98 protein-coding genes, 6 tRNA genes, 2 rRNA genes and 1 pseudogene are annotated in these 95,679 nt (G+C 37.1%); 73 read left to right on the top strand and 34 right to left on the bottom strand.

All coding sequences use genetic code 11. From position 1 onward, the window contains the following. From H624_RS0107190 to rocF, 9 genes are all read left to right on the top strand, one after another. A 23S ribosomal RNA gene (locus H624_RS0107190) occupies positions 1 to 123 on the top strand; the annotation flags it as partial. Between the two features lie 73 nt (positions 124 to 196). Further along, positions 197 to 311: ribosomal RNA gene (gene rrf, locus H624_RS0107185) — 5S ribosomal RNA — on the top strand. A gap of 15 nt (positions 312 to 326) precedes the next feature. After that, positions 327 to 401 (top strand) — tRNA-Asn (locus tag H624_RS0107180). Between the two features lie 13 nt (positions 402 to 414). Next, a tRNA-Glu gene (locus H624_RS0107175) sits at positions 415 to 489 on the top strand. Between the two features lie 19 nt (positions 490 to 508). Beyond that, positions 509 to 581, top strand: a tRNA-Val gene (locus H624_RS0107170). Positions 582 to 591: 10 nt separating this feature from the next. Then, positions 592 to 675, top strand: a tRNA-Tyr gene (locus H624_RS0107165). Between the two features lie 7 nt (positions 676 to 682). Then, positions 683 to 754 (top strand) — tRNA-Gln (locus H624_RS0107160). 15 nt (positions 755 to 769) lie between these two features. Next, a tRNA-Lys gene (locus H624_RS0107155) sits at positions 770 to 842 on the top strand. A gap of 137 nt (positions 843 to 979) precedes the next feature. Next, on the top strand, positions 980 to 1,885 hold the full coding sequence (gene rocF, locus H624_RS0107150; protein ID WP_026866986.1) for an arginase: 906 nt from the start codon (positions 980 to 982) through the stop codon (positions 1,883 to 1,885). Between the two features lie 52 nt (positions 1,886 to 1,937). Here rocF and H624_RS0107145 read toward each other — a convergent pair whose 3' ends face one another. Continuing rightward, positions 1,938 to 2,387, bottom strand: a complete 450-nt coding sequence (locus H624_RS0107145) for a winged helix-turn-helix domain-containing protein (RefSeq protein ID WP_026866985.1) — start codon at positions 2,385 to 2,387, stop codon at positions 1,938 to 1,940. A 137-nt stretch (positions 2,388 to 2,524) separates the two neighbouring features. Here H624_RS0107145 and H624_RS11785 point away from each other — a divergent pair, with 137 nt between their 5' ends. The 4 genes from H624_RS11785 to glmM are packed head-to-tail and all read left to right on the top strand — an operon-like array spanning position 2,525 to position 6,626. Continuing rightward, on the top strand, positions 2,525 to 3,472 hold the full coding sequence (locus H624_RS11785; RefSeq protein WP_051220520.1) for a helix-turn-helix domain-containing protein: 948 nt from the start codon (positions 2,525 to 2,527) through the stop codon (positions 3,470 to 3,472). 22 nt (positions 3,473 to 3,494) lie between these two features. Beyond that, the gene (cdaA, locus tag H624_RS0107135) at positions 3,495 to 4,316 is read left to right on the top strand and encodes a diadenylate cyclase CdaA (protein WP_026866984.1); all 822 of its coding nucleotides are present in this window, start codon (positions 3,495 to 3,497) and stop codon (positions 4,314 to 4,316) included. After that, the gene (locus H624_RS0107130; RefSeq protein WP_026866983.1) at positions 4,303 to 5,247 is read left to right on the top strand and encodes a CdaR family protein; all 945 of its coding nucleotides are present in this window, start codon (positions 4,303 to 4,305) and stop codon (positions 5,245 to 5,247) included. The genes cdaA and H624_RS0107130 overlap by 14 nt, the downstream gene beginning before the upstream one ends. A 26-nt stretch (positions 5,248 to 5,273) precedes the next feature. Then, the gene (glmM, locus tag H624_RS0107125; RefSeq protein ID WP_026866982.1) at positions 5,274 to 6,626 is read left to right on the top strand and encodes a phosphoglucosamine mutase; all 1,353 of its coding nucleotides are present in this window, start codon (positions 5,274 to 5,276) and stop codon (positions 6,624 to 6,626) included. Positions 6,627 to 6,679: 53 nt separating this feature from the next. Here glmM and H624_RS0107120 read toward each other — a convergent pair whose 3' ends face one another. After that, positions 6,680 to 7,186 (bottom strand): metal-dependent hydrolase, encoded by a 507-nt coding sequence (locus tag H624_RS0107120; RefSeq protein ID WP_026866981.1) that lies wholly within the window; start codon positions 7,184 to 7,186, stop codon positions 6,680 to 6,682. Between the two features lie 111 nt (positions 7,187 to 7,297). Here H624_RS0107120 and H624_RS0107115 point away from each other — a divergent pair, with 111 nt between their 5' ends. The 3 genes from H624_RS0107115 (at position 7,298) to H624_RS11780 (ending at position 10,475) form a co-directional block, all read left to right on the top strand. Continuing rightward, positions 7,298 to 7,495 (top strand): YwbE family protein, encoded by a 198-nt coding sequence (locus H624_RS0107115; protein ID WP_026866980.1) that lies wholly within the window; start codon positions 7,298 to 7,300, stop codon positions 7,493 to 7,495. A gap of 272 nt (positions 7,496 to 7,767) precedes the next feature. Next, positions 7,768 to 9,570: a glutamine--fructose-6-phosphate transaminase (isomerizing) gene (gene glmS / locus H624_RS0107110; protein WP_026866979.1), complete on the top strand. Its 1,803-nt coding sequence runs from the start codon at positions 7,768 to 7,770 to the stop codon at positions 9,568 to 9,570. A 110-nt stretch (positions 9,571 to 9,680) separates the two neighbouring features. Continuing rightward, positions 9,681 to 10,475: a DUF1835 domain-containing protein gene (locus tag H624_RS11780; protein ID WP_026866978.1), complete on the top strand. Its 795-nt coding sequence runs from the start codon at positions 9,681 to 9,683 to the stop codon at positions 10,473 to 10,475. 2 nt (positions 10,476 to 10,477) lie between these two features. On the opposite strand, the gene H624_RS0107100 is transcribed toward H624_RS11780, so the two are convergent. Beyond that, on the bottom strand, positions 10,478 to 10,771 hold the full coding sequence (locus tag H624_RS0107100; RefSeq protein ID WP_026866977.1) for a hypothetical protein: 294 nt from the start codon (positions 10,769 to 10,771) through the stop codon (positions 10,478 to 10,480). 477 nt (positions 10,772 to 11,248) lie between these two features. On the opposite strand from H624_RS0107100, the gene H624_RS11775 reads away from it, so the two are divergent. After that, on the top strand, positions 11,249 to 11,611 hold the full coding sequence (locus H624_RS11775; RefSeq protein WP_035856355.1) for a YolD-like family protein: 363 nt from the start codon (positions 11,249 to 11,251) through the stop codon (positions 11,609 to 11,611). A gap of 6 nt (positions 11,612 to 11,617) precedes the next feature. Here H624_RS11775 and H624_RS12700 read toward each other — a convergent pair. Together H624_RS12700 and H624_RS0107080 are read right to left on the bottom strand one after the other, a co-directional pair. Further along, positions 11,618 to 11,881: pseudogene (locus H624_RS12700) on the bottom strand (hypothetical protein); the annotation flags it as partial. 87 nt (positions 11,882 to 11,968) lie between these two features. Next, on the bottom strand, positions 11,969 to 12,586 hold the full coding sequence (locus tag H624_RS0107080) for a LysE/ArgO family amino acid transporter (RefSeq protein ID WP_026866976.1): 618 nt from the start codon (positions 12,584 to 12,586) through the stop codon (positions 11,969 to 11,971). A gap of 316 nt (positions 12,587 to 12,902) precedes the next feature. On the opposite strand from H624_RS0107080, the gene gcvPA reads away from it, so the two are divergent. The 3 genes from gcvPA (at position 12,903) to H624_RS0107065 (ending at position 16,723) form a co-directional block, all read left to right on the top strand. Beyond that, positions 12,903 to 14,255: an aminomethyl-transferring glycine dehydrogenase subunit GcvPA gene (gene gcvPA, locus H624_RS0107075; RefSeq protein WP_026866975.1), complete on the top strand. Its 1,353-nt coding sequence runs from the start codon at positions 12,903 to 12,905 to the stop codon at positions 14,253 to 14,255. Continuing rightward, positions 14,248 to 15,711: an aminomethyl-transferring glycine dehydrogenase subunit GcvPB gene (gene gcvPB / locus H624_RS0107070; protein WP_026866974.1), complete on the top strand. Its 1,464-nt coding sequence runs from the start codon at positions 14,248 to 14,250 to the stop codon at positions 15,709 to 15,711. Before gcvPA ends, gcvPB begins: the two co-directional genes overlap by 8 nt. A gap of 187 nt (positions 15,712 to 15,898) precedes the next feature. Further along, a complete protein-coding gene (locus tag H624_RS0107065; protein WP_026866973.1) occupies positions 15,899 to 16,723 on the top strand; it encodes a SurA N-terminal domain-containing protein in 825 nt (274 codons plus the stop codon). 72 nt (positions 16,724 to 16,795) lie between these two features. On the opposite strand, the gene H624_RS12695 is transcribed toward H624_RS0107065, so the two are convergent. Then, the gene (locus tag H624_RS12695; RefSeq protein ID WP_169515938.1) at positions 16,796 to 16,951 is read right to left on the bottom strand and encodes a hypothetical protein; all 156 of its coding nucleotides are present in this window, start codon (positions 16,949 to 16,951) and stop codon (positions 16,796 to 16,798) included. After that, positions 16,951 to 17,778 (bottom strand): MerR family DNA-binding transcriptional regulator, encoded by an 828-nt coding sequence (locus H624_RS0107055; RefSeq protein ID WP_026866972.1) that lies wholly within the window; start codon positions 17,776 to 17,778, stop codon positions 16,951 to 16,953. Before H624_RS0107055 ends, H624_RS12695 begins: the two co-directional genes overlap by 1 nt. A 110-nt stretch (positions 17,779 to 17,888) precedes the next feature. Here H624_RS0107055 and H624_RS11770 point away from each other — a divergent pair, with 110 nt between their 5' ends. From H624_RS11770 to H624_RS0107030, 5 genes are all read left to right on the top strand, one after another. Continuing rightward, positions 17,889 to 19,382, top strand: a complete 1,494-nt coding sequence (locus H624_RS11770; protein WP_051220518.1) for an MDR family MFS transporter — start codon at positions 17,889 to 17,891, stop codon at positions 19,380 to 19,382. A 296-nt stretch (positions 19,383 to 19,678) separates the two neighbouring features. Next, positions 19,679 to 20,641, top strand: a complete 963-nt coding sequence (locus H624_RS0107045) for a tRNA dihydrouridine synthase (protein WP_026866971.1) — start codon at positions 19,679 to 19,681, stop codon at positions 20,639 to 20,641. 82 nt (positions 20,642 to 20,723) lie between these two features. Next, positions 20,724 to 21,659 carry a DMT family transporter gene (locus tag H624_RS0107040; RefSeq protein WP_026866970.1) on the top strand — a complete coding sequence of 312 codons (936 nt, stop codon included), beginning with the start codon at positions 20,724 to 20,726 and terminating at the stop codon, positions 21,657 to 21,659. A gap of 10 nt (positions 21,660 to 21,669) precedes the next feature. After that, a complete protein-coding gene (locus H624_RS0107035; RefSeq protein WP_026866969.1) occupies positions 21,670 to 22,617 on the top strand; it encodes a VOC family protein in 948 nt (315 codons plus the stop codon). A gap of 17 nt (positions 22,618 to 22,634) precedes the next feature. After that, entirely contained in the window at positions 22,635 to 23,057 is a 423-nt protein-coding gene (locus tag H624_RS0107030; protein ID WP_026866968.1) for a hypothetical protein, read from the top strand. 48 nt (positions 23,058 to 23,105) lie between these two features. Here the strand turns inward: H624_RS0107030 and H624_RS0107025 are convergent, their stop codons facing one another. From H624_RS0107025 to H624_RS0107015, 3 genes are read right to left on the bottom strand one after another with little or no spacing between them, the layout of a single operon-like run. Continuing rightward, positions 23,106 to 23,807, bottom strand: coding sequence for a hypothetical protein (locus tag H624_RS0107025; protein WP_026866967.1), 702 nt, complete (start codon positions 23,805 to 23,807; stop codon positions 23,106 to 23,108). Then, positions 23,794 to 24,675: an ABC transporter ATP-binding protein gene (locus tag H624_RS0107020; protein ID WP_035856351.1), complete on the bottom strand. Its 882-nt coding sequence runs from the start codon at positions 24,673 to 24,675 to the stop codon at positions 23,794 to 23,796. The genes H624_RS0107025 and H624_RS0107020 overlap by 14 nt, the downstream gene beginning before the upstream one ends. After that, positions 24,668 to 25,036, bottom strand: a complete 369-nt coding sequence (locus tag H624_RS0107015) for a GntR family transcriptional regulator (RefSeq protein ID WP_026866965.1) — start codon at positions 25,034 to 25,036, stop codon at positions 24,668 to 24,670. Before H624_RS0107015 ends, H624_RS0107020 begins: the two co-directional genes overlap by 8 nt. 285 nt (positions 25,037 to 25,321) lie before the next feature. On the opposite strand from H624_RS0107015, the gene H624_RS0107010 reads away from it, so the two are divergent. Further along, positions 25,322 to 27,445 (top strand): ATP-dependent Clp protease ATP-binding subunit, encoded by a 2,124-nt coding sequence (locus H624_RS0107010; protein ID WP_026866964.1) that lies wholly within the window; start codon positions 25,322 to 25,324, stop codon positions 27,443 to 27,445. Between the two features lie 244 nt (positions 27,446 to 27,689). Here H624_RS0107010 and ybaK read toward each other — a convergent pair whose 3' ends face one another. Beyond that, on the bottom strand, positions 27,690 to 28,145 hold the full coding sequence (ybaK, locus tag H624_RS0107005; protein ID WP_342664967.1) for a Cys-tRNA(Pro) deacylase: 456 nt from the start codon (positions 28,143 to 28,145) through the stop codon (positions 27,690 to 27,692). Positions 28,146 to 28,268: 123 nt separating this feature from the next. On the opposite strand from ybaK, the gene H624_RS0107000 reads away from it, so the two are divergent. The 6 genes from H624_RS0107000 to H624_RS12375 all read left to right on the top strand — a co-directional run bounded on the left by H624_RS0107000 (position 28,269) and on the right by H624_RS12375 (position 34,538). Further along, positions 28,269 to 28,679, top strand: coding sequence for a hypothetical protein (locus tag H624_RS0107000; RefSeq protein WP_026866962.1), 411 nt, complete (start codon positions 28,269 to 28,271; stop codon positions 28,677 to 28,679). 129 nt (positions 28,680 to 28,808) lie between these two features. Continuing rightward, positions 28,809 to 29,558 (top strand): DeoR/GlpR family DNA-binding transcription regulator, encoded by a 750-nt coding sequence (locus H624_RS0106995; protein ID WP_051220517.1) that lies wholly within the window; start codon positions 28,809 to 28,811, stop codon positions 29,556 to 29,558. A 12-nt stretch (positions 29,559 to 29,570) separates the two neighbouring features. Continuing rightward, positions 29,571 to 30,854: a four-carbon acid sugar kinase family protein gene (locus H624_RS0106990; RefSeq protein WP_026866960.1), complete on the top strand. Its 1,284-nt coding sequence runs from the start codon at positions 29,571 to 29,573 to the stop codon at positions 30,852 to 30,854. A gap of 12 nt (positions 30,855 to 30,866) precedes the next feature. Then, the gene (pdxA, locus tag H624_RS0106985) at positions 30,867 to 31,865 is read left to right on the top strand and encodes a 4-hydroxythreonine-4-phosphate dehydrogenase PdxA (protein WP_026866959.1); all 999 of its coding nucleotides are present in this window, start codon (positions 30,867 to 30,869) and stop codon (positions 31,863 to 31,865) included. A 77-nt stretch (positions 31,866 to 31,942) separates the two neighbouring features. After that, positions 31,943 to 33,340: a GntP family permease gene (locus H624_RS0106980; RefSeq protein WP_026866958.1), complete on the top strand. Its 1,398-nt coding sequence runs from the start codon at positions 31,943 to 31,945 to the stop codon at positions 33,338 to 33,340. 277 nt (positions 33,341 to 33,617) lie between these two features. Then, positions 33,618 to 34,538 (top strand): LysM peptidoglycan-binding domain-containing protein, encoded by a 921-nt coding sequence (locus H624_RS12375; RefSeq protein WP_026866957.1) that lies wholly within the window; start codon positions 33,618 to 33,620, stop codon positions 34,536 to 34,538. Positions 34,539 to 34,890: 352 nt separating this feature from the next. Here the strand turns inward: H624_RS12375 and H624_RS0106970 are convergent, their stop codons facing one another. The 6 genes from H624_RS0106970 to trhO all read right to left on the bottom strand — a co-directional run bounded on the left by H624_RS0106970 (position 34,891) and on the right by trhO (position 40,329). Next, positions 34,891 to 35,889: a sensor histidine kinase gene (locus tag H624_RS0106970; RefSeq protein ID WP_026866956.1), complete on the bottom strand. Its 999-nt coding sequence runs from the start codon at positions 35,887 to 35,889 to the stop codon at positions 34,891 to 34,893. Next, positions 35,879 to 36,544 carry a response regulator transcription factor gene (locus tag H624_RS0106965; RefSeq protein WP_026866955.1) on the bottom strand — a complete coding sequence of 222 codons (666 nt, stop codon included), beginning with the start codon at positions 36,542 to 36,544 and terminating at the stop codon, positions 35,879 to 35,881. Before H624_RS0106965 ends, H624_RS0106970 begins: the two co-directional genes overlap by 11 nt. Positions 36,545 to 36,565: 21 nt before the next feature. Continuing rightward, a complete protein-coding gene (locus tag H624_RS0106960; protein WP_026866954.1) occupies positions 36,566 to 36,754 on the bottom strand; it encodes a hypothetical protein in 189 nt (62 codons plus the stop codon). Between the two features lie 118 nt (positions 36,755 to 36,872). Beyond that, positions 36,873 to 38,183: an LLM class flavin-dependent oxidoreductase gene (locus H624_RS0106955; protein ID WP_026866953.1), complete on the bottom strand. Its 1,311-nt coding sequence runs from the start codon at positions 38,181 to 38,183 to the stop codon at positions 36,873 to 36,875. Continuing rightward, positions 38,180 to 39,181, bottom strand: a complete 1,002-nt coding sequence (locus H624_RS0106950; RefSeq protein WP_035856338.1) for an MsnO8 family LLM class oxidoreductase — start codon at positions 39,179 to 39,181, stop codon at positions 38,180 to 38,182. Before H624_RS0106950 ends, H624_RS0106955 begins: the two co-directional genes overlap by 4 nt. Positions 39,182 to 39,345: 164 nt before the next feature. After that, the gene (gene trhO, locus H624_RS11765) at positions 39,346 to 40,329 is read right to left on the bottom strand and encodes an oxygen-dependent tRNA uridine(34) hydroxylase TrhO (protein ID WP_035856336.1); all 984 of its coding nucleotides are present in this window, start codon (positions 40,327 to 40,329) and stop codon (positions 39,346 to 39,348) included. Between the two features lie 170 nt (positions 40,330 to 40,499). On the opposite strand from trhO, the gene H624_RS0106940 reads away from it, so the two are divergent. Further along, entirely contained in the window at positions 40,500 to 41,135 is a 636-nt protein-coding gene (locus H624_RS0106940) for a DsbA family oxidoreductase (protein WP_026866951.1), read from the top strand. A 156-nt stretch (positions 41,136 to 41,291) separates the two neighbouring features. On the opposite strand, the gene H624_RS0106935 is transcribed toward H624_RS0106940, so the two are convergent. Beyond that, positions 41,292 to 41,573 (bottom strand): hypothetical protein, encoded by a 282-nt coding sequence (locus H624_RS0106935; protein WP_026866950.1) that lies wholly within the window; start codon positions 41,571 to 41,573, stop codon positions 41,292 to 41,294. A 111-nt stretch (positions 41,574 to 41,684) separates the two neighbouring features. On the opposite strand from H624_RS0106935, the gene H624_RS0106930 reads away from it, so the two are divergent. The 6 genes from H624_RS0106930 to H624_RS0106905 all read left to right on the top strand — a co-directional run bounded on the left by H624_RS0106930 (position 41,685) and on the right by H624_RS0106905 (position 47,196). Next, positions 41,685 to 42,188, top strand: coding sequence for a GNAT family N-acetyltransferase (locus H624_RS0106930; protein ID WP_026866949.1), 504 nt, complete (start codon positions 41,685 to 41,687; stop codon positions 42,186 to 42,188). Between the two features lie 66 nt (positions 42,189 to 42,254). Continuing rightward, positions 42,255 to 43,445 (top strand): dicarboxylate/amino acid:cation symporter, encoded by a 1,191-nt coding sequence (locus tag H624_RS0106925; RefSeq protein ID WP_026866948.1) that lies wholly within the window; start codon positions 42,255 to 42,257, stop codon positions 43,443 to 43,445. A 93-nt stretch (positions 43,446 to 43,538) separates the two neighbouring features. Further along, entirely contained in the window at positions 43,539 to 44,699 is a 1,161-nt protein-coding gene (locus tag H624_RS0106920; RefSeq protein ID WP_026866947.1) for an MFS transporter, read from the top strand. A 10-nt stretch (positions 44,700 to 44,709) separates the two neighbouring features. Next, positions 44,710 to 45,621: a Rossmann-fold NAD(P)-binding domain-containing protein gene (locus H624_RS11760; RefSeq protein ID WP_051220516.1), complete on the top strand. Its 912-nt coding sequence runs from the start codon at positions 44,710 to 44,712 to the stop codon at positions 45,619 to 45,621. Positions 45,622 to 45,646: 25 nt separating this feature from the next. Next, the gene (locus tag H624_RS0106910) at positions 45,647 to 46,366 is read left to right on the top strand and encodes a YebC/PmpR family DNA-binding transcriptional regulator (protein ID WP_026866946.1); all 720 of its coding nucleotides are present in this window, start codon (positions 45,647 to 45,649) and stop codon (positions 46,364 to 46,366) included. A gap of 56 nt (positions 46,367 to 46,422) precedes the next feature. Continuing rightward, on the top strand, positions 46,423 to 47,196 hold the full coding sequence (locus H624_RS0106905; RefSeq protein ID WP_026866945.1) for an SDR family NAD(P)-dependent oxidoreductase: 774 nt from the start codon (positions 46,423 to 46,425) through the stop codon (positions 47,194 to 47,196). Positions 47,197 to 47,241: 45 nt separating this feature from the next. Here H624_RS0106905 and argF read toward each other — a convergent pair whose 3' ends face one another. After that, entirely contained in the window at positions 47,242 to 48,264 is a 1,023-nt protein-coding gene (gene argF / locus H624_RS0106900) for an ornithine carbamoyltransferase (protein ID WP_026866944.1), read from the bottom strand. Between the two features lie 196 nt (positions 48,265 to 48,460). On the opposite strand from argF, the gene H624_RS0106895 reads away from it, so the two are divergent. The 7 genes from H624_RS0106895 (at position 48,461) to H624_RS0106865 (ending at position 54,892) form a co-directional block, all read left to right on the top strand. Then, positions 48,461 to 48,853, top strand: a complete 393-nt coding sequence (locus tag H624_RS0106895; protein WP_026866943.1) for a GntR family transcriptional regulator — start codon at positions 48,461 to 48,463, stop codon at positions 48,851 to 48,853. Further along, positions 48,837 to 49,742, top strand: coding sequence for an ABC transporter ATP-binding protein (locus tag H624_RS0106890; protein WP_026866942.1), 906 nt, complete (start codon positions 48,837 to 48,839; stop codon positions 49,740 to 49,742). Before H624_RS0106895 ends, H624_RS0106890 begins: the two co-directional genes overlap by 17 nt. Further along, the gene (locus tag H624_RS0106885) at positions 49,714 to 51,651 is read left to right on the top strand and encodes an ABC transporter permease (RefSeq protein WP_026866941.1); all 1,938 of its coding nucleotides are present in this window, start codon (positions 49,714 to 49,716) and stop codon (positions 51,649 to 51,651) included. The genes H624_RS0106890 and H624_RS0106885 overlap by 29 nt, the downstream gene beginning before the upstream one ends. Positions 51,652 to 51,748: 97 nt before the next feature. After that, positions 51,749 to 52,285 carry a ribonuclease FAU-1 family protein gene (locus H624_RS11755; RefSeq protein WP_035856334.1) on the top strand — a complete coding sequence of 179 codons (537 nt, stop codon included), beginning with the start codon at positions 51,749 to 51,751 and terminating at the stop codon, positions 52,283 to 52,285. A gap of 44 nt (positions 52,286 to 52,329) precedes the next feature. Beyond that, complete coding sequence (locus H624_RS0106875; protein WP_026866940.1) at positions 52,330 to 53,187, top strand: LysR family transcriptional regulator; 858 nt, start codon at positions 52,330 to 52,332, stop codon at positions 53,185 to 53,187. Between the two features lie 17 nt (positions 53,188 to 53,204). Then, positions 53,205 to 54,410, top strand: a complete 1,206-nt coding sequence (locus H624_RS0106870) for an MFS transporter (protein WP_026866939.1) — start codon at positions 53,205 to 53,207, stop codon at positions 54,408 to 54,410. Then, complete coding sequence (locus H624_RS0106865) at positions 54,410 to 54,892, top strand: DUF456 domain-containing protein (protein ID WP_026866938.1); 483 nt, start codon at positions 54,410 to 54,412, stop codon at positions 54,890 to 54,892. The genes H624_RS0106870 and H624_RS0106865 overlap by 1 nt, the downstream gene beginning before the upstream one ends. A gap of 174 nt (positions 54,893 to 55,066) precedes the next feature. Here H624_RS0106865 and H624_RS11750 read toward each other — a convergent pair whose 3' ends face one another. From H624_RS11750 to H624_RS0106845, 4 genes are read right to left on the bottom strand one after another with little or no spacing between them, the layout of a single operon-like run. Next, complete coding sequence (locus tag H624_RS11750) at positions 55,067 to 56,164, bottom strand: ABC transporter ATP-binding protein (protein WP_051220515.1); 1,098 nt, start codon at positions 56,162 to 56,164, stop codon at positions 55,067 to 55,069. Next, on the bottom strand, positions 56,154 to 57,161 hold the full coding sequence (locus tag H624_RS0106855) for an ABC transporter ATP-binding protein (RefSeq protein WP_026866937.1): 1,008 nt from the start codon (positions 57,159 to 57,161) through the stop codon (positions 56,154 to 56,156). The genes H624_RS11750 and H624_RS0106855 overlap by 11 nt, the downstream gene beginning before the upstream one ends. Before the next feature lie 15 nt (positions 57,162 to 57,176). Further along, positions 57,177 to 58,097 carry an ABC transporter permease gene (locus H624_RS0106850; protein WP_026866936.1) on the bottom strand — a complete coding sequence of 307 codons (921 nt, stop codon included), beginning with the start codon at positions 58,095 to 58,097 and terminating at the stop codon, positions 57,177 to 57,179. 12 nt (positions 58,098 to 58,109) lie between these two features. Then, complete coding sequence (locus tag H624_RS0106845) at positions 58,110 to 59,018, bottom strand: ABC transporter permease (RefSeq protein WP_026866935.1); 909 nt, start codon at positions 59,016 to 59,018, stop codon at positions 58,110 to 58,112. A gap of 384 nt (positions 59,019 to 59,402) precedes the next feature. Here H624_RS0106845 and H624_RS0106840 point away from each other — a divergent pair, with 384 nt between their 5' ends. The 9 genes from H624_RS0106840 (at position 59,403) to H624_RS0106800 (ending at position 69,393) form a co-directional block, all read left to right on the top strand. Continuing rightward, complete coding sequence (locus tag H624_RS0106840; RefSeq protein WP_026866934.1) at positions 59,403 to 61,070, top strand: glutathione ABC transporter substrate-binding protein; 1,668 nt, start codon at positions 59,403 to 59,405, stop codon at positions 61,068 to 61,070. A 103-nt stretch (positions 61,071 to 61,173) separates the two neighbouring features. Next, on the top strand, positions 61,174 to 62,439 hold the full coding sequence (locus H624_RS0106835) for an alcohol acetyltransferase (protein ID WP_026866933.1): 1,266 nt from the start codon (positions 61,174 to 61,176) through the stop codon (positions 62,437 to 62,439). Between the two features lies 1 nt (position 62,440). Next, positions 62,441 to 63,106 (top strand): DUF6320 domain-containing protein, encoded by a 666-nt coding sequence (locus tag H624_RS0106830; RefSeq protein ID WP_026866932.1) that lies wholly within the window; start codon positions 62,441 to 62,443, stop codon positions 63,104 to 63,106. A gap of 21 nt (positions 63,107 to 63,127) precedes the next feature. Beyond that, entirely contained in the window at positions 63,128 to 64,096 is a 969-nt protein-coding gene (locus H624_RS11745) for an alpha/beta hydrolase fold domain-containing protein (RefSeq protein WP_051220514.1), read from the top strand. A 199-nt stretch (positions 64,097 to 64,295) separates the two neighbouring features. Next, positions 64,296 to 65,969 (top strand): glutathione ABC transporter substrate-binding protein, encoded by a 1,674-nt coding sequence (locus H624_RS0106820; protein ID WP_026866931.1) that lies wholly within the window; start codon positions 64,296 to 64,298, stop codon positions 65,967 to 65,969. A 405-nt stretch (positions 65,970 to 66,374) separates the two neighbouring features. After that, positions 66,375 to 68,057 carry a glutathione ABC transporter substrate-binding protein gene (locus H624_RS0106815; protein ID WP_026866930.1) on the top strand — a complete coding sequence of 561 codons (1,683 nt, stop codon included), beginning with the start codon at positions 66,375 to 66,377 and terminating at the stop codon, positions 68,055 to 68,057. Positions 68,058 to 68,181: 124 nt separating this feature from the next. Continuing rightward, on the top strand, positions 68,182 to 68,463 hold the full coding sequence (locus tag H624_RS11740; RefSeq protein WP_051220513.1) for a hypothetical protein: 282 nt from the start codon (positions 68,182 to 68,184) through the stop codon (positions 68,461 to 68,463). Between the two features lie 2 nt (positions 68,464 to 68,465). Further along, the gene (locus H624_RS0106805) at positions 68,466 to 68,810 is read left to right on the top strand and encodes a hypothetical protein (RefSeq protein ID WP_156889160.1); all 345 of its coding nucleotides are present in this window, start codon (positions 68,466 to 68,468) and stop codon (positions 68,808 to 68,810) included. 19 nt (positions 68,811 to 68,829) lie between these two features. Continuing rightward, positions 68,830 to 69,393: a GNAT family N-acetyltransferase gene (locus H624_RS0106800; protein ID WP_026866928.1), complete on the top strand. Its 564-nt coding sequence runs from the start codon at positions 68,830 to 68,832 to the stop codon at positions 69,391 to 69,393. A gap of 22 nt (positions 69,394 to 69,415) precedes the next feature. Here the strand turns inward: H624_RS0106800 and H624_RS0106795 are convergent, their stop codons facing one another. Together H624_RS0106795 and H624_RS0106790 are read right to left on the bottom strand one after the other, a co-directional pair. Then, positions 69,416 to 69,997 carry an LOG family protein gene (locus tag H624_RS0106795; RefSeq protein ID WP_051220512.1) on the bottom strand — a complete coding sequence of 194 codons (582 nt, stop codon included), beginning with the start codon at positions 69,995 to 69,997 and terminating at the stop codon, positions 69,416 to 69,418. 24 nt (positions 69,998 to 70,021) lie between these two features. Further along, complete coding sequence (locus H624_RS0106790) at positions 70,022 to 70,972, bottom strand: hypothetical protein (protein ID WP_026866926.1); 951 nt, start codon at positions 70,970 to 70,972, stop codon at positions 70,022 to 70,024. Between the two features lie 138 nt (positions 70,973 to 71,110). Between H624_RS0106790 and H624_RS0106785 the strand changes: the two genes are divergently transcribed. Further along, on the top strand, positions 71,111 to 71,794 hold the full coding sequence (locus tag H624_RS0106785) for a DUF542 domain-containing protein (RefSeq protein ID WP_026866925.1): 684 nt from the start codon (positions 71,111 to 71,113) through the stop codon (positions 71,792 to 71,794). A 269-nt stretch (positions 71,795 to 72,063) separates the two neighbouring features. On the opposite strand, the gene pnpS is transcribed toward H624_RS0106785, so the two are convergent. Both pnpS and H624_RS0106775 read right to left on the bottom strand, forming a co-directional pair. Further along, on the bottom strand, positions 72,064 to 73,854 hold the full coding sequence (gene pnpS, locus H624_RS0106780; RefSeq protein ID WP_026866924.1) for a two-component system histidine kinase PnpS: 1,791 nt from the start codon (positions 73,852 to 73,854) through the stop codon (positions 72,064 to 72,066). Next, positions 73,855 to 74,547, bottom strand: coding sequence for a response regulator transcription factor (locus H624_RS0106775; RefSeq protein ID WP_026866923.1), 693 nt, complete (start codon positions 74,545 to 74,547; stop codon positions 73,855 to 73,857). Between the two features lie 205 nt (positions 74,548 to 74,752). Between H624_RS0106775 and H624_RS0106770 the strand changes: the two genes are divergently transcribed. Next, positions 74,753 to 75,754, top strand: coding sequence for a ThiF family adenylyltransferase (locus tag H624_RS0106770; RefSeq protein WP_026866922.1), 1,002 nt, complete (start codon positions 74,753 to 74,755; stop codon positions 75,752 to 75,754). Between the two features lie 12 nt (positions 75,755 to 75,766). Continuing rightward, entirely contained in the window at positions 75,767 to 76,273 is a 507-nt protein-coding gene (locus H624_RS0106765) for a MogA/MoaB family molybdenum cofactor biosynthesis protein (RefSeq protein WP_026866921.1), read from the top strand. Positions 76,274 to 76,311: 38 nt separating this feature from the next. Here the strand turns inward: H624_RS0106765 and moaC are convergent, their stop codons facing one another. Then, on the bottom strand, positions 76,312 to 76,788 hold the full coding sequence (gene moaC, locus H624_RS0106760; RefSeq protein ID WP_026866920.1) for a cyclic pyranopterin monophosphate synthase MoaC: 477 nt from the start codon (positions 76,786 to 76,788) through the stop codon (positions 76,312 to 76,314). Between the two features lie 173 nt (positions 76,789 to 76,961). On the opposite strand from moaC, the gene H624_RS0106755 reads away from it, so the two are divergent. The 12 genes from H624_RS0106755 (at position 76,962) to hydA (ending at position 87,735) form a co-directional block, all read left to right on the top strand. Continuing rightward, positions 76,962 to 78,221, top strand: coding sequence for a molybdopterin molybdotransferase MoeA (locus H624_RS0106755; RefSeq protein ID WP_035856328.1), 1,260 nt, complete (start codon positions 76,962 to 76,964; stop codon positions 78,219 to 78,221). 1 nt (position 78,222) lies between these two features. Next, complete coding sequence (gene mobB, locus H624_RS0106750) at positions 78,223 to 78,678, top strand: molybdopterin-guanine dinucleotide biosynthesis protein B (protein WP_026866918.1); 456 nt, start codon at positions 78,223 to 78,225, stop codon at positions 78,676 to 78,678. Beyond that, entirely contained in the window at positions 78,679 to 79,122 is a 444-nt protein-coding gene (locus tag H624_RS0106745) for a molybdenum cofactor biosynthesis protein MoaE (RefSeq protein ID WP_026866917.1), read from the top strand. Next, positions 79,123 to 79,356 (top strand): MoaD/ThiS family protein, encoded by a 234-nt coding sequence (locus tag H624_RS0106740; protein WP_026866916.1) that lies wholly within the window; start codon positions 79,123 to 79,125, stop codon positions 79,354 to 79,356. It abuts the gene before it with no gap. 4 nt (positions 79,357 to 79,360) lie between these two features. Then, positions 79,361 to 79,927, top strand: coding sequence for a molybdenum cofactor guanylyltransferase MobA (mobA, locus tag H624_RS0106735; protein WP_035856326.1), 567 nt, complete (start codon positions 79,361 to 79,363; stop codon positions 79,925 to 79,927). A gap of 11 nt (positions 79,928 to 79,938) precedes the next feature. Beyond that, complete coding sequence (moaA, locus tag H624_RS0106730) at positions 79,939 to 80,964, top strand: GTP 3',8-cyclase MoaA (protein ID WP_026866914.1); 1,026 nt, start codon at positions 79,939 to 79,941, stop codon at positions 80,962 to 80,964. A gap of 53 nt (positions 80,965 to 81,017) precedes the next feature. Next, positions 81,018 to 82,580, top strand: coding sequence for an ATP-binding cassette domain-containing protein (locus H624_RS0106725; RefSeq protein WP_026866913.1), 1,563 nt, complete (start codon positions 81,018 to 81,020; stop codon positions 82,578 to 82,580). Continuing rightward, positions 82,580 to 84,121: an ATP-binding cassette domain-containing protein gene (locus H624_RS0106720; protein WP_026866912.1), complete on the top strand. Its 1,542-nt coding sequence runs from the start codon at positions 82,580 to 82,582 to the stop codon at positions 84,119 to 84,121. The genes H624_RS0106725 and H624_RS0106720 overlap by 1 nt, the downstream gene beginning before the upstream one ends. A gap of 210 nt (positions 84,122 to 84,331) precedes the next feature. Continuing rightward, entirely contained in the window at positions 84,332 to 85,678 is a 1,347-nt protein-coding gene (locus tag H624_RS0106715) for a hemolysin family protein (protein ID WP_026866911.1), read from the top strand. Positions 85,679 to 85,720: 42 nt separating this feature from the next. After that, entirely contained in the window at positions 85,721 to 86,035 is a 315-nt protein-coding gene (locus H624_RS11735; protein ID WP_245570579.1) for a hypothetical protein, read from the top strand. Positions 86,036 to 86,048: 13 nt separating this feature from the next. Beyond that, on the top strand, positions 86,049 to 86,366 hold the full coding sequence (locus tag H624_RS0106705; protein ID WP_026866910.1) for a hypothetical protein: 318 nt from the start codon (positions 86,049 to 86,051) through the stop codon (positions 86,364 to 86,366). Further along, positions 86,350 to 87,735 (top strand): dihydropyrimidinase, encoded by a 1,386-nt coding sequence (hydA, locus tag H624_RS0106700; protein WP_026866909.1) that lies wholly within the window; start codon positions 86,350 to 86,352, stop codon positions 87,733 to 87,735. Before H624_RS0106705 ends, hydA begins: the two co-directional genes overlap by 17 nt. A gap of 72 nt (positions 87,736 to 87,807) precedes the next feature. Here the strand turns inward: hydA and H624_RS0106695 are convergent, their stop codons facing one another. After that, positions 87,808 to 88,104: a nucleotide pyrophosphohydrolase gene (locus H624_RS0106695; protein ID WP_026866908.1), complete on the bottom strand. Its 297-nt coding sequence runs from the start codon at positions 88,102 to 88,104 to the stop codon at positions 87,808 to 87,810. Further along, the gene (locus tag H624_RS0106690; RefSeq protein WP_051220511.1) at positions 88,104 to 89,756 is read right to left on the bottom strand and encodes a DUF2075 domain-containing protein; all 1,653 of its coding nucleotides are present in this window, start codon (positions 89,754 to 89,756) and stop codon (positions 88,104 to 88,106) included. The genes H624_RS0106695 and H624_RS0106690 overlap by 1 nt, the downstream gene beginning before the upstream one ends. 150 nt (positions 89,757 to 89,906) lie before the next feature. Here H624_RS0106690 and H624_RS0106685 point away from each other — a divergent pair, with 150 nt between their 5' ends. Together H624_RS0106685 and H624_RS0106680 are read left to right on the top strand one after the other, a co-directional pair. Next, the gene (locus H624_RS0106685; protein ID WP_026866906.1) at positions 89,907 to 90,347 is read left to right on the top strand and encodes an ASCH domain-containing protein; all 441 of its coding nucleotides are present in this window, start codon (positions 89,907 to 89,909) and stop codon (positions 90,345 to 90,347) included. Positions 90,348 to 90,372: 25 nt separating this feature from the next. Beyond that, positions 90,373 to 91,314 (top strand): nucleoside hydrolase, encoded by a 942-nt coding sequence (locus tag H624_RS0106680; protein ID WP_026866905.1) that lies wholly within the window; start codon positions 90,373 to 90,375, stop codon positions 91,312 to 91,314. Between the two features lie 41 nt (positions 91,315 to 91,355). Here the strand turns inward: H624_RS0106680 and H624_RS0106675 are convergent, their stop codons facing one another. After that, positions 91,356 to 91,874, bottom strand: coding sequence for a GNAT family N-acetyltransferase (locus tag H624_RS0106675; RefSeq protein ID WP_035856321.1), 519 nt, complete (start codon positions 91,872 to 91,874; stop codon positions 91,356 to 91,358). A 297-nt stretch (positions 91,875 to 92,171) separates the two neighbouring features. Between H624_RS0106675 and ggt the strand changes: the two genes are divergently transcribed. Then, the gene (ggt, locus tag H624_RS0106670) at positions 92,172 to 93,785 is read left to right on the top strand and encodes a gamma-glutamyltransferase (RefSeq protein WP_026866903.1); all 1,614 of its coding nucleotides are present in this window, start codon (positions 92,172 to 92,174) and stop codon (positions 93,783 to 93,785) included. Between the two features lie 104 nt (positions 93,786 to 93,889). Here ggt and H624_RS0106665 read toward each other — a convergent pair whose 3' ends face one another. The 3 genes from H624_RS0106665 to H624_RS0106655 form a co-directional block, all read right to left on the bottom strand. Continuing rightward, positions 93,890 to 94,408: a GrpB family protein gene (locus H624_RS0106665; RefSeq protein ID WP_026866902.1), complete on the bottom strand. Its 519-nt coding sequence runs from the start codon at positions 94,406 to 94,408 to the stop codon at positions 93,890 to 93,892. A gap of 12 nt (positions 94,409 to 94,420) precedes the next feature. Continuing rightward, a complete protein-coding gene (locus tag H624_RS0106660; RefSeq protein ID WP_156889159.1) occupies positions 94,421 to 95,047 on the bottom strand; it encodes a hypothetical protein in 627 nt (208 codons plus the stop codon). A gap of 68 nt (positions 95,048 to 95,115) precedes the next feature. After that, a partial coding sequence (locus H624_RS0106655) for an IS6-like element IS257 family transposase (RefSeq protein ID WP_026866900.1) occupies positions 95,116 to 95,679 on the bottom strand: 564 nt, incomplete at its 5' end.

Raw genomic sequence — 95,679 nt, 5'->3', positions numbered from 1 at the left:
AGCCCCCCTCAAGATGAGATTTCCCCAATAGATGCCTCAGAGACTATGAGGTTGATAGGTTCGGCGTGTAAGTGTGGTGACACATTGAGCGGACGAATACTAATCCATCGAAGACTTATTCAAAGTAAGAAATAAATGAGTGCGTTCACTCTTTACTGACACTTCTATTTGGTTTTGAATGTATATACATTCAAAGTCTGGCGGCGATGGCGGAGAGGCCACACCTGTTCCCATGTCGAACACAGTAGTTAAGCTCTCCAGCGCCGATGGTAGTTGGACTGACGTCCCGTGAGAGTAGGACGCTGCCAGGCTTACATATTTTTTATTCCACAGTAGCTCAGTGGTAGAGCTATCGGCTGTTAACCGATCGGTCGTAGGTTCGAGTCCTACCTGTGGAGCCATTTTTTTGTCTTAGGCCCGTTGGTCAAGCGGTTAAGACACCGCCCTTTCACGGCGGTAACACGGGTTCGAGTCCCGTACGGGTCACCATTTTAATATAGTCTAATATGGAGAATTAGCTCAGCTGGGAGAGCATCTGCCTTACAAGCAGAGGGTCGGCGGTTCGAGCCCGTCATTCTCCATTTTTCATTTGGAAGGGTAGCGAAGTGGCTAAACGCGGCGGACTGTAAATCCGCTCCTTCGGGTTCGGCAGTTCGAATCTGCCCCCTTCCACCATGATTTTTGGGCTGTAGCCAAGCGGTAAGGCAACGGGTTTTGGTCTCGTGACGCGAAGGTTCGAATCCTTCCAGCCCAGTTTTATTTATATTTAGAGCCATTAGCTCAGTTGGTAGAGCATCTGACTTTTAATCAGAGGGTCGCAGGTTCGAGCCCTGCATGGCTCATCTTGGACACTTGCAAAAGCAAGTGTCTTTTTTTATACATGAATTTAGTTCAAATTTAATATTTATAAGCACTTGTATAAAAACGCTTTCTTTAGTATATTTGTATAACAAAGGGGTTTAGATATGGAGGAGTTGTAGTGGTAAATATTGATTTGATCGGTGCGCCAACATCATTTGGACAACCAAGACCAGGTGTTGCTTTAGGTCCAGATGCTTTACGTTTTGAACATTTAATAGAGAGATTGACTGAGCTCGGCCATGAAGTAACCGATAAGGGGAATGTTGTTGGACAATATGGGGTATGGAAAGAGAACGGTAATGAAAAAGATAAAAATGGCTTAATCAATCTGAGTGAAGTATTAGATTATAGTCAAGTACTTGCCTCTGTGGTAGATGAGAGTGTAAGTAATAAGCAGTTCCCACTTATAATTGGAGGCGACCATAGCTTATCTATTGGTTCAATTAGTGGCATTAGTCATCATTATGATAACTTAGGGGTAATTTGGATTGATGCGCATGGGGATATCAATAGTAGCGTAACGTCACCAAGTGGTAATATACACGGTATGCCTGTAGGTGTCTTATTAGGTGAGGGGCATGAACAGCTGGTTGATGTACATAAAAGTGGTCCAAAGTTAAAACATGAAAATATTGTCTTTATAGGAGCGAGAGACTTAGACTCTGGCGAGCAGGCTTACATTAAAGAAAAAAATATTAAATGTCACACTATGTCAGATGTGAGAACCGAGCGTTTGACTGTTGTCATAAAAAAAGCTTTAGATTCCTTAGAGCATTGTGATGCCATTCATCTATCATTAGATGTAGATAGTTTAGATCCTTTGGAAATAGAAGGGACAGGTACGAAGGTCAATGGGGGACTTTTTCTAGCTGAATTACTCGAGGCATTAACAATACTAAGTGCATCTGATCGTCTAGTTTCTTGTGACTTAGTGGAAGTTAATCCCCTTCTTGATAAGGGAAATAATACTGCTAAAAAAGCTGTAGAAATCGCATCGTTTATATTCGGGAAAAGGTTATTATAGGTAGTAAAGAAGCTATGGAAGACGGATTTCCATAGCTTCTTGTTATATATTACTAAATCAGTTTATCTTCTGTTTTTACGATATTAATGAGATAAGAAGAAGTATCGGTGTCGTTTTCTTCATTATTTAGGTTTTTAAGATACTCCTTCAGGGCATTAAAGGAGTAATCATTTAATTTTAATTGATAAACGTGCGGGTCCGAATGTTCGGATAATGGTTTATAATTGAGTATATTCATATCTGCAATAATATGTTTTGCACTAGGAATGTAAAACTTTTGTAAAATGCTTTTCTTTTCTGCTGTATGTGAGATGGTTATAATACCGTGTTTTAACAATTGGCTGAGGTGATAGTGGACTTTAGCTCGTGGCAATTCAAGTTCGTCTGCAAGCATCTGACCAGTTTTTGCTTCTTCTGACATCATGGCAAGGAGTTTCATTCTAAACGGATCGCTAATTGACTTGAGCTGCTCTAGGTCTTTTATAACGAGCAAATTCTTCATTGTATCCTCCAATGTTTTCTTTTATTATCATGTAAAAAGTAAACCCCGTCAATTAATCAAGATTTCATTTATATGATTGTTTGTTACATAAAATTGGATTTGGTATTATTAAAATGTTAAGTACTAGGGGGATGAGTATGATAGGTCAAAGAATCAAAGAAATACGAAACAATAATAATCTGACGCAAGAAGAGCTCGCTGAGGGAATCATCTCCCGCACATATTTAAGTTTGATTGAAAAAGGTACTGTTCAACCATCAACAAATGTATTGGTTAAGTTAAGCAAGCGTTTGAATTGTACTGTAAATGATTTCATGACTGAAGTATCTCATTTTAAATATAATAATTTCGAAATACTTAGAGAAATAGGTCACTATGAATTGAAGGTTGAACATGGAGACTTTGAATCTGTGAAATATTTTATCGATAAAGAATATGAACAGATTGAAGATATTCCTATGCCAGATAGTGGTCGAATTCATCTGATATATGCTCAGTATTACCGTCATCTCGGTGATAGTAAACGTACACGTACGAATATAGATAAGGCATTGAAACAACTATCTACTGTGGCTGTGAATCAACATTATATTAACGCAGTCTTATTGAAGGCGGATTTACTGGTGATTGATAAGTTAACAGATCAAGCAATCGATATTTTAGAGGATGCTTTATACATGTTAACGAAGTTTGATGAATTAAATATTTCAGATTTAAAATTACGCTATGCACTTGTAAAATGTTATATTATATTTAAACAGTATTACACTGCACACAGAATCATTACAGATATAGAACTGATTTCTACAAGACTAGGTATCCACTATAAAGACTTGGAAATTGAACAGCTAAAAGTGCTCTGTTTGGTTAAGATTGAGCGTTATAATGATGCACTAGAAATACTGACTACAACAGATGATGAAGTACTATTAGTTTTAAAAGCCTATTGTTATTTCAAAATGGATAAGGTTAAAGAAGCAGATGCCTTATTTAAACAATTAGTTAACAATGAGTTAGATACTTCAGTCATACCTGAAATAACAGTAGTATATCGCGAGTTAACAGAGAGATTAGGTGGCTTATAACATAATAGAAAGGATAATCATTATGGACACAGCCAACTTTTTTGAAAATATCTCTACTTCCTTTGTAATTACAAGTATTATCGATGTGCTTATCGTTTGGTATGTATTTTACTTAATACTTACCGTCATCAAAGGAACAAAAGCCGTTCAGCTAATCAAAGGGATATTTTTCATAATAATTGGGCGGGCAATTAGTAATTTTTTCGATCTAACAACGACAACTCAGTTGTTTGATATGGTTTTACAATGGGGTTTCTTAGCAGTAATCGTTATCTTCCAACCTGAACTAAGAAGAGCCCTAGAACAACTCGGGCGTGGAAGTCTATTTAGATCCAATGGACAAAACGAAGCTGCAGTTAAGGAACGTCTTGTACAAGATATGCTCACCGCTGTAAGGTATATGGCTAAAAGGCGGATTGGAGCTTTAATAGTGATGGAAAAAGAAACGGGGTTAAAGGACTACATCGAAACAGGTGTGCCATTAAACTCAGAGATTTCCTCACAACTTCTTATTAACATTTTTATACCGAATACACCGTTACATGATGGTGCAATGATTATTCAAGGTGATAAAATCGCTACTGCAGGTAGTTATTTACCGCTTTCTGAAAGCAATAAGATCGCAAAAGACTTAGGGACACGACATAGAGCTGCTGTAGGAATATCGGAAGTGACCGATGCTTTTACGATTATCGTATCTGAAGAGACAGGGAATGTGTCTGTTACATACGACAGTAAAATGACCAAAGAACTTGACATGGATACACTTGAAAAACTACTCCATGAACAGTGGTTAGTCGCTGCTTCATCTAAGGAAGGGGGCGGTATATTTGCTAGAAAGTAAGGTTGGAGTAAGAATTGTTGCACTTTTATTAGCAATCTTGATGTTCTTTAATGCAAATAACATCTTGGATGAGGCAAACATATTTGGTGATGACGAAAATACAAATGAAGATGCCGAATTTGTTGAATCCGTACCAGTTGAATTACTTTATGATGAAGAAGAATATTATGTTTCTGGTGTCCCACAAGAGGTTACAGTTGAATTATCAGGTTCGAGTTCAAATGTGAAAAGATTACAGGCGACGAGAAACTTTGAAGTGACCTTAGACCTTAGAAATAGAGAGCCAGGAGAGCACGAAGTGTTCTTCACAGTAAACGGCCTACCTGAGAATGTCAATGCAACTGTACAGCCTGAAACGACAAATGTTACAATACAAAACCTAGTATCACAAACTTTTGAAGTTCAAGCAGAAGTGAGTGACGGCAGGGTGGGTTCTAGTTATCAACTGGATTCAGTCAATGTAGAACCTTCCACAGTGACAGTGAGTGGTGGAGAAAGCACGATGAATCGTATACAATATGTACGTGCCATGATGTCAGACACTTCTAGTATTACTGAGGAGAGAGTAGAAGAGGCAGAGGTGAGTGCTTTTGATGCTCAGTACAATAAGTTAGATGTCGTCATCGAACCAGAAACTGTAAGAGTGGAAATTGAAGTTGAAGAACTCTCTAAAAGTGTACCTGTGTATCAAGAAACGGTTGGTGAACCAGATAGCGGACATACGGTATCTGATGTAGAATTAAACCATGATACAATAGAAATATTCGGTGATAAGGAAACCTTGGACTCTATCAACTCACTAACAGCTGAGGTTGATGTTGAGGGAATGTCATCGTCGGGTACAAAAGATGTTAGAATAGAATTACCAGAAAATGTGACAAAGAGTGAACCGGCAGTGCTGGAAGCAGATGTCACTATTGAAAATGATTAACATGGACTTACAAAAAGGAGACTATTATGGGAAAGTATTTTGGAACTGATGGTGTAAGAGGTATTGCTAATGAAGGATTAACGCCAGAATTTGCTTTTAAATTAGGCCGTTACGGCGGTTACACTTTACTTGGAGAAGGCCAAGAACACCCTCGTGTACTCGTAGGAAGAGATACACGTATTTCTGGTGAGATGCTTGAATCTGCCTTGATTGCTGGCCTATTATCAATCGGTGCTGAAGTGATGCGACTCGGTGTCATTACAACTCCTGGTGTGGCTTACTTAACTAAAGATATGGAAGCGAACGCTGGAGTAATGATCTCTGCATCACATAATCCAGTTGAGGATAACGGTATTAAATTCTTCGGTCCAGATGGATTTAAGTTAACAGATGAACAAGAAAATGAGATTGAAGCATTAATCGATAGTGAAGGTGATAATCTTCCAAGACCAACTGGTGTTAATGTGGGTACAATCTCTGACTATTTTGAAGGCGGTCAAAAATACCTTTCATACCTTAAATCAACAATTAACACAGACTTTGATGGCCTGAAAATCGGTATTGATGGTGCACATGGTTCGACTTATCACCTAGGCCCATACTTATTTGGTGACTTAGAAGCGGAGACAGCAACAGTCGGTTCAAACCCAGATGGTACAAATATCAATGCAAATGTAGGTTCGACACATCCTGAGAGATTACAAGAATTAGTGAAAAATGAAGAATGTGATTTCGGTCTAGCCTTTGATGGTGATGGCGATAGAATAATTGCTGTAGATGAAAATGGAGATATCGTTGATGGGGATAAGATTATGTTCATCTTAGCTCAATCACTAAAAGAAAAAGGTGAACTCAAAGACGATACAGTCGTATCAACGGTAATGAGTAACCTTGGTTTCTATAAAGCATTAGAAGCACATGGCATGAAATCTGATAAGACAAAAGTCGGAGACAGATATGTTGTTGCTGAGATGCGTGAAGGTGGCTATTCTCTTGGTGGAGAGCAGTCAGGACATATCGTGATGATGAACTATAACACAACGGGTGACGGACTATTAACAGGTATTCATCTTGCTCAAATTATTAAAGACTCTGGTAAGAAGTTAAGTGAACTTGCAGCTCAGGTTGAGACATTCCCTCAAGAGCTTGTTAACGTTCGTGTAACAGACAAGCACCATGTAACAGATAATGAAGCGGTTAAAGCTGTCATGTCAGATGTTGAAGATAAGATGAACGGTAACGGCCGTATTCTTGTTCGTGCATCAGGAACAGAGCCATTAGTACGTGTAATGGTGGAAGCAGAAACTGAAGAATTAGCTACAGAGTATAGTGAAACAATTGCAAAAGTTGTAGAAGCTGAAATGGGTTTAGATAAATAAACATAAATGATAAGTGGTCCGGAATGAATGTCCGGACCACTTTTATGTAAAATTTAAGGTGTAAGATTATTAATGAAAGATGAAAAGTTTGTACTTAGCACTTGAAATCCTAAATAGAGAGAGATTAAAGATAGTATAGAGAAGATAATGTTCTCTACAAAACTTCCTGTGCGGGTGGTTAATGGAAATCGAACTTTGAAGTTTAAGGGGAAGAACAATTGGATCCCACTTTTTGTAGCCATATCTAATATGTAATGACTGATGATACCTGAAAGAAGCCCAGTCTTTATAGCTGTGTTGCTAAATAAAAAGTCTGCTAGAAACAGAATGACTAAACAAAATACTATACTATGAGTAAAAGAGCGGTGTCCAAAAACAAAGTTGATTATTCTTGATAAGATTGGCATCCGCTTTCCAATTTTGCTTCCACTATGACAAATATCTGGAATGAGTGATCCAACTAAGCTACTTGCTAGAACAACGACTGGATCCAGATCTGTGAGATGGACCACGGTTAAACCAAGAGTGACACCGCCGATCACATGAGTTTTTCCCTTCATGATATGTGCCTCCTATAAAGGTATTATATCATTAAACTAGATATAAAAATAACTTTTTATAAACAGAAACATAACATTGTTAAATGAATTTAACTTAAAGGAGTCGTAATGATGGATCATAGAAATCGAGCGAATATTAAAGTAGGTAGTCATGTCAAAGTAGTGCAAAAGCATCATCAGCGTACCGGGGAATTGACAGAGGGCATCGTTTTAAAGCATTTAACAAATTCAGCAAACCATCCGCATGGTATAAAAGTGAGATTAGAAGGCGGTATTGTTGGTAGAGTTAAGGAAATTATTGAACAATAATATATATGGTATAAATAGGTAAAAAAATCTTGTAATATTTCGCCATATAATTTACACTTTTATTCTGACAGTAAAAAGGAGGGAAACTTTATTTAAATCGGAATAGCGCCAGAGCAGTATTAACTGCTGACGAGGAGGACAGTTATCGAACATTCGGCGGATGCTGTCCCGGATACTAAAGTATTCGTAAGTTTATCTGTTAAAACTATCGAGTGATCGATCTGACAGAGCAGATATTCCACAAAACATTAATTAAGACTAGGAGTATTTTTATGTGTGGAATTGTTGGATATATAGGAACAAATGATGTTAAGGAAATTCTATTACACGGTCTAGAGAAGCTAGAATACCGTGGTTATGACTCAGCGGGTATCGCAGTTAAAGGTGACTCTGAGACTAAAGTATTTAAAGAAAAAGGCCGTATTGCTGACCTTAGAAAACAAGTTGACGCAGATTTTTCTGGTCAAGTGGGGATTGGACATACACGCTGGGCAACTCATGGGGAGCCAAGTGTCGTCAATTCTCATCCTCACCAGAGTAACGATGGGCGTTTTACACTTGTTCATAACGGTGTTATTGAGAACTATGTACAGTTAAGAGAAGACTACTTATCAGATGTAGAATTAGTGTCTGAGACTGATACAGAGATCATCGTGCAGTTGATTGCTAAATTTGCAGCGGAAGGTTCATCTACTTTAGAAGCATTCAAGAAAACTTTATCATTGTTACATGGTTCATATGCATTAGGGCTATTAGACAATGAGGATGATAATACAATCTATGCAGCAAAAAATAAATCACCATTACTATTAGGTAAGGGTGACGGGTTTAACGTTATCACTTCTGATGCGATGGCGATGCTTAGATTAACAAATGAATTTGTTGAATTAATGGATGGTGAAGTGATTCAAATCATGAAAGATCAAATGATTATTCATGATCTTGAAGGTACAGTAATCGAACGTGAATCTTATATTACCGAGATTGATGCAAGTGATGCTGAACTTGGCACTTACCCACATTACATGATTAAGGAAATTAATGAACAGCCTCAAGTCATGCGTAAAATTATTAAAGAATACCAAGATGAAAATGGGAACTTGAAAATTGATGATGCCATCATCAAACAGCTAAATGATGCAGATCGCTTATATATTATCGCTGCTGGAACGAGTTACCATGCTGGTTTAATTGGTAAAGAATATATCGAGAAATGGGCAGGTGTACCAACCGAAGTACATGTTGCATCTGAGTTTGTGTATAACACACCATTACTTTCAGAAAATCCACTATTCATCTTTATATCACAGTCAGGTGAAACTGCCGACAGTCGTGCAGTATTAGTGGATATTAAAGAAAAAGGTTATCAGGCTCTTACTATTACGAATGTACCTGGATCAACACTTTCACGTGAAGCGGACCAGACTTTAATCTTACATGCAGGTCCAGAGATTGCTGTAGCATCTACTAAAGCTTATGTTGCACAAATTGCAGTACTTTCCATTGTTGCAGCTGTAACGGCAAGAGAACTTGGTAGAAAGAGCGACTTAAACTTGATGTCAGAGCTTGGTAAAGTGACGACAGCGATTACTTCAGTAATCGATGATGCATCAACAATTGAAGGCATTGTTAAAGACTTCTTAGAAACGACTAGAAATGCATTCTTTATCGGAAGAACAATGGATTATTATGTCGGCTTAGAAGGCGCCTTAAAACTTAAAGAAATCTCCTATATTCAAGCAGAAGGCTTTGCTGGTGGAGAATTGAAACATGGTACAATCGCATTGATTGAAGACGGTACACCAGTATTTTCACTCGCAACACAAGAGAATGTAAACCTAAACATCCGTGGTAATGCACAAGAAGTTGCAGCACGTGGTGCCAATGTTTGTATGATTGCCATGGAAGGACTAGAACAAGAAGGCGATACTTATGTTATCCCTCACGTTCATGAAATGCTGACACCATTAGTATCTGTAGTAGTTTATCAGTTAATTTCGTACTATGCAGCACTTCACAGAGGTAATGATGTCGATAAACCACGTAACCTCGCTAAATCAGTTACTGTAGAATAGATTTAATGATAAAAACTTAGCACTCTTAGTATTGAATTTTATGGTTCAATACTAGGGTGCTTTTTGTTTGGTCAGACATAGAAAAGGTTAAAACCATGTGGGGTGATTTTATGAATAATGAAATGACTTGGCATATTGTAATCGGAGAATCAGCATGGTTATCTGTAAAGCTCGCAACAAATAGTAGTCGGGTGATTGGATTAAAGGATAACCTGTCGTATGGGCCGATTTTAGATTTAGATACAAAAGAGGGGATAGAGAATCGGTTAGACTGGTTGACAGAGAAATTGTCAGATGTTGATCATTATTCTTACGACACTTTGAAGAAACTTAGAGACATTGCGCCGTATGAGCCTATTATTATTTGGACTGCAGATAATGGGAGTGAACAGACAGGTTTACGATATGTGATGTATTTGCTGAAGGATTGGTCTAATGATATCTACATTTTAAATACCACTAGTGCTTATAATGAATTGATTGGTAATTCGAATATAGTAAAGACCACAGAACTTAGTATCAATCAGTTAAAAGAAATATATGAGAAGTTTAATAAGAAGAAACTTTTGGATGATAGAAAACGTTTAGTAGAAGAATGGAAAGCTTTAAGGCAGACAGAAATGAATTTAAGAGCATATAGTAATTATAAAATTGTAAGTAAAAACGAAGCGGCATATGATGCATTTATCATAGAGACAGCAAAGAAAATACATGTAGAAATGCAGAATGAGCCCTATATAAAAGCAGCGAGAATAGTAGGAGAAGTGTACGGTGAATTACAAAACTTTGATGACTTCTTTATAGAATATAGATTACGAGAAATGATAGAAGAAGGCTATTTTGACTATAAAGGTGACTTGTCTGCGATGCGTTTTTACGAAGTGAGATTAAAAGATTCAGAGTAATTTTACTCTGAATCATTATTTTTTATAAGGCTATAGATGTAGACAATTGGTGCGAAAATGTAGGCGAAAATTAGTGTGTATTTAGAATTAGGTATCTTAGTATGTGAAAACTTGTCTTCAGTTTCTAGACCAATAAATGGATGTGTAAAGGTTGCGACGATGAAATATATTGTTAAGATGATGTATGGGAAAGCCATGTAGTCAACCTCTACAAATTCAGCCATGATTGTGATGTAAAAAAGAAAAAAGAATACATCAATAAATAATATAAGTAGACGAAAAATTCTATCCCCCATTCACGAAACCTCCAATGAATCAATTCAGGTATTATTTTAAGAGTGACAAATATTTTAGTAAACACATATTTACTAAATAATCGATAGACCTTAACATTCCCTTGGTAAAATGATTCTTATGATTAAAATTATTGTGGAGGTTACTAATGAATAACAAAGCACAATTGAACGGGGTGCGTTTACCTTTAACAAACTTGGAAAATTGCCGTGAGCTAGGTGGTTATGAAACAGGGAAAGATAGCCGTTTGAACTGTAACCCATAATTTAGACAGTTAAAAAAGCTATTATATCCAATAAATTCACATAATTTATATGTACATTATGTATATTTATTCATTTACACAAACTATTTTATACTCTCGTTTAACTATAAGGTAAGTATATTATTTAATAAAAAATTTCTTCTTAAATTATTAAATTGCTAATTATCTTGCAATAACAGAACGTATGCTCTGTTATTATCTTGAGGTAATTTTTATGATTCCAAATTCTAATGACCCAGATAAGTATAATTATGAAACTGATTACAGAAATATACATAGAGAATATTTAAACCCTAGAATTCCTAAGGGCCGTGGGAAAATCAAATGGCAAGCTTTTGCAACGCTCCCTGAACAGTTTAAAATTTTAAACAAAATTATTCAAAATCAAGATAAAATTGAGAAACCTTTATTAACAGAAGTTGCTCTGAATGACATCAATTCTATCTTTCATTTGAAAGTAAAATACAATCAACTATGTTCCATAATGTATTGGGAAAATGGCCATATTTCTACTTATACTGGTACTGGGGAAATTTTAAAAATTTATGAAATTAGCAATAGATCTCTTAAAATTTAAGATTCATTTCCTAAAATATAGAGTTTATTTTTTCCTTTTAAATTATAGTTCTGATATCCATGCAATTGTAATTCATTTAACGTAGTCTCTAAGAAAAAGAACTTAGCAGCACTATGAAAATAAAGTGCTATTTTTGAACAATGTTGTAAAGTGTCTTCTGCTTTCTCATCCATCAAAACTACAAAAATAGATGCATATTCAACTATTTTATATAATTTTCGCTATAACCACCTTGCCTAAATGTTCACTTTTCCCTTCAACTGAAGTAATGGTGTAGGTCGGCCTCGAAATAAAAACGAAGCGGATGTAATAACGGGTCTCCGCTTCGAAAATAAAACGAGTTCGTTAAACCTACCATTACAAAAAGATCAACTCAATAATGTTCTTCAGAATAACCAAGCTGACGATCAAGACAATAATACTTGAGAATTTATTGAGTATCAATATGTACTTCCCTGTTTTGTCTATATAACCAACAACCCGTCCGACTATAGCTAGCATAATAAACCATAGCCATGACACAATAATGGTTGAAGCGGTGAAGAGAACTTTATCCCCACCGTCATAGACCGTAGCACTTGTACCGATAACGCCTATAGTATCTATGAGGGCATGCGGGTTAAATAAGGACACAGATAGTGCAAAACCGACTTGTTTCTTACCACTCATCGATTGCTGTTCTTCTAAATGAGTTGGCTTTTCATGCCAAAGTGACCAGGCCATATATATGAGAAAGACAAAACCGATTATATAGATAACTAATTGTAGGGCAGGTAAGGATATCAAGATTAATGAAACACCGAGTACTGCCATTAATATAAGGAAGGTATCCGCTAGACCTGCTGTTATAATGACAGGTAAGGCGCCAGTGAGTTTCTTATGATTTGTGCCTTGATTAAAGACGAAAACGTTTTGTGCGCCGAGCGGTAAAATTAATCCTAGTGCAAGTAAAAATCCATGTAGTATAGGTTGCATAAAGTGATGCTCTCTTTCTATAAGAAGTTAATTCATATTATTATAATGGACTATATATGTTCTGACTACAAAGGGTTCACAATGTAACATAATTATTTGTGCAAAATGTACAAAAGTATAATAACAAATACTTTTAATATCTGTGACTTATCGTTATAATAATGAATGTATGGATAAATATTCAGAAACTAATCATTTTCTGAAAGCGCTCTAAAAAGAAGCGTCTCCATGAGTAAATTCTATTTCTGGAACGAACTCCAGACTAGATACAATAATAATAATATTATTATACAGGAAGAATAGGGAGGAAAATGTAATGGATTTTCGTTTTTTACCAGCTACAGAAGCTGATAAAGCACAGATGTTAGAAAAAATCGGTGTAAAATCCACAGATGAACTTTTTTCTGATATTCCAGAAAAAGTTAGACTGGACAGAGAGCTAGACCTGAAAGAACCTAAGAATGAGTACGAGCTTAAGAAAGAATTGAACGCCATGGCATCTAAAAATGCTAACCTTCAAGAGTACACTTCATTCCTTGGTGCTGGTGTTTATGACCATTTTATTCCATCAGTCGTAGACCATGTTATTTCTAGACAGGAGTTCTATACTTCTTACACACCATACCAACCGGAAATGACCCAAGGTGAACTTCAGGCAATGTTCGAGTTCCAAACAATGGTTTCTGAAATTACAGGAATGCCTATTGTAAACTCTTCATTATATGATGGTGGTACAGCTGTAGTTGAAGCTATGTATTTGGCTAACGTTCAAACTAAGAAGAGCCGTCTACTTGTTTCAAAAGCATTACATCCTGAGTACCGTGAATTAGTTAAGACAGCATCTAAAGGTAAAAACATTGAAATTGTTGAAATTGACCTTGTAGATGGACGTACGGACCTTGACCAACTTGAAAAAGAAGTGAATGAAGACACAGCAGGTGTTATCGTACAATATCCTAACTTCTTAGGACAAATTGAACCTCTCGATAAAATAAATGAAATTGTTAAATCATCACCAAAAGCGATGATGATCGTTTCAAGTAACCCATTAGCTTTAGGTTACCTTACACCACCTGCAGAGTTCGGTGCAGACATCGTTGTCGGTGATACTCAAGTATTTGGTATTCCTGCTCAACTTGGTGGGCCACACTGTGGTTACTTCGCAACAACTGAAAAGTTAATGCGTAAAGTACCTGGCCGTTTTGTTGGTGAAACAGTTGACGAAGATGGTCAACGTGGATTCGTGCTTGCTTTACAAACACGTGAGCAGCACATCAGACGTGAGAAAGCGACATCAAACATCACTTCTAACCAAGCATTAAACGCAGTAGCAAGTTCTGCAGCTATGAGTGCTTTAGGTAAAAATGGTGTGAAAGAAATGTCAGAGTTAAACTTACAAAAATCACGTTACACTAAACAACAACTTGCAGACGCAGGTATTAAAGCAGCATTTGACGGTGCATTCTTTAACGAATTTGTTGTTGAGTTAAACAAACCTGTTCAGGAAGTTAATGAACAATTATTCGAAAAAGGAATCGTTGGTGGTTTTGATCTTGGACGTATCTACCCAGAATTTGAGAACCACATGCTAATCGCAACGACTGAGATCCGTTCTAAAGATGAAATCGATGCATTCGCTAAAGAATTGGGGGTAATCAACAATGGCTAATGAAAACTTTCCATTAATTTTTGAACGCAGTAAAGAAGGACGAGTAGGATATCACCTACCAAGCCTTGACGTTCCTGAAACTGATTTAAAAGCTGAAATTGGTGAAACTTATATTCGTAAAGAGCCAGCTAACCTTCCAGAGGTAGACGAATTAGAATTAATGCGTCACTACACTGGACTTTCTAACCGAAACTTCGGTATCCACACTGGATTTTATCCTTTAGGATCATGTACGATGAAGTACAACCCAGTAATCAACGAAGATGTTGTTAGACACCCTGGTTTCAGTCATATTCACCCATACCAAGACACTAAAACAATCCAAGGTGCTTTAGAGTTAATGTACGATCTACAAGTTCACCTTGAGGAAATCACTGGTATGCATGAAATCACTTTACAACCTGCAGCAGGTTCACAAGGTGAATGGACTTCACTAATGGTGTTTAAAGCATTCCATGAAGCAAATGGTGAAGGTCATAGAAACGAAATTATTGTTCCTGACTCAGCACACGGTACAAACCCTGCATCTGCAGCAGTTGCTGGATTTAAAGTAGTAGAGGTTAAGTCTAACAGTAAAGGTCTAGTAGACGTAGAAGACCTTAAAAAAGTTGTTAACGAAAACACAGCAGCTCTAATGTTAACGAACCCGAATACTTTAGGGTTATTTGAAACTGAGATCGTTGAAATGGCTGAAATCGTCCACGAAGCTGGCGGTAAAATGTACTATGATGGTGCGAACCTAAACGCGATCATGGGTTACACTCGTCCAGGCGACATGGGCTTTGACGCGGTTCACTTAAACTTACACAAAACATTCACTGGCCCACACGGCGGTGGTGGACCAGGTTCAGGTCCAATTGGTGTAACAGAAGAGCTCGCAAAATTCTTACCAAAACCACAAGTTGTTGAAAACGACGGCGTCTATGAATTAGATTATAACCGTCCAGATTCAATCGGTATGGTTAAGAACTTCTACGGTAACTTTGGAATCAACGTACGTGCTTACACTTATATCCGTACACTTGGTGCTGAAGGACTTAAGAAAGCAAGTGAGTATGCAGTTCTTAATGCGAACTACATCATGCGCAGCCTACAAGATAAATACGAACTTCCATTTACACAACACTGTAAACACGAATTCGTACTATCTGGAAATAAACAAAAAGCACAAGGTGTTAGAACATTAGATATCGCTAAACGTCTAATGGACTTTGATATTCACCCGCCAACAGTTTACTTCCCATTAATCGTAGCTGAAGCATTAATGATTGAGCCGACTGAAACTGAATCTAAAGAAACATTAGATCACTTCATCGACACAATGTTACAAATTGCGGATGAAACTGAGAATAACCCAGAGATCATTCATGAAGCACCACACAAAACTTCAGTTAAACGTCTAGATGAAACTAGAGCTTCTCGTAAGCCTGTACTCCGTTGGCAAAAAGAAGCGTAAGTGAATAATAGAAGCAGCAAACACCTTGTCGTGTTTGCTGCTTTTTTATTTCTACATAGAAATTTATGGTCACGAAACAGTCAAAATCGATGAAATTATTTTTATATACACCCCTTTTTACATGATTTTTTTATTTGTGTACGTTAGAATGACCTCTAACACTTTATTAAAAGGAGTTATCTTAAATATGAAAAAATGGATATCGGGATTAACAATAATAGGATCATTATTAGTTGTCTCTGCATGCAGTAATGATGAAGGTGCAGAAGATACAAGTGCAGAAGAAGAAAATGCTACTGAAGAAACAGCTTCGTCAGAAGAATCTGGTGGAGCAGCTGCTGAAGGAGAACAGTCATCAGAAGGCGAATCAGCAGAAGGTGAAGGCGAACAAGCAGAAATGCCTGAACCAGATTTAGAAGATGTACCTGATGTCGTAGCAGAAGTGAACGGTACACAAATCGAAAAACCTGAGTTCGAAGAAGCGTATAACGCTCAGTTCCAGCAGATGGCAATGATGTCTCAAATGTCTGGTGAAGAGGTCAATCAGGATGATCTTAAAACCCAAGTGGCTGATGGCTTAGTTTCACAAGAGCTACTCGTTCAAGAAGCTGATAATAGAGAACTTGAAGCATCAGAAGAAGAAACGACAGAACTTCTAGATCAGCTCACAGAACAAGCTGGTGTTGAATCACAAGAAGAACTTTACACAATGTTTGAAGAGCAAGGTATGAATCAAGAAGAAGTCGATGAACAAATTCAACTTCAAGTCAGAGTAGATAAACTCATTGCTGAAGAAGCTGGAGAAATCGAACCTTCAGAAGATGAACTAAAAGAATTGTATGATCAGCAAGTCGAACAATTAGAGCAGATGGAAACTGAAGAAGAGCCGCCTTCATTTGATGAGCTGAAACCTCAACTAGAAGAACAATTGGTCAGTCAAAAAGAAGGTGAAGCTGCTCAAAAATTAGTTGAGACGCTTAAAGAAGATGCAGAAATTGAAATGCATGTTTAATTATTAACATATAAACAAAAGCTATGCAGAACCATTAGGTAATCTGCATAGCTTTTTTATTGTATAAGAATCTTACCTCACAATTATATAGTAAATAACATAGAACCATGATAGGATACCGTGGATAATCGCCCATAGTATAGATTGGTGTAGACTCCAAGAAATGGTAACAGCTAAAACAGTTCCGAATCCAACACCAGTTTTTACAACACTTGTCGATTTACTCATTACTTACTCCTTTCTGCCTCTTTAACCGGGACAGTTATTTTTGTCACGTATTGTGATGCATCTCTGACTGCAATACGATCATATACAGGCTCGCAGTATATCTTGTCTTTAATCTCTAGTTGATGATTATTTATAAACGCTTTTATTTTATCGAAAGTTTGATACATTTTACGGTACTCACCTATATGATAAGCGACCACATCTTGACACTTATCTTTTTTAACCAAGGGCAGTTCTTTTGTATACTCTGTTCTAACGAACAAATGCTTGAAATTATTTTCAGTCGATAGATTAAAATCATCTTTTCTTAAGATAACACCAATTGCGTATTTCTCATTCAAAGTATCCATACTTGTATGGTAAAAGTCTGCAATTACCTTTATGTTGTAGTCTTCATCATCGTATACTAGTTGATGACTCACATATAGGTATTCAACATCTGAGTTTTGTACGACAATCTCAGAGAAATCTTGTTGTTGTGCTTCTTTGGTTAGAGTAATTTTCTTTTCTATTGAATTTTGGATGGACTGTAAGTTTTCAATTTTTTTAGATATCTGTTCAGACTTTTTCTTAAATAAATCAATCATGGACTCAGGGTTTGTATTATTTATAAAGATCTTAATTTCCTTTAGTGGTGTTTCCATTTCTTTTAACGATTCAATTAAGAACATGGTGTCACACTGTGTAATTGAATAATAGCGGAAACCATTTTGATCTTTATAAATCGGTTCTAGCAGATTGATTTTGTCATAATAAAATAAGGTTTGCTTAGAAACATTACAAAGTTTTGCGAAATCACCAGTTGAAAAATATATTTCTGAATTCATTAAATCACCTCTTGCCTATATAGTTACTATATACTTTATATTTAATTAGGTCACTAATTATGTCGTTAGTGGACAAAACGTTTATAGAACAAACAGATAAGAGGTGTATTATGACGACCGAAAACGTAAAGTATGAGTTTCTTTCAGAAAATCCGAATGTTAAAACTAAACCTATTATGATTGCTTTAATCATCGGGGCATTTTTTGCGATCCTCAATGAAACATTACTAAATATTGCATTAACGACTTTAATGCAAGAATTTGATATTACGCTACCCACAGTTCAGTGGATTGCGACAGGATTTATGTTGGTGATGGCTATAGTTATGCCAATATCGCCACTTTTAATTGGTTGGTTTACCACACGACAATTATTTATTGGTACCATGGTGACATTCTTAATCGGGACCATTGTGGCAGGTTCAGCACCAACATTTGGTGTTCTATTATTTGGTAGAATGATTCAAGCCGTTGGTACAGGTTTGATTATGCCGATTATGTTTAACGTATTTTTACTATTATACCCACCTCACAAAAGAGGTAAAATTATGGGGATTGTAGGGCTTGTCATTATGTTTGCACCTGCAATTGGACCAACGCTTTCAGGTGTAATCGTTGAGTATTTAGGTTGGAGATTCCTCTTCTTCCTTGTGGTACCATTTACAATATTCTCGATTCTTTTTGCAATGAAGTTCCTAGTGAACGTTACTGAAATTACTAAACCTAAGATTGATTGGTTATCTATTGTTTTCTCTACGATTGGTCTTGGAGGTACAATATATGGATTCAGTCATGCTGGTGAAAGTGCAAATGGATTTATGACAGCATCTGTATTTATTCCTATAATTATTGGTGTGATTAGTCTTGTGCTTTTTGCGATGCGTCAATTTAAACTTGATGAACCGCTTATGGATTTAAGAGTGTTTAAGTTTCCAATGTTTGCCCATGCTGTAATCATGTTCATTATTATTATTATGGTTATGTTTGCTTCAGAGCTAATTCTACCTGTATTTATGCAGGGACCAATGGGCTTGACTGCAGCAGCAGCAGGACTTTTACTATTACCTGGTAGTATTCTTAATGGTTTAATGAGTCCATTTATGGGTGCCTTATTTGATAAGGTAGGACCGAAAGTCATGATGGTTCCAGCAACCATTGTCTTGGCAGCAGTTATGTTTATGTACAGTAATCTGACTGCAGATACACCAGAATGGGTCATCATTGTCGGCTTTATGTTGATTATGTTAAGTGTTTCAGCAATGATGATGCCTGCAGAAACGAACGGTTTAAATCAGTTGCCTAAACACATGTATTCACATGGTACTGCACTAATGTCTACTTTACAGCCATTATCCGGTGCAATTGGTGTGTCAGTATTTCTTGGTTTATTGAACTCTAAACAAGCGAGTTACTTAAATGGTGTGGAAGATCCAACCTCACCACAAGCCATTACTGATGCGATGGTTGCAGGAACAGAATTTGTATATTTCGTCATCTTTATTATTACGATTGTCGCATTTATCTTAGCTTTATTTGTTTATAGAGCAAGACCACTTGAAGATGTTGTACCTGCACCAAAGAAGACAGAAGAAAATAATGACTAATTAGCGAAATCACTCCATATTTACTCTGGAGTGATTTCTTATCATGTATAATTGATATACGGCTAGTTAAAGGAGACTAAGTATGAATAAGTGGTATTTATTATTCTTAACCATAGTGCTCGTAGCACTTCTACTATTTACAGTGTTCTTATCACTGGGTGGAGTGTAGACTCGGAACTCACACCTGCAGACATCGATTTGCAGGTGTTTTCATTGCTTTGTCTAATTAGGTATTATGTGGTAATATTCATCATGGATTATACGAGATATTTTAAAGATAAGAAGGTTAGACATATATGAAAGAAAATTTTTGGCAGACGCTACCGCGTCCATTTTTTGTGCTTGCACCAATGGAAGACGTCACTGATGTTGTCTTTAGACATGTTGTTGCAAAAGCGAGTGCACCTGATGTTTATTTTACAGAGTTTACGAATACGGAAAGTTTTTGCCATCCTGAAGGCATACACAGCGTAAGAGGCAGATTGACGTTTACGGAAGATGAGCAACCGATTGTTGCACATATTTGGGGCGATAAGCCTGAACATTTTAGAGAAATGAGTATCGGCATGGCAGAAATGGGCTTTAAAGGTGTCGATATCAATATGGGGTGTCCAGTACCGAATGTCGCAACAAAAGGTCGTGGTTCTGGATTGATTTTAAGACCAGAAGTCGCAGCAGAAATCATTCAAGAAGCTAAAGCTGGTGGACTTCCAGTCAGTGTAAAAACACGATTAGGCTATACAGATATTGATGAATGGAGAGACTGGTTAAGGCATGTTCTAGAACAAGATATCGCAAACTTATCGATTCATTTAAGAACGAGACGTGAAATGAGTAAAGTCGATGCACATTGGGAATTAATTGGTGAAATTAAAGCACTTCGTGATGAAGTTGCGCCGAATACGCTACTTACAATTAACGGCGATATACCGGATAGAAAGACAGGTCTTGAACTCGTTCGTAAGTATGGCGTGGATGGTGTGATGATTGGTCGCGGAATATTCACGAACCCATTCGCTTTTGAAGTTGAACCAAAGGAACATAGCCCTGAAGAACTGCTCGATCTTTTAAGATTACACTTAGATCTTTTTGATAAGTATTCAAAAGATGAGCCGAGACTATTTAAGCCGCTCCGTCGTTTCTTTAAAATCTACGTTAAAGGTATACGTGGTGCAGGGGAACTTAGAAATCAACTGATGAGTACAGAAACTACAGATGAGGTACGTGTTCTACTAGATGAATTTCAAAATAATAAGTAAGACGATTTGTCCCTTTTGGTTTCCAAAAGGGATTTCTTTTTGAAATCGTGATACCATAAAGGAAAATACAGGGGATGAGAACATGATAGGAATACTAGGCATTGTAATAGGTAGTGGAATGTCCTTTCAGTCCGCTGTCAATTCACAACTGAGAAATTACGTTTTCTCTCCTTACATAGCTTCTATGTTGTCATTTTTAGTCGGGACCATACTCTTGGCTCTGGTGGTAATCTCACAGGGCCTACCATTATTTCCTACCTTTGAGATTATAACAAATCATCCTTGGTGGATATGGCTTGGTGGACTTTGTGGTGTGATTGCATTAACAGGAAATATCATCATCTTCCCTAAGATCGGCAGTATAGAAACTGCAGTGATGCCGATTATTGGAATGATTATTACAAGCATGTTGATTGACCATTTTGGTTGGTTTCGGTCTACGATGTTACCATTCGGTTTAAACCGATTTGTTGGCGTCATTCTTATACTTATCGGCGTAGTATTTGCTGTCGTCCTGAGAGATGCCTTAATAAATCGTAAATTAACGAAAGATACCGATAGTAATATTAATAAGAATCCATGGCGTGCGGTTGGCTTATTTGGCGGAGCTATGCTCGCTGTTCAAGCGGCAGTCAACGGCCAGCTTGGTGTCGCAGTAAACTCACCACTAACAGGTGCATTCCTATCATTTTTAGTAGGAACAATTATTCTGTTTCTGCTAGTAATTTTTATCGATAAAAACCTGAAGCCCGTGAGTCGACCATTTACCGAGAAAGCACCTCTTTGGGTTTGGTTAGGTGGTGCATTTGGTGCCTGCTACGTATCGATTAATATTTTACTAGTCGGTATCATCGGTACCGGCCCAACCGTTGTACTCGTTCTATTTGGACAAATTACAGGCAGTATACTCGTGCAACAATTTGGATTGTTCCGTTCAGTTAAAACACCAACAGCTCCAATCCAAGTGCTTGGTTTAATCGTTATGCTGGTCGGTGTAGTTTTAATTAACTTATTCTAGGAGGATTTATATGAATTCAGTACTCGGACATCACCATATTTCAATGATGACAAAAGATGCAGAAGAGAATAATCGATTTTACAATGAAGTGCTCGGTTTAAGACGTTTAAAAGTAACAGTCAATCAAGATGATCCGTCTATGTATCATATATTTTTTGGCGATAAGAAGGGGACACCAGGTACTGAACTTACCTTTTTTGAAATGCCTAATATCGGACAGACACATAAAGGCACCAATGCGATAACTAAAATTGGCTTATTGGTTAAAGACGAAGCGGCTTTAAGTTATTGGCAACAACGCTTTGACGAATATGGGGTAGAATACGGTAGTATCAAACAGTTCGCAGGTAGAAGAGGCTTACCGTTTGCAGATCCAGATGGCTTACATTTAGTCCTTCAAGTGGCAGACCAAGTCGACGGGAACTATCTTCCTTGGGAAGACTCAGCAGTCCCTCTAGAACACCAAATTATTAGTATGGGGACAGTTGAGTTGACGGCAAAACGATTGGATAAGCTTGAAAAAACACTGATTGAACTGTTCGATTATAAAAAGGTAGCAGGTGGTGACAACCAACGTCTTTATAGACCGAAAAATGGTAGTCATGAAGGTGAAATTTTAACTGTTTACAAAGATGGACCAAGAGAAAAACAAGGGCGTGGCAGTGTACATCATCTAGCGATTAATGTTCGAAATGATGATGAGCTCGAGTTTTGGCATGAGAGGGTAACGAAGAGGGGCTTTCGCTCAACTGGTGTCATTGACAGTCACTTTTTTAAGAGTATGTATTTCAGAGAATCAAACGGCATAATGTTTGAAATTGCAACTTTAGATGGCCCCGGAATGACAGAGGATGAAGCGAATAAATCACTAGGAAATCACTTAGACTTACCGCCATTCCTAGAAGAGAAAAGAACACAAATAGAAGAAGATTTAATCAAACTATCATTTATTGAATAAAATGTGAGGAATTTCAAATGACTCAACTATTAGATAATTCAAAATTAGAAGATGTAACCATTCATACAATTACGTATATTGATGACATTGTCGGTCTGGGAGAAAAAAGACTGTCGATTGATCGTAAACATTTTGATGACTTAGAAATTTCAGAATCATTATTAAAAATGCATATTAATAGAGCCTCATTAGAAGAATTTACTAAGGAAAGAAATAAAGAGCTACTAGAATATGAGAATTACTCAGAATTTGATCATCTTAATAGTATGGTCGCTATGCTAGAGCACGATTTCTTTAGTATAGACAAAGTGAAGTTTTTTTATAGAGATGAAAACCATCTATCCGGTGAAGCGGTCATAGACACTTCAGATGAAGAACAAGTAAAAATGACTAGTGAGGTCAGTGGTAAATCGCTTATATTAACAATAGAATTACGATAAAAGAAATCCGTACATGTGATCGTGACTACATGTACGGATTTTATCTTACTATTTAATTGAAGGTTTAACGATTTTACGATCTCCACGTTCTAATGGCGCATTTCTCATCATGAAGTATGACAGGACGAGTAGGATTAGTGATCCGCCTGCAAGTATATGAATGAATAATGTGTAGTCTGTCATGATGAATTCAAACAGTGGTCCAAAATCAATATAGAAGTAGATTGAAATTGAAGCGAGTATAACTAGGCCAAGCAGTATCAATGTTCGCATTGTTCCCATATTAAAATTGATAACTTGTGCAAACATTCCGATACCAAATAGAATGAATAGCCATAGGAAATCTATCCAAAAGTACATAAATATATTTGCGTCAGTTAAAATGTCTGCCATGTGAAACACAGAATAAGAATCCTCGAATAAATTTGTCCCTATAAAGTGTAATAAAGTCAGTACGACTGATGCAGCTATTATAAATAAAATGCTTGATAGGTAAGCTGATAACACAAACTGAGTTCTAGTTCCGCCTAAGCCGAGTATGAATCGATACGCTTTAAAGAATATAAATGGCAGTGTCAGAAACACTATATAAAAGGGACCGAAAAGTGCGCCAACACTATTAGCGCCAGATGATAACGAGCTTAAAAAAATAAAGAGAGCAAAAATGGCGACTGTAACAAAAATACTAATATAAAATGTTATGCCAGTTTCTTTTGCGACGATTTTAAAAGGACCATTAAGCGTGTGCATGTAATTTTGCCTCCTTTTTAGTTAAATTGACTAGATAATCTTGGAAGGGAGCTTTTTCTATAGAAACACCGTGAGAAAAAGCTTCTTGCTTTAATGCTTCTGTATACGGTGCATCAATCATAACGTTGAGCTGTTTGCCGAGCTTTCGTTCTTCTAAAATTGTGTACTGTTCTGCAATAGCATTCACAGCATCACTTGTACCGCTTAAGTGAACACCACGTGTCTTAAGTGATTCCGTATCCTGATAGGTTAGAAGCGTATTGTTATCTATAATTGCAATTTTTTCACACAGTGGTTCAACTTCTTCAATATGGTGTGTTGATAAGAGAATCACCCTTGGATCTTCTTCAAATGAATCGAGTAGGATATCGTAGAATTGCTTTCTCATATGCGCATCTAAACCGTTTGATGGCTCATCGAAAATTGTTACGGGTGCTTTACTCGCGAGTCCGATTGCGATAGTTAACATCGTCTTCATACCTTTAGAAAATTTACGAATTTTTTTCTTTCTTGGAAGTTGAAAAATTTCTATTAATTGATCAGCTAAAGCTTGATCCCACTTATCATTAAAATTTGATGCGTAGTTTAAGGCGTCATTAACATTCCACAAGTCACTATAAGGGTGGTCTTCTTGCATAAATGCAACATGGTTCATCGCTTCAATATTATTGTAAGGTATTTCACCATCGACATGGACCGTGCCAGAAGTCGGGTGTTCTAAACCTGACAATAGTTTCATAAGGGTTGTTTTACCAGAACCATTCCTTCCCCATAAACCAATAATGACCGGATTATTTTCTATAAGATTGATATCTTTTAAAATATATTTGTTGTCATAAGCAAATGCGACATTGTCTAAATTAATCATTATTATCCTCCTTTAAAAACTTAATCACTTCATCAAGCCCCATATCTAAGCGTTTAGATTCTTCTAACATAGGTTTAATATATTGCTTTCTAAATTCATTTTTTCTCTTCTCTAATAATTTAGACCGGGCATCTTTAGAGACGAATATACCGAGACCACGTTGTTTATAAGCATATCCTTCTTCAACAAGGACAGTGAGACCTTTCTGTGCAGTTGCACGGTTAACTTGATAGAATTTCGAAATCTCCGTCGTTGAGGGGATTTGGTCACCTTCTTGGAGTTCACCTTCAATTATGTCGTCCTCTATCATTTCGTGTATTTGTTGGAATATAGGTTTTGAGTCATCTAGTACTGCTTTCACACATGAAGACCCCCTTTTGATGAGTGGTTGATTAGTTGTGTAATCAACTATACATACGAAGATAGATTTTGTAAAGAAAAAGTATAAAAAACTTGAAAGTCAAACAAGGTCAATGTATAATAAAATCATAAGTCAAAGATAGTCAAACTTCTCGGTATGATTATAAATTTGATAAGCACATAATTTGAAGTCACTGATATCAGGCTTTATACTATAAACATAGTCAAATATAGTCAAAGTCAAAACGAACTATGATTGAAACACTTTTAAAAGGAGGAAACACACATGAAATGTCAAAATTGTAGTATTAACGAAGCAAATGTTAACCTTGCAATGAATTTTAATAACCAAAAAATGCAGGTTCATTTATGTGACAGCTGTTTCCAAGAAATCCAAGGACAAATGATGAACTCTAACGATTTCTTTAAAGGTCAAAATAATGCAATGAATAACAATAAATACTTTAACGGACAAGGAAACAGTGCAACGAGCACTAGAACAAGAGAAGAAAGCAATAGAGACGGACTTTTAGATCAATTAGGTAATAATATTTCCGACGAGGCGAGAGCTGGGAAAATTGATCCTGTAATTGGTCGTGACAAAGAAGTTAAACGTGTCATTGAAACACTTAATAGAAGAAATAAAAACAACCCTGTACTCATCGGTGAACCTGGTGTTGGTAAAACTGCCATTGCTGAAGGCTTAGCACTTAAAATTGTTGAGGGCAACGTTCCTACGAAGTTGATGGACAAAGAAATTTATGTTTTAGATGTCGCATCACTAGTCGCGAACACTTCTATGCGTGGACAGTTTGAAGAACGTATGAAGCAGTTAATCTCTGAATTGAAAGAACGAAAAGAGGTTATCTTATTTATAGATGAAATTCACCAAATCGTTGGAGCGGGTTCTGCTGAAAGTTCACAAATGGATGCTGGTAACATTCTGAAACCAGCACTTGCACGAGGTGAACTACAGATCATCGGTGCAACAACGCTAAAAGAATATCGTCAAATTGAAAAAGATGCAGCGCTTGAGCGTCGTTTACAGCCAATCATTGTTAAAGAACCAAGTTTAGAAGAATCTGTATTAATCCTTAAAGGTATTAAAGATCGCTATGAAAAATTCCATGAGGTCAATTACTCTGATGATGCAATTGAAGCATTTGTTAACTTATCTAATAGATATATTCAAGATCGTTTCTTACCAGATAAGGCAATTGACTTAATGGATGAAGTCGGTGCACGACTCAACCTGTCTAATGCTGAAAATGATACGGAGTCTATTAAACAAAAATTAGACAAAATTGCTAAAGAAAAAGATGAAGCTGCTGAACAAGAAGACTATGAAACTGCAGCACACTTAAAATATCAAGAATTACAACTACAAAAACAACTAGATGCAGCAGAGGATGAACAAAAGACTTTAGATGTTGATGTCACAGATATTCAATTAATTGTAGAAGAGAAAACAGGTATTCCTGTAACAAAAATACAAGCAGAAGAACAAAATCAGATGAGACATCTGAGTGAAAATCTTAGTTCTAAAGTAATTGGGCAAGAACAAGCGGTAGATAAGGTAGCGAAAGCGGTCAGAAGAAGCCGTGCTGGACTAAAATCTAAATATCGTCCAATAGGTTCCTTCCTATTCGTTGGCCCAACTGGTGTTGGTAAAACGGAATTAACCAAAGCATTAGCTGAGGAAATTTTCGGTACAAGAGACTCTATGATTAGATTAGATATGTCTGAGTACATGGAAAAACATGCTGTCTCTAAAATTATCGGTTCACCTCCAGGTTACGTTGGTCACGAAGAAGCAGGACAACTAACAGAAAAAGTACGTCACAATCCTTATACAATTATTCTTTTAGATGAAATTGAAAAGGCACACCCTGATGTACAAAATATGTTCCTTCAAATTATGGAGGATGGTCAGCTTACTGATTCTCATGGTCGTACTGTTAGCTTTAAAGAAACAGTAATCATCATGACAAGTAACGCTGGTACAGGAGATAACAACGCTAGTGTTGGATTTAATGCGAATCAACATGAGTCAGTAACGACACTTGAGAACTTAAGTGATTACTTCAAACCTGAATTCTTAAACAGATTTGATGCAATTATTAACTTCAATGAATTGTCCGAAGAAAATCTGATGGAAATTACTGATTTAATGCTTAATGAGCTATCAGAGACACTTAAGGAAAATGATATTAACATCACTGTAACTGAAGACGCTAAGAAAAAATTAGTGAGCCTCGGTTACGATAAACGCTTTGGTGCTAGACCATTGAGAAGGGTGATTCAAGATAGAATTGAAGACCAACTTACTGATTTAATATTAGAATCGGATGGTTTAGAACAAGTCAGAGCGCACATTAAAAATGGTGAGATTGTCGTATCTAAAGCATAAGGAAGCGCAGAAAACTGAAATTTTAAATATTGAAAAAGGGTTGGGACAAAACAATTCCCTTCATATAATAAGCCGGACGTTAGCAATTCTTAAGGCATCGCGTGAGCCTGTAGTCTCACGCAGATGATATTCCCCTAGAAGTATAACGTTCGGCTTTTCTATTATAATTTATTATTTCCCTATATATTCAGAGTTTTTGTCCCAGCCCCTTTTTTTGTTGTTCTATTTTTATTTAGTAACCAAATCATTTATCAGTTATATCTACGAGTGATCCATTAGTAATGCTCAGTAAATCATCAGGTGTCACTTCGACCTGCATTCCTCTTTTACCAGCAGATACAACCATCTTATCAAGTGACTTAGCTTCAATAGCAATAAATGTAGGAAAGTTTTTCTTCATACCAATAGGTGAGCAACCGCCTCTAATATAACCGGTCGTTTTCTCCAAGTCCTTCATATGCAACATGTCTACTTTCTTATTACCACTTTCCCTTGCCAGTGCCTTTAAATCCAATTCTTTTTTGGCTGGAATACAAGCAACAATTGGCCCTGTGATATTACCAACTGCTACAAGCGTCTTAAATATTATTTGTTCTGACACTTCAAGTGTGTCGACTGAACGATCTGTATCTTTATGGTCCTCTGACCAAGCATATTCGTGAATTAAATAAGGGATTTTCTCTTTATCTAACTGTCTCATAGCATTCGTCTTTTGAACTTTCTTTTTCTTCAAGATGTCATACCTCCGTATTGTTATCTTAGCGCTTAGCATATCATATCTTTTCTAGTATAATAGATTTGAAGATTCGACGAGGAGATGCCTATGTTTTTAAAATCCCAAGAAGATGAAAGAACGCCTATAAAAAAGAAATATCATTTTGATCCGATCAAGGTAATTATTGGTATGGCTATTGGTTTTGTGACCCCAGAAGTTGCTGGATTTTTATCGAAAAATGTTATAGAGACAACTACCTTAAACAATATTGCCAATGTTTCACCGATTGGTCTTGCTGTAATTTTTGGACTTGTTGCTCTGTTTTTAACCTTCAAAGTCGAGCGCATATATGAAGAAGATATAGAGAAGGACAGGAATAGACAAGTTTCAAAAGGTGTGCAAAATGAGGTAACGGATAAGTTGGCAGAATATCAAGCAGCAAAAAAAGCGGGTGACACAGATAGAATGAAAGAGATTGAAGTTTGGCTAAAAGCACACAAAGTGACATTGAAGAAATAGGACACTTCATAGAGGAGTGTCTTATTTTTGTTGAAAAATAACAATAGGAAATATATTTTGTTAATTATTCACACTTTATTATTTACTTTGTTAGATTTGAACAATATAATTAATTTAAAGGTGATGGTGATGAAATCTAAAAGACAGCAATATATTTTAAGTCGGGTAGCGGAGTTTAGTGAAGTAACGATTGAAATGCTAGCTGAGGAATTGTCAGTGTCTGAAATGACAGTACGTCGAGATTTAAAGGAACTTGAAGAAAATGAACAAGTCATCCGTACTTCTAATGCGATCTTGCTTAAGGACTCTTTCTTGAACGAAGTCCCATTTGTAAAAAAACAGTTGGTTAATATCGAAGAGAAAAGGTTGATTGCAAAGAAAGCATTAGAATTCATTCATCCAGATGAAACAATCTTACTCGATGCTGGTACTACGACACTAGAAATTTGTAAACGACTTAAAAGCGTAGATTTCAAAGTTAGAATTGTAACAAATGATATAAAAGCGGCCGCGGAATTAATTGATAGTCAACACGAAGTCATTATTTTAGGCGGTCAAGTTCAAACGAATGTTGGGTCCATGTATGGTGCCCAGACAGTAGATATGCTGAACTCAATAAAGGTGAGTGTATCTTTTGTAGGTACACAAGCAATTGATGTTTATGAAGGCATATATGCACCAACAATAGAAAAAGCGAAAGTTAAACGATTGATGGTGGAATGTGGGCAGACATCTTATCTTGTTGTCGATTCCAGTAAATTCAATCACACAGCATTCGCTAAAATATGCGATTTAAATGACTTTACAGGTATTATTACTGACGATTCTCTAGATGAAGAAATAAGAAAAAGCCTGCAGTCGGCAACGACAGTCATTTAAGGAGGTAAGGCAGTGAAGGTAGGAATTATTGCGGATGATTTAACTGGCGCGAATGCGACGGGTGTCCGATTGAGCGAAAACGGCTTTCATCCTGCAACGTATTTTCATTACAATGACTTATTGAATGATGAAAATACTGATGTCATTGTCATTGACACTGATAGTAGATATGCGAGTGAAAGAGTTTTAGATCATAGAGTCGGTGGATCCTTAACTAAATTGAAGCACTGGGGTGCGGATATTTTAGCAAAACGAGTGGACTCTACTTTAAGAGGAAATGTCGGTAAGGAAATTGATATGATCTTAGAAACGGTCGGTGAAGAAACCATCGGAGTTGTTGTACCGTCATTTCCTGATTCAGGACGGATTACAGTTGGTGGGTACTTAATTGTTGATAGTCTGCCTTTACATAGAACAGATGCGGCCAATGATCCAATTACACCGATTACTTCATCATATGTACCTGAGATCATTAGTGCACAAACAGAGCATCAAGTGGGTGTAATGACCATAAATGATATGTCTGAAGACTGTGAAACTTTCTTAGAATCTTTTAAAAGCGTTATAGAAAAAGGAAACAAGATTGTTGTGTTAGATGCGGTCACGAATAATGATATTGAATTTATTGCTGAGGCACTCAGCCAATATAAGGGTCATAAGCTTGTTCCGATTGATCCAGGACCCTTTACTTCGCTCTATGCGAAGTATAGGGCCAATCAAATCGGTGATGATAGAAAGATAATTGTGACCGTAGGATCAGCGACTAAAGTATCAGAAAAACAACTAGTTTACTTAATCGATAGACTTAAGATTAAACCGGTAATACCGGATATAACAAAACTTGCAACCTTTGATCACAATTGGCACGACGAGGTTCAGAAATGTGTTAAAAAAGCTAAGAAACGTATGGAAGATAATGAAGTGACAGTGATTACAACCAACAAAGAGAATTTAGTGATTATTGATATTAAAAAAATAGCTGCTGTCAATGGTGTCACACCAGATAGAGTAGCTAAACGCATCACTGATGGACTCGCCACAATTACCAAACGTCTTATTGATGAATCCAGCCATGAAATTAAAGGGTGTTACGTCAGCGGTGGCGATGTGACCGCATCATTAGCAAGTATTACTTTAGCGAGTGGTATTAAACTTATCGATGAAGTAGGACCACTGATTGCTTACGGTCATTTACTTGGCGGTGAATATGAAGGTCTGCCACTGATTACTAAGGGTGGCATGATTGGAAACAGAGAAACATTATATGAAGCCATCCAATATTTAAAATCAAAATAGGAGGAATTATGTATGTCTAAAGCAATTATTGCAGTACCAATGGGAGATCCAGCAGGGATCGGACCTGAAATTACAGTTAAATCATTTACTAACAAAGAGGTATTAGAAGCGGCAAATTCCGTAGTAATTGGAGATAAGAAAGTAATTGAAAAAGCGATTGAAATTACGAATACAGATATCTCAATTAATGTAATTGATGAAGTTTCGCAAGCGGATTTTTCAAATAATGTGATTAACTTAATCGACCTAGATAATGTAGATATGTCTACTTTTGAATACGGTCAAGTACAAGCTCAGTGCGGTAAAGCTGCATTTGAATATATTGAATATGCAATCAAATTAGCGATGGATAAAAAAGTCGATGCACTTGCAACGACACCAATAAATAAAGAATCTCTTAAAGCAGCTGAAGTACCATATATCGGTCACACAGAAATGCTTGAAGAATTAACAAACTCACATGATCCTTTAACAATGTTCCAAGTGAGAAGCCTACGTATCTTCTTCTTAACTAGACATTTATCTATCAAACAGGCCATTGATCAAATGACTAAAGAACGTGTTCAGGACTACGTTAAACGTTCTTATGACGCACTAATTAAACTTGGTGTTGAAGAACCAAAATTAGCAGTTGCTGGTCTTAACCCACACAGTGGTGAGGGCGGATTATTTGGTAATGAAGAAATCGATGAAATTACACCGGGAATTAAACTGGCTCAAGAAGACGGCTTTGATGTTGTAGGTCCAGTACCAGCTGATTCTGTCTTTTTCCAAGCTTTAAATGGGCGTTATGATGCAGTAATTTCTCTTTACCATGACCAAGGACACATTGCTGCTAAGATGACAGATTTCCACAAAACAATTTCTATTACAAATGGCTTACCGTTCTTAAGAAGTTCAGTAGACCATGGAACAGCATTTGATATTGCTGGTCAAAATATCGCTTCAAGTGAAAGTATGGAAGAATGTATTAAACTTGCGGGAGAATATGCGCTTACGTTTAAAAGATAAGTAATGGGCGGGATAACCGCCCATTTATAAATACATAAAAGTGAAAACGTTTTATGTTTTAGATGGAGGAAATTTAAATGACGGATGTTTCTACAACTCAGATGATAGTCGGTTTAGTTATCGGAATTGTACTGTTAATATTTTTAGTGCTTAAAACCCGTATTCACGTCTTTGCGTCACTGTTAATTGCTGCAATTTTGACAGGTGTTATCGGAGGCATGTCTCCGACAGATACAATTGAAACAATCTCAGCAGGCTTTGGTTCAACGCTCGCTTCGATTGGTATTATTATTGGACTAGGTATCATGATGGGGAAAATCATGGAAATATCAGGTGCAGCTGAAAAGTTAGCTTATACAATGATTAAGTTTATAGGACGTAAAAAAGAGGAGTGGGCAATCGCAATCAGTGGTTATATTGTAGCAATTCCAATATTCGTAGACTCTGCTTTTGTAATTTTACAACCTCTAGTTAAGGCATTATCACGTCAAACAGGTAAGTCTGTTGTGACGCTTGGTGTTGCTTTAGCAATTGGACTTGCTGCCACGCACCATGCAGTACCACCCACACCAGGTCCTCTAGGCGTAGCCGGAATTTTCGGAGCGGATGTCGGGATGATGGTGATTATTGGACTGGTTGTTTCTTTTCCAGTTATTATTGTCGGTGTCCTATATGCAAAATGGTTAGGTAAGAGAATTTATCAATTACCTGAAGAAGATGGAGACGGTTATTATAGACCGACTGCCAAAGAAGCATTTAAAGAGTTTGAACAAGCGGCGACTGTCAGAGAGGAAAACTTACCATCATTCTTTAAATCGTTTTTACCTATTTTAATTCCTTTGGTATTAATTTTTGGTAATACAGGAATGAATGCTTTGCAAGATGGGGGTGTCATCAACCTATCTGACACAGTAATGAATTATATTACTTTCTTAGGTAATCCAATCATCGCGGTTGGTCTAGGTTTAATTTATGCGCTTGTGTTCTTAACGAAAGATTTTACTAAAGACGAGACTCTAAATGAACTTGAAGAAGGTGTAAAATCCGCTGGTATTATTCTACTGGTTACAGGTGCTGGTGGTGCCTTAGGTGAAGTATTACGTATTGGGGGCACAGGTCAAGTCATTGCTGAACAAGTCGCAACATGGAGTGTCCCTGCAATACTCATTCCTTTCCTTATCGCAACATTTGTAAGGCTTGTTCAAGGCAGCGGAACTGTTGCAATGATTACGGCAGCATCTATCGCTGCACCTATCGTTTCTAATATGGGATTAGATCCAGTTTTAGCTGCACAGGCTGCTGCCTTTGGTGCTATGGTCTTCTCATACTTCAACGACAGTTTATTCTGGGTAGTTAATAGAATGCTTGGAATTACTAAGATTAAAGAGCAAATTATGGTATGGTCTGTACCAACAACATTAGGTTGGTTAACAGCTGGTATTACACTGGTAATCATCGATTTAGTTTTCTACTAATTATTACAGTCAAATTACGTTATCTTACATGCTTCAGAAGCAAAAATACACACTTAATAGCTAGAACCTTGATATACAAGGCTTCTAGCTATTTTTATATATTATTTTAGGACGGAAAAACATATTTTTGAGAATGTGAATGTTCTGCGATTTTTCACTTTAATTACAAGTTGGTTACAAAGGACAAATTAGCAATATCATGTGCTATAGTAGGACTCATGGAAATCGCACGTGACGCGAATTTAAAAAATACATCCAAATTACGGAGGCTTTATCAATGAAAAAAACTATTATTTCTGCAGCATCACTTACAGCATTATCAGCAGTGGCTGCAGCTAACATATCTGCATCAGAAGTAACGGTAGATTCAGGAGATACACTTTGGAGTTTATCTAGTGAAGCTGGTAAAACAGTTGAGGAAGTTAAATCATTAAACAACTTAACTTCAGACATCATCTTCCCTGGTGACGTTCTTAAGATCGATGGAGAAGCTCCAGCAGCACCGGCTGAAGAAGTAAGCTCAGACGCGACTACATATACAATTGAAGCAGGCGATACTTTATTCGCAATCGCTAACCAATTTGACGTATCAGTTTCTGACCTACAAGAGTGGAACAACCTTACATCAGACCTAATCTTCGTTGGGAAAACAATCAACGTTGCAGGTGGTTCAGAAGCAGCTGAAGAAGCTCCAGCTGTAGAAGAAACATCAGCACCTGCTGTTGAAGAAGTAGAAGTTGAGGAAGTTGAAGAAACTCCTGAAGTTCAAGATGTAGAAGAAGTTGAAGAATCTGAAGAAGTAGAAGAATCTGAAGAAGTTTCAGAACCAGCTCCAGCACCTGCACCAGAAGTATCAGGTGGAAACGCAGCATCAGTTGCGCACTCAGTAGCAGCAGGTAAGAGCTACGTATGGGGTGGAAACTCTGCAACAGCAGTAGACTGCTCAGCATTCACTCAGCAGTTCATGAAAGCATTCAATGGTAAAGATATTCCTAGAACAACTTATGGTCAGCAAGCAGCAGGTACACAAGTATCTAACCCACAACCAGGTGACCTAGTATTCTTTAACAACTACTCACACGTAGGTGTTTACATTGGTAATGGCCAAATGGTAGATGCACTTAACCCTTCAGAAGGCGTTGGCGAGCGTGCAGTATCATACGTACATGGTCACGTTGACGGTTACTACAGATTCTAATAATATTAATATGAAGAGAAAAGACTTGGATCCTTTAAGATCCAAGTCTTTTTTGTTAGTTTAAGTAGGATTGGGTGAGACGAAATGTTGTTAGATGAGCTTCGAAAACAAAACGAAGCTGACGTAATGGTGTAGCTTCGCTTCGAAAACAAAACGAAGCTGATGTAATGGTATAGCTCCGCTTCGAAAACAAAACGAAGCTGACGTGATGGTGGTGCTCCGCTTCGAAATAAAAACGAAGCTGAAGTAATGGCGTAGCTCCGCTTCGAAAACAAAACGAATCTGATGTAATGGTATACCTGTAACTAGAACACAAAACGATTACCATTTACCCTGTAGTTAACGTCTACATTTATTCCTGTGATAATCGATAAGCTGTGCCCGCATTTGTTGACTCAATATCCAATTGAATATTAAGCTTCTGACAAATATTTTTGATTACTGAAAGACCTGTTGTTTCATGATCTCTATCAATTTCAAAACCAACGCCGTAGTCTTTAATTATTAAAGTATCACCAACAGTTATTACAATCTGATTCGTAGCTGAATGTTTGAAAATATTAGAGATGATGTTTTCAAATAATCGGTCCAGCCACAGTTCATTGGCTTGCCATATCAGATTTTTTTGCACGTCAATTGTATATTCTATATTATTTTTGTTTAGTAAATATGACCACTTGTTAATGGTTTGTTTTAAAGACTTATGGACTGAAATATCTTCTTTAAAAATATAGTAGTTATCGATATCAAATAATGTTTCACTTGATATAGAATTCACCAGTTTACTAATGTAATCAACTTTTTGATAGAGTACATCTACCTCTTCTTTTGATACATTATGATTTTGACTATACAAATATAATTCAAGATTTAGAGCATTTAATGGTGTGTTAATATCATGAGATAACTGTTTTAAATATTCACGTTTCAAATCTTCCATCTGTGATAATTCGATTTCTTTTGCTCTTAGTCTGTCGATCATGGTATTGATTGATGCAGCAAGCTTATTCAACTCATCTTCACTTTCTTCAATGACTGCGAGTTTTTCAGGAAATGCATCATCTTCTGCAATTTTTCTGACCGTCTGTTCCATTGTATTGATACGATGGATAATTTTCTTAAAGTATTTAGCAGCAATAAACATTAATCCAAATAGAATACCAAAAAAGACTATATAAAAATAAGTGGTCAGTACACTACCGGAAAAATGATTATCGATATTAAATAATGAGGTAATGCCAAGGTGAGTGAAGAACATCGCATAAGACAACACGATAAAAACCACTGGAATGGCAGCTATAGATAAGGACATGACGACATAAAATTTGTAGCTTAAATTCTTATTTTTCATGAGCATTCATCCTATAACCTATTCCATGAATTGTGGAAATAATCATGTTGTCGTGATCATTGATTTTTTGTCTAATCTTTTTAATATAAACATTCAAGGAATTATCGTAGGTATCCCCATCTGGCCAAACATATTGTAGAATCTGTTCTTTTGTTAGTGTTGAACCGATGTTAGAAAATAAGTAAAAGAACAGCCGTTTTTCAATTTTTGTAAATTGAATTTCGTTATCTTCCTTGTCAAATACTTCAAATTTGTATGGATCTATAGTCAAGTTGAATAGTGTTGTCTGTGTTTTATCGTAAAAGCGACCTAAAATGTTGTTAATTCTAGAAATTAACTCGGTCGGATGAAAGGGTTTAGTAATGTAGTCATCACCTGCACGTAAGCCTGTAATCTTACTATCCATATCGTTCCTTGCTGTTAGAAAAATAATTGGAATATCGACATGCTGATGAATATAATCAGCAATCGATAAACCGTCGTCATATGGCAACATGATATCTAATAAAATAAGGTGAACATCTGTGAGTTGTTCTAAGACATGTTCACCAGTATGATTTAATGATACCCTAGCCCCTTGTTGGACTAATATCTTCTCTAAATTTTCAGCAGAACTGATATCATCTTCTACGATTAAAATATTGAAATCTTTCATTTGTAAACCTCATTTCTGTTGCTATAGATATAAGTTTACTAGAATGAGGAAGGCGATTAAACTAATGAAAGTCACCACTCCAAATACATTTACATAAGTAAACTTTCTCTCTTTAGGTCCCTTCATTAATATTTCTAGAACTAATAACCCCACAGTTATAAAAAATGAAATAATCATGAGGTAAACAATGATCATTAGTAAAATTTCCATCATATTTTCTCCTTTCAAAATTTCTATACTGTGAGTATATAAATCAGTTCTGAAAAATTTATGAATAAGGAGAAAAAAAGCTATGTAATCCTAATCAACGATTACATAGCTTGAATTATTACTGCTGATATCTATTCTCTTTAAATTTTAAACCAAGTTCATCGCGGAGTGTTTGACCACTGTATTCATTATCATAGTAGCCGCGTTTTACAAGGATTGGAATCACCTTATTAATAAAGTCTTCAAATATTTCACCAAAGACATGAGGGATTAAAACGAAACCGTCTGCTGCACCGTGATCGATCCACTCAATAATTTGATCGGCAATCTCTTCATAGGTACCCATAAAGGCACTTTCTCTCGTCGTTTCTTCCATTGCAACTTGTCGAAGTGTTAAATTATTTTCTTTAGCGCGCTTTTTAATTTCATCTGTCGTGGATCTAAAGCTGTTTTTGCCGACATCACCAAGCTCTGGGAACGGAGCATCAACATCGTATTGACTGAAGTCGTGGTGGTCGAAGTAGCGTCCTAAATAGGCGAGGGCTTCTTCAATTGTTACTAGGTTTTTAATGTATTCATAACGTGAACGAACCTCTTCATCGTCCTTACCGACTATAGGTTGTAGGGTGGGGAAAATTTTAATTTCTTCCGTATTTCTACCACTATCGACAGCTTTTTGTTTCAGTTGTTTATAAGTCTCTTTGGCATGTTCTAGTGTACTCGCATTTGTAAATACCGCATCTGCGTGGCGGGCAGCAAAGGCGGAACCTTTTGGTGACGCGCCAGCTTGGAATATAATGGGTTGCCCCTGAGGGGAACGTTCGATATTTAAAGGACCTGCAATATTGAAGAAATCCCCTTCAAAATTTAACTTATGCATCTTGTTATTATCGAAATACTGTCCACTTTCTTTGTCTCTCGTAAAGGCATCATCTTCATATGAATCCCAGAGCCCTTGAACTGATCTTAGATGTTCGTCTGCTATATCATAGCGTAAACTGTGCTCGGGATGCTTGTCTTTACTGAAATTGTTGGCACTGCCTTCTAGAGGGGAAGTGACAACATTCCACCCAGCATGCCCACCTGATACATGGTCAATCGACATCAGTTGTCTGGCGATAGTATAAGGTTCACTATATGAAGTTGAGACTGTACCGACTAGGCCGATTTTTGAAGTAATTGGAGCCAAAGCTGCTAGTAATGTTAGGGGTTCAAAACGGCTTAAGAAATGAGGAATGGATTTTTCATTTATATATAAACCATCTGCTACAAATATAAAAGAAAATGCAGCATTTTCAGCCTTTTGGGTTACAGTTTTTAAATAATCGAAGTTGATGCTTGCATCTGCTGGAACATCTTCACTGCGCCAAGCATTCATATGTCCACCTGGACCATTTAACATTACGCCAAATTTTACTTTCTTACTCATATTATCCCTGCCTTTTCTGTTTGTCTTAATTGGTTTGGAGCAAGCGTTTCTATAGTATAGTCTCTAATTTCACTACGACTAGTTGGGAGATGGAACATGAACTCATTAATTTCTATATCCTGGCTCAATTTATTTAAAGCTGCTAGTATTTCTTCTTTGTTCCCAATAATCATATCTGCTTCTTTTTTATTAACTTCTACTTTTTCATCAGTATTTTTAATAAAGTCATTAACTTGCTTTTGATTGATAACAGTTAGAGTTTTGCCACTTTGAAAAGTAATGGTATAAAGTTCGTTTTCTTTTCTTAACAGTGCTTTATCTTCTTCGTTATCTACCGCTAAGACTGACAAGGCGACGATGATTTCACCCTCTGGATAATGTTTTCTATAGACATTCACCACTTCTTTTAAAAGCTCTGCGTCATTTTTAATAAAATGTGCAAAGATAAAGTTCGCCTTATTTTTAGCAGCAAACTGAGCAGAATCAGGACTACCACCAAGGAGGAAGATGCTTGGGCGACTTGATTTTGTGTCTAAGGAAATTTGTAGACTATGAGCATTGTCATGAGTCCCGTCGATATAAGACTTCAACTTTAAGAAACGATCGTTGAAAGTTCCAATATCATCTTTTAATTCTTCTTGTAGGGCCTCTGTAGCTAATGGAGTGCCTCCTGGAGCTTTACCAACACCAAGATCAACACGCTCTGGTGCGAGATGACTAATGAGTTGAAATTGTTCTGCAACATGAAACGGGTTGTGATGAGATAACATGACTCCGCCTGCACCGACCTTAATGCGCCTTGTCTGACTCAGTAGGTGGGTAACAAGGACTTCAGGAGACGTTCCAATAATATGATCCATATTATGATGTTCTGAAACGAAATAACGACGATAACCTAAGTCATCTGCTTTTTTCGCAAGTTCGGTTGTGTGAGCAAGTGACTCCTGTATATTATGATTTTCTAAAAGTGGACTTTGGTTCAAGATACTAAATTGCATATTTTTTCCCTCCGATAATATGTAAATTATCCTAGTGGTAAACTATGAATTAACAGTAATCATAACATGAATTTAGAATTATCCAACAATTAATTCCTAGTAATGCACCTGGTATTATGCATAAAAAAGCCCGGAAATCTTAAATAGATTTCCGGGCGAAATACTTAGCCCTTATGGCTTAGCATCGGTTCTGTTTTACTAAAGTCTGTTTGTTTTAATTCTTCTATTCGTGATTGTACAAACTCTGATGACAGATTATGTTCAACAATATAACGGTTACGAGGGTGCTCAGCACATTCCATAGAGCAACCACCTAAGTGATATGCTTGGTTTTCCTCTGAGGCTAAAATTTGTGCATTACATTCTGGATTCGCACAATTGATATAGCGTTCACATGGTGTCCCGTCGTAGTGATCTTTACCAACAACAACATGTTCAACTTGGTTAATTGGGACAGTAAGTCTTTCATCGAAGACATACATTTGACCATCCCATAGCTGGCCTTTAGCTACTGGATCCTTAGAATAAGTTGCTACACCACCATGAAGTTGTGCAACATTGTCAAAACCTTCTTCCTTTAACCAACCAGAGAATTTCTCACAGCGAATTCCACCTGTGCAGTAGGTTAAAATTTTCTTACCTTCAAATAGATGTTTATTATTTCGAACCCATTCCGGAGTATCTCTAAAGGTTTCTACATCTGGCTTGATCGCACCACGGAAGTGGCCGACATCATATTCATATATATTTCTTACATCTAATACGACAGTATCTTCTTTTTGCATCTCCTCATAAAATTCAGCAGGGCTTAAATATTCACCCGTTTGTTCACAAGGATCGATGTCCTTGTCTAAACTTAAATTAACAAGCTCAGGTCTCGGACGTACAAACATTTTCTTAAAGGCATGGCCATCTGCTTCATCAATTTTAAAGACGATATCTTTAAACAGTGGATGAGCTTTCATGTATTCCATGTATCGTTCAGTCTGTTCAATATCACCTGAAACAGTCCCGTTAATTCCTTCATGCGCAACTAAAATACGGCCTTTTAAGCCTAAATCTTTACAAAAACGTAAGTGCTCAGCAGCAAACGTTTCCGGATCTTCCACATCAACATAGTGGTAGTACAGTAAAACACGATATTCCATTTTCATTTTCCACCTATCAATAATATATTTGCAGGATACACCTGATAGTTTTACAGACAATATTGTACCAGATTTTAGGCAATTTTTGTGAAAAATTTACTACAGGAAAGTGAAACTTTAAAGTCTTGAATAAATGTATGGTAAAATTGATGTTAACTAGGAGTGAGATTATGGAAGTTAAAATTTATACAGATATTGCATGTCCTTTTTGCTACATAGGAAAGAAAAATATTGAACAGGCAAAAGCGGAATTTGAAAACTCAGAAGAGATAGGTTTGAATTATCTAAGCTATGAGTTGGATAATCAAGCATCCAAAGCACCAAAAGTTGATATTTATCAATCCCTTGCCGATAAACACCAAAAACCATTAGATGAGATTTATGACATGGTGGACCGTATCGTTGAAGCAGGTGAAAAAGTTGGTATTGAGTTTAATATGGATAAAGTAGTACCTGCAAATACAAGAAATGCACACAGATTGTTGAAATTAGCCAAGGAAAATGGCAAAGGTAGTGTAGTTTTAGATGCACTCTATGAGAGCTATTTTTCTAAAGGGGAGAATGTTAGCGATCAAGAAGTGCTATTGAATATTGGTGTCAAAACAGGACTTGAACAAGATAAAGTCGAAGAATTACTGAATGATCCAAGTATCTATTTAGAAGAAGTCATTGGAGATTTTAATCTAGCTAAAGTGAATCAGGTGAAGACGTTACCTTATTATATATTTGATGACAAATTTGCCATTGCTGGTGCTAGAGAAGTTGAGCACTATCTAATCGCCTTTAAAAAGACCTTACAAAAATAGTTGGAAGTGTAGTTGTCGGTGTGTGGTGGTGCTCCGCTTCGAAAGCAAAACGAAGCTGATGTACTATTGGTTCTCCATTTCGAAAAACAAACAACACAAAAAAACCTGAGCTTACATAAGCTCAGGTTTTCTCCCATCCCCATGGTATATATAATCTTAAAAGTCTGTTGATACTTTTGGTGCAGGTTTAATCAGTCTATATAAGTGATAGCCTGCAGCAGCTACTAGTACAAATGGTACGATGACTAGAATTAAGAAGAAGACTGATCCGCCAACTTGACGCATACCGAAGTTTTGGAAGAATTCTCCTGTTGTAACTTCTAATAATGGTGGTAAGAATGCAAAGTAGTAGATTAAGCCAACAACAACTAAAGTCAGAACATAAAATATCATATTTGTCACATGATATGGGACGGTGTTCTTATCAAATTTGAACATTATAAAACCCCTTACATTTTAGTCTTTAAATTAGTATACAACAATGTATAATTAAATGCATAGCATTTGAGAGATTTTTTACAAAATGATAGATAAAACGAGGGAGATAATATGGCTTTAAGACTAGCCGTTATGAGCGATGTACAACATATAATGGATATCGTTTCAAGAGTAATACCAGAAATGCACGCTGTAGGTAATTATCAATGGGATAAAAACTATCCTAATGCATCAGTGTTTCAAGATGATGTGAAGGCTGAAAGTTTATATGTGTTTGAAGAAGATGGTGTCATCAAAGGTTGCATTACAGCCGATGATAATCACGCCTTTAGTTATGATGATATCCCTTGGCAACTGGCACGAATTGATTGCCTTGCGACTCATAGACTCGCAATAGACCCGAATTTCCAGGGTCAAGGTCTCGCCCAGAAAATTATTCGTGAAATCATTGAGGTAGGTAAACAAAAAGGTTACCTTGGCATACATACTGATACTTCATTAGAGAATAAAGCAATGCAGTACTTGTTTACAAAACTGGGTTTTGAATTTAAGGGTAACTTAAATTTAGATGACAACTTAGATGACTGGTACGTTGCTTACGAAATCGTTTTTTAATTACTTTTTAAAGAACACTTAAGCGCTATAAATTCGAAGTTCAATATTTCAAGGGGGATTTACAAAGTGAAGTTATTAGCAAAACTGATTGCTGGTATCGTTGCGGGTATTATTGTAGGTGGGGGTTACTACTTACTCGGTCCAGATGGTACAGCAGGACAGATTATGGAATTCATCGTTAGGTTATTTGTGACATTAGAGTCAATCTTAGGCGCCTTTATATTCTTTACGATTCCATTTATTATTTTATTCTTTATTGCATCAGGGATTTCACAAATCGGTACCGGTTCAGGTAAGGTTGTTGGTGCGACTTTAGGTGTCGCTTACTTATCTACTTTAGGTGCGGGTATTTTAGCTTACATTGTTGCATCTTTCGTGATGCCACGTATAACTGAAGGAAGTTCTGTTCCTGAAGAAGGGACAGGCCTTGAGAGTTTTATCGAGTTTGAATTGACGCCAATTATTGACATCTTACCAGCTCTAGTATTAGCTTTTGCAGTCGGAATCGTCATGAACGTCTTAAAGCTCGACTTAATGATAAAATTCTTCGACCAAGGTAAAGACATCACAGAATTCATTATCGAAAAAGTTATCATTAGAATTCTACCGTTTTACATTGCCGGTGTTTTCGCTGGAATGGCAGCAACTGGCACAGTATTCGATACGCTAAAAGTGTTTGGTGTCGTCTTATTAGTTGCGATTATTTTACACTGGGTTTGGTTAACGATTCAATATACAGTTGCAGGTTCAATATTGAAGAGAAATCCATTTGCTATGTTGAAAACGATGCTACCAGCATACTTTACAGCCCTAGGTACAATGTCATCTGCTGCAACGATTCCTGTCACATTAGAACGTGCGAAGAAAAACGGAATTAGAGAAAGTATTGCTGATTTTGTAATACCATTATGTGCAACGATTCATTTATCAGGTTCAACGATCACAATCGTCAGTTGTTCATTAGCAGTTATGACGATATTACCTGAGTATAGTATGCCAGGATTCTTTGAAATGGTTGGGGTCATCTTACTACTTGGGGTTGTAATGATTGCAGCACCTGGAGTGCCGGGTGGGGCAATTATGGCAGCGAGTGGTGTCTTAATGACTAACTTAGGCTTCAACGAGGCGGCAGTTGCTTTCATGATTGCACTTTACGTCGCCCAAGATAGCTTTGGTACGGCAACGAACGTTACAGGTGATGGTGCGGTAGCAGCAGTCATCGATGGTTATGAACAAAAATTGAACAAAGACGTATAAATCAAAGGTCAAAGACAGTCTAAAAGGTGATAGACTGTCTTTTTTTGTTATAATAATATAGGTAGAATTATCACTATGTTAGAAGGTATTTAAGTGAAAAAGAGAATTATTTTATATTTAGTTATCGTCATTTGTTTTTTAGACTTATTTATTCAGTTGCCGATAATTACCCCCTTTGTTCTAGAACTTGGTGCATCTGAGTTTATGGCAGGGATTGTTGTTGCTACATATTCACTGTTTAATATGGTCGGAAACATGGCGGGCGGTTACATGTCCGATAAGTACGGTCGGAGAAATACACTCCTGTTCGGAATGATTATGCAGGTGTTTTTCGTTTTAATCTACACGATGACACCATCAATAGGTATTCTTCTACTTGTACGTGCGATTCACGGTTTCTCAAGCGGACTTCTAACCCCAGCTGCATTTAGCTTAGTTGCTGATATATCAAAACGTTCGGCAATCGGTAAATCTATGGCCCTAACAGGTGTGGCCATTGGGACTGCTGCTATATTAGGCCCTGCATCGGGCGGAATCATTGCGAGTCTGGTGAACTACGAAACAGTCTATTATGTGTTAGCTATTGTTTATGTCATTGGTACAATCATTGTCTATTCTGCCATCAAAGAAAGTTCGACAGAAGGCAGCCGTGCACATCATAGTCAAACATCACTTAAGGAATTATTGTTAAGACCATCATTAAATGTGGCCTATATTTCATCGTTTACTTTGATGATTTCACAAGGTGCCTTGGCTTTTGGTTTGCCAATAAAAACTGATCTGCTTGATTTAGAAGCATCCAGTACAGGTATGATGCTCAGTGTCTTTGGTGTGACAGCGATTATTATCTTCATATCACCTATAAATAAAATATACACAGCTTACAAGAGTGAAAGCTTAGTTGCACTTGGATTATTAATCTTAAGTGTAAGTATGATGCTCTTACATTTCGTTCCGTCTGCAGCTATGATTTTCGCTGTCATGGTCATTTATGGAATTGGTTTCGCAATGACGTTCCCATCCATGAATAAAATTATTGCTGAATCGTCAGAAATGCACGAACGGGGTAAAGCAAATGGTATCTTTTATTCTTACTTTTCTTTAGGTTCTGTTGCTGGATCCACAATTGGAGGCTACTTCGCAACAGTCTTTAACCTACCCTTCTTAGGTATTGGTTGTGTCACCATTATAATGATTATTATTATTATTTTAATGCTTGCCGTAAGGATGAAATGGGTAGATTCAGTACATTAGGAGTGGTTGTATGGAAAAAAAGAAAGTTTTACTAATGGGTGTGAACGGTAGAATTGGTGAGCATTTATATGAAGAACTAAAAGATACCTCTGAACTCTATGCATTTTCAGCAGCACATGAAGAAGATTACTTTGAAGATGTGAACTTTATTAAGAAAGATCTCTTTATCTTACCTGATGTTGAGGATGCATTAGCCGGAATTGATATTGTTATCTTCTATGAAGACCCTATTATGAGACTGAATCGATTAACTCAAGGGAAATTCAGTGACTTATATATGTTAATCGCAGATAATATTGCTCGGGCAAGTATGGTAAATGAAATAGAACAAATTATATATATAGCAGATGAACTATCCGATGGTAGTATACTTTCTGTTCTAGGTAGTTACGGCACCCCAGTTAATGAAACGCAGACACCAATAAGACGTTATGGTAAGAATTTAAATTATCGTATTAAAGACTACAATAGTGTTAGAAGTGTACAAAGGGCCCCCATGCCTTCAGGTTGGACTATAGAAAATATAGCTTGGTACTACTTTGGCTGGTTGGATGAGATTGTCTATAATTTTGTTAATACTGTAATAGAAAATAAGACCGTCTATATTCATTTACTAGACAACCCTTCTCCTGTATTAATATTGAAATTAAACGAAGAATCATCAACTGAAGATATCATTATCTTTGAAATTATCGGTGGTAAATTAAGAAAAAATATGGCTAAGAAAACCCAGCGTTTTGAGTTTAGAAAGCTTGCTGTGTCTGATGAATTTATAATGGCCTTACATGACTATGAACCATCTCTACCTTGGCCAATATATAAATTAACACAAGCACCGATTCACCTTTTAGTGAGTCGCATTTACCAAGTAGAGATGATTATCAATAAGACTGTCCCTGAAAAGAGATCCAAAAACAATTAAATCTACGAAATAAGGAAGATGAACAATGGGAAGAAAATGGAATAATATTAAAGAAAAGAAAGCTCAAAAAGACCAGAACACTAGCCGTGTCTATGCAAAATTCGGCAGAGAAATTTATGTCGCGGCAAAGAAAGGTGAACCTGATCCTGAAGCGAACCAAGCCTTAAAGGTTGTCTTAGAAAGAGCGAAGACTTATTCAGTTCCCAAACACATCATTGATAAAGCAATTGAAAAAGCAAAAAAAGGTGGCGAAGAAGAAAACTTCGATGAATTGAGATACGAAGGTTTTGGACCAAGTGGTTCAATGATCATCGTTGATGCATTGACCGATAACGTGAATCGTACAGTTTCAGAAGTGCGTGCAGCCTTCGGGAAGAACGGCGGAAATATGGGCGTCAGTGGTGCGGTATCTTATATGTTTGATAGCGTATCAGTATTTGTCTTTGAAGGCTTTGACGAAGAAGCAGTATTGATGCATTTAATGGAAAAAGAAGTCGATGTTAAAGATGTGACTTTAGAAAATGAGATGACAGTGGTCTACGGTGAACCGCATGCCTTTAACGATATCAAAAATGCACTGGATGAACTGGGTGTTGAAGACTATAAGGTTGCAGAACTTGCGATGATTGCTCAAAATGAAGTTAACCTTGAAGATGAAGACCAAGAAAAGTTTGAGCATCTCATCGATGTCTTAGAAGACTTAGAAGATGTTTCCAATGTATTTCATAATGTAAACTTAGGATAGTTTTTAGTTCCAATGGTTGATCTTTAAGTGATAAAAATATGAAGGGATGAATCAAGATGAATTTTAATTATCAAGGAAAAGTGGCAGTGATTACAGGCTCAAGTAAAGGAATCGGTAGAGAAACAGCAGAACAGATGGTTAAACTTGGTGCGAAAGTTCTACTCGTCGCTAGAGGAGAAGAAGGACTTAAAAAAGCACAAGCGGAAATATCAGAGTTTGGTGAGGTCTCATACATTGCTATTGATATTACCTCTGAGGATGCTGGTGAAAAAATTGTCAATAAAGCACTTGAAGAATATGGGCGTCTAGACGTACTTGTTAATAATGCGGGTAGTTCATTTGCTAAAAGCTTTGAAGATATTGAACTTAGTGACTGGGAACAAGATATCGATTTAAAAGTACTTGCAGCTGTTAAAATTTCTAAAGCAGCCATCCCTCACTTAAAAAAACAAGGCGGTGCGATTTTAAACCTAACCGCAGTTATGGGTAAAACACCTCAGGCAAATTCACTACCAACAACGGTATCTAGAAGTGCTGGTTTAGCACTGACTAAGGCAATGTCTAAAGATCTTGGTCAATACAATATCCGCGTTAATGCTGTATGTATCGGTTTAATACGTAGTGATCAAATTGAAAAGCGTTGGCAAAACAATGCACCTGATTTAAGCTGGGATGAATACTCTAAGAAAATTGGAGAGAATATCCCACTAGGTAGAATCGGGGATACGAGTGAAGCGGCTAATGTTATTACCTTCTTATGCTCAGATCTAGCATCATATGTTTCGGGGACTGCTGTCAATATTGACGGTGGTAGTGGACACGCTTGGTAAATAAAAAATATTATATACGAGTCTTAGTTATCCTAAATGGGATATCTAAGACTCGTTTTTTGTATATTGCCGAGGGATGAATATATGTCCATTCGTTGCTGCCATAATCGCTTTAATGGAATGTAGACGGTTTTCACCTTGAATAAATTGCTTTCCATATGGTGCATTAAAGACCTCGTCTGTTACTTCCATTTCATCTAAACCATAGTCTTTTTTTATCTGTTGACTAAAGCTAGTTTTCGTATCATGAAAAGCAGGCAGGCAATGCATGAATATGAACTGCTCATGTACATCTTTAAGCAAGGCTTCATTTACTTGATATTCTTTTAGTAAATCAAGACGTGCTTCAATCTGATCTTCTTCACCCATGGAGACCCAGACATCGGTATAGATCACGTTGGCGTCTTTAACTGCACTATGCACGTCACTAGTTAAATGGATCGTTGCACCGGATTCTTTTGCATATAACGATGCTTGTTTGCTATAAAATTCATCAGGTAAGAGACATTCAGGCGAAGCGATTGTCATGTCGACACCTAAAATCGCTGCTGTAACCAACAGAGAATTTGCGACGTTGTTACGGCCGTCTCCAACATAGACCACTTTAATACCTTGAAGCGACCCGAAACTTTCTTTAATTGTCATGAAATCCCCAATCATTTGTGTCGGATGACACATGTCCGTTAAGCCGTTCCAAATGGGAACGCCTGCATGAGCAGCTAGTGTTTCAATAGTGTCCTGACTTGCTCCACGGAATTGAATTCCATCAAACATGCTACCAAGAATCTTTGCAGTATCTTGTACAGATTCCTTATTACCGAGTTGTATATCATTAGTGCCTAGAAATTCAGGATGCGCACCTAGGTCATTAGCAGCTACTGTAAAGGCCGCACGAGTACGTGTAGAAGTTTTCTCGAAAAGTAACGCAATACTTTGTCCTTGTAAGTACTGGTGAGGAATATTGTTTTGTTTTAAAGCTTTTAAATGAATCGCAAAGTCAATGAGGTAGGTCAATTCTTCTTTAGAAAAATCTGTAGTTGTTAAAAAACTTTTGCCCTGAAAATGCATAAAGACCTCCTAAAAATATTATATTAAATAATTAATATACTTTGAATTGTATAAATATTATTAAATGTTGTTTTACATCATAACCAGTAAATACTTAAAAAGCAAGTTTAAATGAATAATATTTTATAATTTATAGACAAAATATTGTATTAACTGTATTATAATATGTAATACAGTTAGTTGGAGGAGGTAAATTATGTTTGAAATTGATCTTAAAAGCCGACAACCCTTGTATGAGCAAATTGTTGATAATATAAAACAACAGATCATTAAAGGCGTACTTCAAGCTAACGAGCAGTTACCTTCCGTTAGAACATTGGCAGCAGAACTGACAATAAATCCTAATACCATTCAAAAAGCGTATAGGGAATTGGAAAGGCTAGGCTATGTGAGCTCACTTCCGGGACGTGGAAGTTTTGTTAATGAAATAACGAATCAAGTGAATCAAGAGAGAATAAGGGTGATTTTAGAATCGCTTAAAGCGCCGATTGGTGAGCTTGTCTTTCTTGAGGTATCGAGCGATGAGGTAAAGGCATTTGTCGATGGAATTTATAAGGAGAAGGAGGATGGTTATGAAGCTGAACATTAATCAAGCGACAAAGTATTTTGGAAAAAAAGTGGCTGTGGATCATATAGAAATGGATATCGCACCAGGAACCATACATGGTTTACTTGGCTCAAATGGAGCGGGTAAGACGACCTTGATGAAAATTATGGCGGGTGTTTACAAGGCGGACAAAGGAAGTGTCACTTATGATGGTGCTGATATTTTTGAGAGTCCCAAAGTAAAAAATGATGTGATTCTCCTTCATGATATTCCATTCTTTTTTAAGGGTGCAACTTTGAAAAAGATGGCTAATTTTTATCAGGCAATGTATACGAACTGGTCATCTGAGCGCTTTGTACAGTTGTCTCAACACTTTGGTCTCGCTCCAAATACTCAACTAAATCAGCTATCAAAGGGAATGAAACGCCAGGCATCTTTTATATTAGCGTTCTCAAGTCGACCGAAAGTACTTCTTTTAGATGAGCCTTTTGATGGATTAGATCCAATTATGAGAAGACAAGTTAAAAATATTATGATGCAAGATATCGCTAATCATAAGATGACGGTCATTGCTTCAAGTCACAACTTAAGAGAAATGGAGGACTTATGTGACTCAGTTTCTATCATGCATCATGGTAAGATCCTATTTAATCAAGACTTGTCTGAAATTAGAGGGAGTCATTGTAAATTACAGATTGCCTTTAAAACGCTACCTGACAATAAATTTTATGAAGATTTAAACGTTGTACATTCGAGTCAAAAGGGACGAATTATCACATGTATTATTAAAGGGAATCTCTCTAAAGTAGAAGAAAAAGTGAGTAAGTATAACCCATTAATGTACGATATATTGCCATTAACACTAGAAGAAATATTCACTTATGAAATGGGGGAAATGGGTTATGAAATCTCAAATGTCATTGTTGAATAGAAATCTACTGGGTCATTTCACGGGTCTTATATTTTGGATGACAGTGGTCTACATGGTCATGAATATTATCGCCTTACCACTCATCATTTGGATAGACGCCATGAATAATAACATGATTGTTGGTGGTACAGTTAGAAGCAGTCTATTGGAATTGTCTGCTGGACAACAAATAATCGGTTTAGCATTTTCGACGCTTGTCGGTATGTTTCTAATAAACTACTTGTATAAGGTAGATTCATCAGATTTTATACATTCCTTACCCATAAAGCGCTCAAACCTACTTATTCATGTTCTGATAGTAGGATTTTTAGCCATTGTCATCCCTCTCTTGGTAAATGGTTTAATACTTGTGGCAGAAAGTATGACAATTGCTACGAATATTACACTTTTAGAAATAGGGAAATGGTTAGTATATTCAATTTTTACACATCTAGTGATGTTTTCTATCGCCCTTTTCACAGGCTATTTAGTCAACGGATCATTCTTACATTTACAAATAATAATTTTGATTTTATTTTTACCGATTGTCTTATGGACACTCATTCATGGTACTGCAAGCTTACTCTTTGACGGTATATCAACTGATATAACAGCTTATATCCAACCGGTCTTAGATGCGACTTTTCCTATATTGGCAGTGAATCAACTATACATGGGGTTAAATGTTGGGCTGAGTTTGATTTTCGGCATACTAGCAATTATCCTTATTATCTTATCATTTGTCCTATATAAGTACAGAAGAAATGAGAGTGTGCATTTGAGTTTTAACTTTACCTGGTTAAGAAACCTACTCATTGCTCTAACAACAATCACGGGCATGTTAGCACTGGGTGTTGTTGTATCCTTTTTACTACAGCAATCCGTTATTATCTCCATTATTAGTTTTAGCGTCGGTGCATTGGTGTCATACCTTGTCATTGAAATGCTCTTTCAAAACAGTGTTAAAATACAATTTCAGTGGCGTTCACTGATTCTAACTATAGTATTGATTATCATTTTTTGGATTATTTTTGTTTTCGCCTTCACACGATATGTGGAAGATATACCTGAGACAAATGAGATTGAGAGTGTCAGTTTAAATAATGATGCCATGATGATGGACCAAGCATCTAGGAAATATCTTGAAGCTGGTTATGGTTTTGACGATTCTAAAGGTGCGATTCAAACGGCGAGAACAATACACGAAATTGCTAGTGAAGAACGAAGTCGTCCAGATTTTTCAAAAGAGATGGAAGCAACAATCAATGTGCAGTATAAAATGAAGGATGGCAGTATAAAGACCTATCAATTTAATACTTTAAATTCTGATTCAGAGGCAGTTCAGTTAATGGATCGTCAGCGTTTTAGTGAGTATCAAAAGCATGAAGATGTACTTGCTTATGCTCAACAAACGCCTAAACTTATCGGTATCAGCAGTAATGAATATAATGTCTATTTAGATAAAGATATAGTCGACAGTTACAAAGCATCTCTCGCTGAACTTTCACTTTACCATTCGGTCATTGTTAACGAGACAGGGCAAATTGGCCTGAATCTAAACTATGTAGATGATTCTATTTATGGAACAAGCTCGATTTATAATCCTGCAATAACAGAAAATGTTGAGAATAAAGATGAGGTTTTAAGTCTACTAGGCATTGATAAGACAAGTGTATTGTACACAGTTAATCTTGAAGAGAATGAATACGAAGCGTTTGTAACCGACTATGAGACTTTAACAGTTGATGAATTAGATAAGAAATATGAACTAAAAGAAGTAGATGGAAATGACTTTGTTACTGATTTTTCAAAACAAGATATCGATCCTACCAGTGGCAAATTACTCTTATACAGTTATCCTGGATTTATTGAGGACCCACAGGCAGAGTATGAAACATATATGAATTACAGTCTCCTATCGATTCGATAAAATATAAGCAAAAGTTATAGAGATAGCAAATATAAATGCCTATCTCTATACTTTTGTTTAATTTTTTTTGTATAATTACCATTAGGAGATGAATGCCATGAAGTTGAAGTATCTGGATAAGAAAAAATGGCGACGCTTAGTGCGTTCAAAATACGATGAAACCGTACTGACTTACAAAGGTGAAAAAATCCTGGTCGGTATGATTCACATGCACAAGGTACGTGAACCCCTTGTGGTACCAGTCGTTGGTAAAGATACACTCGTGGCAGCCAACAATTATAAATGGATGCAACTCCTACCTGAAAATAGAAATTACAGTCTAACAGTCATGTACGATGAACGTTGGACAGAGATACAGTATTATTTCGACATTAATTATTCACACACATTAGAACCTGGTAAAGCGAGACGGGAAGATATGTATCTTGATGTTTTGGCCTTACCAGATGGTCGATATGAACTTGTCGATGAAGAAGATATCAAACGTGCTTTAAAAAAGGGAAAGATTACTAAAAAAGAAAGAGATTTTGCCTATCAGGTCGCAAATGATTTAATGCATGAAATCGACAGTAATTTTTCACAGTTTAAGGCGCTAGCAGATTTTGCACTAACTGAACTTAAAAAATTAATGTAGCCATTCCGGAAACCGTGAATGGCTTCTTAAATGGAGGTAGTACCGTGAAAGTAGATGATTACCGTTTACTTGCAACACTGAGTGAAGCCAAAACTCTACGTAAAGCTGCAGAAAAATTATATATATCACAACCGGCAGTCAGCCAAAGATTGAAATCCATCGAAGATGAGTGGGGCGTGCAGATTTTTATTAGAACAAAAAAAGCACTATACACTACAGGTGTTGGAGAAAAAATTATAGAGCATGCTAAAAAGGTTGTCGACGAAGAAAGCCGTGTAAAAGATTATATTCTAGCGAATGAAGGTGAAGTAGAAGGGAATATTTCAATTGGTGTGTCATCACTAATTGGGTACTCGATATTACCTGATATTCTCTATAAGTATTTAAATGATTTCCCGAGTGTAAATGTAAAAATAAATGTAGGTTCCACTCAAGAAATTATCGCTAACCAAGGTGAATATCACTTGTCAATTGTACGTGGCTCTCGGGTGTTGAATAAGGAAAATGAGCTTTTATATAGAGACCGTCATTATCTAGTGACCCCGAAAGATACGAACTTTGAAGACTTAACAATCATTGAGTTCCAGGCGGATCCTGCCTATATCACTCATATTAAAAATTTCTTTGAAGCACGCTTTAACACGAAGTACGAACCACAAATCTTTGTGGATCAGATTACAACGTGTCGTGAACTATTACGTAAAAAAGTTGGCATTACTGTACTACCTGAACTTGTACTTGAAGGTTTGGACCTTGAAAATTATCATATTGAAGAAGTCATGGTTGAAGATAGTCCGCTGATAAGGGAAACATTTTTATCGTACGATAAAAGTGTATTGATGTTACCGCAAGTCGCATCTTTCGTAGAATTGATTAAAAATGAAAGCAAGCTAAGAGACTAAAATAAGGTGGACAAGCAATGATTAAAGACTTATTCCAAATTCAAAACTATAAATTATTTTTAATGAATATGACGATGCTCGGTATGGCTGTTGCAATCACAGCCCCGTTCCTTGTTATTTTCATGACTGAACACCATGGCATGTCATCATCAGCTTACGGTATATTTATGGCCTCAGCTGCTGTTGGGAGTTTTATCGTTAATACGATTATTGGTCGCTTTAGTGACCGGTTAACATTCGACCGTAAATATTTAATTATCGCAGCTTTACTGATGCAAATTTGTGCATTTTTAAGTTTCTTAATCATCCCAAACACTTGGATTTTAATTATTGCTTATATTCTATTCTTCTCACTAGGTGCACCGGCCATGCCGCAGCTCTATGCCTCAGCAAGAGAATCTATTAACCAGTATCGTTCTAGCATCGCTGTAATGGCAAATACGATTTTGCGTTCAATGTTTAGCTTTGGATTCTTATTTGGACCTTTAGTCGGTTCCATTTTACTTGCACGTTATGATTTTACAGGATTGTTCTTTGGCACAGTAATCATGTTTTTAGTTGTATTTATGTCGAGTTTCTTGATTAAGAATTCTGCAGCCCCTGCAGAATCTACTGCAATCGAAATTACGAGTTATGAAGAGGTCGAAAGTCCGAACATAATGAAGAGCCTTACTTTATTCGTGCCTTTTATAGCCTTTATTTTTCTTCATGTCGGACAGTGGATGTACCTCTTAAATATGCCACTCTTTGTAACGGGGTATTTAGGCGAACGAGATAGTGCTGTTGGTATCCTTGCGAGTCTTTGTGCAGGCTTAGAAGTTCCCTTGATGATTTTAATGGGCTATGTCGCATCGAGAGTATCATCTAAAACACTGTTAATCATTGCTGGTTTTATCGGCAGTATGTATTTCTTATCAATCGGTATTTTTGAAAGCTATACGATGATGTTAATTGGACAACTTCCCTTAGCTTTATTTTTAGCAATTTTACTAGGGCTCGGGATTTCATACTTCCAAGACCTATTACCACAATTTCCTGGTTATGCATCGACGCTATTTGCCAATGCAATGATTGTCGGGCAGTTACTTGGTAACCTACTGGGTGGATTTGCAAATGACCTTCTAGGCGTTGAAAATTCATTCTACATCAGTGCAGCATTCTTGTTTACAGCATTTATTCTATTCTTCTTTACTAAAAAAGAAGTTAGAAAAGGAGATATTTGATGGATATTATTTTATGGATAATCGTCATAGTCAGCTTCATCTTAGGCTTTCTAGGCGTCATTTACCCGGTCATCCCGTCTGTTATTATGTTTTGGGTCGGCTTTTTAGTCTATACTTTCTTCATCGGAGACGAGTTATCGTGGATGTTCTGGCTGATCGCTAGTGCCCTAACCATTGTGACTTTCATCAGTGACATTGCAGCCAACTCTTACTTTGTTAAAAAGTTTGGGGGAAGTAAGCGAGGCGAACTTGCAGCCATTATTGGTGCCATCGTCGGAATGTTTATTTACCCACCATTTGGTGTATTATTCGTACCATTTGTCTTTGTATTTATCGTCGAATTCGTGCAGATAAAGGATATGTCAAAAGCCTTTAAGGCAGCAATAGGGTCATTCTTAGCCTTCATATCCAGTGCAGTGTTTGATGTGATTATCTACATCTTCCTAGTACTATTCTTCGTACTCGATGTGTTTGTATATTAAGTTTTCGGTTAAGGCGTGTACCTTTATGGTGCACGTCTTTTTTATGGTGGTGTGGAGTTGGGCAGTGATAAGTGGTGATGAAACCAAGGACTTATCACCAGCCCCTTAAGTAAATATCTTTAAAATACAAAAAAACCGCAAAGCCTTTAGGGCTTTGCGGGATAATCATATATCTTATGACTTAGTATATTCGTCTTGTTCAGAATGAACTGCTTCTTCACTTTCATCATCCAGTATTTCACGTACATTGTACATTTCGTACTGAGCCTCGTGTTTACCACTTTCGATATCTAAGGCGTAGTGACAAGCGACTTCATGATGACCTTCGTAGCCTTCACCTTTTTGCTCTAGAGCAGGATCAGCTGTACGACAGTGATCCGTCGCGAAAGGACAACGTGTGTGGAAGCGGCAACCTGTTGGTGGATCGATTGGAGAAGGCACATCACCACGTAAGAAGATACGCTGTGATTTATTTCTCGGATCGGGTACAGGAATCGCTGATAATAAGGCTTTTGTGTATGGGTGCTGTGGATTTTCAAAAATCGCATCCGTATCCCCAATTTCAACGATTTTACCTAAATACATAACAACGATACGGTCTGCAATGTGTCTGACAACACCTAAGTCATGTGAGATAAATAGGTAAGTTAGACCGAATTCTTTTTGCAGGCGTTTTAATAAGTTTAAAACCTGCGCCTGAATTGATACGTCAAGTGCGGATACTGCCTCATCACAGATGATGAGCTTAGGATTAACAGATAAAGCTCTTGCAATACCGATACGTTGACGCTGACCACCTGAGAATTCGTGTGGATAACGGTCGATTTGGTGTCTCTGTAAACCAACTGTTTCCATCAGTTCAATAATTTTTTGTGTGCGTTCTTTACGAGGCACAACTTTTTGAATGTCCATTGCTTCCCATAGTGTTTGTCTAACCGTTTTACGTGGGTTAAGTGACGCGTATGGGTCCTGGAAGATAATTTGCATATCTTTTCTCATCTTACGCATTTCATCTTTAGACATTGATAAAACATCTTGACCTAAGAATTCAACCTTACCATTTGTTGGCTCATCAAGGCGTAGGATTGCACGGCCAGTTGTGGATTTACCACAACCTGATTCACCAACAACTGCAACTGTTTCACCTTCTTTGATTTGGAAGGTAATACCATCTACTGCTTTAACATGGTTGATTGTTCTACCGAGAAAGCCCCCTTTAATAGGGAAATGCTGTTCTAAATTCTCGACATTTAATAAAGTTTTACTTGGCATTCAGTTGCACCTCCTTATCTCCGTCCCATTGATCTGTATGAATCCAGCATCTAACTTCGTTACCCTCTCCAACACTTTCTAATTCAGGGAGTGTGTTACAAATGTCTGATGCGAATGGACAACGTGGTGCGAAACGACAACCTGTTGGCATTTCGTCTGGAGCAGGGACGTTACCCTTGATTGGAATGAGTTCATCTTGTGTTTTGTCATGTCGTGGTAGTGAGTTTAAGAGACCGACTGTATAAGGATGTTTAGGATTCTCAAACAAGGTATAGATATCTGCGTATTCTACAACCTTACCTGCATACATTACGGCAACGTAGTCACAAGTTTCTGCTACGACACCAAGGTCATGAGTAATCATTACAACACTCATACCGATTTCTTCTTGCAGTTCTTTGATGAGCTCTAAAATTTGAGCTTGAATTGTTACGTCTAGAGCGGTTGTTGGCTCATCGGCAATAAGTAATTCAGGTTTACAAGCAAGTGCCATGGCAATCATGACACGTTGTCTCATCCCGCCTGATAGTTCGAAAGGATACTGATTCACACGTTTTTCAGGTGAAGGAATACCGACAAGTTCGAGCATTTCAATCGCACGTTTTGTACCTTCTTTTTTACCTAAGCCTTGGTGTATCTTAAATGATTCTCTCAGCTGTTGACCGATTGTAAATGTCGGGTTTAGTGATGTCATTGGTTCCTGGAAAATCATAGATATTTCATTACCACGTACTTGACGCATACGTGCATTTTTTGCTTCTGTTAGTTCTTCGTCTTTATATTTGATACTCCCACTCTTGATCTTACCTGGTTCTTCAATCAGTCTTAAAATCGATAGGGCAGTAATACTTTTACCAGAACCACTCTCACCAACGATACCTAAAGTTTTACCCTTAGGTACTTGGAATGTTACTCCATCTACTGCCTTTACTTCATTGTCACCAACAAAGAAGGAAGTGCGGAGATCGTTTATATCGAGAATTATATCTTCTGACATGAATTCCTCTCCTCCTTAGTTTAAGTCTACGCGCTTGTTGAGCAATCTGTATGAAATATCGACAATGAGGTTAACGATAACGAAAACAACTGCGATAACAAGTATTGCACCCTGAACGACAGGGAAGTCACGTTGTAAGATTGAATCGATAATCAGTCGACCGAGTCCGTTGATTGCAAATACACTCTCTGTTAGTACTGAACCGGCTAAGAAGCTACCGAACTGAATACCAACAACAGTTATAACAGGAATCAAAGCATTTTTCAGTGCGTGGCGGAGAATTACAGTACCCTCTTTAACGCCCTTGGCACGAGCGGTACGGATGTAATCTTGGTCGATAACGTCGAGCATAGAACTACGTGTCATACGCGCGATAATCGCAGCACCTGCAGTACCGAGTGTAATAACTGGTAAGACGTTTTGTTCCAAGCTCCCCCAACCAGTAGGTTTAAAGATTGGGAATTCGATTGCAAACCACTGGATGAGCATGAGACCTAACCAGAAATTTGGCATTGATAAACCAAATAAAGCGATAACCATCATTGCAACATCTTCGAATGAATATTTTCTAACTGCTGAAATAATCCCAACAAGGAGACCCCAGAAGATAGAGAAGATCATAGAAATCACTGATAATTCTAGTGTGATTGCAAAACGTGCTTTAATGTGATCGAATACTGGAATGTTGTCTCGAATAGAAGAACCGAAGTCCAACTGAACAACATTACCTAAGAAACGAAAGTATTGTTCATATAGTGGATCATTTAATCCTAATCTTGCTTCAATCGCTTTTACCGTTGCTTCAGGTGCACTTTCTCCGGCCATGATAACCGCTGGGTTACCAGGAGTGAGATGCATCAGACTGAAGACGAGAACTGTAACACCGAGTAGCACCGGGATAAGCTGAAGTAATCTTCGTATAATAAACTGTGTCATGAAATCCCCCTCCTATTTTTTAGACTTCGGATCAAGCGCATCTCTTAAGCCGTCCCCAAATAAGTTAAACGCAAGAACGACAATTACAATCATGATACCTGGGAAGAATGTAATGTGAGCTGCTTGATACATATAGTTACGACCATCATTTAGCATGGCACCCCATTCAGGCGTAGGTGGCTGAACACCAAGACCTAGGAATGATAGACCCGCTGCAGAAAGAATCGCTGTCGCAACAAAGATTGTCGTATTAACGATAATTGGTGACATTATGTTAGGTAGAATATGCTGGAAAATAATCTTACCATCACGCGCACCTAAAGCCCTTACAGCATCGACGTACTCAAGTTTCTTAGTCGTCAATGTGGACCCACGGACAATACGTGCAAATTGCGGTAGGGCACCGATTGCGATGGCGATTGTAACGTTGATTGTACTACCACCTAGTACACTGACAATTGCAAGTGCAAGTAGGATACCAGGGAAAGCAAGTAAAACGTCCATGAGACGCATAATTACAGTGTCGACCCATCCACCGTAATAGCCGGCAATAATACCGATTGGTACACCGACCAATGCAGCCATAAATGTTGCTGCGAAACCGACGCCTAAGGTTATGTACATACCATGTAGGATACGATAAAAGATATCGCGCCCAAGGTGATCTGTACCGAACCAATACTGTCCAGAAGGACCAAGTAATTTATCGGTAAGGTTAGTGGCGTTAGAATTCACCCCTAAAAAATTATAGTTAGAATCCAGTGCCCCAAAGATTGAGACAAGTAAGAAAAACACCAATACGTAGAAACCAGTGAGTGCTGCTTTATTTTTCTTTAATTTTGTAAAGAAATCTTTAAAGTTCTCAACACGGCGATTAGCGGGTTTCTTTGCTGGAACCTGACTAGGTTGAATGTTAGACATTTAGTATAAACCCCCTCTAAGACAAAATATTAAGATAAGTCACTGTATTTTGATAAATACCTTTTAATAATACATCGACGTCTCGACTATAACAAGAAGATAGTGAATAAGTCTATACTTTTTACTGCCAAGATTCCTAAAATTGTACACAATTGAAAACGGTAACACCCATATGACAGGCTTTATTTGCTATTATTCAGAAATTTGTTAATGATAACTTCCAATTCGTAGTTTATGACTAGGGTTTAAATTTAATGATCAATTAAATATTAGGTCATTTGATTTTTGTATGAGCAAGCATCTTGATTAATCAATCCCGAGTGGTATAATATGATTTACGCTAAAACATAGTGTAGTAATATGAATTGTAAATGGAGGATAGTAATGAAAAAATTTAAATACATAATATTTGCCATGACCCTACTAATGCTCGCAGCATGTACAGATGATTCTGAAGTAATGGAGAGTGAAAATGCAGCTTCAGATTCATCGGGTGGAGACCTAGTCGCATCTTATGCAAGTGATGCTTCATCACTTGACCCCGCAGGTCAAAATGATTTACCGTCTGACCAGCGAAGAAATGTCATCTACGAAGGCCTCTTTTATTTAGATGAGGACCTAAACCCACAGCCTAGACTTGCGACTGATTATGAACAAACAGATGATACGACTTGGGTTTTTAACTTAAGAGAAGGTGTAAAATTCCATGATGGGACAGACTTCAATGCTAACGCTGTAAAAGCAAGCTTTGAAAGAATTATGGATCCGGCAGTCGCATCGGCTCGTGCCAACATTTTTGAAATGATTTCAGAAATCAATGTAATCGATGACTACACGATTGAAATTGTAACTGAATATCCTTTCTCACCATTTTTAAATTATTTAGCACATGATGGTGCAGGTATTGTATCAAAAGAAGTAATAGATGAGGATTATCAAAATGCAATCGATCAAAGTGACCAAGATATCAGCTTAGAAGAATTTTATGAACTAAGAGAATCTGGTGGTGAGGAGTACGAAGCGGTTGCTCAAGCAGTAGGTAATAATACCGGTGCGATTATTGAGCAAAAGCCAATTGGTACAGGCTATATGCAATTCCAATCGAGAACACCAGGTGAAGAGATTGTTGTCGAACGCTTTGATGATTATTGGGATGAGCCTGCAAAACTAGATACTGTGACCTTTAAAGTTGTCGTTGAGGATGCATCAAGAATTGCAGAACTTGAAAGTGGCCAATCTCACTTTATCCAAGGATTTGATAATGGTCAGTGGGAACGTATAGAAAATCATCCAGAGATGGAAACATATCCGGTTTATAATCTGTCGAATGAATACATCGGTATGAACACTCAAGAAGGTCCACTTGAAGATAAGCGTGTACGTCAGGCGATTGCACACATGGTAGATAAGGAAGAAATTATGGAAGGTATCTACTTCGGTGTCGGTCGTGAGATGAAAGGTGCGATTCAACAAGAATTACTTGGCTATAACGAAAACTTAGAAGATCTAGATTATGATCCAGAGCGTGCCAAAGAACTTCTTAATGAAGCGGGCTATGAGAACGGCTTTGATTTAACTGTTATGACGAATGATTCACCAGAACGTGTAGACCTTGCTGTATTGATGCAAGAAAAACTAAAAGAGATAGGTATTAATTTAGAGATTGAGCAATTAGAGTGGGGTGCGTATCTAGAAGCTGTGTCTAACGGAGAACATGACCTCTTCATTCTAGGTTGGCCGAACCCAGTTGGAGATCCAGACCAATCATTCTGGCCATTAGTGCATTCTTCAATGCAAGGTGCGAGTGGTAACCGCTCATTCTATGAAAATGAAGAAGTGGATAGTCTACTTGAACAAGGCCGACAAGAGCTAGATGAAGGTAAACGTGAAGAAATTTACCAAAGAGTGGATGAGATCTTAATCGAAGATCAACCATTTGTTTCAATTCGACAAGCACAAAGTGCCAATGCAGCTCGAACTGAAGTACAGGGATTAGAAATTAATAACTTTAACAAACCAGACTTCAGAAACGTCACTTTAGAGAGTGAATAAATTTACCTATATTATAGTAAGAAGTAGAACCTTTGACGGTTTTACTTCTTTTTTATTGCTCTAAGATATACAATTTGTATAAGAGAAAATGGAGGGTTAAAAGATGAGTCAGTGGTATAAGATTGATAATACAGGTAAGATTTTTCATGCTGTTTCAAGTTCGTCTAATTCTGCTGTCTACAGAGTTTCAGCCACTCTATATGAAATGATTGATCCAGAAGTGCTGCAAGAAGCGCTTGACATCGTCGCAATACGCTTTCCAACTTTAATGGTCAGGGTAAGAAAAGGTTTATTTTGGGATTTTCTAGAGGCAAACGATGACAGCCTGTTAGTCAAAGAAGAAACAGATTATCCATGTGCACCGATTGATCGAAAGGAAAATAATGCCTTTTTAATTCGTGTCCTATATTTCAACAAGAGAATATCTGTAGAAGTATTTCATTCTGTAACAGATGGCGGAGGTGCCCAGGAATTTTTAAAAACACTCGTCTATCAGTACTTATATTTGATGGGTAAAAACATAATGACGGACGGCACAATTCTGTTACCTGAAGATGAGGTAGACCAAGAAGAGTCAGAAGACAGCTTTGTTCGCTATGTCAATCATAGTGAACCAGCTAAAAGCCAAGACAAAGATCAAAAAGCCTACCAATTATCCGGTACTGAGTTAAGCCCAAGAGGTATTAATCTTGTGCAGGGTATTATGGATGCTGGTGCACTCAATACCTTTGCCAAAAGTCAGGGAACCTCATTAACCGGGCTTCTAACCAGTGTATTGATTCTGACGATCTATGAAGAAAGAAAGAAAAATAGTGACGCTTATATTAGTGTGGCAATACCGGTGAACCTTAGGAAAGTGTTCCCTTCTAAGACCATGAGAAATTTCTTTTCTGTCTCAAACATCGGAGTTCAAGTAAAAAAAGATATGACAATGGATGAAATTATAGAAGCTGTCACAAGAGAACTTATTAAGAAAACGGAAAAATCTTTTCTACAGAGGGGGATTAATCACTTTGTCTCCTTCCAGAAAAATTTACTACTAAGAATTGTTCCAGTCTTTATAAAGTATCCTATTATGCGTTTTGCCTTTAATAGTGTGGGCGAAAATCGAAAGACATTGACTCTGACGAACTTAGGAAATGTAAAAGTACCAGATGAAATGCGTCCCTTTATCGATTGGATGGATATCGTTTTATACCCAACTAAAAAGAGTCCAATCAATTGTGGGGCGGCAACAATTAATAATAAGTTAACAATGACTTTTGCAAGGTCTATTGACGAAAATGAATTTATAAAAGCATTTTTTAAAAACCTTACGCGAATGACGGGACTAGAAGTAACCGTGCATTCCAATGGATGGGGAGAGTAAGATGAATCGCTGTTCAGAATGTGAGATTAATACGAAACAACGAGCATGTCCGCTCTGTCATCAGTTGCTTTCAACGACAGACTTACCAAAAGAAGAACGCGCCTATCCTGCTTATGATCAGAAAAGATTTAAAGTTAAAGACCGACTCGCAAAATTTGCAGTTTTCGGTGGCATCCTAGCGACGATTATTTGTCTCTTAGTCAATATTATCGTTATGCCTCGGTTCTTATGGGTATTCTATGTAGCAGTGGCGGTGTTCTACTTACTTGTGTCTTTAAATCACACCATCTTATCACCTTCGCATTTGGGTGGTAAGATTATTGCCCAAGTCGTCAGCTTGACGTTTTTACTTTTGGTCATTGATGCCATGACAGGTTCCTTACAGTGGTCTGTTGACTATGTTATGCCACTGATAATACTGGCAGGTATCGTGTTAATTTGTATGCTGATTATAAAGGTAAGAATGAAGTGGACAGGCTATATTAGTTTCCTGTTGATGATGATTGGATTGGGTTATCTGCCATTGATTCTCTATTTTACAGGCGTGTCACACGTTCTTTGGCCAGCTGTATCAGCTGCATCACTGGGCACAGTGTCTTTTATACTGATGCTCTTAATTGCCAACGAAAGCTTTATGACTCAACTAATGAGACGGTTTCATTTATAAAATATTGAAAGGCGTGAATGCATGAAGGTCTTACTGAGGACGATTACAACAATAACAGCGATATTTGGTGTACTCACTTATATTTACCGTGCCATATTCGTCAATCACCGTAGTGTGGGGAGTGAGCTCGCAGAGGATGTCATCAGAGTGGCAACCTTTGATAATACGACAGCGGATGAAGAATTACTCGAAAGAAAAGAAAAAGAAAATAGTGATGAATATGAGATACCAACGAGTTTATTCAGATCAAATATTGACCATTATTTTGTTTCAGATATGAAAGTTTACACAGTATCTCCGGACGAAGTAGAGTCTCATACGCGTGTACTATATTTACATGGTGGAGGTTACATCAATCAACCCTCACCATTTCACTGGCGCTTCATCAATAAACTAGTTAAGGAAACCGGCTTAGAATTTATTGTCCCAATATATCCGAAAGTACCAGTGCATACATATGAAAAAGCTTATGAACAAGTGCAAGTACTCTATGAACAATTGATTAGTGAGAACGATGACCTAATTATCATGGGCGATTCAGCAGGTGGCGGTTTAACCTTGGGTCTAGTACAGTATTTATATCAACAAAGTAAAACACTACCAAAAGCACAGATCGTCATTTGTCCGTGGATGGACGTATCTTTGAATAATCCTGAGATTGAGAACTTTATCGAAGTGGAACCGATGCTTAAAAGAGAAAAACTACAAGTTATTGGTAAACTTTGGAGAGGAGACACGGACTATAATAATTATAAAGTGTCTCCAGTGTATGGAAACGTCATAGACCTACCGAAGGTATATATTTTTGCAGGTACACGAGAAATTTTAGTACCTGATATTAGAAAATATGTCGATCGACTCGAGGATGAAGGTGCGGATTTTGAATACTTTGAGTTCGAAGAGCAAAATCACGTTTTCCCCTTGTATCCCGTTAAAGAGGGTATAGAAGCCAGGCGGATGATTGAAAATATTTTAATAGATCTATCATAAGTAACCGGTGATAATACCGGTTAAATTTTTAATAATAGTTATTTGAAAATTTAAAAAAGCAGACGGTGGCTACTTCATAAAAGTAAACGCATTCAATTTTTCTAATATTCAAAATAAATGTTGTAGTAAAATCATTTATAGTGTAAAATTCTGAATATTAAAAGAAGTATTTAACTTCTCGAGAAATAGGGGGTTTCAAATGAAAAAATTTAGTTTTTTGACCATATTGGGAGCTTTAATACTTATTCTAGCTGCTTGTAGCGATGACAGTAATGTTGATGAAGCAACAGGTGGCGGTGAAGAAGGAGGAGCAGAAGGCGGTACAATGACCTTGGCCATTCCTTCTGATGCGGTGTCGATGGATCCACATGGTAGTAATGATGTACCATCAGAACAAATTCGTGACACGATTTATGAACCATTAGTGACACAAAATGAAGATTTAGAAATTGTTCCTGTACTCGCCGAAGAATTTGAACAAGTTGATGATACGACTTGGGAATTTAAATTACGTGAAGGTGTGACATTCCATGATGGCTCTGAATTCAATGCAGAGGTCGTCAAAGCAAATATCGAACGTCTAAAAGACCCGGCTAAAGCGTCAGCAAGAGCCTTCTTACTCGATATGGTGACTGAAGTTAATGTCATTGACGATTACACTGTTCAATTAGTTACTGAATATCCATTTGCTCCATTAGCAAATAACTTAACTCACGGTGCAGGTAAAATGATTTCAAAAGATTTAATTGATGCAGATTACCAGAATGCATTAGATGAAGCGGGTAGTGATGTAACACTTGAGGAATATTATGAACTACGTGATGCTGGTGGAGAAGAACACGAAGCGATTGCAAATGAAATTAGTTCATATGTTGGTCAGCTTGTTGAAAGTGAGCCAGTCGGTACAAACTACTTCCAATTTGAAAGTCGTAGTCCTGGTGAAGTGACTTCTGTTGTAAGATATGATGACTACTGGGACGGCGAACCTGCACTTCTTGACGGTGTAGATTTCAAAGTTGTTTCAGAGCCAGGCTCAAGACTTGCTGAATTGGAATCAGGAACATCAGATGCAATTCTCTCAACACTATCTAGTAATATTGAACGAGTTGAAGGAAACGCTGACGTTACACTGCTAAGAAATGAATCAGTATCAATTGACTACATTGGTTTCAATACTGAAAAAGAACCTTTCAATGATCCGAAAGTCCGCCAAGCGATTACACATGCCTTTGATAGCCAAGCAGTATTAGATGGTGTTTATAATGGATCAGGTACTCCAGCATCTGCACCACTCGCACCAGGTGTACTTGGCTATTCTGAAGACCTTGAGGGCTTAGAATACGATATGGACAAAGCACAAGAATTATTAGACGAAGCTGGCGTTGAAGATCTAACAATTAACTTGATGGTGAATGATGATAACCCAGAACGTGTCGATGTCGCACTATGGTTACAAGAATCACTAAGTGAGCTAGGCATTACAGTCAACGTCGAGCAAGTTGAATGGGGTGCATACCTTGAAGCAACAGGTGCTGGGGAACATGATATGTTCATCCTAGGATGGAGCAACTCAACAGGTGACCCAGATAATGGTATTTCACCACTATTCCATAGTGATAACATCGGTCCAGATGGTAACCGTTCGTTCTACAGTAATCCCGAACTTGATGCTCTATTAGATGAAGCGCGTCAGGAAACAGATGAGGATACACGTGCTGGCATGTATGAAGAAGCACAACAAATTCTAGTCGACGAAGCACCAGCCATCTTTATTAGACACGGTGAAAACCTAAATGCACATAATAACAACGTACAAAACTTTGAAGGCGACTCTTACAACATCTTCAACTTCAAAGAAACAACAATTCAATAGAGATATTGAGCTTAAGGACAACCCTCATTAGTGTGAGGGTTGTTTTTTTGTTGGGACTAGATTGGAAATAGGGCTTAGCTAGAATATGTGGGTCAGACGAGTTCCATGAAACAAAATAGCTGGAACTTGAGAAATTCACGAGTAAAAAACAAAATAAAATATCTCTATCATAAATGCACAGTTAACCCTCTTTATGAATAAAAACTAATAAAATATTTGAAAGCGCTTCATATAACAAGAAAATAATGGTATGCTAACTACTGATTGGATTTTTGTTAATAGAAGGGTAAATATTCTCAAAATTCCATCTTGTATGAAATATTCTTATCATGTAATATGTTAAGAGTGTAATTTTAAGATTGAAAATTATCTTAAAATTTAAAATTTTTGAGGGGGAATTACATAATGAAGCATTTAAAACAACTGCTGACAATTGGGATTGCAGCAATGTTTGCTTTAGTTTTAGTTGCTTGTACAAGCGATAGCGACGTGGATCCTGAGGGTGAAGAGGGCGCTAGCGAAGGTACACCTGCAGGTGGACAAGATCTTGTCATCTCTGAAATGAGTGACATTGTATCAATGGATCCACATGGTAATAACGATGTTCCATCATCGAACGTTCGTTACAATCTTTACGATGGTTTAACTCAGTTAAACGAAGATATGGAAGTTGAACCGAACTTAGCAACAGAATGGGAACAAGTTGATGACACTACATGGAGTTTTACACTTCGTGATGATGTGACTTTCCACGACGGCACAGACTTTAATGCTGATGTTGTTGTTGCAAACTTAGACCGTGTTCTAGACCCAGCAATGGCGTCACCACGTATGTTCCTTTACGAAATGATTACTGATGTTGAAGCGGTAGATGAGTATACAGTTGAAATTACGACTGAATATCCATTTGCGCCATTACTCGCACACCTTGCTCACGATGGTGGGGGCATGATCAGTAAAGATGTAATCGATGCTGACTACCAAGCTGCTCTTGATGAAGCTGGTGAAGATATGACAGCTGAAGAGTACTATGAGTTAAGAGACAGTGGTGAGGCAGAAGAAGTACAAGATTCGATTTCTGAACACCTTGGTCAATACGTGACGGATAACCCAGTTGGTACAGGTGCATTTAAATTACAATCTCGTGCACCAGGTGAAAATGTTGTGCTTGAAAGAAATGATGATTACTTTGGTGAACCTGCTCAATTAGATACTGTAACTTTCAAAGTTGTACCAGAAACAGCTTCACGTTTAGCTGAAATTGAATCCGGCTCATCTCATGTTGCTGGAACAATTGAATCAAGTAATGTTGACCGTGTAGAAAATGGTGAAAACACTGCTTTAGAAGAAACTGAATCTATGTCACTTTCATACATCGGTTTCAATACTGAAAAAGAACCACTTAATGATCCAAAAGTACGTCAGGCGATTTCATACGCGATTGACCGTGAATCAATTATCGAAGGGGTTTATGACGGTGTGGGTACACCTGCAAAAGGACCATTAGCACCAGGTGTATTCGGATATGATGAAAACGTTGAAGGTATTTCATATGACCCAGAACGTGCTAAAGAATTATTAGCTGAAGCGGGTTATGAAGATGGAATTGACCTTTCAATTTGGACTAACGATAGCCCAGAACGCGTGAATACAGCAGTGTATCTACAAGAATCACTTCAGGAAATTGGCATTAACTTAACTGTTGAGCAGCTTGAATGGGGTGCGTACTTAGAACAAACTGCTGCTGGTGAACATGATATGTTCATCCTAGGTTGGTCAACAACTACAGGTGATGCGGACTACGGAACTTATCCATTGTTCCACTCATCAATGCATGGTGACCCAGGTAACCGTTCATTCTTCTCAGATGATGAAGTTGATGAACTCCTAGAAGCGGGTCGTCGTGAATCTGATGAGGAAGCACGTCTAGAAATCTATTCAGAATTACAAGATAAACTCGTTGAAACAGCGCCAATGGCTTACATCCACCACCAGAGTTACCTAACAGGTTTAAACTCTAGTGTCCAAGGATTCAACGTCGACGCTCAGGGTATTTATCACTTAAATGAAGTTACAATCGAAAACTAAAGTTTCTCAAAGCATACACAGTAAATTTTACTGTGTATGTTTTTTTATAACTTTTTTACGATAAATTTCAAAAATAGCTCTTGAATGGTATAATATCGGGTAAGAATAAGTATAGGTGACTGATATGAAAAAAATGATTTTGTTATTCAGTGTGTTAATGCTTGCTGCTTGTAGTGGTGAGGCTAGCCAGGCTGAAAAAGATTTAGATAAGGTGAAATCAGAAATTGCAGAACTTGAAGATCAGATTAATGATGTCCAAGGGGATAATGAAGCACTACAACAACAAGTAGATGCCAAAGAATCTGAGTTAGACGAGTTAGAATCAAACAACCAAGAAGAACCGGATGAAAGTAAAGCATCTGAAGAAAACGAAGAAACAGAAGAAAATACTGATTCAGAAGAGTGAGGATGAGCGTAATGTATGAAGAAAAGTTCTATTTAATAGAAGGAAAAGAAATGACAATAAAGGAACTTGCTAAAGAGTTAGAAGCAGCGACTGGTACTGAGCTTGAAGACGTTGAAGGTTCAATCGATCGAGTTGTCGTAAAGAAACCTGCGCCAGAGCGTGGTTTTGAAGCATTTACTGTTACTTTTAAACTCAAGCATACCGTCGATTTAATCGATGCTGTTGTGACTACAAATAATACTAAAAAACGTTTAGCTGAATATGATTTAGAAAATGGTGTATTCACTGTGCGTTTAATTTCTTATGTTAGAAAAGAAGCACCCATACAGAATGATTCAGAACTATAATATGTTAGGCTGAAGCTAAATGAAATACATCAAAACTAAAAGACTGATACTAAGAGATTGGCAGGAAAGTGATTTGAAGCCTTTTATCAAGATGAATTTAGACCCTGATGTGCGGCGTTATTTTCCTAATCTGCAAACGCAAGAGGAATCTGTCAATTATGCCAAAGCGAGCCAAAAGTCAATTTTGGATAGAGGCTTTGGTCTTTTTGCAGTGGAAAGAAAAGATACTGGAGAATTCATTGGTTTTACAGGTATCCGTGTACTAGAGGCTGATGGTAGTTTGGACTTTGAATTTTTACCTTGTATTGAGATTGGTTGGCGCCTAGCAAAAAAACATTGGAATCAAGGTTTTGCAACAGAGGCAGCACGAGGTGTAATGAAGTTTGTAGAGAGGCAGACGGATATTAAAGAAGTCTACGCTTTTACTGCAAAGAAAAATATTCCATCCATTAACATTATGGAGAAACTTGGTATGGAGGTTGTTACGGAGTTTGAACATCCAAGCATTATGGATGGCCATTCCTTAAAACCACATATTTTATATAAAGTAAGCACAAAAAAAGGGCGAAGACTCAAGATGTAAATTCATCTTGGACTTCGCTCTATTATTTTAAATCCTTATAATTTCTAATCGCAACAGGGGTATAATTTTTAAATCCTTCAACTATATCTGTTAAGTTATCACTGACAAATAACATGTCTAAATATCTTTCCTCGAGGAAACCTTGATTTATAGCGTTGTATATGACTTCCTTTAAAGGATCGAAATAACCATCAATATTTAAAATGCCAATCGGCTTTTCATGTAGTCCAAGTTGTCCCCAAGTGAATACCTCGAAGAATTCTTCAAGAGTACCTGCGCCACCAGGCATCATAATAATAGCATCACCTAAAGACTCTAATTCTAGCTTTCTTTCGTGCATGTTTTGTACCACACGCATATCAGAAACACCAGTATGCGCAATTTCACGGTCAATTAAAAACTGAGGCATCACACCGATGACGTCACCACCAACACTTAAAGCACCATTAGCAACAGCGCCCATGAGCCCAGTCGCGCCACCACCGTAGATAATTGTCATATCATTTTTTGCTGCATCTTCACCGAGTTTATAGGCTGCCGCTTCAAATTTTGGATTATCACCAGATCTTGCGCCGCAAAATACAGTAATCTTGTTAATGTCCATATGCATAACTCCTAGTTGTTTACCTTATTTATTGAACATGAGCGATTCGTAATTTTTGATGGATTGGTCTTTAACATAAGGCGTACCATCTGTTATTTTTCTTTGTCTCTTGTTCGAATGCTCAAAATTCATACGACGGTGTTTGTTAAATAGACTATTATCCTGTTTTAATTCTTCTTTTTCTGCTTTCTTTTCACTAATATATTTATCTCTAGCAGCACTACGTGGGTCTAAAATGTTTTTATGTTTTTGACGTAGTGGAATATCATTTTCATTATCTTCATTGTTCTTTCTAGTAAACTCTGTATTTAATACTTTCTCTTCATTTAATTCTTGGATGTTTGTCATGTCGTCACTCGTTTCTATAGTTTGTAATTCATTCATTTTGTAAGGGACAATATCATTTCTTTGGTTTTCATCCTCTATGTCTTCGAACATATAAGACTCACCATAATCCGGTTCTTGATTATCAGGGTGAGTTAACTTTTCTGCATTTACTTCAGGTGACTGTGAGTTATCTACAGTGACATCTTCAGACACAGTCATACCGTCAATCTTTTCGTCGTCGGTTTTATCCTGTTGAGATTGAAAAATCTTAGGTACGAAAGACGACTGATCATTACTCTTTTGAGATAATCTTTTCTCTCTGTGATTAGCTTTTTCTTTCTCGAATTTTTTCTCTAAAGATTCTTCTTTAGCCTGACTCTTCATATAGCCTTTTTGTTCCTTGTTATAGCTTCTTGAATCAAGTCTGTCAGACACCTTTTCTGAAATATTGCTCGCAGTATCCTTAGTCGTATGATAAACATTTGTAGCTGTTTCTTTACTAGAATCTTTCACTCTAGTATAAACTGAGTTTGATACTGCACCTAATTTCTTCATATCAGGATGTTCTTTAATTTTTTTACGTTCATTAATTAGTGGGACTACAACTAAAGGAATGATTGTAGCCAAAGCTTTAATATTTTTATTCACTGGATTGACCTCCATCTTAATAGCTGTTTCAAGATTAATTATACATTACCCATCTAAAGAATGAATTAAACGAACTCATAGGTTTAAATTAAGATTAATAAAGGTATGAATATAAAGAATAGATGAGGAGGATTCAGCATGTCAAATATTAATGAAACAATGAAACTAAAAGATATTTGTTTTAAAGTGCCTGCAGCAGGAACTATATTTAGAGAACTTAATATTGACTTTGTCACCGAAGGAAATCGCACTTTAAAAGAAGCACATGAAGAAGGACAGTTTGACTTAGAAAATATTCTTTATGAATTAAACAACTTAAAAAAACAACCTAAAGAAGGTATAGACGTATCATTTATGGATCAAGTGAGCATCATTAAATATATCGAGCGTAAATATTACGATGACCTACTTGATGAATTACCAGTCTTAAATGACTATGTTGAAAAACTAGGAAAGAAATATAAGAAAAATCATCCTGAGTATGAAAAAGTCAGTGAACTATTCTATAATATTTACCGAGAAATGATTGTGCATATCGAACTTGAGAAATCAGACGTTTATCCACTGCTTAAAACCTACTATGAAGATGACAGTAAAGTAGCATTTGAGGCGCTGAAGCCACATATCACAAGACTAATCGATGCACATAAGAATATCGTCAATTGGTTCGATCAGATTAATAAGCTGACGAATGGTTACACACCAATAGACGCCAATGAACCGCTCAATGTCTTTGTCTTAAGAAAGCTTGAAGAAAACGAAGAAAATATTATGATGTTATTACACTTAGAAAACAATCTTCTATTTACACCATTTAGATAGAATCTTGTTCGCCCGTCGGTTGGATACTTTCCAGCTGGTGGGTTTTTTATCTATTAAAACGAGATTGTTGAATGGATCGAGCTCTGCTTCGAACCAAAAACGAAGCTGAGGAATGGATCTAGATCCGCCTCGAAATAAAAACGAAGCTGACGAATGGATCGAGTTCCGCTTCGAACCAAAAACGAAGCGCACCTACCGACCGAGCTCTGCTTTGAACACACAAAAAGACACGTGACTTAAATACACTAAGTCACGTGCCTACATATATTCTAGTCTTTAAAATCACCGTCATGGGTCTTCGGTAAACGGACAGAGAAGGTTGAACCGACGCCTTCTTCACTATTAACGTAGATTTCACCTTCATGGGACTCGACCAAGTGCTTAACGATAGCAAGTCCTAAACCTGTACCGCCGGAGTTTCTGCTACGTGCCTTATCGACTCGGTAAAATCTTTCGAAGAGTCGGTCAAGGCTTTCTGGAGGAATACCCATACCAGTATCTCTAATATTAATCATTATATCTGTCGTTCGTTCTTCAAGATCGATGTAGATATGACCTTCATCCGAAGTATAGGTTACTGCATTTGCAACGAGATTCAAGATAATTTGACTCAATCTATCTTTGTCAGCTTCAATTTCCACACTTTGTGCTTCATCTGGTAGATGAATGGAAATATGCTTATCCTTAGCAAGTTTTAACACAGTTTTACCTGTTTCTCTGACAATCTTATTGACGTCGACTGTTTCGATCTGCAGTGGCATTGCTTGCTTTTCAATCTTAGAAAGATTCAACAGATCAGTAATCAAGCGATTTAAGCGTTCACTTTCATCATATATAATCTTTAAGAATTGTTGGGCAGTATCGGGATCAGGAACATCACCACTAATCAATGTTTCGGCAAAGCCTTTAACTGAAGTTATCGGTGTTTTTAGCTCATGGGAAACGTTAGCAACGAAGTCACTTCGCATTTTTTCGAGCTTTCGAATTGCTGTAATATCATGGAGAACAACAATGGCCCCACGTTGTAGCCAACCTTGTGTGTAATACGGTGCAATGTGCACATCTAGTATGCTCTCTTCAGGGAAATAGATGTGTGCTTCATCATGCTGTTTAACATTATCATCAATCGTTGTCTCGACTAAGTTATCGACGCCTAAAGGTCCAAGTACAAATTTATAATCTCGTCCCTTGATTTTAGAACTATGTTTCGATAAAAACCGTTCTGTCGCTTGGTTGGTCAATTCAACGATGCCTTTGTCATTAATTAAAATAACACCGGATACTAAGTTCGATAGTATACTATTTAATTGCTTTTCACTCTCTTCGATTTCGTTCACATGAGACTGTAAGCTCTGTGCCAGAATATTGATGGATTCATTAAGATCACCAATCTCACCCTTATATTTTGAGTGAATGCGAGCGCTGTAGTCTTGGTTTTTTAGTCTTTTTGTCACGTTGATGACATCATTGATTGGATTGGTAATATTATAGGAAAGTAAGGCTGCTGAAATTATAGAAATTAATAGTATAACGACTAATACAGCACCAAGCGTTTTCCAAATTGTACCAATCGCATTATCAATTGAAGTCGTGAATATAGAAGTTCTCACAGCCCCAATTAACTCGTCACCAGAATATACAGGGATGGCAACATACATCATTTGAGCTTCTCTAGTATCGCTGAGACGAGTCGATGTACCTAGCTCTTGATTATCAACGAGAACTGCTTTAATTTCTGGTCGGTTCAAGTGATTATCCATATCCTCGATTCGGGACTCTGAATCCGCCAGGACCTCTCCATCAAGATCAATAACGGTATATCTTAGCTCAATTTCTTCATTTAATTGATTCATCCATAAATCCAATTGTTCTGTATCTTTGTCTAAACCACCGAGCTCAATAACTTCAGAGACCATTTGAGCGTTTTCAATCAAATGGTCTTCTGTCATGTCTGTATATGTATTTTTTATAATCGAGCTGATAAAAAACCACAGTACTAATATGAAGGCAATAGATAAGATGAAATAAGAACCTGTGATTTTTAGCCACAGTCGTTGCATTTAGTCTTGTCCGTCCATCTTGTAACCAAAGCCGCGAATCGTTCTAATATACGTTGGTTGTTTAGTATCGGCTTCGATTTTTTCTCTTAAATGGCTGATATGTACATCGACGATACGGGTATCACCGTCATAGTGGAAATCCCAAACACCATTTAATAACTGATCTCGACTCAATACTTTACCTCGGTGGTTTGCCAAGTAGAGTAAGAGTTCAAACTCTTTAGGTGTCAATACAAGTTGTTCACCTTTAAAGAGCACCATATACTTCTCTGGGTGGATTTCAATCTCACCAATCTTAATGACTTCCTCTTTGACTTCTGCTGTGATGACACTTGTGCGTCGTAAAATTGCTTTTACTCGTGCGACAACTTCTCTTGGACTAAATGGTTTAGTCATATAATCATCTGCACCAAGTTCTAAGCCGAGGATCTTATCGAACTCATCATCTTTAGCAGTAAGCATCAATATAGGCGTATTGATTTTTTCTTGTCTGAGGGTCTTACAGACGTCCATTCCATCCATGCCAGGCAGCATTAAGTCCAGGACAATCATGGTTAAATCTTCAGTCGTCGCAATCTCTAATGCATCATTACCATTTTCAGCGGTCAGTACTTCAAAACCACTTTGCTCTAAGTTGAATTTCAATAGGGTGAGAATTGAAGGTTCATCATCGACAACAAGCAACTTCTTCATTTTGTGGCCCTCCGTCTAATAATTAATATTTTAACAACTATATTTTAGCATAATTCATATATTTAATCGGTATTTTTACATGTTCTTAACAATAGGGTGGATTCCTAATGGTTAAAAATCAATAAAATGATTTCACCATATCGATATGATAAAATTAATTGTAAAGTATTTACTTTAAATTAATGAAATTAATGAGTGAAAATAAATGGACAATAGATATTCTAGACAGTTGTTATATCGCAATATTGGGGAGAGTGGCCAAGACCTCATCTCAGCAAAAACTGCTGTGATCGTTGGTTTAGGAGCCCTCGGGTCTTTATCATCTGAAATGCTTGTTCGCGGCGGCATAGGGAAGCTGATTTTAATTGACCGAGACTATGTGGAAATGAGTAATCTACAGCGTCAAACACTCTATACTGAAGCGGATGCTAAAGAGAAAATTCCAAAGGCAATCGCAGCAAAACTAAAGCTCGAACACATTAATAGTGATGTCACCATAGAAACGCATGTAGCCCACTGTGACACAGCTTTACTGGATAGTTTAGCAAGTGAGGCTGACATTATTTTAGACGGAACAGACAACTTTGATACGCGGTTAATGATGAATGACGTCGCTTTTAAAAAAGGTATACCTTGGGTATATGCAGCATGTATAGAAGCTTCGTACTCGAGTGCAGCTTTCATTCCAGGTGAGACGCCGTGCTTTAGATGTTTGACACCAGTTTTACCGTCGACAACTCTAACTTGTGATACGGCTGGAATTATCGCACCAGCTGTTCATATGGCAGTCAGTCTTCAAGTAACAACAGCACTTAAGATTTTAACAGAGCAGTATACTAAGCCCTTTCATCTCCATATCGGTAATGTGTGGGACAGTGATTATATGAAGGCTGATATCAGTAACATGACTGAAACGACGTGTCCGACATGTCAGTTAAAAACCTTTCCTGAATTTAATAAAGAAACACATCACGCCTTGAAGTTTTGTGGTAGAGATATGATCCAAGTGATCGACCAACGTTTAACGGAAGACCTTGTTAAACAGACCTTGAATCAAGCGAATATTAACTACAAAGAAACGCCATATTTTATTGAATTTTCTTATTCAGACTCACGGATTGTCAGTTTTTCAAACGGCAGATTACTCATGCACAATGTTTTGAATTTAAATAAGGCGAGAACTATCGTCAATCAATTATTTGGTTAGGGGAGATTTCTTTTGAGTATAGTAGAAAGAATTGATAGAGACATCAAAGTAGCAGTCCTGACTGTTAGTGATACTAGAGACAAGTCGTCAGATAAGGGTGGAAAACTCATTATCGATTACTTAACTGAGCTGAATGCGATTGTCGATGAAGAAAATTATGAGATAGTAAAAGATGAAGCGAATGATATTCAAGATGCAGTGACAAATCACTTAAATACAGGTGTCGATGTGGTGATTACAACAGGTGGTACTGGCATCGCTACAAGAGACGTTACTATGGAGGCAGTTAGACCATTATTCGATAAGGAAATCGAAGGCTTTGGAGAATTGTTTAGAATGTTATCTTACACCGAAGACATTGGCTCAAGAAGCCTGTTATCTAGAGCTGCTGCAGGCACGCATGGTAATCAATTAATCATTTCTCTACCTGGGTCGAGCGGTGCAGTCAAGCTCGCCATGGAGAAATTGATTATACCGGAACTCAATCACTTAGTTTTTGAAGTGACTAAAGACAATTAAAAAATGCAGAACCCATATGAGTTCTGCATAGATTACAGTTAGGCTTTATAATCACCAGACTTACCGCCAGATTTTTCTAGCAGTTTCGTTTCTTTGATGATCATGCCTTTATCGATTGCTTTACACATATCGTATACAGTGAGTGCAGCGGCACTTGAAGCAGTGAGTGCTTCCATCTCAACACCCGTTTTACCGGTCGTTTTAACAGTAGCTTGAATGATTAGCGTAAAGGGTGTTTTATTGTCCCAGGTAAATGAAATATCGATGCCATTTAGAGAAAGCGGATGGCACATCGGGATGATTTGATGTGTATTTTTCGCAGCCATGATGCCAGCGACCTGGGCAACACCGAGTACATCACCTTTTTTTACAGTGCCCTCTGTGATCGCAGTGTAAATCGATTCAGGCACAGCCATCAGTGTTTGTGCCAGAGCGACACGTTTCGTTTCTGATTTATTTGAGATGTCGACCATTTGGGCACGGCCTTCATCATTAAAATGAGTAAATTCGGACATGAGAGTACCTCCTGTTTATTTGTCGTTTTAGGTTGATTATCACAAAGTCGAAAAAACAACGAGTGCCATCCAAAGGATAAACAGTTGCAACGACCACAACCAACTAACAATCATCATAAATTATAACAAAATATAAGATAAACACTAAATATCATAATTATGGAGTGGATATAATGACTTTAAATCGAACACCAATACATGTGAATGATGCAGTTGAAAAAGTAATGGAAAACGTGGTGCCTTCAAGTAAAGAAACGATTGCATATGATCAGGCGAATGGAAGAGTATTGGCTGAGGATTTAACGGCAACTTCAGATGTGCCCTTGTTTAATAAGTCAGCAATGGACGGTTTTGCAGTGCACAGTAGCCATACTAAAGGTGCATCGGGTGATAATCGAATTGCCTTTAAGGTTGTCGAAGAAGTACCTGCAGGATCGACAAGTGATTATGAATTAAAAGAAAATGAAGCTTTTCGCATTATGACTGGCGCCGAAATTCCGAAATCGGCAGATACGGTTGTCATGTTTGAGCAAACTAAGGAGACTGAGGATGGTTTTACCATCCGTCGTGAATTTAAGCCAGATGAAAACATTGCACTTCAAGGTGAAGAATGTAAGGTTGGCGATGTGATTGTAGAAAAAGGAACCACTATAAATCCAGGTGCTATCGCAACATTTGCAACTTTTGGCTACACTGAAGTTGAAGTTTACAAACAGCCGGTTGTGGGTGTGTTATCGACGGGGACAGAGTTATTAGATGTCGGTGATGAACTTGAACGCGGTAAGATTAGAAACTCTAATACGCCAATGATCTTAGCACAGTTAGATCGAATGGGTATTAAAGGTAAGCATTATAAATTACAGACGGATGAGTTTGATGTCTTGTACGAGCGAATTGAAAATATGTTAAATGAAGTGGATGCAGTCATTACGACAGGCGGTGTGTCTGTTGGGGATTATGACTTACTACCTAAAATTTACGAAAAACTCGGCGCAGAGGTGCTCTTTAATAAGGTTGCGATGAGACCAGGTAGTGTGACCACAGTAAGCGTTCTGGATGGTAAATTCCTCTTCGGTTTAAGCGGGAATCCATCCGCTTGTTATTCTGGTTTTGAACTCTTTGTTCGACCGAGCTTAAATTTAACTCAAGGTGCGTCTAAGCCATTCGCACCCATAGTGGATGCAATCTTAGATGAAGATTTCACTAAGGCAAATCCATTTTCACGCTTCATAAGAGCGGAACTGTTCTTTGAGGAAGGGAAGATTAAAGCGAGACCTTCAGGCTTTAACAAATCAAATGCAGTCACTTCAATTGCGAGAAGTAATGGTGTGATTGTCTTACCAGGTGGTAGTCGTGGATTTACGACAGGTGACGCGGTGAAGGTCATGCTGACAGATGTTACAACAGGTACAGATAGCTTTGGTGTAGAATAACATGAAAATCTTACAGGTTGTCGGCTATAAAAATACTGGTAAAACAACACTGATTACGGATCTAGTACACCTTATTAAAGCCAATGATAAAACTGTTGCTGTCATTAAGAATCATCATTTAGAAGAAAAAGTCGATGATTCTACTGATACAGGTAAATTTTTTGAAGCGGGCTCTGACTATACAGTCTTAACGACTCCGGGTCATGTCATGCTTTTAGAAAACCGACAGGTGACCCTAACAAGGCTCTTAGAAAGATTTCAAAATGAAGCCGTCGACTTTGTTCTAGTCGAGGGGTTTAAACAGGAAAACTATTCAAAAATATTACTGACATTCTCCTTCGATGACGGTGAGACGGATATTAATCAAATCGGTCTTAAGAACGTATTAAACTATTTTGATATGCGTTATGATAATAAAAGAGCGCTAGAATGGTTTAAGGAATGGGGCAATCTATAAATGAAAATGTTTGAAGTCGTCAATGACGAACTGGATATAAATAAGTATCACCAAATGACTGTCAATGAACATCAAGGTGCAGTCTGTACCTTTACGGGTCATGTTAGAGAATGGACTAAAGGTACACGAACCGTGCACTTAGAATATGAAGCATATATACCAATGGCTGAAAAAATGCTCGCACAAATCGGCGATGAAATTGAAGCACGTTGGCCAGGTGTCATTACAGCCATTGGACATCGCATCGGTAAGCTCGAGATATCAGATATTGCCGTCGTTATCGTGACAAGTTCACCGCACCGAACAGATAGTTATCGTGCGAATGAATACGCTGTGGAGAGACTTAAAGAAATCGTCCCAATATGGAAAAAAGAAATATGGGAAGACGGGGAACAGTGGATAGGCGATTCCCGAAAATATCACCCGAGTGTGGAGGAGAAATAAATGGAAGTTAAGGTATTTGCAAGTATTAAAGAAAAAATTGGTAGTGACACAATCGACTTATTTGTCGGTGATAGCATTACTGCAGGTGAGCTAAAAAGTCATATCTTTGTTGACTATCCAGAGCTCGATGGTGAAGTGTTTCAAGTTGCTAAGAACGAAGCTTTCGTGAAGGATGATGAAGTGCTAACTTCAGAAGATACAATAGCATTAATTCCACCAGTAAGTGGAGGGTGATTACATGATTGGTGTCGTCTTAGCTGGGGGTAAATCGACTCGCTTCGGTGAAGATAAATCACTCTATGAGTTAAATGGCAAACCAATGTATGAACATGTCATTGAAAAGATGAAAAATGTTCAAGCAATTGACGAGATTGTTATTAACACAAATGATAAACTAGAGAATAGATTTAAAGATTATAAGGTGATTGTTGATGACCCAGACTACAAGGATATGGGTCCACTCAGTGGACTATATAGAGTGGCGAAAGCCTATCCTAATGAAGCACTTTTGATTATTTCATGTGATACACCGTATGTTGATGTGAGATGGTTGAATATTCTTGTAGAAGAAGCATTAAAGACAGGTCAAACGACAATAACAGCTGACGATGATCGGCAACATCCGCTCATTGGTGTTTACCAAGGTGAAGGTCTGGTAGACATGCTTAAGCGACAGCTGGAAACAGAGAGATTAAGCTTGAGAGCGTTTTTTGAGAACATCGATGTGAATGTTATAAATATCGATGACTATAATCTCGATAATACGACGCTTGTTAATATCAATCGTAAGACTGATATTAAATAAGGAGGAGTTACATGGCGCAAACTGTTACAGATAAATTTGGCCGCCCAATTCGTGACTTACGTATTTCGGTGACGGACAAATGTAACTTCAGATGCCGTTATTGTATGCCGAAAGAAATCTTCGGTGACGATTTTGAATTCATGAAGCGTGAGCAATTGCTATCGTTTGATGAGATTGAGAGGCTCGCTCGCATCTATGCAGGTTTAGGTGTGAAGAAGCTCCGCTTAACAGGAGGAGAACCACTTTTAAGAAAGGATCTCTACCAGTTAATCGAACGTCTTAACGCAATTGATGGCATTGAAGATATTGGTTTAACAACCAACGGCTTATTGCTTAAAAAGCATGGTAAAAACTTATATGATGCTGGTTTACGCCGTATCAACATCAGCTTAGATGCGATGGATGATGAATTGTTCGGTAAAATCAATGACCGTGGTATTGGTACATCAAGAATTTTAGAGCAAATTGAGTATGCAGTTGAGCTCGGTTTCCAAATGAAGATCAATATGGTGGTCCAAAAAGGTCTAAATGAACAAGAAATTTTACCAATGGCACGTTATTTCAAAAACCTACCTGTTACCCTGCGTTTTATCGAGTTTATGGACGTTGGTAACGACAATGGTTGGAATTTTGATAAGGTTGTCAGCAAGAAAGAGATACTCGATACGCTTGAAACAGAATTTGACTTAGAACCGTTGGAACCGTCATATTACGGAGAGGTTGCTAAGGTGTACAAACACACGGATACAGAAGATTCATATCTCGGTTTCATTACGTCTGTTTCTGAGAGTTTCTGTTCAACTTGTACACGTGCGAGACTGTCGTCAGATGGTAAATTCTACGGCTGCTTATTTGCAGTAGATGGTTTTGATATTAAGAATCTGATGCGGGATGGCATCAGCGACGAAGAGTTAACGGATGTGCTTATAGGCGTTTGGAACAAGCGTGATGACCGTTACTCTGAAATCAGAACTGAAATCACAGAAGAAAACCGCCAGAAACGTAAGAAGATTAATATGTCATATATTGGTGGATAATTATAAAAAACGTGAAGGGGATACTTCACGTTTTTTTGTTTACAGGAGAGATTATGAAGATAAATCTAGATAAAAAATATGTCTTATTATACGTTGTAATTGCCACAGTTAGTGTGTGTTTTTATATCGCTTTTGGACATTACCTGTCACTAATCCTTGAAGCAATTGTTATGGGTGAGACAATCAATTTTACTCAGAGTTTGATATATATTGCAGTATTTTTCATTCTCTTTATTATCACCGACAAGTTATATAAGTTGTATACGACTATGAAAGGTAATCAGCGTATTGAATCCATTGCGAATTCGCTCATTTCAAAAATTGATGTCAAATCAAGACGAGACTCAGAGACGATGATCAACTCCATAATGGTGCATTTAGAGAGTTATCGTTCTTATGAAACAGTCTTTGTTCCAACCATATTAAAGACGACTGTTAAAGTTGTTTTAATTATTGGTGCTTTATTTTTCATCGATGCATATGCAGCTTTGATACTCTTATTTACTGCACCGTTTATCCCCCTCTATTATGTCTTAGTTGGACTTCAGACTAGAGATGAATCGATGAGACAGGCGACACGCTTTGATAACATCGGTACACTATTCTTAAATTTAATCAGAGGTAAGGATACTGTTAAAAATACGCAGTCAGAACAAAGTGTTACAAAGCGTCTGGAGTCAGATAATGAGGGATTCGTCAAAGAAACAATGCATATATTAAAGTATGCCTTTCAGTCGACGATGATGCTCGAGTTCATTACCATCCTCGGTATTGGTCTCGTCGCACTTGAAGTTGCACTTCGAATTATTATCTTCCAAAGTATTGATTTTTACACAGCGTTCTTCGTCTTACTTCTTGCCCCAGAATTCTACAATGCCTTAAAGGTGTTAGGTACAGAATTTCATAATGGGAAACTGGCCATGGGCAGTTATGACCGTGTCTTAAGTGTGTTAAATCAAGAAAGCATCAATACTCATTATCGTCAAACGACAGCAGGTTATGCAGTACTGGCAGAACAAGTTCAATTAAACCATGGAGATAAAACAGTCCTAGACCCAACAGATTTCGCTTTTAATAAGACGGGACTCACTGCAATTACTGGTGAATCTGGGACAGGGAAGTCGACCTTACTTCGGTCAATTTTAGGTCTACATGAACCGAGTCAAGGTAAACTATCAGTTTACACAGAAGACATTGGTTATGTGTCCGATCAAGTATATTTTTCTGATACGACAATCTATGACTATATAGCTAAGGGACAAGCAAGTGAAGAAAAAGTGTTAGAAATTCTAGAGAAACTGAGACTAAGTGACAGTATTGATAACTTAGAATCAGGTATTCATACACCGATAGTGAATCATAATATTCCATTGTCCGGAGGGGAAATTGTTCGTTTGAAAATGGCAAGAGTGCTCATCGATCCTCCTGCTATTATCGTTATGGATGAGCCGACGGAATTTTTAGATGCAACGACGGAGCAGCTTGTTATGGATCACTTGAATCAACTCAAAAAACAACATGCCATCATCGCAGTAATACACCGCCGTCAGCTTTTAAAAATTGCAGATGAACATTATGTTATGGGCGAAAGAAGTTTGAAGCGAGGTGAGAGATGATGATGTTTTTAAAAGGTGAAAAGATCCATGTCTTTTACAGTATTGTCTTAGGTGTTATCGGTGGCTTGGTCGGTACAGCGATCTTTGGTCTGAGTGGTTACATGATTGCATTGTCATTCTTTGAGCCACCGTTCTTTTTAATTATCTTAATTATTGCAGTGATTAAAATGTTTGGTCTGACAAAAGGAACGACCAAGTACCTAGAACGCTTACTCAGTCACGATGCGACTTTTAAGATGATTGGTCGTTTAAGAGCGGCATATTTTAAGCGTTCTGTAGAAAGCAATCAGGACACTCACAGTGTGCGCTATATTCAAAAATTAACGACTTACTTCAACGAGATAGAAGATTACTATGTCAGAATCATCTATCCGTACATTGTTGCGGTATTTATTGCTTTGATCCTAACGGTCCTGTCGCTGATTGTGGACCCAATACTTCTTATGATAATCTTAGGTGTTTCTTTCTTGCTCTTAGTCATCATGCCGCTGATTATCAGCAGGATTTCAAGAGTATCAAATGATCGCCGATTAGATAGTGAAGACCGTTTATTTAGTAGACTCTATCATTATATTTTTGATTATGTGAATTTATATACTGTAAATGAAACTGAACAAACCAAAGATAATCTAAGAGCCACATATAAGGAAATCACTGCTAATGAGAACAAGGAGAGTCAAGTTGATGTGGTTATTGAAGTAATGAGTTTACTCATTCAATTAGCTGCAATTATAGGCGTTATTCTGTTATTTAAAGATGAATCGCCATTATTAGTACCGATGATTATTCTCGTACTTATGTCGTTCTTTGAACTGATTATACCTGTCATTAAACCTGCTTCTAAATATGGGGCTGTTAAAGATAGAGTCAATGCGGTGACGACAGAACAAGTAAATATTGAAAGAGAAAGGTCAGATGATCTAAGTCTAAGCCAGCTGACCTTTAGATATCCCGAGACAAAGCGAGATGTCCTAAAGGATATTTCACTTGAAATTAATGAGGGAGAGCAACATGTCATTATTGGTTCAAGTGGTTCGGGGAAAACGACCTTACTCAATCAGCTAATTAAGAAATCTTCGGCGGGCGTGATGCCTCAACACCTCGATTTTTATAACGCCACAGTGGAAGAAAACCTAACAATGTTTGGGGCCTTAGATAAGATTAATGCCATCGAACAACTAAGGGAATATGAACTGAACCATTTTGCACTTAATGAATATATTACTTCAAATGAATATCTATCATTGGGTGAGAAGAAACGGATGCATTTGATTCGGCTGATACTAGAAGACAAAAGTACGTGGATTTTAGATGAACCGACGGCGAGTTTAAACACACGACTTAGAGATAAGGTTTGGAAAACGATATTTAATAAAGACACTTTAATTGTCGCAACGCATGATTTGAGTCATTTGGAATCATTTGATTTTGTTCATTATCTAGAAAATGGAAAGATTATTGAATCAGGTTCGGTGGATACGGTCCTAAGTCATTCTGGTCCAACTAGAGAAGCTTATGATAGATATAAAGATTCTCTATAAATAGCATAGATATATTTCTGTGAAAGCCGATTTTTAATGTGATATAATATGATTAATTTAACTAATTTGGTGGAGGTGACGGTTCTTGGGAAGGTGTATATGAAAAGAATTGCAAAAAATAATATGTTGACAGCTGAATTTGAATTTCATAAACTTACGACCCTAACGGTCACAAATTATCGGAGGTGAACCCCAAACTAGGGGAACTGATTGGATATATCCACAATAGGAAATTTACTTTTATTTATTATATTAATTTTACTTACAATGCTATTTGTAGGTTCAGAATTCGCATTTGTTAAAGCCCGATTATCGAGAATACATGCACTAGTTGAACAAGGAAATAAGAAGGCAATGCGTGTCGAGAAAATGATCAACAATCTTGACTATTACTTATCTGCCTGTCAGTTAGGTATTACAGTGACAGCCCTTGGTCTAGGTTGGATTGGTGAATCGACTTTTGAAGTTATTTTACATCCACTATTCCATTTAATCGGCATTCCTGATTCAATTTCAACAGTGGCTACAGTGGCTGCTGCCTTCATCATCGTGACATTTATTCACGTGGTAGTGGGAGAGTTAGCACCAAAGACTGTTGCAATCCAGTACGCTGAGAAGATGGCCTTATCACTAAGTGGCCCACTATACTTCTTTGGTGTCGTTCTAAAACCATTTATTTGGACGATGAACGGTGCAGCCAGAGGCATAGTACGTATTGTCGGTATTAAAGAAATGCCAACAGAACAAGCACACTCTGAAGAGGAACTTAAAGTTATTATGACGGAAAGTTATCAGAGTGGTGAAATTAACCAGACAGAGCTTGCTTATATGCAAAATATTTTCTCTTTTGATGAGCGAACTGCTAAAGATGTCATGGTACCACGTACTCAAATGATTACTTTAGAAGAACCTGTTACTGTGGATCAAGTCATTGAAACAATTAAAGAACACAACTTTACAAGATATCCCGTTACTGAAAGTAATGGAGATAAAGATAACATCATTGGATTCATTAATGTTAGAGAATACTTAACGAACCATGTGTCAGATGAAAATGTATCTTCTGAGGACTACATTCATGAACTACCTGTCATTACTGAATCATCACGTATTTCTGATGCCTTAGTTAAGATGCAAAGAGAAAGTGTCCATATTGCCTTAGTCATCGACGAGTATGGTGGTACTGCTGGTATGATTACAATGGAAGATATCTTAGAAGAAATCGTCGGAGAAATCAGAGATGAATTCGATGAAGATGAGGAACTTGATATTGTTAAAGTAGACGATAATATCTATCATATTAGTGGACGCGTCTTGCTTGATGATTTAGAAGATGACTTCAATATTGTCTTTGATGAAAGTGAAGATATCGATACCATCGGTGGTTGGCTACAAAGTAAAGACACTGACATCACAGAAGATGATTATATCGATACTGAGTTTGACCGCTGGCAAGTGCTTGAAGTGGAGAACCATTCCATTAAACAAGTGGCTTACTTAAAAGATTACAATAAGACATCTTCAGAAATTGATGAAGAAAATGAAGAGAATAACTAAGCAATAGACCGGAACCATTGGTTCCGGTCTATTTATGTTAAAATGAAGATACTTTATAAAGGTGGTGCAGGTATGGACATTGTCGGTTTAGTAGCAGTCATACTTACGTTAACAATACCGATTTACGCAATCTATAGGGGCTATAATCAGAGTGATGAAAAGTTAGAAATAAAGAAGATGAAAGAACAAAGAAAGCTTGAAGAAATTAAACAAGAAAATTACTTGCTTGAAAATGAATCTATGCGTATTGAATTAGATAGAATTAAAAAAGAAAATGCTAGAAAACAAGAAGCACTTTATAATAAGGACAATAAGCGTTGGTTAATTGAAGAGACGAAGGAAGAGATTGAACGATAGACGGAGGGTTAAGATGGGATTTTTTGAATTTATATTTTTTACTGCGCTAGTGCTTACAGTAGGTGGGGTGAGTATTCCTTTATATGCCATGAAAAGAGGGTATAACCAGAGTGATGCAAAACTAAGAATTAAAGAAATCGAAGCACAGAAAAAGTTAGAAGCAATCAGACAAGAGAATTTTATTTTAGAAAATAAGTCTATGGAAATAGAGCTTGAAAAATTAAAAAAAGAGCGTAAAGAAAAAGAAACCAAAGCGCTTGAAGATAAGAAAAACAAGCGTTGGTTGATTGAAGAAACTAGGGGTGAAGAAAAATATGAAGACGTTAATTAAAGATGGCATGATTGTTACATCAGAGCATGAATTTAAAGGGGATATCTTAATAGAAGGCACAAAAATCGAGGCAATTGGCAGAGATTTAAGAGTAGAAGCGGATGAAGTCATCAATGCTGAAGGGATGTATATTCTTCCAGGTGGGGTCGATCAGCATGCGCATTTTTCATTTGAATTTATGGGAGAAAGAACAAAAGGCTTTGAGACGACGAATTCAGCGATTATAGGTGGAACTACAACGGTTATAGAGTTTGTTAACCAAGAACAAGGTAAAGGGCTTGTTGAAACAGTCGAAGACTATAACAAGGAATGGGTAGAAGGGATATCCATGGTGGATTATAGTTTCCATCCTGTTATTACCAACCCGTCAGAGGAAACCTTTAAAGACATTAAAAATCTCCCTGAAGCGGGCTATCCATCTGTAAAACTATTTATGGCTTATAAAGGACAGTTTTTCCATTCAGATGATGAAGCAGTGACTAATGCCTTACTTGAGGCAAAAGATGCTGGTGTCACTGTAATGGTCCATGCAGAGAATGCAGACTTGATTGAATTGATGCAGAAAAAAGCCATAGCTGAAGGGAACACAGATCCGTATTATCATGCCTTAACAAGACCACCGATTGTCGAAACAGAAGCGACAGAACGTGCCATTAACTTAGCAAGATTTGCAGAAGCTCCGATCTACATTGTCCATGTAACGACAAAAGGAGCAGTCGACGCCATTAAAAAAGCCAAAGAAGAAGGACTACCAGTATTCGGTGAAACCTGTACACAGTATCTACTGCTCGATAAAGAATATCTTCAAAAAGATAACTTCGAAGGTGCCAACTATGTATGTTCACCAGCACTCAGAGATAAGGACGACCAAGAATACCTGTGGAAGTCACTTAAAGATGGCTGGCTGAATGCAGTGAGTTCAGACCACTGTAGCTTCACGACAGAGCAGAAAAAGATGGGACTCGATGACTTTAGAAAAATCCCGAATGGCTCACCAGGCTTAGAAAATAGACTGCCGATGCTGTGGACTTATGGTGTTGAAACAGGCAAAATCACACGACCAGAACTCGTTGAATACTATGCAGCATCCCCTGCTAGAAATAATGGGATCGACCATAAAAAAGGCTATCTTGCACCAGGTTATGATGCAGATATTGTGATCTATAACCCTCATGTTAGGAAAAAAGTAAAACTAGAAGATAGTTTAAATGGTGTAGATTTCACTATTTATGAAGGATTTGACCAAGTCGGAGAATGTGATGCAGTCTTTTTACGAGGCACACAAGTTGTTAAAGATGCGAAGTACATTGGAGAACAAGGTCAGGGACACTTTGTAAAAGGAAAACCTTTCGGTACAGCGTTTAGATAAGGACCAGAGTTAGATGTTTTATTTAAATTAAGTAGAGAAGACCCCAAAATCAGAAAAGATTTTGGGGTCAATTTAGTTTTCAGGTGGGTATTTAACTGCATTCTTTTTTAACTTTTCAATAATTGCTTCATTCATATCAATATCTAAATCATCAGCCATCATTAGACCATATATAAAAACATCAGCGAGTTCATCTTTAATATTTTCTCTGTTCTTTTCTGCACCCTCTTCTGCACTGATCCATTGAAAGTTTTCAAGGAGTTCCGATGCTTCTAGAGAAAGTGATAAAGCCAAATCTTTAGGATTATGATATTGTCTCCAACTTCTTTCATCTCTAAATACATTTATTTTGTCAGTTAAGTCTTTCATTAAACTTCACCTCGTTTTGCTTTATCTAATGCTTTACGGAGCTTTTCATCACTCGCATAAATGTATAATCCTTTAACACCACGTTTCATAAGTACATTAATGGAGTTAAGGATGATTTGTTCTTTAGTTTCACCAACGTTGTATTCCACAGTCTGTTTACTTGAACTTCTGAAAGCTTCTGTATCTTTATAGTTTTGAGTGAGAATTTCTAGCTCCCCTGTTTCTTCATTGAATGAAACGGATGGTCCTAATATAACACCGACATAGTTCAAATCAAAACCTTGTATTGTATATATTGACCCGACTTCGTTAATGGTCTCTGCTCGTTCTGCCCATGTTCTTTTATCATTAGTTGTATTCCAAATACCTTTAAAACCAATTTCCTCAACATAATAATCAGCACCGTCTTTCTTGTGTTCGTAATCAAATGTCGCAACAATTCTTGAAAGTGTGTGCTTCTTATCTTTTTGTTCAATTTCTTTAAACATCTCTCCAGCATTTTCAAATATTTTTAATTCATAATCACCCGTGTTTGAAGGTATTGGCGTAATTTTCTTATCAACAAAATTATCTATCCAATCTACAACACTATCGTCAGCTTGGATACGGAATTGATCAGTAAGTTCAAAAGTTTCAACTTTTGCATCTTTAGTTATCTGCTTAAATAGGTCTTCTGTCCAGTAACTCTTAAGTTTCAAGAACTGTTTTTCATCAAATACGATGATACTGACTTTACTGGAATTAATAATATCACTGAGATGGTTTTCACCTTTATAACTATTGTATGCATCTTCTCTGGATAAAAGTAGGTGAGCTTCATCTACGAAAGTGATATCAGATTTCATTTTTCCATCATTCACTCTATTGATGAATGTTGTTGGTTTTAAGAAATTTTTCTTTTTTAAGTTTGGCAGACTTTCTGAAATGGCCTCGTATGTTTTAATCATTTCTTGGTGGTTAACAAGTAAGTGATTTTCAGAACCATATAAACGCTCAGATTCTTTGTCATTAGCTAAATCTTGAACCGCATTAAACGTAGAACTTAAAACAACACTTTTACCAGTACCAGCCTCACCTTTAATGAAGTATACTGCAGGTTTGTCTGAATCAATATTTTTCTTACAAAATTCTAGGATGGATTCTTTTAATTCTATTTGTGGTTCAGATAACTCTTTATAAGGAGAAATTTTAAAAATATCCTTATTCTGAAGGTATTCCAATGTACCATCTACAAGTTTATCTGCTCTTAATTTTTCCCAAAGCTCTTTAAAAATATCATGGTTGTATTTTGGTTTATCGTAATAGTTATGTGTAACAGAAGATGTAATTTGGCTCTTGTTAAGAATTTGATACTTTTGATCAGCTATAAAGTAATTAATTAAATTGGTCTCAATATTATACGTAGCTGATTGATTAAAATGTTCGTGAGAAACGATCACTGCAGTATTTAAGTTACTCTTAACAGGATCTTTGATGTGACTGTTTAAACGATTTCTAATCTGTACAGTCTCCCCAATGTAAGCACTCGACTTTTTCTTGTCATTGTGAAGAATGTAGACAACAGGATAATTGTTAAACTTTGCACTGCTCAATTTTGAAATGTCTTCTTTGTTAAATAAATACGTTGAAAGCTCTATATTTTTCTCTTCCATAGATATGCTCCTTGAGAGGTTTGAATATATTATAACGTACTCATTGATGAAAATAATAGAAACTAATTTTTGTTATAGAGATATCTATATTTAGTAAATAAAAATAAAAATAGATTATGATAAAAGAAATGTTAAAGGAGTATTTTAACTATGAGCTTACAAAACTATTGGAACAATTTCATCAATACACACCCTAGTTACAAAAACAAATCTTACGAATCTTTTCAATTTGGAGCGGACCCTAACACACTAGCTCAGCTAGTGGTTGATAGAACTAAAACTTTAACTTGTAGTAGTTTAAGAGAGTATAAAGTGGAGAATGAACCTTTACCTGAAGTGGGTGATGTGAGTATTGTTCTTGATGAATCTGATGAACCAAAGTGTATTATTGAGAATACGAAAGTATACACTATGAAGTTTTCCGATGTAGACGAAGAAATTGCTTATAAAGAAGGTGAAGGTGACCGAACGTTATCTTACTGGAGAAAGGCTCACCTTGAATTTTTTGAATGGTTATACAAGGAAATAGGGTATGAATTTAATGAAGATGAAGAGATTGTAGTTGAAGAGTTTAAGTTGATTCATGTATAAAATATTATCTTATGTGGGGGATTGTATGAACAAAGTAATCATTGATACTGATACTGCTGGGGATGACACGATTGCAATTTTGACTGCACTTCATAATTTTGATGTGCTTGGTATTACAATCACGGGTGGTAACGTAGATTTCAACCAACAGATTGACAATGCTTTATATACCACTGAAGTAGCAGGTTTTGATAATATTCCTGTTTACCCTGGATATGAAGGTCCGATTTTTGGAAATGCAGAACAACATACAACAGTTGAGGATGTGCATGGATCGGATGGTATGGGTGATTCATTTTTCCCTAAACCTAAACGGGCTGCGGAAAAGTCTCATGCTATAGATTTTATTATAAAGACAGTTAATGAAAACCCTGGAGAGGTTACATTATTGGCGATTGCACCATTGACTAATATCGCTATGGCGATCAAGAAAGATCCTAGTATTGTTAGTAAAGTGAAGCATTTATATATTATGGGCGGTACTAATAACAAGCTCGGTAATATTGTGCCTGCTGCGGAGTACAATTTTTATGTCGATCCTGAAGCGGCTAAATTAGTATTACAATCGGGTATGGGCATGACTATGGTCGGTTGGGATATGTGTACGGATTATTCATTAATGTTCGATAAAGAACACGAAGAGATAGAGGCTTTATCTACCAAAGGATCTAAGTTCTTTAGTGATGTGAATAGAGTAGTGAAGGAATTTAATAAAGAAGTACATAAGTTAGAGGGTACAACCCATCCGGATACCTTGTTAGTTGCCATAGCAGCTGACGAAAGAATTATGAGTGAGTTTACGAAATACTTTGTAGACGTTGAAACTAAAGGTGAGTTAACTAGGGGTTATAGCTTAGTTGATATCAATGGAAGATTAGGGAAAGAATCTAATGTTCGAGTGTGTGAAAAGGTCGACAGAGAATTATTTAAAAACCATCTGTATGATGTGTTAAAGAATATAAAATAGAAATAGCCATATGACTCTAAATTAGGTCATATGGCTATTATTTATCTCTCTGCTTTCAACACAGCAAAAATATAACTATCCGTCCATTCGCCTTTATTCCAAAAATCTTTTATGAAATGCGCTTCTTTCCTCATACCGATTCTTTGACACAACTTCGCTGAAGCGGCATTCCTTGCATCACAATTTGCTGTGATCCTGTGCAGGTTTTTATCGGCAAAAAGAAAGTCTAAAAGTGCTTTTGCAGCTTCTGTAGCATAGCCTTGACCTGAATAATTTTTGTTAAAGGAGAATCCTATTTCAGCAGTGTCCTTCATTTCAGTTTTCCAAGCGGATAGGACACCGATCACTTCATTATCTAAAACCACAGCTAGGTTCAATCCCTCTTCTGAATCAAAGTCGTTTTTACTCAACTCTTCTTTAAAAGCTGACACTTTGTTGTTAGCATTCCATGGTTCATGTAATAAGTACTGACACGTCTTTTCATCACTATATATTTCATAAACATCTTCTAAGTCACGTTCAATCAAAACTCTAAGTTCAAGTCTATTTGTATTTATCATAAAAAAACACTCCATTTTCTTTTATTATTTAAAATTAGACATACTGAGCCAATTCTTAAATTTTTAAAAGAAAACACCAATAGAGAGGCCGTAACCGACTGCTAGAAATCTTACATAATTCTTTTTCATTTTAATTACGCCTCCTTCTTATACTCAATCTTTTTCTCATCATAACGACTTTGAAAGTGTTATCTATCATTTCAATTGTATCACTAAAATATTATCTAAAAATTGTGACATCATAAAGGCTATGATAATCTTTATATAACTAAGCGAACATAACAAAGGGGCAAAGACATGATAAAATTCGACACACTTTTTAATCCATATCACTCACAGCGTAATCCTGTCGTCAGTAAAAAGGGGATGGTGGCAACTTCACAGCCATTGGCTGCACAGGCGGGTCTTTCGATCATGCAACAGGGTGGCAATGCGATTGATGCAGCGATTGCGACAGCTGCGGCTTTAACTGTTGTAGAACCAACGACCAATGGTATTGGTGGGGATGCTTTTGCCTTAGTCTGGGTGAACAATGAGTTACATGGTTTGAATGGTTCTGGTAAATCACCAGCATCTATTTCAATCGATAAGGTAAAGGCACAAGGCTACGATGAGATTCCAAAATACGGATTTACGCCAGTTACAGTACCAGGCCAACCAGGAGCTTGGGCTGAATTATCGAGACGTTTTGGGAAATTGCCTTTTAAAGATTTACTTCAACCTGCCATTCAATATGCTGAAGAAGGCTATCCAATTTCACCAGTACTGGCAAGATTTTGGGAGAAGGCTGCAGTTCGATTTAAGGAAGCTTTTGATGGAGATGAATTTAATCATTGGTTTGACACCTTTGCACCAGATGGCGTGGCGCCTAAAGTCGGTGAGATATGGAAGTCCGAAGACATGGCGAACTCTTTAAGAGAACTCGCAGATACGGAATGTGAATCGTTTTATAGGGGAAATATTGCAGATAAGATAGATGCCTATTCTAAACAATACAATGGCTATATTAGAAAAGAAGATTTGGAAAAATATAAACCGGAATGGGTAGATCCGATTTCTGTGAACTATAGAGGCTATGATATATGGGAAATTCCTCCAAATACACAAGGTATCATCGCTTTATCAGCCTTAAATATTTTAAAGAACTTAGATATTGAAGGTAAAGAATCAGTGGATACATATCACAAGCAAATAGAAGCAATGAAACTCGCTTTTGCTGATGGTAAAAAGTATGTGGCGGATATCGATCATATGACAGTAACCAGTGAAGCATTACTGGATCCAGCCTATGGTAAAACAAGAAGCGAAGAAATTACTGACAAGGCAAAACAACCAGAAGCGGGTGAACCAAAAGCAAGTGGTACGGTGTATTTATGTACAGCGGATGAAGAGGGGAATATGGTGTCACTGATTCAAAGTAATTATATGGGCTTTGGCTCAGGGCTAGTTGTACCTGGAACAGGAATTGGACTACAAAATAGAGCCTGTGACTTTAGTTTAGATCCAGATTCACCCAATGCACTTGGACCAAATAAACGCTCCTATCACACAATTATTCCTGGCTTCATCACTAAAGGAAAAGATGCCATCGGTCCCTTTGGGGTCATGGGTGGTTTCATGCAACCCCAAGGCCATGTTCAAGTCGTTATGAATACGATTGATTTTAAGCTAAATCCGCAAACAACTCTTGATGCTCCCCGTTGGCAGTGGGTGAAAGACAAGACGATTTGGGTAGAGAAAAACTTTCCACATCATGTCGCTGAAGAACTGGTCAAGAGAGGCCATGATATAGAAATCAAACTCGATTCAGCAGGCTTTGGACGTGGCCAAATTATATGGCGAGATCCAGAGACTGGTATTTTATACGGTGGGACTGAAAATCGAACAGATGGGCATATTGCGGCGTATTGAGTAGAATTGAAAAACTGACACTTAGAATAAAACTCAAGTATCAGTTTTTGATTAAATTAATATTCTTTGTATTTGGAAAATCATCTAATGTTGACTGCTTTTGATTATTTAAGTGAGTCGTAGGACTTAAGTATTCTATTAATGTATTCAGTTTTCAAATCAGTATAATTGTGCTTATCATTCTTGTTTGCATTGGCAAGCTTAATTTTTAATGATTCATATTCATCCCTTAAGTTTGGATGTTTTCGTAAAATATCTCTAAACTTTATTTGTTGATTTAAAAAGTGATTATTTTTCTCATATAGATGGATCTGATGAGTTCTTGGGTTTCCTTTTAAAAAATAGTATCGATCGGGAAGGATGTTGCTTCCTTTAGAAGTGTAGTTTAGCTTTTGTAAGTAATGAATATAGTAATTGATATTTTGAAAACTATCTACTTCTATAGCAATATCTAAAATAGGTTTGGACTTTAGATTTTTAACAGCAGTACTGCCAATGTGATGAACTTGAATATTATGACCTTCAAAGACTTCAAGTATCTTTTGCTTTTCTTGATTAAACAGAAGTTCCCATTCTTTATCATAGTTAACAAGAAGCACTTTATTATCTGGTAATCCAAGCATAAACTCACTCCTCTATACTTCATTATTTATGTGTTTTTTATATGTAATTAGGCTAGGGTCTTCGTTAATCAAAAATGGGGAAAATAACTCATAAGAGTAGAGATCAGTAGTGTCGATTTCAAAACATAAACTTGTTATACCAGATTCCTGAAGTAGGTATAGCATACTTACAAATTGGTTTAACAACTGTGTTTTCATAGAGTCATTTTCAAAATAAATCCATCCTACTTCTTTTTTATCTTCTAAATAATCAAAAATTAATAAAAAGGCGGTAATTTTGTTTCTTTCATTGTAAATAACAATGGAATGATTGAGATCTAGGTCTTTTGATACAGTGTTTCTCCACGTATTTAGATCAATATTCCCTAATGGATTTACTCTATGAGTACTTTTATACACATCAAATACTTTAGTGAGTAAGTTATTGTTCAAAGTAAGTTTCGATGGATGATAGTTATGCTGAGAATCATAAGATTTAAAGTAGTTTATTATTGTAGTAATAGATATGTCTGGTTCATATGTTTTTCTTATTTCGGCAAAATTATTATTAGAAATAAATTTATTATATATTCTACTTTGAGTTTCAAGTTTCAATATATAATTAGAGGTTGGTAATTTGGCCTTTAATTTATTAAACATAGTATTCATGGTTCTGTTGCAAAGTAAAAAAATATAGCTAACCACTAATTTATCATGTCAGTGTTCGCTTAACTTGCTAGCATGATGCTAATTTCGTGGCATGGCGAAAATCCGTAGATCTGAAGAGACCTGCGGTTCTTTTTATATAGAGCGTAAATACATTCAATACCTTTTAAAGTATTCTTTGCTGTATTGATACTTTGATACCTTGTCTTTCTTACTTTAATATGACGGTGATCTTGCTCAATGAGATTATTCAGATATTTCGATGTACAATGACAGTCAGGTTTAAGTTTAAAAGCTTTAATTACTTTAACCATTGCTACCTTCGTTGAAGGTGCCTGATCTGTAATTACCTTTTGAGGTTTACCAAATTGTTTAATGAGACGTTTGATAAACGCATATGCTGAATGATTATCTCGTTGCTTACGCAACCAAATATCTAATGTATGTCCCTCTGCATCAATGGCACGATATAAATAGCTCCATTTTCCTTTTATTTTGATGTACGTCTCATCAATACGCCATTTGTAATAAGCTTTTTTATGCTTTTTCTTCCAAATTTGATACAAAATTGGGGCATATTCTTGAACCCAACGGTAGACCGTTGAATGATGAACGTTTACACCACG

The sequence above is a fragment of the Jeotgalicoccus marinus DSM 19772 genome, assembly GCF_000425825.1.
Taxonomy (GTDB): Bacteria; Bacillota; Bacilli; order Staphylococcales; family Salinicoccaceae; genus Jeotgalicoccus; species Jeotgalicoccus marinus.
This window is presented reverse-complemented; position numbering and strand designations above follow the sequence as displayed.

Coding starts and splice junctions, on each gene's coding strand:
- glmS (WP_026866979.1), top strand. CDS start 7,768: ATGTGTGGAATTGTTGGATATATAGGAACAAATGATGTTAAGGAAATT.
- H624_RS0107055 (WP_026866972.1), bottom strand. CDS start 17,778: ATGAATTCAGAAATATATTTTTCAACTGGTGATTTCGCAAAACTTTGT.
- H624_RS0106830 (WP_026866932.1), top strand. CDS start 62,441: ATGAATCGCTGTTCAGAATGTGAGATTAATACGAAACAACGAGCATGT.
- H624_RS0107145 (WP_026866985.1), bottom strand. CDS start 2,387: ATGAAGAATTTGCTCGTTATAAAAGACCTAGAGCAGCTCAAGTCAATT.
- H624_RS0106725 (WP_026866913.1), top strand. CDS start 81,018: ATGAAGATAAATCTAGATAAAAAATATGTCTTATTATACGTTGTAATT.
- H624_RS0106935 (WP_026866950.1), bottom strand. CDS start 41,573: ATGTTCAAATTTGATAAGAACACCGTCCCATATCATGTGACAAATATG.
- H624_RS0106745 (WP_026866917.1), top strand. CDS start 78,679: ATGAAAATGTTTGAAGTCGTCAATGACGAACTGGATATAAATAAGTAT.
- H624_RS0106665 (WP_026866902.1), bottom strand. CDS start 94,408: ATGCTTGGATTACCAGATAATAAAGTGCTTCTTGTTAACTATGATAAA.
- H624_RS0107010 (WP_026866964.1), top strand. CDS start 25,322: ATGAAATGTCAAAATTGTAGTATTAACGAAGCAAATGTTAACCTTGCA.
- H624_RS0106995 (WP_051220517.1), top strand. CDS start 28,809: ATGAAATCTAAAAGACAGCAATATATTTTAAGTCGGGTAGCGGAGTTT.
- H624_RS0106930 (WP_026866949.1), top strand. CDS start 41,685: ATGGCTTTAAGACTAGCCGTTATGAGCGATGTACAACATATAATGGAT.
- H624_RS11780 (WP_026866978.1), top strand. CDS start 9,681: ATGAATAATGAAATGACTTGGCATATTGTAATCGGAGAATCAGCATGG.
- H624_RS0106680 (WP_026866905.1), top strand. CDS start 90,373: ATGAACAAAGTAATCATTGATACTGATACTGCTGGGGATGACACGATT.
- mobB (WP_026866918.1), top strand. CDS start 78,223: ATGAAAATCTTACAGGTTGTCGGCTATAAAAATACTGGTAAAACAACA.
- H624_RS0107100 (WP_026866977.1), bottom strand. CDS start 10,771: ATGGGGGATAGAATTTTTCGTCTACTTATATTATTTATTGATGTATTC.
- H624_RS0106950 (WP_035856338.1), bottom strand. CDS start 39,181: ATGCAATTTAGTATCTTGAACCAAAGTCCACTTTTAGAAAATCATAAT.
- H624_RS11755 (WP_035856334.1), top strand. CDS start 51,749: ATGAAGTTGAAGTATCTGGATAAGAAAAAATGGCGACGCTTAGTGCGT.
- mobA (WP_035856326.1), top strand. CDS start 79,361: ATGATTGGTGTCGTCTTAGCTGGGGGTAAATCGACTCGCTTCGGTGAA.
- H624_RS0106815 (WP_026866930.1), top strand. CDS start 66,375: ATGAAGCATTTAAAACAACTGCTGACAATTGGGATTGCAGCAATGTTT.
- H624_RS11770 (WP_051220518.1), top strand. CDS start 17,889: ATGACGACCGAAAACGTAAAGTATGAGTTTCTTTCAGAAAATCCGAAT.
- argF (WP_026866944.1), bottom strand. CDS start 48,264: ATGCATTTTCAGGGCAAAAGTTTTTTAACAACTACAGATTTTTCTAAA.
- H624_RS0106800 (WP_026866928.1), top strand. CDS start 68,830: ATGAAATACATCAAAACTAAAAGACTGATACTAAGAGATTGGCAGGAA.
- H624_RS0106905 (WP_026866945.1), top strand. CDS start 46,423: ATGAATTTTAATTATCAAGGAAAAGTGGCAGTGATTACAGGCTCAAGT.
- H624_RS0106785 (WP_026866925.1), top strand. CDS start 71,111: ATGTCAAATATTAATGAAACAATGAAACTAAAAGATATTTGTTTTAAA.
- H624_RS0106980 (WP_026866958.1), top strand. CDS start 31,943: ATGACGGATGTTTCTACAACTCAGATGATAGTCGGTTTAGTTATCGGA.
- H624_RS11760 (WP_051220516.1), top strand. CDS start 44,710: ATGGAAAAAAAGAAAGTTTTACTAATGGGTGTGAACGGTAGAATTGGT.
- H624_RS0107080 (WP_026866976.1), bottom strand. CDS start 12,586: ATGCAACCTATACTACATGGATTTTTACTTGCACTAGGATTAATTTTA.
- H624_RS0106685 (WP_026866906.1), top strand. CDS start 89,907: ATGAGCTTACAAAACTATTGGAACAATTTCATCAATACACACCCTAGT.
- pdxA (WP_026866959.1), top strand. CDS start 30,867: ATGTCTAAAGCAATTATTGCAGTACCAATGGGAGATCCAGCAGGGATC.
- H624_RS0107040 (WP_026866970.1), top strand. CDS start 20,724: ATGATAGGAATACTAGGCATTGTAATAGGTAGTGGAATGTCCTTTCAG.
- H624_RS0106965 (WP_026866955.1), bottom strand. CDS start 36,544: ATGAAAGATTTCAATATTTTAATCGTAGAAGATGATATCAGTTCTGCT.
- H624_RS0106910 (WP_026866946.1), top strand. CDS start 45,647: ATGGGAAGAAAATGGAATAATATTAAAGAAAAGAAAGCTCAAAAAGAC.
- moaA (WP_026866914.1), top strand. CDS start 79,939: ATGGCGCAAACTGTTACAGATAAATTTGGCCGCCCAATTCGTGACTTA.
- H624_RS0106820 (WP_026866931.1), top strand. CDS start 64,296: ATGAAAAAATTTAGTTTTTTGACCATATTGGGAGCTTTAATACTTATT.
- H624_RS0106865 (WP_026866938.1), top strand. CDS start 54,410: ATGGATATTATTTTATGGATAATCGTCATAGTCAGCTTCATCTTAGGC.
- H624_RS0106675 (WP_035856321.1), bottom strand. CDS start 91,874: ATGATAAATACAAATAGACTTGAACTTAGAGTTTTGATTGAACGTGAC.
- H624_RS11745 (WP_051220514.1), top strand. CDS start 63,128: ATGAAGGTCTTACTGAGGACGATTACAACAATAACAGCGATATTTGGT.
- H624_RS0106770 (WP_026866922.1), top strand. CDS start 74,753: ATGGACAATAGATATTCTAGACAGTTGTTATATCGCAATATTGGGGAG.
- H624_RS0106960 (WP_026866954.1), bottom strand. CDS start 36,754: ATGGAAATTTTACTAATGATCATTGTTTACCTCATGATTATTTCATTT.
- H624_RS11750 (WP_051220515.1), bottom strand. CDS start 56,164: ATGCCAAGTAAAACTTTATTAAATGTCGAGAATTTAGAACAGCATTTC.
- H624_RS0106940 (WP_026866951.1), top strand. CDS start 40,500: ATGGAAGTTAAAATTTATACAGATATTGCATGTCCTTTTTGCTACATA.
- H624_RS0106870 (WP_026866939.1), top strand. CDS start 53,205: ATGATTAAAGACTTATTCCAAATTCAAAACTATAAATTATTTTTAATG.
- H624_RS0106695 (WP_026866908.1), bottom strand. CDS start 88,104: ATGAAAGACTTAACTGACAAAATAAATGTATTTAGAGATGAAAGAAGT.
- H624_RS0107025 (WP_026866967.1), bottom strand. CDS start 23,807: ATGCACACGCTTAATGGTCCTTTTAAAATCGTCGCAAAAGAAACTGGC.
- gcvPA (WP_026866975.1), top strand. CDS start 12,903: ATGGATTTTCGTTTTTTACCAGCTACAGAAGCTGATAAAGCACAGATG.
- trhO (WP_035856336.1), bottom strand. CDS start 40,329: ATGGAATATCGTGTTTTACTGTACTACCACTATGTTGATGTGGAAGAT.
- cdaA (WP_026866984.1), top strand. CDS start 3,495: ATGGACACAGCCAACTTTTTTGAAAATATCTCTACTTCCTTTGTAATT.
- H624_RS0106740 (WP_026866916.1), top strand. CDS start 79,123: ATGGAAGTTAAGGTATTTGCAAGTATTAAAGAAAAAATTGGTAGTGAC.
- H624_RS11775 (WP_035856355.1), top strand. CDS start 11,249: ATGATTCCAAATTCTAATGACCCAGATAAGTATAATTATGAAACTGAT.
- glmM (WP_026866982.1), top strand. CDS start 5,274: ATGGGAAAGTATTTTGGAACTGATGGTGTAAGAGGTATTGCTAATGAA.
- H624_RS0107045 (WP_026866971.1), top strand. CDS start 19,679: ATGAAAGAAAATTTTTGGCAGACGCTACCGCGTCCATTTTTTGTGCTT.
- H624_RS11740 (WP_051220513.1), top strand. CDS start 68,182: ATGAAAAAAATGATTTTGTTATTCAGTGTGTTAATGCTTGCTGCTTGT.
- H624_RS0107115 (WP_026866980.1), top strand. CDS start 7,298: ATGGATCATAGAAATCGAGCGAATATTAAAGTAGGTAGTCATGTCAAA.
- H624_RS0106955 (WP_026866953.1), bottom strand. CDS start 38,183: ATGAGTAAGAAAGTAAAATTTGGCGTAATGTTAAATGGTCCAGGTGGA.
- H624_RS12375 (WP_026866957.1), top strand. CDS start 33,618: ATGAAAAAAACTATTATTTCTGCAGCATCACTTACAGCATTATCAGCA.
- H624_RS0106805 (WP_156889160.1), top strand. CDS start 68,466: ATGAGCGTAATGTATGAAGAAAAGTTCTATTTAATAGAAGGAAAAGAA.
- H624_RS0107000 (WP_026866962.1), top strand. CDS start 28,269: ATGTTTTTAAAATCCCAAGAAGATGAAAGAACGCCTATAAAAAAGAAA.
- H624_RS0106840 (WP_026866934.1), top strand. CDS start 59,403: ATGAAAAAATTTAAATACATAATATTTGCCATGACCCTACTAATGCTC.
- gcvPB (WP_026866974.1), top strand. CDS start 14,248: ATGGCTAATGAAAACTTTCCATTAATTTTTGAACGCAGTAAAGAAGGA.
- H624_RS0107065 (WP_026866973.1), top strand. CDS start 15,899: ATGAAAAAATGGATATCGGGATTAACAATAATAGGATCATTATTAGTT.
- H624_RS0106775 (WP_026866923.1), bottom strand. CDS start 74,547: ATGAAGAAGTTGCTTGTTGTCGATGATGAACCTTCAATTCTCACCCTA.
- H624_RS0106690 (WP_051220511.1), bottom strand. CDS start 89,756: ATGGAAGAGAAAAATATAGAGCTTTCAACGTATTTATTTAACAAAGAA.
- H624_RS0106845 (WP_026866935.1), bottom strand. CDS start 59,018: ATGTCTAACATTCAACCTAGTCAGGTTCCAGCAAAGAAACCCGCTAAT.
- H624_RS11785 (WP_051220520.1), top strand. CDS start 2,525: ATGATAGGTCAAAGAATCAAAGAAATACGAAACAATAATAATCTGACG.
- H624_RS0106970 (WP_026866956.1), bottom strand. CDS start 35,889: ATGAAAAATAAGAATTTAAGCTACAAATTTTATGTCGTCATGTCCTTA.
- H624_RS11735 (WP_245570579.1), top strand. CDS start 85,721: ATGAAGATACTTTATAAAGGTGGTGCAGGTATGGACATTGTCGGTTTA.
- H624_RS0106835 (WP_026866933.1), top strand. CDS start 61,174: ATGAGTCAGTGGTATAAGATTGATAATACAGGTAAGATTTTTCATGCT.
- ggt (WP_026866903.1), top strand. CDS start 92,172: ATGATAAAATTCGACACACTTTTTAATCCATATCACTCACAGCGTAAT.
- H624_RS0107030 (WP_026866968.1), top strand. CDS start 22,635: ATGACTCAACTATTAGATAATTCAAAATTAGAAGATGTAACCATTCAT.
- H624_RS0106795 (WP_051220512.1), bottom strand. CDS start 69,997: ATGGACATTAACAAGATTACTGTATTTTGCGGCGCAAGATCTGGTGAT.
- H624_RS0106855 (WP_026866937.1), bottom strand. CDS start 57,161: ATGTCAGAAGATATAATTCTCGATATAAACGATCTCCGCACTTCCTTC.
- H624_RS0106885 (WP_026866941.1), top strand. CDS start 49,714: ATGAAATCTCAAATGTCATTGTTGAATAGAAATCTACTGGGTCATTTC.
- H624_RS0106755 (WP_035856328.1), top strand. CDS start 76,962: ATGACTTTAAATCGAACACCAATACATGTGAATGATGCAGTTGAAAAA.
- H624_RS0107120 (WP_026866981.1), bottom strand. CDS start 7,186: ATGAAGGGAAAAACTCATGTGATCGGCGGTGTCACTCTTGGTTTAACC.
- H624_RS0106720 (WP_026866912.1), top strand. CDS start 82,580: ATGATGTTTTTAAAAGGTGAAAAGATCCATGTCTTTTACAGTATTGTC.
- H624_RS0106895 (WP_026866943.1), top strand. CDS start 48,461: ATGTTTGAAATTGATCTTAAAAGCCGACAACCCTTGTATGAGCAAATT.
- ybaK (WP_342664967.1), bottom strand. CDS start 28,145: ATGAGACAGTTAGATAAAGAGAAAATCCCTTATTTAATTCACGAATAT.
- H624_RS12695 (WP_169515938.1), bottom strand. CDS start 16,951: ATGAGTAAATCGACAAGTGTTGTAAAAACTGGTGTTGGATTCGGAACT.
- H624_RS0106850 (WP_026866936.1), bottom strand. CDS start 58,097: ATGACACAGTTTATTATACGAAGATTACTTCAGCTTATCCCGGTGCTA.
- H624_RS0107020 (WP_035856351.1), bottom strand. CDS start 24,675: ATGATTAATTTAGACAATGTCGCATTTGCTTATGACAACAAATATATT.
- moaC (WP_026866920.1), bottom strand. CDS start 76,788: ATGTCCGAATTTACTCATTTTAATGATGAAGGCCGTGCCCAAATGGTC.
- pnpS (WP_026866924.1), bottom strand. CDS start 73,854: ATGCAACGACTGTGGCTAAAAATCACAGGTTCTTATTTCATCTTATCT.
- H624_RS0106705 (WP_026866910.1), top strand. CDS start 86,049: ATGGGATTTTTTGAATTTATATTTTTTACTGCGCTAGTGCTTACAGTA.
- H624_RS0107035 (WP_026866969.1), top strand. CDS start 21,670: ATGAATTCAGTACTCGGACATCACCATATTTCAATGATGACAAAAGAT.
- hydA (WP_026866909.1), top strand. CDS start 86,350: ATGAAGACGTTAATTAAAGATGGCATGATTGTTACATCAGAGCATGAA.
- H624_RS0106660 (WP_156889159.1), bottom strand. CDS start 95,047: ATGTTTAATAAATTAAAGGCCAAATTACCAACCTCTAATTATATATTG.
- H624_RS0106890 (WP_026866942.1), top strand. CDS start 48,837: ATGAAGCTGAACATTAATCAAGCGACAAAGTATTTTGGAAAAAAAGTG.